Origin of the sequence: Curtobacterium sp. NPDC090217, assembly GCF_044746705.1 — a bacterium.
Taxonomy (GTDB): Bacteria; Actinomycetota; Actinomycetes; order Actinomycetales; family Microbacteriaceae; genus Curtobacterium.
Genome location: NZ_JBIVCR010000001.1, coordinates 450,877 through 556,963 on the forward strand (window position 1 = coordinate 450,877; position 106,087 = coordinate 556,963).

At 71.3% G+C, this 106,087-nt stretch carries 124 protein-coding genes and 1 pseudogene (2 of these 125 running past the window's edge); 54 read left to right on the plus strand and 71 right to left on the minus strand.

Annotated elements, in window-relative coordinates; all coding sequences use genetic code 11:
• Nucleotides 1-640: the 3' portion of an NmrA family NAD(P)-binding protein gene (locus ACIPJ2_RS02205; RefSeq protein WP_402727355.1), read on the plus strand. Its footprint begins 218 nt before the window's first position; 640 of the gene's 858 nt are visible here — the last part of the coding sequence; its start codon lies beyond the left edge, outside the window; it ends in the stop codon at nucleotides 638-640.
• Nucleotides 641-650: 10 nt separating this feature from the next.
• Here the strand turns inward: ACIPJ2_RS02205 and ACIPJ2_RS02210 are convergent, their stop codons facing one another.
• The 11 genes from ACIPJ2_RS02210 to ACIPJ2_RS02260 form a co-directional block, all read right to left on the minus strand.
• Nucleotides 651-2,150, minus strand: a complete 1,500-nt coding sequence (locus ACIPJ2_RS02210) for a protein kinase (protein ID WP_402727356.1) — start codon at nucleotides 2,148-2,150, stop codon at nucleotides 651-653.
• A 430-nt stretch (nucleotides 2,151-2,580) separates the two neighbouring features.
• Complete coding sequence (locus ACIPJ2_RS02215) at nucleotides 2,581-3,387, minus strand: phosphatase PAP2 family protein (RefSeq protein ID WP_402727357.1); 807 nt, start codon at nucleotides 3,385-3,387, stop codon at nucleotides 2,581-2,583.
• A gap of 47 nt (nucleotides 3,388-3,434) precedes the next feature.
• A complete protein-coding gene (locus tag ACIPJ2_RS02220; protein ID WP_402727358.1) occupies nucleotides 3,435-5,120 on the minus strand; it encodes a bifunctional 3'-5' exonuclease/DNA polymerase in 1,686 nt (561 codons plus the stop codon).
• Between the two features lie 37 nt (nucleotides 5,121-5,157).
• Nucleotides 5,158-7,863, minus strand: coding sequence for a hypothetical protein (locus ACIPJ2_RS02225; RefSeq protein ID WP_402727359.1), 2,706 nt, complete (start codon nucleotides 7,861-7,863; stop codon nucleotides 5,158-5,160).
• Nucleotides 7,864-7,974: 111 nt separating this feature from the next.
• Nucleotides 7,975-8,211 carry a hypothetical protein gene (locus tag ACIPJ2_RS02230; protein WP_402727360.1) on the minus strand — a complete coding sequence of 79 codons (237 nt, stop codon included), beginning with the start codon at nucleotides 8,209-8,211 and terminating at the stop codon, nucleotides 7,975-7,977.
• Between the two features lie 34 nt (nucleotides 8,212-8,245).
• Entirely contained in the window at nucleotides 8,246-9,004 is a 759-nt protein-coding gene (locus tag ACIPJ2_RS02235) for a hypothetical protein (protein WP_402727361.1), read from the minus strand.
• Nucleotides 9,001-9,855, minus strand: a complete 855-nt coding sequence (locus ACIPJ2_RS02240) for a carbohydrate ABC transporter permease (RefSeq protein WP_281266136.1) — start codon at nucleotides 9,853-9,855, stop codon at nucleotides 9,001-9,003. The genes ACIPJ2_RS02235 and ACIPJ2_RS02240 overlap by 4 nt, the downstream gene beginning before the upstream one ends.
• On the minus strand, nucleotides 9,852-10,835 hold the full coding sequence (locus ACIPJ2_RS02245; RefSeq protein WP_402727362.1) for a carbohydrate ABC transporter permease: 984 nt from the start codon (nucleotides 10,833-10,835) through the stop codon (nucleotides 9,852-9,854). Before ACIPJ2_RS02245 ends, ACIPJ2_RS02240 begins: the two co-directional genes overlap by 4 nt.
• Nucleotides 10,836-10,860: 25 nt before the next feature.
• Entirely contained in the window at nucleotides 10,861-12,180 is a 1,320-nt protein-coding gene (locus ACIPJ2_RS02250) for an ABC transporter substrate-binding protein (protein ID WP_402727363.1), read from the minus strand.
• A 23-nt stretch (nucleotides 12,181-12,203) separates the two neighbouring features.
• Complete coding sequence (locus ACIPJ2_RS02255) at nucleotides 12,204-13,409, minus strand: Gfo/Idh/MocA family protein (protein ID WP_402727364.1); 1,206 nt, start codon at nucleotides 13,407-13,409, stop codon at nucleotides 12,204-12,206.
• Between the two features lie 191 nt (nucleotides 13,410-13,600).
• Nucleotides 13,601-14,389, minus strand: coding sequence for a DeoR/GlpR family DNA-binding transcription regulator (locus ACIPJ2_RS02260; protein WP_402727365.1), 789 nt, complete (start codon nucleotides 14,387-14,389; stop codon nucleotides 13,601-13,603).
• 132 nt (nucleotides 14,390-14,521) lie between these two features.
• Here ACIPJ2_RS02260 and ACIPJ2_RS02265 point away from each other — a divergent pair, with 132 nt between their 5' ends.
• From ACIPJ2_RS02265 to ACIPJ2_RS02285, 5 genes are read left to right on the plus strand one after another with little or no spacing between them, the layout of a single operon-like run.
• On the plus strand, nucleotides 14,522-15,400 hold the full coding sequence (locus ACIPJ2_RS02265) for an SIS domain-containing protein (protein ID WP_402727366.1): 879 nt from the start codon (nucleotides 14,522-14,524) through the stop codon (nucleotides 15,398-15,400).
• Nucleotides 15,400-16,350: an ROK family protein gene (locus ACIPJ2_RS02270; protein WP_402727367.1), complete on the plus strand. Its 951-nt coding sequence runs from the start codon at nucleotides 15,400-15,402 to the stop codon at nucleotides 16,348-16,350. Before ACIPJ2_RS02265 ends, ACIPJ2_RS02270 begins: the two co-directional genes overlap by 1 nt.
• A complete protein-coding gene (nagA, locus tag ACIPJ2_RS02275; RefSeq protein ID WP_402727368.1) occupies nucleotides 16,347-17,465 on the plus strand; it encodes an N-acetylglucosamine-6-phosphate deacetylase in 1,119 nt (372 codons plus the stop codon). Before ACIPJ2_RS02270 ends, nagA begins: the two co-directional genes overlap by 4 nt.
• Complete coding sequence (locus ACIPJ2_RS02280; protein WP_402727369.1) at nucleotides 17,462-18,394, plus strand: 1-phosphofructokinase family hexose kinase; 933 nt, start codon at nucleotides 17,462-17,464, stop codon at nucleotides 18,392-18,394. The genes nagA and ACIPJ2_RS02280 overlap by 4 nt, the downstream gene beginning before the upstream one ends.
• The gene (locus ACIPJ2_RS02285; RefSeq protein WP_402727370.1) at nucleotides 18,391-19,227 is read left to right on the plus strand and encodes a class II fructose-bisphosphate aldolase; all 837 of its coding nucleotides are present in this window, start codon (nucleotides 18,391-18,393) and stop codon (nucleotides 19,225-19,227) included. Before ACIPJ2_RS02280 ends, ACIPJ2_RS02285 begins: the two co-directional genes overlap by 4 nt.
• A 19-nt stretch (nucleotides 19,228-19,246) precedes the next feature.
• Here ACIPJ2_RS02285 and ACIPJ2_RS02290 read toward each other — a convergent pair whose 3' ends face one another.
• The 4 genes from ACIPJ2_RS02290 to ACIPJ2_RS02305 form a co-directional block, all read right to left on the minus strand.
• Nucleotides 19,247-21,565 carry a hypothetical protein gene (locus tag ACIPJ2_RS02290; protein ID WP_402727371.1) on the minus strand — a complete coding sequence of 773 codons (2,319 nt, stop codon included), beginning with the start codon at nucleotides 21,563-21,565 and terminating at the stop codon, nucleotides 19,247-19,249.
• 210 nt (nucleotides 21,566-21,775) lie between these two features.
• Nucleotides 21,776-23,149, minus strand: a complete 1,374-nt coding sequence (locus tag ACIPJ2_RS02295; protein ID WP_402727372.1) for an L-serine ammonia-lyase — start codon at nucleotides 23,147-23,149, stop codon at nucleotides 21,776-21,778.
• Between the two features lie 72 nt (nucleotides 23,150-23,221).
• Nucleotides 23,222-23,413, minus strand: a complete 192-nt coding sequence (locus ACIPJ2_RS02300; protein WP_402727373.1) for a PspC domain-containing protein — start codon at nucleotides 23,411-23,413, stop codon at nucleotides 23,222-23,224.
• Between the two features lie 77 nt (nucleotides 23,414-23,490).
• Complete coding sequence (locus ACIPJ2_RS02305) at nucleotides 23,491-24,417, minus strand: NADP-dependent oxidoreductase (protein ID WP_281266149.1); 927 nt, start codon at nucleotides 24,415-24,417, stop codon at nucleotides 23,491-23,493.
• Nucleotides 24,418-24,523: 106 nt separating this feature from the next.
• Here ACIPJ2_RS02305 and ACIPJ2_RS02310 point away from each other — a divergent pair, with 106 nt between their 5' ends.
• Nucleotides 24,524-25,342, plus strand: coding sequence for a shikimate 5-dehydrogenase (locus tag ACIPJ2_RS02310; protein ID WP_402727374.1), 819 nt, complete (start codon nucleotides 24,524-24,526; stop codon nucleotides 25,340-25,342).
• Between the two features lie 6 nt (nucleotides 25,343-25,348).
• Here ACIPJ2_RS02310 and ACIPJ2_RS02315 read toward each other — a convergent pair whose 3' ends face one another.
• From ACIPJ2_RS02315 to ACIPJ2_RS02325, 3 genes are read right to left on the minus strand one after another with little or no spacing between them, the layout of a single operon-like run.
• Nucleotides 25,349-25,792 carry an SRPBCC family protein gene (locus tag ACIPJ2_RS02315; protein ID WP_402727375.1) on the minus strand — a complete coding sequence of 148 codons (444 nt, stop codon included), beginning with the start codon at nucleotides 25,790-25,792 and terminating at the stop codon, nucleotides 25,349-25,351.
• 2 nt (nucleotides 25,793-25,794) lie between these two features.
• Nucleotides 25,795-27,240, minus strand: coding sequence for a phytoene desaturase family protein (locus ACIPJ2_RS02320; RefSeq protein WP_402727376.1), 1,446 nt, complete (start codon nucleotides 27,238-27,240; stop codon nucleotides 25,795-25,797).
• A 9-nt stretch (nucleotides 27,241-27,249) separates the two neighbouring features.
• Nucleotides 27,250-27,933: a hypothetical protein gene (locus ACIPJ2_RS02325; RefSeq protein WP_402727377.1), complete on the minus strand. Its 684-nt coding sequence runs from the start codon at nucleotides 27,931-27,933 to the stop codon at nucleotides 27,250-27,252.
• A 103-nt stretch (nucleotides 27,934-28,036) separates the two neighbouring features.
• Here ACIPJ2_RS02325 and ACIPJ2_RS02330 point away from each other — a divergent pair, with 103 nt between their 5' ends.
• The 4 genes from ACIPJ2_RS02330 (at nucleotide 28,037) to ACIPJ2_RS02345 (ending at nucleotide 30,459) form a co-directional block, all read left to right on the plus strand.
• Nucleotides 28,037-28,312, plus strand: coding sequence for a hypothetical protein (locus ACIPJ2_RS02330; protein ID WP_402727378.1), 276 nt, complete (start codon nucleotides 28,037-28,039; stop codon nucleotides 28,310-28,312).
• 206 nt (nucleotides 28,313-28,518) lie between these two features.
• Nucleotides 28,519-29,151, plus strand: a complete 633-nt coding sequence (locus tag ACIPJ2_RS02335) for a hypothetical protein (RefSeq protein ID WP_402727379.1) — start codon at nucleotides 28,519-28,521, stop codon at nucleotides 29,149-29,151.
• 123 nt (nucleotides 29,152-29,274) lie between these two features.
• Nucleotides 29,275-29,946 (plus strand): hypothetical protein, encoded by a 672-nt coding sequence (locus tag ACIPJ2_RS02340; protein WP_402727380.1) that lies wholly within the window; start codon nucleotides 29,275-29,277, stop codon nucleotides 29,944-29,946.
• A 15-nt stretch (nucleotides 29,947-29,961) separates the two neighbouring features.
• Nucleotides 29,962-30,459 carry a hypothetical protein gene (locus ACIPJ2_RS02345; protein WP_402727381.1) on the plus strand — a complete coding sequence of 166 codons (498 nt, stop codon included), beginning with the start codon at nucleotides 29,962-29,964 and terminating at the stop codon, nucleotides 30,457-30,459.
• Nucleotides 30,460-30,543: 84 nt separating this feature from the next.
• On the opposite strand, the gene ACIPJ2_RS02350 is transcribed toward ACIPJ2_RS02345, so the two are convergent.
• Both ACIPJ2_RS02350 and ACIPJ2_RS02355 read right to left on the minus strand, forming a co-directional pair.
• A complete protein-coding gene (locus tag ACIPJ2_RS02350; RefSeq protein WP_402727382.1) occupies nucleotides 30,544-31,821 on the minus strand; it encodes an ABC transporter permease in 1,278 nt (425 codons plus the stop codon).
• Entirely contained in the window at nucleotides 31,818-32,555 is a 738-nt protein-coding gene (locus tag ACIPJ2_RS02355) for an ABC transporter ATP-binding protein (protein ID WP_402727383.1), read from the minus strand. Before ACIPJ2_RS02355 ends, ACIPJ2_RS02350 begins: the two co-directional genes overlap by 4 nt.
• An 81-nt stretch (nucleotides 32,556-32,636) precedes the next feature.
• Between ACIPJ2_RS02355 and ACIPJ2_RS02360 the strand changes: the two genes are divergently transcribed.
• Entirely contained in the window at nucleotides 32,637-33,266 is a 630-nt protein-coding gene (locus ACIPJ2_RS02360) for a TetR/AcrR family transcriptional regulator (RefSeq protein ID WP_402727384.1), read from the plus strand.
• Between the two features lie 67 nt (nucleotides 33,267-33,333).
• On the opposite strand, the gene ACIPJ2_RS02365 is transcribed toward ACIPJ2_RS02360, so the two are convergent.
• The 8 genes from ACIPJ2_RS02365 to ACIPJ2_RS02400 form a co-directional block, all read right to left on the minus strand.
• Nucleotides 33,334-34,347 carry a glycine betaine ABC transporter substrate-binding protein gene (locus tag ACIPJ2_RS02365; protein WP_402727385.1) on the minus strand — a complete coding sequence of 338 codons (1,014 nt, stop codon included), beginning with the start codon at nucleotides 34,345-34,347 and terminating at the stop codon, nucleotides 33,334-33,336.
• A complete protein-coding gene (locus tag ACIPJ2_RS02370; protein WP_402727386.1) occupies nucleotides 34,344-35,108 on the minus strand; it encodes an ABC transporter permease in 765 nt (254 codons plus the stop codon). Before ACIPJ2_RS02370 ends, ACIPJ2_RS02365 begins: the two co-directional genes overlap by 4 nt.
• Nucleotides 35,101-36,381, minus strand: a complete 1,281-nt coding sequence (locus tag ACIPJ2_RS02375) for an ABC transporter ATP-binding protein (RefSeq protein ID WP_402727387.1) — start codon at nucleotides 36,379-36,381, stop codon at nucleotides 35,101-35,103. The genes ACIPJ2_RS02370 and ACIPJ2_RS02375 overlap by 8 nt, the downstream gene beginning before the upstream one ends.
• Nucleotides 36,368-37,018, minus strand: coding sequence for an ABC transporter permease (locus ACIPJ2_RS02380; RefSeq protein ID WP_402727388.1), 651 nt, complete (start codon nucleotides 37,016-37,018; stop codon nucleotides 36,368-36,370). Before ACIPJ2_RS02380 ends, ACIPJ2_RS02375 begins: the two co-directional genes overlap by 14 nt.
• A 208-nt stretch (nucleotides 37,019-37,226) precedes the next feature.
• Nucleotides 37,227-37,925, minus strand: a complete 699-nt coding sequence (locus tag ACIPJ2_RS02385; protein ID WP_402727389.1) for a DinB family protein — start codon at nucleotides 37,923-37,925, stop codon at nucleotides 37,227-37,229.
• A complete protein-coding gene (locus tag ACIPJ2_RS02390) occupies nucleotides 37,922-38,533 on the minus strand; it encodes a hypothetical protein (RefSeq protein WP_402727390.1) in 612 nt (203 codons plus the stop codon). Before ACIPJ2_RS02390 ends, ACIPJ2_RS02385 begins: the two co-directional genes overlap by 4 nt.
• A gap of 59 nt (nucleotides 38,534-38,592) precedes the next feature.
• Nucleotides 38,593-39,474: an aminoglycoside phosphotransferase family protein gene (locus ACIPJ2_RS02395; RefSeq protein ID WP_402727391.1), complete on the minus strand. Its 882-nt coding sequence runs from the start codon at nucleotides 39,472-39,474 to the stop codon at nucleotides 38,593-38,595.
• Between the two features lie 137 nt (nucleotides 39,475-39,611).
• Nucleotides 39,612-40,343, minus strand: a complete 732-nt coding sequence (locus ACIPJ2_RS02400) for a ScbR family autoregulator-binding transcription factor (RefSeq protein WP_402727392.1) — start codon at nucleotides 40,341-40,343, stop codon at nucleotides 39,612-39,614.
• A gap of 95 nt (nucleotides 40,344-40,438) precedes the next feature.
• Here ACIPJ2_RS02400 and ACIPJ2_RS02405 point away from each other — a divergent pair, with 95 nt between their 5' ends.
• Entirely contained in the window at nucleotides 40,439-40,882 is a 444-nt protein-coding gene (locus tag ACIPJ2_RS02405; protein ID WP_402727393.1) for a hypothetical protein, read from the plus strand.
• Here ACIPJ2_RS02405 and ACIPJ2_RS02410 read toward each other — a convergent pair.
• From ACIPJ2_RS02410 to ACIPJ2_RS02420, 3 genes are read right to left on the minus strand one after another with little or no spacing between them, the layout of a single operon-like run.
• Entirely contained in the window at nucleotides 40,833-42,002 is a 1,170-nt protein-coding gene (locus ACIPJ2_RS02410) for a PP2C family protein-serine/threonine phosphatase (RefSeq protein ID WP_402727394.1), read from the minus strand. The two genes, ACIPJ2_RS02405 and ACIPJ2_RS02410, sit on opposite strands and share 50 nt — an antisense overlap.
• A complete protein-coding gene (locus ACIPJ2_RS02415) occupies nucleotides 41,995-42,750 on the minus strand; it encodes a ThuA domain-containing protein (RefSeq protein WP_402727395.1) in 756 nt (251 codons plus the stop codon). Before ACIPJ2_RS02415 ends, ACIPJ2_RS02410 begins: the two co-directional genes overlap by 8 nt.
• Nucleotides 42,747-43,871 (minus strand): Gfo/Idh/MocA family protein, encoded by a 1,125-nt coding sequence (locus tag ACIPJ2_RS02420; protein ID WP_281266169.1) that lies wholly within the window; start codon nucleotides 43,869-43,871, stop codon nucleotides 42,747-42,749. The genes ACIPJ2_RS02415 and ACIPJ2_RS02420 overlap by 4 nt, the downstream gene beginning before the upstream one ends.
• A gap of 256 nt (nucleotides 43,872-44,127) precedes the next feature.
• Here ACIPJ2_RS02420 and ACIPJ2_RS02425 point away from each other — a divergent pair, with 256 nt between their 5' ends.
• Nucleotides 44,128-44,586, plus strand: coding sequence for a DUF3817 domain-containing protein (locus ACIPJ2_RS02425; RefSeq protein WP_402727396.1), 459 nt, complete (start codon nucleotides 44,128-44,130; stop codon nucleotides 44,584-44,586).
• 237 nt (nucleotides 44,587-44,823) lie between these two features.
• Here ACIPJ2_RS02425 and ACIPJ2_RS02430 read toward each other — a convergent pair whose 3' ends face one another.
• On the minus strand, nucleotides 44,824-47,034 hold the full coding sequence (locus tag ACIPJ2_RS02430) for an NADP-dependent isocitrate dehydrogenase (protein ID WP_281266171.1): 2,211 nt from the start codon (nucleotides 47,032-47,034) through the stop codon (nucleotides 44,824-44,826).
• A gap of 203 nt (nucleotides 47,035-47,237) precedes the next feature.
• Here ACIPJ2_RS02430 and ACIPJ2_RS02435 point away from each other — a divergent pair, with 203 nt between their 5' ends.
• Together ACIPJ2_RS02435 and ACIPJ2_RS02440 are read left to right on the plus strand one after the other, a co-directional pair.
• Nucleotides 47,238-47,603: a hypothetical protein gene (locus tag ACIPJ2_RS02435; protein WP_402727397.1), complete on the plus strand. Its 366-nt coding sequence runs from the start codon at nucleotides 47,238-47,240 to the stop codon at nucleotides 47,601-47,603.
• Nucleotides 47,604-47,630: 27 nt separating this feature from the next.
• A complete protein-coding gene (locus tag ACIPJ2_RS02440) occupies nucleotides 47,631-49,331 on the plus strand; it encodes a cation:proton antiporter (RefSeq protein ID WP_402727398.1) in 1,701 nt (566 codons plus the stop codon).
• Nucleotides 49,332-49,411: 80 nt separating this feature from the next.
• Here ACIPJ2_RS02440 and ACIPJ2_RS02445 read toward each other — a convergent pair whose 3' ends face one another.
• Together ACIPJ2_RS02445 and ACIPJ2_RS02450 are read right to left on the minus strand one after the other, a co-directional pair.
• Nucleotides 49,412-49,906 (minus strand): hypothetical protein, encoded by a 495-nt coding sequence (locus ACIPJ2_RS02445; protein ID WP_281266174.1) that lies wholly within the window; start codon nucleotides 49,904-49,906, stop codon nucleotides 49,412-49,414.
• Nucleotides 49,907-49,969: 63 nt separating this feature from the next.
• On the minus strand, nucleotides 49,970-50,587 hold the full coding sequence (locus ACIPJ2_RS02450) for a TetR/AcrR family transcriptional regulator (protein ID WP_402727399.1): 618 nt from the start codon (nucleotides 50,585-50,587) through the stop codon (nucleotides 49,970-49,972).
• 63 nt (nucleotides 50,588-50,650) lie between these two features.
• Between ACIPJ2_RS02450 and ACIPJ2_RS02455 the strand changes: the two genes are divergently transcribed.
• The 4 genes from ACIPJ2_RS02455 (at nucleotide 50,651) to ACIPJ2_RS02470 (ending at nucleotide 54,096) form a co-directional block, all read left to right on the plus strand.
• Nucleotides 50,651-51,136: a GNAT family N-acetyltransferase gene (locus tag ACIPJ2_RS02455; RefSeq protein ID WP_402727400.1), complete on the plus strand. Its 486-nt coding sequence runs from the start codon at nucleotides 50,651-50,653 to the stop codon at nucleotides 51,134-51,136.
• A 9-nt stretch (nucleotides 51,137-51,145) separates the two neighbouring features.
• On the plus strand, nucleotides 51,146-51,784 hold the full coding sequence (locus ACIPJ2_RS02460) for a TMEM175 family protein (RefSeq protein ID WP_281266177.1): 639 nt from the start codon (nucleotides 51,146-51,148) through the stop codon (nucleotides 51,782-51,784).
• Between the two features lie 52 nt (nucleotides 51,785-51,836).
• Nucleotides 51,837-52,721 carry a M23 family metallopeptidase gene (locus ACIPJ2_RS02465; RefSeq protein WP_402727401.1) on the plus strand — a complete coding sequence of 295 codons (885 nt, stop codon included), beginning with the start codon at nucleotides 51,837-51,839 and terminating at the stop codon, nucleotides 52,719-52,721.
• A 97-nt stretch (nucleotides 52,722-52,818) separates the two neighbouring features.
• Complete coding sequence (locus tag ACIPJ2_RS02470) at nucleotides 52,819-54,096, plus strand: hemolysin family protein (protein ID WP_402727402.1); 1,278 nt, start codon at nucleotides 52,819-52,821, stop codon at nucleotides 54,094-54,096.
• Nucleotides 54,097-54,152: 56 nt separating this feature from the next.
• Here ACIPJ2_RS02470 and ACIPJ2_RS02475 read toward each other — a convergent pair whose 3' ends face one another.
• Nucleotides 54,153-54,983, minus strand: a complete 831-nt coding sequence (locus tag ACIPJ2_RS02475) for an oxidoreductase (RefSeq protein WP_402727403.1) — start codon at nucleotides 54,981-54,983, stop codon at nucleotides 54,153-54,155.
• Between the two features lie 88 nt (nucleotides 54,984-55,071).
• On the opposite strand from ACIPJ2_RS02475, the gene ACIPJ2_RS02480 reads away from it, so the two are divergent.
• Nucleotides 55,072-55,977, plus strand: a complete 906-nt coding sequence (locus ACIPJ2_RS02480; RefSeq protein WP_402727404.1) for a helix-turn-helix transcriptional regulator — start codon at nucleotides 55,072-55,074, stop codon at nucleotides 55,975-55,977.
• A gap of 22 nt (nucleotides 55,978-55,999) precedes the next feature.
• Here ACIPJ2_RS02480 and ACIPJ2_RS02485 read toward each other — a convergent pair whose 3' ends face one another.
• On the minus strand, nucleotides 56,000-56,224 hold the full coding sequence (locus ACIPJ2_RS02485) for a hypothetical protein (RefSeq protein ID WP_402727405.1): 225 nt from the start codon (nucleotides 56,222-56,224) through the stop codon (nucleotides 56,000-56,002).
• A 49-nt stretch (nucleotides 56,225-56,273) separates the two neighbouring features.
• Between ACIPJ2_RS02485 and ACIPJ2_RS02490 the strand changes: the two genes are divergently transcribed.
• The 5 genes and pseudogenes from ACIPJ2_RS02490 (at nucleotide 56,274) to pucL (ending at nucleotide 59,611) form a co-directional block, all read left to right on the plus strand.
• Nucleotides 56,274-57,059 (plus strand): class I SAM-dependent methyltransferase, encoded by a 786-nt coding sequence (locus ACIPJ2_RS02490; protein ID WP_402727406.1) that lies wholly within the window; start codon nucleotides 56,274-56,276, stop codon nucleotides 57,057-57,059.
• Nucleotides 57,060-57,238: 179 nt separating this feature from the next.
• The gene (locus ACIPJ2_RS02495) at nucleotides 57,239-57,721 is read left to right on the plus strand and encodes an FBP domain-containing protein (RefSeq protein ID WP_402727407.1); all 483 of its coding nucleotides are present in this window, start codon (nucleotides 57,239-57,241) and stop codon (nucleotides 57,719-57,721) included.
• Between the two features lie 183 nt (nucleotides 57,722-57,904).
• Nucleotides 57,905-58,366: pseudogene (gene uraD, locus ACIPJ2_RS02500) on the plus strand (2-oxo-4-hydroxy-4-carboxy-5-ureidoimidazoline decarboxylase); the annotation flags it as partial.
• Entirely contained in the window at nucleotides 58,364-58,702 is a 339-nt protein-coding gene (gene uraH, locus ACIPJ2_RS02505) for a hydroxyisourate hydrolase (protein ID WP_402728306.1), read from the plus strand. The pseudogene uraD and the gene uraH, both read left to right, overlap by 3 nt.
• Before the next feature lie 3 nt (nucleotides 58,703-58,705).
• The gene (gene pucL, locus ACIPJ2_RS02510) at nucleotides 58,706-59,611 is read left to right on the plus strand and encodes a factor-independent urate hydroxylase (RefSeq protein WP_402727408.1); all 906 of its coding nucleotides are present in this window, start codon (nucleotides 58,706-58,708) and stop codon (nucleotides 59,609-59,611) included.
• Nucleotides 59,612-59,993: 382 nt separating this feature from the next.
• Here the strand turns inward: pucL and ACIPJ2_RS02515 are convergent, their stop codons facing one another.
• On the minus strand, nucleotides 59,994-60,980 hold the full coding sequence (locus ACIPJ2_RS02515; RefSeq protein ID WP_402727409.1) for an aldo/keto reductase: 987 nt from the start codon (nucleotides 60,978-60,980) through the stop codon (nucleotides 59,994-59,996).
• Nucleotides 60,981-61,109: 129 nt separating this feature from the next.
• On the opposite strand from ACIPJ2_RS02515, the gene ACIPJ2_RS02520 reads away from it, so the two are divergent.
• The gene (locus tag ACIPJ2_RS02520; protein WP_402727410.1) at nucleotides 61,110-61,640 is read left to right on the plus strand and encodes an acyl-CoA thioesterase; all 531 of its coding nucleotides are present in this window, start codon (nucleotides 61,110-61,112) and stop codon (nucleotides 61,638-61,640) included.
• 77 nt (nucleotides 61,641-61,717) lie between these two features.
• On the plus strand, nucleotides 61,718-63,262 hold the full coding sequence (locus ACIPJ2_RS02525) for an FAD-binding oxidoreductase (RefSeq protein WP_402727411.1): 1,545 nt from the start codon (nucleotides 61,718-61,720) through the stop codon (nucleotides 63,260-63,262).
• Between the two features lie 120 nt (nucleotides 63,263-63,382).
• Here ACIPJ2_RS02525 and ACIPJ2_RS02530 read toward each other — a convergent pair whose 3' ends face one another.
• Nucleotides 63,383-63,766: a hypothetical protein gene (locus ACIPJ2_RS02530; RefSeq protein ID WP_402727412.1), complete on the minus strand. Its 384-nt coding sequence runs from the start codon at nucleotides 63,764-63,766 to the stop codon at nucleotides 63,383-63,385.
• 122 nt (nucleotides 63,767-63,888) lie between these two features.
• Between ACIPJ2_RS02530 and ACIPJ2_RS02535 the strand changes: the two genes are divergently transcribed.
• Together ACIPJ2_RS02535 and ACIPJ2_RS02540 are read left to right on the plus strand one after the other, a co-directional pair.
• Nucleotides 63,889-64,485 (plus strand): YdeI family protein, encoded by a 597-nt coding sequence (locus ACIPJ2_RS02535; protein ID WP_402727413.1) that lies wholly within the window; start codon nucleotides 63,889-63,891, stop codon nucleotides 64,483-64,485.
• A gap of 33 nt (nucleotides 64,486-64,518) precedes the next feature.
• Nucleotides 64,519-65,400 carry an aldo/keto reductase gene (locus ACIPJ2_RS02540; RefSeq protein WP_402727414.1) on the plus strand — a complete coding sequence of 294 codons (882 nt, stop codon included), beginning with the start codon at nucleotides 64,519-64,521 and terminating at the stop codon, nucleotides 65,398-65,400.
• A gap of 38 nt (nucleotides 65,401-65,438) precedes the next feature.
• On the opposite strand, the gene ACIPJ2_RS02545 is transcribed toward ACIPJ2_RS02540, so the two are convergent.
• Nucleotides 65,439-66,170 carry an SDR family oxidoreductase gene (locus ACIPJ2_RS02545; RefSeq protein WP_402727415.1) on the minus strand — a complete coding sequence of 244 codons (732 nt, stop codon included), beginning with the start codon at nucleotides 66,168-66,170 and terminating at the stop codon, nucleotides 65,439-65,441.
• A gap of 124 nt (nucleotides 66,171-66,294) precedes the next feature.
• On the opposite strand from ACIPJ2_RS02545, the gene ACIPJ2_RS02550 reads away from it, so the two are divergent.
• Nucleotides 66,295-66,885 (plus strand): TetR/AcrR family transcriptional regulator, encoded by a 591-nt coding sequence (locus ACIPJ2_RS02550; RefSeq protein WP_402727416.1) that lies wholly within the window; start codon nucleotides 66,295-66,297, stop codon nucleotides 66,883-66,885.
• An 11-nt stretch (nucleotides 66,886-66,896) separates the two neighbouring features.
• Here ACIPJ2_RS02550 and ACIPJ2_RS02555 read toward each other — a convergent pair whose 3' ends face one another.
• A complete protein-coding gene (locus ACIPJ2_RS02555; RefSeq protein ID WP_281266194.1) occupies nucleotides 66,897-67,106 on the minus strand; it encodes a hypothetical protein in 210 nt (69 codons plus the stop codon).
• Between the two features lie 77 nt (nucleotides 67,107-67,183).
• Here ACIPJ2_RS02555 and ACIPJ2_RS02560 point away from each other — a divergent pair, with 77 nt between their 5' ends.
• Together ACIPJ2_RS02560 and ACIPJ2_RS02565 are read left to right on the plus strand one after the other, a co-directional pair.
• Entirely contained in the window at nucleotides 67,184-68,164 is a 981-nt protein-coding gene (locus tag ACIPJ2_RS02560) for an aldo/keto reductase (protein WP_402727417.1), read from the plus strand.
• Nucleotides 68,165-68,247: 83 nt separating this feature from the next.
• On the plus strand, nucleotides 68,248-69,132 hold the full coding sequence (locus ACIPJ2_RS02565) for an aldo/keto reductase (protein WP_402727418.1): 885 nt from the start codon (nucleotides 68,248-68,250) through the stop codon (nucleotides 69,130-69,132).
• 18 nt (nucleotides 69,133-69,150) lie between these two features.
• Here the strand turns inward: ACIPJ2_RS02565 and ACIPJ2_RS02570 are convergent, their stop codons facing one another.
• The 3 genes from ACIPJ2_RS02570 to ACIPJ2_RS02580 all read right to left on the minus strand — a co-directional run bounded on the left by ACIPJ2_RS02570 (nucleotide 69,151) and on the right by ACIPJ2_RS02580 (nucleotide 71,764).
• On the minus strand, nucleotides 69,151-69,636 hold the full coding sequence (locus ACIPJ2_RS02570) for a DUF4126 family protein (protein WP_281266197.1): 486 nt from the start codon (nucleotides 69,634-69,636) through the stop codon (nucleotides 69,151-69,153).
• 30 nt (nucleotides 69,637-69,666) lie between these two features.
• Complete coding sequence (locus tag ACIPJ2_RS02575; RefSeq protein ID WP_402727419.1) at nucleotides 69,667-70,965, minus strand: LssY C-terminal domain-containing protein; 1,299 nt, start codon at nucleotides 70,963-70,965, stop codon at nucleotides 69,667-69,669.
• A 94-nt stretch (nucleotides 70,966-71,059) separates the two neighbouring features.
• A complete protein-coding gene (locus ACIPJ2_RS02580; protein ID WP_402727420.1) occupies nucleotides 71,060-71,764 on the minus strand; it encodes an SDR family oxidoreductase in 705 nt (234 codons plus the stop codon).
• 90 nt (nucleotides 71,765-71,854) lie between these two features.
• On the opposite strand from ACIPJ2_RS02580, the gene ACIPJ2_RS02585 reads away from it, so the two are divergent.
• Complete coding sequence (locus tag ACIPJ2_RS02585; protein ID WP_402727421.1) at nucleotides 71,855-72,247, plus strand: MerR family transcriptional regulator; 393 nt, start codon at nucleotides 71,855-71,857, stop codon at nucleotides 72,245-72,247.
• Nucleotides 72,247-72,414: a hypothetical protein gene (locus ACIPJ2_RS02590; protein ID WP_402727422.1), complete on the plus strand. Its 168-nt coding sequence runs from the start codon at nucleotides 72,247-72,249 to the stop codon at nucleotides 72,412-72,414. Before ACIPJ2_RS02585 ends, ACIPJ2_RS02590 begins: the two co-directional genes overlap by 1 nt.
• A gap of 12 nt (nucleotides 72,415-72,426) precedes the next feature.
• On the opposite strand, the gene ACIPJ2_RS02595 is transcribed toward ACIPJ2_RS02590, so the two are convergent.
• Genes ACIPJ2_RS02595 through ACIPJ2_RS02605 form a run of 3 tightly spaced genes read right to left on the minus strand, consistent with a single transcriptional unit; the run spans nucleotide 72,427 to nucleotide 74,623 of the window.
• Nucleotides 72,427-73,032 (minus strand): hypothetical protein, encoded by a 606-nt coding sequence (locus tag ACIPJ2_RS02595; protein WP_402727423.1) that lies wholly within the window; start codon nucleotides 73,030-73,032, stop codon nucleotides 72,427-72,429.
• A complete protein-coding gene (locus ACIPJ2_RS02600; protein WP_402727424.1) occupies nucleotides 73,029-73,871 on the minus strand; it encodes an endonuclease/exonuclease/phosphatase family protein in 843 nt (280 codons plus the stop codon). The genes ACIPJ2_RS02595 and ACIPJ2_RS02600 overlap by 4 nt, the downstream gene beginning before the upstream one ends.
• A complete protein-coding gene (locus ACIPJ2_RS02605) occupies nucleotides 73,868-74,623 on the minus strand; it encodes a glycosyltransferase family 2 protein (RefSeq protein WP_402727425.1) in 756 nt (251 codons plus the stop codon). The genes ACIPJ2_RS02600 and ACIPJ2_RS02605 overlap by 4 nt, the downstream gene beginning before the upstream one ends.
• Before the next feature lie 94 nt (nucleotides 74,624-74,717).
• Between ACIPJ2_RS02605 and ACIPJ2_RS02610 the strand changes: the two genes are divergently transcribed.
• Both ACIPJ2_RS02610 and ACIPJ2_RS02615 read left to right on the plus strand, forming a co-directional pair.
• A complete protein-coding gene (locus ACIPJ2_RS02610; protein WP_402727426.1) occupies nucleotides 74,718-75,554 on the plus strand; it encodes an alpha/beta fold hydrolase in 837 nt (278 codons plus the stop codon).
• Nucleotides 75,551-76,198: a hypothetical protein gene (locus ACIPJ2_RS02615; protein WP_402727427.1), complete on the plus strand. Its 648-nt coding sequence runs from the start codon at nucleotides 75,551-75,553 to the stop codon at nucleotides 76,196-76,198. Before ACIPJ2_RS02610 ends, ACIPJ2_RS02615 begins: the two co-directional genes overlap by 4 nt.
• Here ACIPJ2_RS02615 and ACIPJ2_RS02620 read toward each other — a convergent pair.
• Nucleotides 76,186-76,935 carry a glycoside hydrolase family 16 protein gene (locus ACIPJ2_RS02620; protein ID WP_402727428.1) on the minus strand — a complete coding sequence of 250 codons (750 nt, stop codon included), beginning with the start codon at nucleotides 76,933-76,935 and terminating at the stop codon, nucleotides 76,186-76,188. The genes ACIPJ2_RS02615 and ACIPJ2_RS02620 overlap by 13 nt on opposite strands.
• A gap of 146 nt (nucleotides 76,936-77,081) precedes the next feature.
• Nucleotides 77,082-77,492, minus strand: coding sequence for an NAD(+)--rifampin ADP-ribosyltransferase (arr, locus tag ACIPJ2_RS02625; RefSeq protein ID WP_281266208.1), 411 nt, complete (start codon nucleotides 77,490-77,492; stop codon nucleotides 77,082-77,084).
• A gap of 160 nt (nucleotides 77,493-77,652) precedes the next feature.
• Here arr and ACIPJ2_RS02630 point away from each other — a divergent pair, with 160 nt between their 5' ends.
• Nucleotides 77,653-78,192, plus strand: coding sequence for a hypothetical protein (locus tag ACIPJ2_RS02630; RefSeq protein WP_402727429.1), 540 nt, complete (start codon nucleotides 77,653-77,655; stop codon nucleotides 78,190-78,192).
• Nucleotides 78,189-78,695, plus strand: a complete 507-nt coding sequence (locus ACIPJ2_RS02635) for a DUF6611 family protein (RefSeq protein WP_402727430.1) — start codon at nucleotides 78,189-78,191, stop codon at nucleotides 78,693-78,695. The genes ACIPJ2_RS02630 and ACIPJ2_RS02635 overlap by 4 nt, the downstream gene beginning before the upstream one ends.
• Before the next feature lie 15 nt (nucleotides 78,696-78,710).
• On the opposite strand, the gene ACIPJ2_RS02640 is transcribed toward ACIPJ2_RS02635, so the two are convergent.
• Nucleotides 78,711-79,592: an NAD-dependent epimerase/dehydratase family protein gene (locus tag ACIPJ2_RS02640; RefSeq protein ID WP_402727431.1), complete on the minus strand. Its 882-nt coding sequence runs from the start codon at nucleotides 79,590-79,592 to the stop codon at nucleotides 78,711-78,713.
• An 85-nt stretch (nucleotides 79,593-79,677) separates the two neighbouring features.
• On the opposite strand from ACIPJ2_RS02640, the gene ACIPJ2_RS02645 reads away from it, so the two are divergent.
• Together ACIPJ2_RS02645 and ACIPJ2_RS02650 are read left to right on the plus strand one after the other, a co-directional pair.
• Nucleotides 79,678-80,256 (plus strand): TetR/AcrR family transcriptional regulator, encoded by a 579-nt coding sequence (locus ACIPJ2_RS02645; protein ID WP_402727432.1) that lies wholly within the window; start codon nucleotides 79,678-79,680, stop codon nucleotides 80,254-80,256.
• A gap of 10 nt (nucleotides 80,257-80,266) precedes the next feature.
• Nucleotides 80,267-80,704, plus strand: a complete 438-nt coding sequence (locus ACIPJ2_RS02650) for a VOC family protein (RefSeq protein ID WP_402727433.1) — start codon at nucleotides 80,267-80,269, stop codon at nucleotides 80,702-80,704.
• A 222-nt stretch (nucleotides 80,705-80,926) separates the two neighbouring features.
• Here ACIPJ2_RS02650 and ACIPJ2_RS02655 read toward each other — a convergent pair whose 3' ends face one another.
• Nucleotides 80,927-81,295, minus strand: coding sequence for a VOC family protein (locus ACIPJ2_RS02655; RefSeq protein ID WP_402727434.1), 369 nt, complete (start codon nucleotides 81,293-81,295; stop codon nucleotides 80,927-80,929).
• Between the two features lie 62 nt (nucleotides 81,296-81,357).
• Here ACIPJ2_RS02655 and ACIPJ2_RS02660 point away from each other — a divergent pair, with 62 nt between their 5' ends.
• On the plus strand, nucleotides 81,358-81,819 hold the full coding sequence (locus ACIPJ2_RS02660) for a MarR family winged helix-turn-helix transcriptional regulator (RefSeq protein ID WP_402727435.1): 462 nt from the start codon (nucleotides 81,358-81,360) through the stop codon (nucleotides 81,817-81,819).
• 282 nt (nucleotides 81,820-82,101) lie between these two features.
• On the plus strand, nucleotides 82,102-82,620 hold the full coding sequence (locus ACIPJ2_RS02665; RefSeq protein WP_402727436.1) for a hypothetical protein: 519 nt from the start codon (nucleotides 82,102-82,104) through the stop codon (nucleotides 82,618-82,620).
• Here the strand turns inward: ACIPJ2_RS02665 and ACIPJ2_RS02670 are convergent.
• The 6 genes from ACIPJ2_RS02670 to ACIPJ2_RS02695 form a co-directional block, all read right to left on the minus strand.
• The gene (locus tag ACIPJ2_RS02670; protein WP_281266216.1) at nucleotides 82,604-82,735 is read right to left on the minus strand and encodes a hypothetical protein; all 132 of its coding nucleotides are present in this window, start codon (nucleotides 82,733-82,735) and stop codon (nucleotides 82,604-82,606) included. The genes ACIPJ2_RS02665 and ACIPJ2_RS02670 overlap by 17 nt on opposite strands.
• A 61-nt stretch (nucleotides 82,736-82,796) precedes the next feature.
• Entirely contained in the window at nucleotides 82,797-83,567 is a 771-nt protein-coding gene (locus ACIPJ2_RS02675; protein WP_402727437.1) for a GntR family transcriptional regulator, read from the minus strand.
• Nucleotides 83,568-83,579: 12 nt separating this feature from the next.
• On the minus strand, nucleotides 83,580-84,473 hold the full coding sequence (locus ACIPJ2_RS02680) for a PfkB family carbohydrate kinase (protein WP_402727438.1): 894 nt from the start codon (nucleotides 84,471-84,473) through the stop codon (nucleotides 83,580-83,582).
• Nucleotides 84,470-85,411, minus strand: a complete 942-nt coding sequence (locus tag ACIPJ2_RS02685) for a nucleoside hydrolase (protein ID WP_402727439.1) — start codon at nucleotides 85,409-85,411, stop codon at nucleotides 84,470-84,472. The genes ACIPJ2_RS02680 and ACIPJ2_RS02685 overlap by 4 nt, the downstream gene beginning before the upstream one ends.
• Nucleotides 85,408-86,841, minus strand: a complete 1,434-nt coding sequence (locus ACIPJ2_RS02690) for an MFS transporter (RefSeq protein WP_402727440.1) — start codon at nucleotides 86,839-86,841, stop codon at nucleotides 85,408-85,410. Before ACIPJ2_RS02690 ends, ACIPJ2_RS02685 begins: the two co-directional genes overlap by 4 nt.
• Nucleotides 86,842-87,019: 178 nt before the next feature.
• Nucleotides 87,020-87,589: a TetR/AcrR family transcriptional regulator gene (locus ACIPJ2_RS02695; protein ID WP_402727441.1), complete on the minus strand. Its 570-nt coding sequence runs from the start codon at nucleotides 87,587-87,589 to the stop codon at nucleotides 87,020-87,022.
• A gap of 89 nt (nucleotides 87,590-87,678) precedes the next feature.
• Between ACIPJ2_RS02695 and ACIPJ2_RS02700 the strand changes: the two genes are divergently transcribed.
• Nucleotides 87,679-88,872 carry an MFS transporter gene (locus tag ACIPJ2_RS02700; RefSeq protein WP_402727442.1) on the plus strand — a complete coding sequence of 398 codons (1,194 nt, stop codon included), beginning with the start codon at nucleotides 87,679-87,681 and terminating at the stop codon, nucleotides 88,870-88,872.
• Here the strand turns inward: ACIPJ2_RS02700 and pip are convergent.
• Together pip and ACIPJ2_RS02710 are read right to left on the minus strand one after the other, a co-directional pair.
• Nucleotides 88,829-89,770, minus strand: a complete 942-nt coding sequence (gene pip / locus ACIPJ2_RS02705; protein WP_402727443.1) for a prolyl aminopeptidase — start codon at nucleotides 89,768-89,770, stop codon at nucleotides 88,829-88,831. The genes ACIPJ2_RS02700 and pip overlap by 44 nt on opposite strands.
• A 69-nt stretch (nucleotides 89,771-89,839) precedes the next feature.
• Nucleotides 89,840-90,565, minus strand: a complete 726-nt coding sequence (locus tag ACIPJ2_RS02710; RefSeq protein WP_402727444.1) for a hypothetical protein — start codon at nucleotides 90,563-90,565, stop codon at nucleotides 89,840-89,842.
• Between the two features lie 88 nt (nucleotides 90,566-90,653).
• Here ACIPJ2_RS02710 and ACIPJ2_RS02715 point away from each other — a divergent pair, with 88 nt between their 5' ends.
• Complete coding sequence (locus ACIPJ2_RS02715) at nucleotides 90,654-91,154, plus strand: GNAT family N-acetyltransferase (protein WP_402727445.1); 501 nt, start codon at nucleotides 90,654-90,656, stop codon at nucleotides 91,152-91,154.
• Here ACIPJ2_RS02715 and ACIPJ2_RS02720 read toward each other — a convergent pair.
• A complete protein-coding gene (locus tag ACIPJ2_RS02720) occupies nucleotides 91,123-91,776 on the minus strand; it encodes a hypothetical protein (RefSeq protein ID WP_402727446.1) in 654 nt (217 codons plus the stop codon). The genes ACIPJ2_RS02715 and ACIPJ2_RS02720 overlap by 32 nt on opposite strands.
• Entirely contained in the window at nucleotides 91,769-92,686 is a 918-nt protein-coding gene (locus ACIPJ2_RS02725) for a phosphotransferase (protein WP_402727447.1), read from the minus strand. The genes ACIPJ2_RS02720 and ACIPJ2_RS02725 overlap by 8 nt, the downstream gene beginning before the upstream one ends.
• A gap of 82 nt (nucleotides 92,687-92,768) precedes the next feature.
• On the opposite strand from ACIPJ2_RS02725, the gene ACIPJ2_RS02730 reads away from it, so the two are divergent.
• Nucleotides 92,769-92,948 carry a hypothetical protein gene (locus ACIPJ2_RS02730; protein ID WP_402727448.1) on the plus strand — a complete coding sequence of 60 codons (180 nt, stop codon included), beginning with the start codon at nucleotides 92,769-92,771 and terminating at the stop codon, nucleotides 92,946-92,948.
• 179 nt (nucleotides 92,949-93,127) lie between these two features.
• Nucleotides 93,128-93,532: a GNAT family N-acetyltransferase gene (locus ACIPJ2_RS02735; RefSeq protein WP_402727449.1), complete on the plus strand. Its 405-nt coding sequence runs from the start codon at nucleotides 93,128-93,130 to the stop codon at nucleotides 93,530-93,532.
• Between the two features lie 19 nt (nucleotides 93,533-93,551).
• Here the strand turns inward: ACIPJ2_RS02735 and ACIPJ2_RS02740 are convergent, their stop codons facing one another.
• From ACIPJ2_RS02740 to ACIPJ2_RS02750, 3 genes are all read right to left on the minus strand, one after another.
• A complete protein-coding gene (locus tag ACIPJ2_RS02740) occupies nucleotides 93,552-94,538 on the minus strand; it encodes a GlxA family transcriptional regulator (RefSeq protein ID WP_402727450.1) in 987 nt (328 codons plus the stop codon).
• Complete coding sequence (locus ACIPJ2_RS02745; protein WP_402727451.1) at nucleotides 94,528-95,718, minus strand: MFS transporter; 1,191 nt, start codon at nucleotides 95,716-95,718, stop codon at nucleotides 94,528-94,530. Before ACIPJ2_RS02745 ends, ACIPJ2_RS02740 begins: the two co-directional genes overlap by 11 nt.
• A gap of 82 nt (nucleotides 95,719-95,800) precedes the next feature.
• The gene (locus tag ACIPJ2_RS02750) at nucleotides 95,801-96,361 is read right to left on the minus strand and encodes an MOSC domain-containing protein (RefSeq protein WP_402727452.1); all 561 of its coding nucleotides are present in this window, start codon (nucleotides 96,359-96,361) and stop codon (nucleotides 95,801-95,803) included.
• A gap of 87 nt (nucleotides 96,362-96,448) precedes the next feature.
• On the opposite strand from ACIPJ2_RS02750, the gene ACIPJ2_RS02755 reads away from it, so the two are divergent.
• The 3 genes from ACIPJ2_RS02755 (at nucleotide 96,449) to ACIPJ2_RS02765 (ending at nucleotide 99,132) form a co-directional block, all read left to right on the plus strand.
• Complete coding sequence (locus ACIPJ2_RS02755) at nucleotides 96,449-96,670, plus strand: hypothetical protein (protein WP_402727453.1); 222 nt, start codon at nucleotides 96,449-96,451, stop codon at nucleotides 96,668-96,670.
• A gap of 134 nt (nucleotides 96,671-96,804) precedes the next feature.
• Entirely contained in the window at nucleotides 96,805-98,205 is a 1,401-nt protein-coding gene (locus ACIPJ2_RS02760; protein ID WP_402727454.1) for a serine hydrolase domain-containing protein, read from the plus strand.
• 45 nt (nucleotides 98,206-98,250) lie between these two features.
• Nucleotides 98,251-99,132, plus strand: coding sequence for an SMP-30/gluconolactonase/LRE family protein (locus tag ACIPJ2_RS02765; protein ID WP_402727455.1), 882 nt, complete (start codon nucleotides 98,251-98,253; stop codon nucleotides 99,130-99,132).
• 94 nt (nucleotides 99,133-99,226) lie between these two features.
• On the opposite strand, the gene ACIPJ2_RS02770 is transcribed toward ACIPJ2_RS02765, so the two are convergent.
• From ACIPJ2_RS02770 to ACIPJ2_RS02785, 4 genes are read right to left on the minus strand one after another with little or no spacing between them, the layout of a single operon-like run.
• The gene (locus ACIPJ2_RS02770; RefSeq protein ID WP_402727456.1) at nucleotides 99,227-100,123 is read right to left on the minus strand and encodes an aminoglycoside phosphotransferase family protein; all 897 of its coding nucleotides are present in this window, start codon (nucleotides 100,121-100,123) and stop codon (nucleotides 99,227-99,229) included.
• On the minus strand, nucleotides 100,120-100,773 hold the full coding sequence (locus ACIPJ2_RS02775) for a GNAT family N-acetyltransferase (RefSeq protein WP_402727457.1): 654 nt from the start codon (nucleotides 100,771-100,773) through the stop codon (nucleotides 100,120-100,122). The genes ACIPJ2_RS02770 and ACIPJ2_RS02775 overlap by 4 nt, the downstream gene beginning before the upstream one ends.
• A 46-nt stretch (nucleotides 100,774-100,819) precedes the next feature.
• Entirely contained in the window at nucleotides 100,820-101,581 is a 762-nt protein-coding gene (locus ACIPJ2_RS02780; RefSeq protein ID WP_402727458.1) for a hypothetical protein, read from the minus strand.
• Entirely contained in the window at nucleotides 101,578-102,117 is a 540-nt protein-coding gene (locus ACIPJ2_RS02785) for a histidine phosphatase family protein (RefSeq protein WP_402727459.1), read from the minus strand. The genes ACIPJ2_RS02780 and ACIPJ2_RS02785 overlap by 4 nt, the downstream gene beginning before the upstream one ends.
• 78 nt (nucleotides 102,118-102,195) lie before the next feature.
• On the opposite strand from ACIPJ2_RS02785, the gene ACIPJ2_RS02790 reads away from it, so the two are divergent.
• Both ACIPJ2_RS02790 and ACIPJ2_RS02795 read left to right on the plus strand, forming a co-directional pair.
• Nucleotides 102,196-102,435, plus strand: a complete 240-nt coding sequence (locus tag ACIPJ2_RS02790) for a hypothetical protein (RefSeq protein ID WP_402727460.1) — start codon at nucleotides 102,196-102,198, stop codon at nucleotides 102,433-102,435.
• A 4-nt stretch (nucleotides 102,436-102,439) separates the two neighbouring features.
• A complete protein-coding gene (locus tag ACIPJ2_RS02795) occupies nucleotides 102,440-102,865 on the plus strand; it encodes a RidA family protein (protein ID WP_402727461.1) in 426 nt (141 codons plus the stop codon).
• Between the two features lie 30 nt (nucleotides 102,866-102,895).
• Here ACIPJ2_RS02795 and ACIPJ2_RS02800 read toward each other — a convergent pair whose 3' ends face one another.
• Complete coding sequence (locus ACIPJ2_RS02800; protein ID WP_281266238.1) at nucleotides 102,896-103,237, minus strand: MerR family transcriptional regulator; 342 nt, start codon at nucleotides 103,235-103,237, stop codon at nucleotides 102,896-102,898.
• A 108-nt stretch (nucleotides 103,238-103,345) separates the two neighbouring features.
• On the opposite strand from ACIPJ2_RS02800, the gene ACIPJ2_RS02805 reads away from it, so the two are divergent.
• Nucleotides 103,346-104,215, plus strand: coding sequence for an alpha/beta hydrolase family esterase (locus ACIPJ2_RS02805; protein WP_402727462.1), 870 nt, complete (start codon nucleotides 103,346-103,348; stop codon nucleotides 104,213-104,215).
• A gap of 12 nt (nucleotides 104,216-104,227) precedes the next feature.
• Here the strand turns inward: ACIPJ2_RS02805 and ACIPJ2_RS02810 are convergent, their stop codons facing one another.
• Nucleotides 104,228-104,764, minus strand: a complete 537-nt coding sequence (locus tag ACIPJ2_RS02810) for a cysteine hydrolase family protein (RefSeq protein ID WP_402727463.1) — start codon at nucleotides 104,762-104,764, stop codon at nucleotides 104,228-104,230.
• A gap of 45 nt (nucleotides 104,765-104,809) precedes the next feature.
• On the opposite strand from ACIPJ2_RS02810, the gene ACIPJ2_RS02815 reads away from it, so the two are divergent.
• Complete coding sequence (locus tag ACIPJ2_RS02815; RefSeq protein WP_402727464.1) at nucleotides 104,810-105,403, plus strand: hypothetical protein; 594 nt, start codon at nucleotides 104,810-104,812, stop codon at nucleotides 105,401-105,403.
• Nucleotides 105,404-105,504: 101 nt separating this feature from the next.
• Here the strand turns inward: ACIPJ2_RS02815 and ACIPJ2_RS02820 are convergent, their stop codons facing one another.
• Together ACIPJ2_RS02820 and ACIPJ2_RS02825 are read right to left on the minus strand one after the other, a co-directional pair.
• Nucleotides 105,505-105,738 (minus strand): PLDc N-terminal domain-containing protein, encoded by a 234-nt coding sequence (locus ACIPJ2_RS02820; protein ID WP_402727465.1) that lies wholly within the window; start codon nucleotides 105,736-105,738, stop codon nucleotides 105,505-105,507.
• A 217-nt stretch (nucleotides 105,739-105,955) separates the two neighbouring features.
• On the minus strand, nucleotides 105,956-106,087 hold the 3' end of the coding sequence (locus tag ACIPJ2_RS02825) for an SDR family NAD(P)-dependent oxidoreductase (protein ID WP_402727466.1). The gene runs 636 nt beyond the window's last position; the window shows 132 of its 768 coding nt (coding positions 637-768); its start codon lies beyond the right edge, outside the window — the gene reads right to left on this strand; the stop codon is at nucleotides 105,956-105,958.

Here is a 106,087-nt window from a genome sequence, read left to right on the forward strand (position 1 = left end):
CGGCTCGACGCTCGGGCCCGACGGCGTCGCCATGCACGCGGCAGCCGCTCGGGCTGCGGCGGACGCCGGCGCCGAACGCGTCTTCTACACGGCCCACCAGAACACCAAGGCAGACTCGCCCGTCGCGTTCTCGGTCGACCACGCCCACACCGAGGCCGCACTCGCCGAGATCGGCACGCCGTGGACCTCGCTCCGCAACGGCTTCTACGCGCACACCGTCGGCTGGCTCATCGCCGGCGCCACGGAGACGGGCGAGTTGCTCCTGCCCGAGGACGGCCCGATCTCGTGGACCGCTCGCGAGGACCTGGCCCTCGCGGACGCGGTCCTGCTCACCGACGGCCCGACGTTCGACGGGCCGACACCAGCACTCACGGCGGCCGAGGCCGTGACCTTCGAGGACGTCGCCCGGACCCTGTCCGAGGTCACCGGCACGACCGTCCGCCGCACCGTGATCGCCGACGACGAGTGGCTCGCCCGGCAGACCGCCGCCGGCATGCCCGACGCCGCGGCGCAGATGATGCTCGGCATGTTCCGCGGCGCCCGTGCCGGCGAGTTCGACGAGGTCGACCCACTGCTCGCCCAGCTGCTCGGCCGCGAGCCGGTGTCGATCAGGGCGATCATCGAGCGCACGCTGGCCTGACGCCGGCCCGTCAGCCCTTGTCGTGGCCGGGGGCGTTCTCGGAGTTGCCGGGGCCGCTGTTGCTGAGCGGGGTCTGCACCGGGAGCGTGGGCTGCACCGACGGCTCCGGCCCGTTCGAGGGCTCGGTGGGCTGCGACGGTTCGACCGGCTGCGAGGGCTCCGGTTCGACGGGCTCGGACGGCTGGGGCTGCACGGGCTCCTGCGACGGCTGCTCCTCGGGCTGCGACGGCTCGTCGCTCGGCTGCTCGGTCGGCGCCGTCGAGCTCGACTCCGTCGGCGCGGGCGTCTCGTCGCCCCCGCCGAGCGCGAGCACCGCGGCCACGATGCCGGCGAGCACGAGCACCCCGACGATCACGAGCGTGATCACCAGGCCGCGACGGCGCTTCTCCACCGGGGGCTCCGACGACACGGGTGGGGCCGACACGGGTGCGCCGCCTCCGCCGGTCGGACCACCCGATCCGCGCTGTGCGCCGAGCACGGTGGTCGCCACGTCGTCCGGACCAGACGGACTGGAGGCCGTGCTCGCCGGCAGCACGCGCGTCGCGTCGTCCGCGGGCCGGCTCGCGGGCATCGCCTGCGTCGCGACGTCGGCCTGCGCCGCTCGCGCGGTCTCGGCCCCAGCGACAGCGCCGGCCACTCCGGCGGCCGCAGCCGCCGCCGTCAGGGTGCCAGGGCCTCCAGGCAGGAGCTGGGTGGCGGGCGCTCCGTCGTCGTACGAGAGTGCGCGCAGTCGTTCGGCCGCCTCGGTGGCGGACGGCCGCTCGGCCGGGTCGGTCGCCGTCATGACGTGCAGGAGCACGCGCCAGGCCGTGGGCAGGGCGGGGTCGATCTCCGGCGAGCGCGTGAGCCGCGCGGTGGCGGACTCGACGGCGCTGCCGGGGAAGGGCATGCGACCCGACAGGCACTCCAGGAGCACGAGTCCGAGCGAGTAGACGTCGGACTTCCCGCTGATCCCCTGGGCGGTCACCTGCTCCGGTGCCAGGTAGGCGGCCGTCCCCATGACTGTGCCGGTCCCGGTGACCCGGGCGGCGTCGCGGAGCAGCGCGATGCCGAAGTCGGCGAGCTTGACGTGCGAGCCGTCGGCTTCGAGGAGCACGTTCGCGGGCTTCACGTCGCGGTGCACGATGCCCTGCGCGTGCACGGCGGCGAGGCCGTCAGCGACCTGGGCGCCGACGCGGGCGGTGGTGGGACGGTCGAGGGGCCCTTCGCGGAGCCGCGTGGCGAGGTCGCTGCCGGGGACGAGCTCCATCACGAGGTACGAGTCGCCGTCGGCATCGTCGAGGGCCGCGTCGTACAGCGTGACGAGCGCCGGGCTCCTGAGGCCCGCGAGGACCTGGATCTCCGCCTCGGCACGCGCCCGCTCCCCGTGGTCGACGGGGCCCATCCGGAACACCTTGACCGCGACCTCGCGGCCGAGCTGCTCGTCGACCGCGCGGTACACGGACGCCATCCCACCGTGACCGAGCGTGCCCGTGACCCGGTACCTGCCGCCGAAGAGCCGTTCTTCCATGCCGGGCAACCTATCGGCTGTTCCTGACGGACGGGGTGACTCCGGCTGCCCGGAGCCACCCCGCTGACCTACAGCAACCGCAGGATCGCACCCGCGAGGGTCGCGAGTGCCGTCAACAGCCCGAGGATCTCGAGCACGAGGACGAACCGCCCACGATCGCCGTCACGATGCCGATGTCTCGCCATCGCCGGCCTCCATTCCCAGGGCAGGAGACCGCGGTCCGAGCTCCCCTACCGGATGGCCGGAGGGTCGCGTACACTCGAACACCGAGGCGGTTCGAGTTACTACGCAACTCAGACCACTGACCTCTTCACGAGGTGAGATCAGCCCCCGGTTGCTGCCGGGGGCTTTTCTCGTGCTTCTTCGAGTTCGACCGGGCTTCGCCTGGATTCCCGGCCGACCCCTTGATCCTCGCGCGATCCGCGAGCGCTCACGAAGCCCTGTGGATATCGCCGGGGCCGCGGTGGACGGCGGTGAGGTACAGCCGGTGGGCGGTGATCACGAGCGCGAGCCACGCCAGCCCGAGGGCCCACGCCGCGAGCACGTCGGTCAGCCAGTGGTGCCCCAGGTACACGCGCGACAGCCCGATCGACACGACGAACACCGCACCGAGGACCACCGTCCAGACCCGGGTCACGCGCCGGGACGCACGGAGCAGCAGCAGGTACACGATCGTGCCGACGACGACCGTCGCGTTCAGGGTGTGCCCGGACGGGAACGACGGAGAGTGCTCGTACGGCGGGACGGCGTCGGCGAGCGGGGGACGCGCACGCCCGATGAGGTCCTTGCCCGCGATCGTCATGAGCAGCGATCCGGCGCTCGCGGCGACGAGGAGCACCACCGGGGTCCAGGCCCGGCGCTGGATCGTGAAGCCGACGAGGAACCCGAGCGCGACGATCGGCATCCCGATCGTGCCCGCGACGTTGGTCCACCAGGTCACGGCGGTGTTGAGGCCAGGCGATCGGAGCGTCATCATCCAGTCGAGCACCGGGCGGTCGAGCACGGCGACGTCGTCCGCTTCCCGGACGGCGTCGTAGACCTCGGAGGCGATCCACGTGCACACCGCGGCGATGCCGATCCCGATGACGAGGGTGACGATCAGCAGGGGCAGCGCACCGAAGCGGTCGCCCAGTCGCGTCCACACGGTGGCGGACGCCCGCCCGGCGCGTGTCCGCCAGGTGGTCAGGTCGACGTCGCCGACCGACCGTTCCTCGGTACGTGCTGCTTCGTCGTCCATCGGTCCACCCTGCCCGAGGACGATGTGCGCGGCGCGTCGGCCCGTCGTCAGTCCTTCGCGCTGCCGTAGTCGTCGACCACCGCGACGGACAGCGGGAACGTGATCGGGAACGACCCGAACAGGATCCGCCCGGCGTCCGCGGCGGCCGCCTCGACCTGCTCGGCGACCCAGGCCGCGTCGGCCTCCGGCACGTGCAGGACGATCTCGTCGTGCACGAAGAACACCAGGTGCGCCGTGTCCCGAACCGGCCCCCGGGCGCGCGCGGCGAGCCGGGTCCGGAGGGAGGCCATCCACGACAGTGCCCACTCCGCCGCGGTGCCCTGCACCACGAAGTTCCGGGTGAACCGCCCCCAGCTGCGGGCTCGCGACTCGACGGAACGCTGCATCGCCGGGGTGCCCTCGACCGACCACGCCAAGTTCTTCGCCTCGAACCAGGCCCGCTCCGGGATCGGCGACGTCCGCCCGAGCCGCGTGGTCACCGGCTCGCCGCGCTCCCCTGCCCGCGCCGCGCGCTCGACCAGGTCCAGCGCCCGCGGGAACGCCCTGGCGAGCCGTGGGACCAACCGGCCGCCCTCGCCCTGGGTGGCGCCGTACATCGCACCCAGCATCGCGCCCTTCGCCTGCTGCCGGGTCTCCACGGCGCCGGACGCGACGACCCCGTCGTAGAGGTCGCGCCCGTTGCCCGCCGACGCCATCGCGAGGTCGCCGGCCATCGCGGCGAGCACCCGGGGCTCGAGCTGTGCGGCATCGGCCACGACGAGCTTCCACCCGTCGTCGGCGACCACGGCGCTCCGGATCGCCTTCGGCAGCTGCATCGCCCCACCGCCGTTCGCCGCCCAGCGTCCGGTGACGACACCCCCGACGGCGTACTCCGGGTGGAACCGGCCGTCCTGCACCCACTCGTCGAGCCAGGACCAGCCGTTCGCGGTGAGCAGCCGGTACAGCCGCTTGTACTCGAGCAGCGGTTCGATCGCCGGGTGCTCCAGGCGTTGGAGCTCCCACTTCCGGGTGCTGTCCACCACGAGCCCGGCCCGCCGCAGGGACCGGAGCACGTCGGCGGGCGAGTCCGGGTTCAGGGCCGGGTCGTCGAGCCGGTCGCGCAGGACCACGGCGATCTCCTCGAGCCGTCGTGGCCGGACCCCGTACGGCACACGCGGGCCGAGCGTGTCCTCGAGCAGTCGTTCGTGGACGTCGGCACGCCACGGCAACCCCGCGAAGCGCATCTCGGCGGCGACGAGCGTCCCGGCGGACTCCGCGGCGAGGAGCAGCCGGAGCGCTCCGGCGCCGGGCGATCCCGCCACGGCTGCGAGCTGCGCGCGCAGCTCGGCGACCGGGTCGGCCGCGTTGGCCGGAGCCGCCACGTCGAACAGCGCGTCGTCGAACAGCTGCGCCTGCGTCGCACGCTGGACCCGCTCCTGTGGCGCCGCGGCGTCCCACGGCCCGAGCGGGGCTGCCTGCAGGTCGGACCCACGGGCGGCGAGCGCGCCGCGGAGGATCCGGTGGCACAGCCGCAGGTCGACGCAGCGGGCGACGCGGCCGCCGGCTGCGAGCACGGCCGGGTACCACCGCGCGGTGTCGTCCCACACCCAGCGCACGCCGGCGGACTCGCGGTCCGCGACGAAGGCCGGGAGGTCCGACTCGCGCAGGTGCACCGGCTCGCCCTCGGTGGTCCCAGCGTCGGTCAGCGGGGTGGCGAGGACGCCGCCGTCGACGCGGCTGAGGACGAGGTGCACGGAACGATCATGCCGTGCTCCACCGTCCCCCGCCGTGTCAGCGGCCTCGCGGTCGGCCTCGGAGCGCGATCACCGTCGTCCCGGCGAGGACCAGGCCGAGCGCTGCCGCCACCAGCGCCCCGATCGATCCCGGCGCCCCCGTGAAGGCGAGCTCCGCCGCGGCGGGTCGTGCCGCGACCTGGAAGGACTTGCGCACCTCGTTCGAGACCACCGGCACGGAGCGTCCGCGGAGCGTCCCCGGAACGTCCTCTCGTGAGACCGGCGGGCCGTCCGGTCGGGTGACCGACCCGGTGGCCTGCGCCTGGAAGGCGATGACGCCGTCACGCTCGTCGCCGTCGGTGACCCGGTACGGAGTCACCGCACGACAGGACGTCGCAGCGCCCGGTTCGAGCCGGTCGTCCTCGCACCGGATCGAACCCGCCCGAGCACTCCCGACGGTGACCGTGTCCATGACGAGGTTGCTCGTGTTGACCACGCGGTACCGGGACGCGACGGTGTCGTCCACCACGAGCGCCTTCCGTGACGGGGCCCACTCCGCGCCGAGGAACAGCCCGGAGGCAGCGTCCAGTCCGACGGTGATCGTGCTCTCCGCGGACACCGTCACACCGTCCGGCGCGGTGGCGGTCGCCGTCTCCGCCAGCTCGACCGCGCCGAGCTCGATCGGTTCCTGGCCGAGCACGAGCTCCTGGACCGTGCAGGTGATGGTCGCCCCGGGAGCCATCGGGTCGGTGGGGCAGCCGACGGCGAGGTCCGGGTGCCCGGCCAAGGTCGACGCGGGGCCGGTGAGCGTGGTCGTTCCCGTGTTCGTGACGGTGATCGCCGATTGCACGACGTCGCCGGCGAGCGGCACCGGGTGCTCGGATGCAGCCAGGTGCGCCGTGATCTCGGTCACGATCGACGACTCCCGAGGAACGACGACCGTGTCCGTCGCCGTGGCCTCGACGGCCGCTCCCGCCGGGTCGATGCCCGTGGCGCGGTGGGTGAACGCGAGCGCCCCGGCGTCGATGTCGTCCTGCGTGAGGGCGTGGTCGCTGACGGCACACTCGGCACGCTCGCCGGGGGCGAGTGCGTCAGGGCAGCGCACCGTCAGGTCGTCGTACCCGTCGATCGACCCGTGGACGTCGTGCAGCGTGACGTTGCCCGGGTTGACGATGCCCACGCGCAGCTCGACAGGCTCGTCCGGACCAGGACGGGCAGCCCCGATCGTCGCCGTGATCGTGGTGCCGATGGCCGGGGCGCGCCGTACGGTGGGCTGCTCGGCATCCGCCGTCGCTCGGACCTCCGCGCCACGAGGGGACACCGCGACCGCCTCGACGGTGTCGGTGATCGCGCCGGCGTCGACGTCGTCCTGCCGGACCGTCCGCTCCGGCGTGGTGCAGGTGGTGCTCGCGCCCGGGTCGAGCGAGCGGTCTCCACACGTGACGTCGCCGTTCGTGCCGGTGACGACGAGGTCGGTCACGGTGCGGACTCCGGCGTTCGTCACGACCTGCCGGAACGCGATCTCCGCACCGACGCCGGCGAGACCGTCGTCGTCGCCTCCGCTGAGGACGGGCGCGTCGGTCACCTCGAGGGCGTTCTGCTCGGCGAGGAAGGTCGTGCTGGCAGGACCCGGCAGGTCGAGGCCCCGGTGGGCGCTGATCGTCGAGGCGTCGACGGTGTACGTCGCGTCCTGGTCCGAGGTCACCGTGACGGTGACCTGGCACGACGCACTGCCAGCCCTGAGACCGCCGACCGCTTCGACGGTCGTCCCGCCAGCGGCCGCCGTCACGCGACCGGCGTCGCAGGTCGTGGTCGCTGCCGGCTCGGGGGCGAGCACCAGGCCGTCCGGGAGCGTCTCGGTGAACGACCATCCGGGTTTCGCGCCGAGCTCGCTCGTGTTCCGGATCGTGAAGGTCAGGCGCGTCGTCTCGCCGACGAACGGTCGTGCGCCGTCGAACGCGTTCTCCAACTGCGGCGTCGCGTCGTACACGGTCACCGCGTCGATCGCGCCGTCGTTGCCGTTGGCGCTCGCCTGCCGGTTGCGCATGACCCAGCCGAGCGAGCGGTCCTGCATCAGCACCGCCGCATCGGACACGAAGTGCCCGCCCCGGACGGTGTACCCGCCCACGCGGTAGGTCGTCGAACCCGCCGAGGAGCACGGGTCGATCGACGACGCGTTCACCGGGCGTTCCGTCGAACCGTCCACCAGGGCGAAGTCGAGGAGGGGGTGCGCATAGGTGCAGGACCCCGCGACCGCATCGACGCCGAACGAGACGAAGCGCCCCGGCCGACCGATGTCCGTGCTGCCGACGGTCCGCAACTGCACGGCGTTCGCCGGAGTGTTCCGCGACCGGGTCCACGCACTCAGGGCGTGGTTCGTCTTCGGCGCGGTGCCGTTGATCTGCCCGAGGACCTCACTGAAGGTGCTGATCGCTCCGGCCTCGCTCTGGCAGGCTCCGCTCGGCACCTGCGAGTTCATCACCATGCCGTTGCACTCGGAGCGGTCGATCCAGGCGGGGTCGGCCGAGTACCGCTGTCCGCTCGAGCCGACGTACTGGTCGACCATGACCACTGACGACCCGACGCCGTGCTCGAAGTCCTCGGCGAAGAGGACCCGAGGCGGTGCCGCAGCGGGATGACCGCCGGACGCCGAGGCGGATCCGGCGAGAGCCGCACTCGGGGCGACGACGACGGGGCCCGCGACGACGGCGACCAGAGCGGCAGCGATCAGCGTTCCGGACAGAAATGGGCGGAGTGCGTGCATGAAATGCAAGATATCGGCGGTTCGAGCGTCCGGAGATGACGCATTTCGCCACGCGATACGACTCGCCCGATATCAACGCCATATCGCGCATCCGGCACGCGACTCCGGTCGCTATCGCTCCTGTTTGCGGTCTGCTCCGCCCGGTCGGACCGCGGCGGTGTCGGCGACGTCGATGCGCACGGTGCCGTCGGACTCCTCGTGCACCTCGACGCGGGGGTCCTCGTCGTGCGCGTCGGAGCCGGACATCCGGCGCAGCGTGTCGTGCCGGCGCTCGTCGAACGTCATGTCGACCCCGTCGTCGAGGTGGTCGCGGTCCGGACCATGCGGATGTTTCGGTGCTTCGCTCATGTCCGCGACGGTACTCGTCCGCGGGTGCGCGGGCTCACCCGACCGGTGCGGTCCCGGTGCGCTCGGTCCAGTGCTCTCCGGCGTCCCACCTGGCCCGGACCGCGGCCTGGACGCGACCGCGCGGCGCGATGGACCGTGCGCTCGCCAGGTCCGTGCCGAAGACGAACTTCGCAGCGCTGTCGTCCCCCGCTGCCGCGTCGTGGGCGCCGGGCGGGAGCAGGGTGAAGCGCTCGGCGAAGCGCACGAGGTTCGCGTCCGGGCCGAGTTCGGCGGCCAGTCCTGGGTCGAGCGTCCACGACCGGCAGCTCCACACCGTCGCCACGTGCGCCGGTGCGAGCCGGCGGAGGACGTCGGGAGCGGCTGCGAACGCACGGTCGCAGGCGGCCGGGTCGAGCGGGCCGGTCTCCGGGACGTGCACGCCCCAGGACCGGGTACCGTCCGCAAGGTGCGCACCGAGTTCGAACTGGAGGCGCCCCACGGCCACCACGCGTCCGGTCGCCACCGCGCAGAACCAGTCCAGCCCCGTACCCCGCACCCCGTACCGGTCGCGTTTCCGGTCCACGTCCGCGATGCTCGCTGCGGCGTGCTCGCGGGTCGCACCATGGGCGACGAGCCACGCCGCGGTCCGTGGCAGCACCGCGTCGACCGCGGCCATCGCGAGGTCCTCCCGCGCCCCGGCCGGGGCGTCGGCGACGTTCGACGCGAGCTGCGCGGCGAGCGTCGCCGGGTCGTGCAGGCGACCGATGGCGGCCGTGAGCAGCGCGACGGAGCTGGGCAGGGCCTCCCGGCTCACTTCAGGCCGGACGAGGCCAGCCCGTCGATCACGCGACGCTGCAGCACGATGAACATGATGAGCACCGGTGCCATCGCCATCAGGCTCGCCGCCATGAGCACCGGGTAGTCGATCGTCCGGTCGCTCGACAGCGTCGCGAGGCCGGCGGCGAGGGGCATGTCCTCGGCGCGGGTCGACACGACCAGCGGCCAGAGCAGCTCGTTCCACGACCACAGCACCGTCGTGATCGCGAGCACGCTGATCGAGGGCCGGGCGAGCGGCAGCATGATCCGCCAGAACACCTGGAACGGGTTCGCGCCGTCCATGCGCGCCGCCTCTTCGAGCTCCGGTGGCATGTTGAGGAACGCGGTCCGCATCAGGAACGTGCCGAACGCACTGAACAGACCGGGCGCGACGATCCCGGCGAGGGTGTCGAGCCAGCCGAGCCCCTGCACGATCTGGTACTGCGAGATCAGGTACACCTGCGACGGCACCAGGAGGATCGACAGGACGATCCCGAGCAGCACCGCGCGACCGCGAAACCGCATCCGGGCGAAGGCGTAGCCGGCCAAGGTGCACAGGATGATCTGCGCGATCGTCCGGATGATCGTGACGTACACCGACGTGCCGAGCTGGCTGAGGAACGGCAGGCGCTCGAAGACCTCGGCGAAGTTGTGCCACTGGAGCTCGCCGGGCCAGAACGTCGGGGTGACGGACTGGACCTGCGCGTTCGTGGACAGCGCCATGATGATCTGCCACAGGAACGGGAACGCCATCGCGAACCCGCCGATGCCGAGGACGACGTGGATCCACCAGTGGGAGCCGCCGCGGCGGCCAGGGCGCTTCCCGGTCCTGATCGTGGTGGTGGTCATGACTGCACCCACTTCTTCTGGAACCGGAACTGCACGAGCGTCACGATGCCGATGAGCACGAAGATGATCATCGCGATCGCGGCCGCGAAGCCCTTGTCGTTGTCGATGAACCCGGCGCTGTAGAAGTAGAAGACGAGTGACATCGTCTTCGGGATCACCGGGTTGGTGCTGCCGAGGATGGCGTAGAGCAGGTCGAACAGCTGGAAGCTGGAGATCGTCGTGACGATGACCACGAAGAAGATGCTCGGCGTCAGGAGCGGCACGGTCACGGAGCGGAACTGGCGCCAGCGACTGGCGCCGTCGAGCTCGGCCGCCTCGTACAGCTCTGGCGGGATGTCCTTGAGGCCGGCGCCGAGGATGATCATCGAGAAACCGAGCGACGACCACAGGCCGACGAGGCTCACCGCGACGAGCGCGAAGCCCGGGGTCGAGATCCAGTACGGGCCGTCGATGCCGAACAGCCCGAGGAACCAGTTCACGATCCCGTAGTCGCCGTTGAACATGATCCGCCAGACCAGGGCGATCGCCGCGGGCATCGCGACGTAGGGCAGGAAGAACAGCACACGGTAGAACTGCGCGAACCGCAGACCAGGGGTGTTCAGCAGGCTCGCGAGCCACACCGCGATCGGGATGCCGACGAGCACGATGGCCGTGTAGATCACGGTGTTGAGCAGCGACTGGTACAGCTGCGGGTCGGACAGCAGGCGACCGTAGTTGGCGAGACCCGAGAACGTCGCGCCGCCGAAGACGCCCCACGTGGTGAACGAGTACCAGAACGTCTGGAGGATCGGCCAGATGTAGAACGTGCCGACGCCGATGAGCAGCGGCAGGACGAACAGCCACGGCCATGCACCGTCGGTCCGGATCAGGCGGCGGGGGGCACCGCCGGGGGCGCCCCGCCCGGACGCGTGCTGCGTCCGGGCGGGGCCGACGGCGGGTGTCGCCGCCGTGTCGGGGTGCTGCTCGGTGTGGATCGTCATCGGGTCACTCCCTGACGCCGGGGCGTCACTTCTCCTTGCCGAGGGCGGCGTCCATCTTCTGGGCGAGGTCCTTCGCGACCTCGTCGACGGGCTTCGACCCGTCGAACGCACTCGGGAGCAGGTTCGTCTCGAGGGTGTTCCACGCGGCGGTGTTCTTCGAGACGGGCAGCGGCTTGGCGTAGTCGACCGCGTCGAGGAAGACCTGCAGGTCGGCGTCGGGCATCGTCTTCGTGAAGGCGTCCTGCGTGCCGGTGTAGGCCGGGATCACGGCGCCCATGTCGCCCTGCTGCTGCTGTGCGGTCTTGCCGGCGAGGTACACCTGCAGTGCCTGGGCCGCTGCCTTGTTCTTGCTGCCCTCCGCGACCACGTTCGAGACGCCGTGGATGACCGTCGCCTGCTCCTTGCCCTTCGGCAGCGGGTAGACGACGACGTCCTTCTCCATGTCGGTGCCGGTCAGCGCCGAGCGGAACCAGCTGCCGCCCTGGTACATCGCGAGCTTCCCGGACGTGAACCACTGGTCGGCGGTCGTGTCGGTCAGCTGCTTGATCGAGGGCGACGCACCCGACTTGATGAGGTCGGTCCAGAACTGCAGGCCCTCCTCGGACGCCTTCGACGCGTACTCGGACTTCGTGGCGTCGTCGTTCAGGACGGATCCGCCTGCCTGGAAGATGGTGTCGTAGTAGGTCGTCTGCCCGTCCATGCCGCCGGCGGCACCGTACGCGCCCTGTGCCTTGAGCTTCTCGGAGAGCTCGGCGCCGGTCTTCTGGAAGTCGTCCCAGGTCCAGTCCTTCGACGGCATCGCGACGCCGGCCTGCTCGAACAGCGACTTGTTCATCCAGACGCCGATCGTGTCGAAGTCCTTCGGGACGCCGTACTGGGTGCCGTCGTACGTGTACAGGTCGTTGAGCGCCGACGAGTAGTTCTTCGGGTCGATCGCGCCGGCCTTCACCTCGCCGGTGATCGGCGCGATCTTGCCGTTGGCCGCGTACAGCTGGAAGTTCGGGCCGTTCATCCAGAACAGGTCGGGGAGCGTGTTGCTCGAGCCCTGCGTCTGGAGCTTCGTCCAGTAGTTGGCGAACGGGGTGACGTCGACGTTGACCGTGATGTCGGGGTACTCCTCGTTGAAGCCCTTGATGTTGGCCTTGATCGCCTTGACCTGGTTCTCGTCCCAGACGGCGTAGTCGAGGGTCGCCTTGGTGTCCTTCGACACCTTCTCGTAGTCGCCGCCGGAACCCGCGGCGCCCGAGGAGGTCGAGCACCCGGCGAGCAGGGCGGCTGCGCCGAGGGCGGCGACGGCGCCGAGGAGGATGCGTCGGGCTCCTCGGGCGGGGAAGTGTGCGGTCATCGGGTGGTCCTTTCGCACGGCCGTCAGCGTGTGACGGTCTGGGTGGGGAGGGTGAAGTGGGAGATCGTCTCGGCCGGGAGGCTCGGGACGTCGATGGGCACGGAGCCGCCCCGCAGCGAGCGGGTCGCCAGGGCGCCGGCGGCGACCGCGGCTCGCGCCGCGACCGGGGACAGTGAGGTCGGTTCGCCGAGTGCGACGCTGCGCAGGAACTCGGTCATGGTGAGCAGGTCGGCGTCCGCGTGGCCGGAGTCGACGCCGTCGATCGGGTACTCGCGGTCGCCCTGGACGTCCCACCCGCGGCGGTGGTTCCAGACCTTGACCACGCCGCCGCCGGTGTCGCCGATGTTCTCGAGACGGCCTTCGGTCCCGATCACGGTGTAGTTCCGCCAGTAGTCCGGCGTGAAGTGGCACTGCTCGTAGCTCGCCTGCACGCCGTTGTCGAGCGTCATCATCACCATCGAGACGTCCTCGACGTCGACGACGGGGTTCAGGCCGGTCTGCTCGAGCGGCGGCCAGTTGTCGAGCGAGAACCAGTCCCCCATGAGCTCACCGCTGCGGTCGCGACGATCGGTGACGTCGCCGTAGACGGACAGCGAGCCCATCCCGACGACACGGCTCGTGTACCCGCCGGCGAGGGCGTGGATGACGTCGAGGTCGTGGCTCGCCTTCTGCAGCAGCAGGGAGTTGACCTTGGTGCGGTCGGCGTGCCAGTCCTTGAAGTAGTAGTCGCCGCCGTTCCCGACGAAGTGGCGGCACCAGACGGCCTTGACCTCGCCGATCTCGCCCCGTTCGACGATCTCCCGCATGAGCCGGACGACGGCGGCGTGCCGGAAGTTGTGGCCGACGTACAGCGGGGTGCCCGTCTCGGCAGTGGTGTTGAGCACGGCGTCCGCGTCCTCCACCGTGATGGCGAGGGGCTTCTCGAGGTAGACCGCGATGCCCGCGCGGAGCAGGTCGATCGCGATCTCGGCGTGCGTCCAGTCCGGGGTCGTGACGATCGCCGCGTCCACCGCGCCGACGAGGTCGCGGTGGGACTCCACCACCAGCGCGTCGGGGTACTCGCTGCGTCCGCGTTCCCGCCCGTCGGCGGTGACGTCCGCGACGGCGGTGACCCGGGCCTCCAGATCGGTGCTCGAGGCGACCGCCTCGGCGACGTGGCGGGCGATGGCGGACCGCTGGCCCATGCCGATCACCGCGATGCGGAGTCCTTCGTACGTGTCGACGCTCATCTCGCTCCCTTGCGTGATTGTGACGCCCATGATGCCGAATCGATCATGAATGCACAATAGGCGCTCACGGATCGCTCACGGAAGCGAGATGCGAGGGTTTTACACGCCGGTAACGTCCGGGCGCGACGTCGTGGTGCTGGCGGGCCCGTCAGCCCCGGTCCGGCTCAGTCGGCTCAGTCGGCTCAGTCGGCTCAGTCGGCGACGACGAGCTCCACGCCGGCGGCGGCGAGGTCGGCCCCGAACGCCGGCGGGACCGGCTGGTCGGTGACCAGGACGTCGATCCGATCCAGCGGGCAGATCCGCGCGAACGTCGAGCGCTCGATCTTGGTGGAGTCCGCCACGACGATCGCCCGACGCCCGACGGAGGCGAAGTGCCGACTGACCTCGGCCTCTCCCTCGTGCATGGTGGTGGCGCCGTACTGGCCCGTCAGGCCGTCGACGCCGAGCACGACGACGTCGAGCGCGAACTCGTCGAGGGTGTCGCGGACGAGCGGGCCGACGAGTTCGTAGGACTGACGACGAGCAACGCCGCCGGTGACGACGATCTTGACGTTGGCGCGCACCGACAGCTCGTACCCGATGTTCAGCGCGTTGGTGACGATCGTGACGCCGTACTCGCCGTCCGCCCGGATGAAGCGTTCGCTCTTGCCGAGCTCCCTGGCGACCTCGGTGGTGGTGGTCCCGCCGTTCAGCCCGACGGTGTCACCCGGGGCGATGAGCGCCGCCGTCGCACGGGCGATCGCCGTCTTGGCTTCTGCCTGCCTGGCGATCTTGTACTGCAGCGGCAGCTCGTACCCGGCGCCGAGCGCGGCGGCCCCGCCGTGCGTGCGGGTGACCAGCCGCTGGTCGGCGAGGGTCGCGAGGTCGCGGCGAGCGGTGGCCGGGGAGATCCCGAGCATCTCGCCGATCTCGGAGATCGACACGTTGCCCCGTTCGCTCACGAGTTCGAGCAGGGCGTTGAGCCGCTGTTGCGGAGTCATGAGGGCCATCCTACGGGCGTGCCGCGCTCGGTCACTGATCGGAAATGACGTTTTCCTCTCGCATCGCGCACGATCGCTCGCTATGCTTCCGACCATCGATCACCCGGATCGAGACCGGACCGGAAGGCACCCATGACCGACACCTTCGTGAGCGAAGAGCTCGCGTCGCAGCCGGAGACCTGGCGCGCTGCGGCCGCCCTGCTCCCCTCCTTCGTCGACACCCTCCCCCAGCCAGGCGAACGCGTCGCCGTCGTCGGGTGCGGGACCAGCTGGTTCATCGCGATGAGCTACGCCGTGGCCCGCGAGCAGGCCGGCCTCGGCGTCACCGACGCGTTCGCGGGATCCGAGTACCCGACCGGACGCGAGTACGACCGCGTCGTGACGATCAGCCGGTCCGGCACGACGACCGAGATCGTCTCGCTGCTCTCCGACCTCCCCACGCAGCGCACCGTGCTGATCACCGCCGTGCCGGACAGCCCGGCGGCGGCGGTCTCGGACGACACGATCGCGCTGCCGTTCGCCGACGAGCGTTCGGTCGTCCAGACCCGCTTCGCGACGACGGCGCTCGCCCTGCTGCGCGCGTCCATCGGCGATGACGTCGATGCACTGGCCGTCCAGGCGGAAGCGGCGCTCGCGCTGCCCATCGAGGACCTCCTCGACGCCGAGCAGGTGACGTTCGTGGGTCGCGGCGCCGCCGTCGGCCTGACGTTCGAGGCAGCACTCAAGACCCGCGAAGCCGCGCAGTTCTGGGCCGAGTCGTACCCGGCGATGGACTACCGGCACGGCCCGATCGCGATCGCGCAGCCCGGTCGACTCGTTTGGTCCCTCGGCAGCACGCCCGACGGGCTGCCGGACGAGGTCGCCGCGACCGGTGCCCGGTTCGTCCACCACGACCTCGACCCCATCGCGGGGCTCGTCGTCGTGCACCGTTTCGCGGTCGCGCTGGCCGAGCGTCGCGGGCTCGACCCGGACCACCCGCGTTCCCTGACCCGCTCGGTCATCCTCACCTGATGGCCGGCAGCGGGGCCGTGCTCGGGGTCGACGTCGGCGGCACGGGCATCAAGGCCCGACTGACCGACGCCGACGGGCAGGTCCTCGCCGAGTACCGCGTGCCGACGCCGAAGGACGACCCCGACGCGCAGCGGCTCGCGGAGACCGTCGCGGACCTCGCCGTCGGCGCTGTCCCGCGCGATGCCGACAGCACCGTCTCGCTCGATGCCGTCGGGCTCGTCGTCCCCGGTGTCGTCGACGAGCGCGCCGGCACCTCGGTGCTCTCGGTCAACCTCGGCTGGCGGGACGTCCCGGTGCGTACACGGGTGCTCGCAGCGTTGCTCGCCCGCGGCGTCGACGTTCCGCTCGCCTTCGGGCACGACGTCCGTGCCGGTGCCCTCGCCGAGGTGCGATCGGGTGGCCTCGACGAAGGCTCCGCCGTGTTCCTGCCGATCGGCACCGGGCTCGCGAGTGCGCTCGTCGTCGACGGCACCGTGGTTGACGGCGGCGGATGGGCCGGCGAGGTCGGCCAGGTCCGGCTCGCACACGGACCGCACGCCGGGGCCCGGGTCGAGGAGATCGCCTCGGCCGGTGCCGTCGCACGCCGGACCGGTGTCGAGAGCGCGCACGCCGCCATGCTCCTCGTCCAGCAGGGCGATGCGACGGCCGCCCGGGTCTGGCGCGAGTGCGTCGAGGTCCTCGCCGACGTGATCGGGTGGACCACCGCGGTGGCCGGGTGCCACACCGTCGTCGTCGGCGGGGGCCTGGCCCGGTCCGGCCCGCTCCTGCTCGACCCCCTCCGTGCGGCGGTCGCGGACCGGCTGGCCGGGCTCCGTGTCCCCGCGGTCGTGCCGGCCCGTCACGGAGACGCGGCGGGCGCGATCGGGGCCGGCCTGCTCGCACGCGATCTCCTCGAGCGTGGCACCCGCGTCGCGGAGGGCATGCCGTTCGTCGCCGAGGGCACGCGGTGAGCACGCTGGTCCGCTCCGCGCGGCTCGTCACCCCGACCGGGACGACCGACGGGGGTTGGCTGCTCGTCGAGGACGGGCGGGTGGCCGCCGTGGGTTCCGGGGACGCCCCTCCCCACGACCGCGTCGTCGAGACCGACGGCACGGTCCTGCCAGGTTTCGTCGACCTGCACGCGCACGGTGCGCTCGGCCACGACTTCGCGACCTGCACCGCGGACGATGCCCGCGCCGTGGCCGCCTTCCACGCCGACCGCGGGACGACGTCGCTCGTCGCGTCGATCGCGACCGGTACCCCTGCGGACACCCTGTCGGCGCTCCGTCGGCTCCGGCCACTGGTCGCGGACGGCACGCTCGTCGGACTGCACCTCGAGGGGCCGTGGCTCTCGCCCGCCCGACGGGGAGCACACGCACCGGACCTGTTGCACGCACCGACGACGGCCGAGGTGGACGAGTACCTCGACGCCGCGGCCGACGCGCTCCGGGTCGTCACCCTGGCACCGGAGCTCCCCGGCGCACTCGACGCGGTCGGCCGGCTCACGGACGCCGGGATCGTCGTGGCGATCGGGCACACCGACGCGGACGCCGACACGGTCCTGCGCGCCGTCGATGCCGGTGCGCGACTCGTCACCCACGTCTTCAACGGCATGCCCCCGCTGCACCACCGCGATCCCGGCCCGGTCGGCGTCGCCCTGACCGACGACCGCCTGTCCGTCGAAGCGATCGTGGACGGTCACCACCTCGACGCCGTCGCGGTGGACCTGGTCCGCCGCAGCGCCGCCGGCCGGATGGTACTTGTGTCCGATGCGATGGCCGCGACCGGGTGCCCGGACGGACGCTACCGGATCGCCGGATCGGACGTCCTGGTGTCCGACGGTGTCGCGATGCTCGCGGACGGGTCGTCGCTCGCCGGCAGCACGAGCACGATCGCGGACGCCGTCGCCCGTGTCCTCGCGAGCGGTCCGGACGCGATCGCCGAAGCCGTCGCCATCTCCTCGGGGAACGCCGCGGCGTTGCTCGGTCTCCCGGAGCCCCTCAGCCCCGGGTCACGCGCCGACTTACTCGTGCTCGACGCCGATCGGCTCCGCGCCCGTCCGCTCACCGAAGGAGTCCTCGCATGATCGTCGTCGTCACGCCGAACCCCGCGGTGGACGTCACCTACCGCGTCGACGAACAGCGTGTCGGCACGACCCAACGCGTCCGGAACGTGGACCGGCGACCCGGCGGCAAGGGGCTCAACGTCGCACGTGTGCTGCACGCCGAGGGTGTCCGGACCCACTCGGTCCTGCCACTCGGCGGCGCCGCAGGGGCCTGGGTGGCCGATGCGGTGGCCGCCCTCGGGCTCGATGCGACCACGGTCCCGGTCCCCGGCGAGACCCGCACCACCGTGACGGTGGTCGACGACCTCACCCACCCCACGATGTTCGGCGAGCCCGGGCCGTCGGTGCCACCTGGGTCGTGGTCCCACGTCGACGGAGCCGTCCGGGCCGCCCTCGGGCCAACAGCTCCGGACGAGACCGTCGCGCTCGTGCTCTCGGGCTCGCTCCCTGTCGGTGCCGAGCCGACCGTGGTCGTCCCCTGGGTGACCGACGCCGTCGCGGCGGGGGTCCTCGTGGTCGCGGATCTCTCGGGCCCGTCCCTCCTCGCGGCGGCCGACGCCGGTGCCACCGTGTGCAAGCCGAACCGCGAGGAACTCGCCGAGGCCACGGGCCTGCCGGACGAACGGGACGGCGCGCTCGACCTGCTCCGGCGCGGTGCCGGACTGGTCGTGGTCTCGCGCGGAGCCGACGGCATCGCGGCACACGCGCTCGACGACGTGGTCGAGGTGCCCGCCGTGCCCGGCGTCACCGGCAACCCCACCGGCGCGGGGGACGCCGCGACCGCCGGCCTGGTCCTCGCACTGTCCCGCGGTGCCGACACCGCCCTGGCACTGCGCACGGCCGCGGCCTTCGGCGCAGCAGCGGTCCTCCGTCCCGTCGCCGGCGAGATCGATCACGACGCCGCACACCGGTTCCTCTCCGCCCTCGACCCCACCAGGAGTCCCGCATGATCACCGACCTGGCCCTCACCGGGCTCCTCGACACCGCCCGATCGACCCGGCACGGCATCGGGGCGTTCAACGTCGTCCTGCTGGAGCACGCCGAGGCGATCGTCGCGGGTGCCGCCGCCGCCGGTCTGCCGGTGATCCTGCAGATCAGCGAGAACTGCGTCCGCTACCACGGCGGGCTCGCACCCATCACGACCGCGACCCAGGCGATCGCGCGCTCGGCCGACGTCGAGGTCCTCGTGCACCTCGACCACGTCGAGGACACCGACCTGGTCGCCGAGGGCATCGCGCTCGGGGTGGACTCGATCATGTACGACGGTTCGCACCTCGACTACGCCGCGAACGTCGCCGCCACCCGTGTCCTGGCGGACCGCTGTCACGCGGCCGGCATCGCGATCGAGGCCGAACTCGGCGAGGTCGGCGGCAAGGACGGCGTGCACGCACCGGGTGTCCGCACCGACCCGGCCGACGCAGCGGCGTTCGTGGCCGCGACGGGGGTGGACGCCCTCGCGGTCGCCGTCGGGACCTCGCACGCGATGCAGACCCGCGAGGCCGCCGTCGACCGCGACCTGATCGGGCGGCTGCACGACAGCGTGCCGGTGCCTCTCGTGCTCCACGGGTCGTCGGGACTGTCGGACGACGAGCTCCGTGGTGCGGTGGCGGCGGGGATGACGAAGATCAACATCTCGACGCACCTCAACGGGCTCTTCACCCGGGCGCTCCGCGACGTGCTCGACGAGCGGCCGGAACTGGTCGACCCGCGGAAGTACGTCGCCGCCGGCCGCGACGCGATCACGACCGAGACCGCGAGACTCCTGACACTCCTGGCACACTGACGCGACGAGGCCGCGGCGCTCAGCCCTTCGTCCTGGAGTGCCACCTCGTCGTCGTCCCCTGCGCGAGCACCAGGTCACCGTTGGTCTGCATCCGCAACTGCATGTTCTTCCCCCCGTACCGCCACGTCGCGGTCGACCACTTCGCCTTGCCCACGGCGTCGTAGAGCACCACGTTGCCGTCCGTCTGCACCCGCAGGGAACTGCCCCGACCACCGGCGACGGCGAACACCGTCTTCGATCCGAGGATGATCCGGAGCTGGCCGTCGGCCCGGACGATGAAACGACGGTGTCCGGTGGTGTCCCGGATCTCCTGTCCGGGGACGAGGCTGGCGCCGGGCACCAGGCGGTCGCGCGTGCCAGGGACCTGCTGCCACAGGACCGTCGTCCCACGGACGAGCTGGACCACGCCGAGGTCGGTGACCTGCAGCACGGGAGCATCTCCCGCGGAGGGCTTGCCTGCGGCCCAGACGGTCGCACCGGTGGTCGACCGGATCGCGAGCGTGCCGTCGGTGCCGACCGTGAGGGTCGCGCCCGCGGACGCGACGTTCGACGACCACAGCGCCCGTCCGCCGCCCCACTCGACGAGGCGGCCGTCGGACTGCAGGTCGAGCCAGTACAGCCCGTGCGGCGACCGGATCGACGTGCCGGAGGGCACCGGCGTCGCCGAACCCGTGATCCCCGTGGCCGTGGCTCCTGCCGCGGCCGGCCCGACAGCGGCAGGAGCACCGGCGCCACCGCCAGCGCACCCGGCGGTCGGCAGCAGGGCCCCGAGCACGCCCCAGTTCGGCGTCCCGAGTCCTGTTGCCTGGTCGTACCCGGTGGTCGCCGCCGCAGTGCCGTTCGTCCCCGACGTCACGTCGCGGAACGCCGTCGGGTTCGAGTACAGCGTCTGGTGCAGGTCCCCGATGCCGACGGTGCACCCGCGGGTCCCGAGTGCCGCGGCGAGCTGGCCGGCGACGACCGGCGACGCGAGACTCGTGCCGCCACCGAGCGCGAAGCCGTGCGCCGTGCCGAGGTAGATCCCGGGCCCGGTCGCGGGGTCCGCGACCGAGGCGATGTCGGGGACGAGGCGCTTCGTCCCCGTGACACCGGTACCGGACTGCCACGCCGGGCGGTCGTACGCCGCGGAGACGCCACCCCCGCCTGCTCCGTACGTGTTCGACCATGCGGACTCCGAGGTGCCCGACGACGTGGTCCGCAGCGAGGTCCCTCCGACCGCGACCACGGCGGGCGACGATGCCGGGTACGTCACCGAGCGGACCGACGAGCGGGGTCCGGTCGGGCACATCGCGCCGTCGTCACCGGAGGCGGCGAACACGGTCGCCCCGGCGGCCACGATGCGGTCGAGCGCGTCGTCGAGTGCCCCGCGGGCTGCCGCGGACGTCAGCGACTCGCAGGAGCCCCACGAGACGCTGACGGCCGTGATGCCGGCACGCTGGACGTCGTCCGCGATGCGACTGTAGGCGTCGTAGAGCCCCTGGAACGAGTTCGGTGCGACGTAGACGCGCTGCCGGGCCGAGGGCGCCGTGGCGAGGAGGGCCTCCTGGTCGAGCGCGACCTCGGTCTCGCCGCCGGAGCCGTCCGCCCGGTGGACGTCGGCGCCGTCGATGGCGATCTGGTCGAGCGCGGGGACCGGTCGCCCGACGGCCGCCGCGTAGGCGACGAGGTCGTTGCGGTCCCAGCCGGAGAGCTGCACGGTCGCGACGGTGGTGCCGGCTCCGGCGCTCGCCGCACTCGAGGAGCCGTAGGCCCTGGCGAGGTCAGCAGGCGCGTAGCCGCCCGGGAGCGCGGCGTGCGATGCGGCGGGCCGGGCGTCGAGCCCGAACACCGTGGTCACGGAGTCGCCGAAGGACGCCGGGATGACGACGTCGTTGGTGGGGTGCATGCCGTCGCCGCTGCCCACCAGGGTGGTCGCGAAGAGCGCCTCGGCCTGCGCAGCCGTTCCGGTGGCCTCGAGCTCCCAGGTGTCCAGGTCGGTGACCGTGAACCCCGCTGCGGCGAGCGCCGACCGGACCGTTGCGCCGTGCGGCTCCTCGGGCGCCAGGGCGTCGACCGCGTCGCTCCGTTCGTCGGGACCGGCTCCGGCCGTGGTGGCCGGCAGGTCTCGCAGCGCGGTCCGGTCCGTCGGGCGCAGCACGACGGTGAGGTCGACCGGGGTGTCGGCGGGGGTCCTGCCGTCCGTCGGGTCCGAGGACGTCGGCACGGACCCCGAGGACGCGACGGTCGACGGGACGGTCGGCGTGGGGGCCGTCCCGGCCGAGGCGGGTGCGGCGACACCGACGGCGAGCGTCGCCCCGAGGGCGGCCGCCGTCAGGAAGGCGAGGGTGCGGTGGTGCATCGGCGTCACTCCATGACTCTGCACGGCGCCCGATCCGTGGGCACCGGCCCGCTCGGTGCTCGAGCGGACGCGAGCACGCTAACCCGCGGAGGTGCCACTCCGACAGCGGTGACGCCGGAATGCGCGCCCCCAGTTGTGGAGCGTCGTACCCCGCCCGGTCCCCCACGCGTCGCCCTGGAGGCTCGGCTCGGCCCCGGCACGCCGGTCACGTCAGCAGAGCGGGACGTTCACCGCCAGACCGCCCATCGCGGTCTCCTTGTACTTGGTCGACATGTCGGCACCGGTCTGCCGCATGGTCTCGACGACCTGGTCCAGCGACACGTGGTGCACGCCGTCCCCGCGGAGCGCCATCCTGGCCGCGTTGACCGCCTTGTTCGCGGCGATCGCGTTGCGCTCGATGCAGGGGATCTGCACGAGCCCGCCGATCGGGTCGCAGGTCAGCCCGAGGTTGTGTTCCATCGCGATCTCGGCGGCGTTCTCGACCTGTTCCGGGGTTCCGCCGAGGACCTCGGCGAGCCCGGCGGCCGCCATCGACGCGGCGGAACCCACCTCGCCCTGGCAGCCGACCTCGGCGCCGGAGATCGAGGCGCGCTCCTTGTAGATCGACCCGATCGCGCCGGCGGTGAGGAGGAAGCGGACGACGGCCTCGTCGCGGTCGAGCCCGTCGACGTAGTGCAGTGCGTAGGCCAGGACCGCGGGGATGATGCCCGCCGCACCGTTCGTCGGCGCCGTCACGACGCGTCCGCCCGATGCGTTCTCCTCGTTGACCGCCATCGCCCAGAGGTTCACCCACTCCATCGCGAACAGCGGGTCGTGGTCGGGGTCGTCGCGGGTGAGCTGTCCGAACCAGTCGGCTGCACGTCGCCGGACCTCGAGCCCGCCCGGCAGGGTTCCGGTTCGCCGGACGCTGCGGTCGACGCACGACTCCATCACGCCGTGGATGCGGAGCAGCTCGTCGCGGACGCTGTCCTCGGAGCGGGTCGCGACCTCGTTCGCCAGGGCGATGCCACTCACCGGCAACCCCGTCGAAGCGCAGGCGGCGAGCAGCTCGGCACCACTGGAGAACGGGTGCGGCACGGTGTCGTCGACGGGGATCGCTGCTTCGGCGACGGCTGCGGGCTCATCGTCGCCGTCCCGCGTGATGAACCCACCGCCGACCGAGTAGTAGGTCTCGACGGCGATCTCGGAGCCGGAGTCGTCGAACGCGCGGAGCCGCATGGCGTTCGGGTGTCTGGGCAACATCGTCAAGGGGTGCTGGATGATGTCGCGGAGCCGGAACGGCACGCGCTGCCCGCCGGACATCCGCAGGACGCCGGTCTCCTCGAGCGTGTCGAGCGCCGCCGTCATCGCGTCGGGGTCGACGTCCTCCGGCAGCTCGCCGGTGAGCCCGATCGCGACGGCGCCGAGCGTTCCGTGTCCCTGCCCGGTGGACGCGAGCGAGCCGTAGAGGTCGACGCGGATCGTCACGACGGGCAGTGCCCGGACGCGGTCGGCGAACTCGGCTGCGGCGCGCATCGGCCCCACGGTGTGGGAGCTCGACGGGCCGACACCGATGCTGAACAGATCGAAGACGGAGACCGGCACGTCGCCACCCTAACCCGTCCGGACGGACGGAGCCCGTCCGGACGGACGGAGCCCGTCCGGACGGACGGACGTTCAGCGGCGGTTGCCCTCGGCGGGCATCAGGAACCACAGCACGACGTAGGCGATCCAGAGCGGACCGGGGAAGAAGCTCAGGATGACCCAGGCGACGCGGACGAAGGTACGGGACCAGCCGAAGCGGTCGGCGATGCCGGCACAGACGCCGGCGAGGACACGGCCGTTGCCGGGGCGGGTGAGTGCGTTCATGTCCATGACGCTACGCACCCGACGACCGCCGCAGAAGGTGGTCTCCCTCCGGATCCGGGGTGGGGAGAACCCCCGGGTCAGGGAACGAGGACGATCTTGCCGCGGGTGTGCCCCTGCTCGAGTTCCGCGACGGCGTCCTGGACCCGGTCGAGCGGGTAGGTCGCCGCGATCGGCACCTCGATCGCACCCTCCGCCACCATGTTCGCCAGCGCGCCGAGGATCTCGGGATCGGCGGTGTCCGAGCTGCCCGATGCGTGCGCACCGACCTCGGCCGCCGCCTCGAACGCGATGATCGTCTCGATGCGGTCGGCGGGGATCCCGAGCGCGATGCCGAGGTGGACGTACTCGGCGCCGTGCGTGTCGATGAGCGCGTCGACCCCGTTCGTCGCGAGCTCCTCGATGCGCTGCTGCAGTCCGTCCCCGTAGGCGACCGGACGTGCCTTCTTGGACGCGAGCCACTCGTGGTTCGACTCCGACGCGACGGCGATGACGTCGATGCCCTCGTTCGTGAGGAGCTGCGTGACGAACCCGCCGACGCCCCCTGCGGCGCCGGAGACGACGACGGTCTCCCCCGGCCTCGGGTCCACGGCACGGACGGCAGCCGCCGCGGTCGTCGCGATGACGTCCAGCCCACCGGCCACGGTCCAGTCGAGCAACCGCGGCTTCTGCACGACCTGCTCGGCCGGGACGGACACGTACTCGGCCTGGCTCGACCGGTCCCACGACCAGCCGATGACCTCTTCGGCCTCGTCGACGCCGTCGACACCCTCGCCGACCGCGACGACGATCCCGGCGAAGTCGGTGCCCTGGCCGGACGGCAGGTCCCCGCCGAACACCCCCTGACGGATGGCGGACTCCCCCGGGTTGATCCCGGCGGCCCGGACACGGACGAGGACGCGCCCCGGCAGGGCGGCCGGGACGGGAACCTCGGCGACGCGGAGCACGGTCCGGTCGCCCCACTCGTCGAAACGGACGGCGCGCATGGTCTCAGGAAGATCGGTCATCTCCGGAGACGCTACGCCTCCGCGCCACCACGACGCATCCCAGTCCGACAGTGGACCGCTCCATCCCCGTCGCCACGCGGACCGAGGAGCATGCGACACTGGCCACATGCCCATCCTCAACAAGGACATGCAGGTGTGCATGTCGCTCGCCGCCCGCCCGAGCAACATCGGCACCCGATTCCATAACTTCCTCTACGACGAGCTCGGGCTGAACTTCCTCTACAAGGCGTTCACCACCACCGACCTCCCAGGAGCCGTCACCGGCATCCGTGCCCTCGGCATCCGCGGGTGCTCGGTGTCCATGCCGTTCAAGGAGGCGGTCATCCCCCTCGTCGACGTCGTCGAGGAGTCCGCCGCGGCCATCCAGTCCGTGAACACCGTGGTCAACGACGACGGTGTGCTCACCGCCTCGAACACCGACTACGAGGCCGTTGCAGCACTGCTCGGCACGCACGACGTCGACCCCACGTCCCGCGTGCTGCTCCGCGGGTCCGGCGGCATGGCGAAGGCCGTCACCGCGGCGTTCCGTGGCGCCGGGTTCGACCACCTCACCGTGGTCGCCCGCAACGAGGACACCGGCTCGGCCCTCGCGTCGCAGTACGGGTTCGACTGGGTCCGCACCGAGGACGAGGCCGGCGACGCCGACCTGCTGGTCAACGTCACGCCGCTCGGCATGGACGGGGACCAGGCGGACACCGTCGCGTTCGCCGCGGACCGGATCGCCGCGGCCCACACCGTGTTCGACGTGGTCGCCTTCCCCTCCGAGACGCCGCTCGTGCGGGCCGGACGCGCGGCGGACAAGCACGTCATCACCGGCGCCGAGGTCATCGCGCTCCAGGCAGCGCGCCAGTTCGAGCGCTACACGGGCGTCGCCCTCACCGACGACCAGGTGGCCCGGGCGAGCGAGTTCAGCCGCGCTGAGTAGGGCGCGTCAGGCGTTCCGGGCGCGACCCGTCGCGACCCAGCGGAGGCGCCGCAGGGTCTCGCGGTTCCTGATCCACACCAGCGGCTGCAGCAGGAACCCCGGGACGTACGTGGTCGGGCCGGCCACGGCGTCCTCGACGATGGTGACCTTGCAGCCCCGGGGATGCGGCTCGACGGTCAGTTCCACGCGCGCCTCACCGAGGGGCCAGCCCTTCGGCTGCATGGCCATCCGCCGGGGCGCATCCCACACGAGGGACGTCGTCACGTCGTCGATCACGAACGGCCACACACCGAACGAGTGGTGCAGGCGTTTCCCGACCGCTGGCCAGCCGGGTTCCGCACCGCGCATCCGGGACGCGCCGACCACCCAGGTCGTGAAGAGCCAGCCGTCGCCGAGCACGTCGAAGACGTCCTCGGGCGTGCAGTGCATGATGCGGACGTTCTTTGCCATGATCAGTCCTCCGGTGCCAGGTCGACGTCGTCCGGCAACCCGAAGGTGTGCCGCAGTGCGCTCTTCGCGGCCCGCCAACCGGCCATGCCGTGCACGCCGGGACCCGGGGCAGCGGCCTCGGAGCAGAGGTACATCCCGCCGCCCATCCGCCACGGGTCGTTCGACAGCAACGGACGCTTCACGAGCTGCCAGAAGCTCGCCGCACCCGAGGCGATGTCCCCGCCGACGTAGTTCAGGTTGTAGGCAGCCATCTCCACGGCGGTCCGGGAGCTCGTCGCGAGGATCGTGTCGCGGAACCCCGGCGCGAACCGCTCGATCTGGCGGGTGACGGCCTCGGTGTGGTCGACGTCGGACCCGGCGGGGACGTGCGCGTACGCCCAGAACACGTGCCGGCCATCCGGCGCACGCGACGGGTCCACGACGGTGGGCTCCGACCCCAGGACGTACGGACGCTCGGCGTGCCGTCCCCGCGCCACCGCGCCCTCTGCTGCGGCGATCTCGGCGCGGGTGCCGCCCAGGTGCACGGTGCCGGCCCGACGCAGGTCCTCGTGCGTCCACGGCACCGGTTCGGACAGGGCGAAGTCGACCTTGGCCGCCGCGTTGCCGAACCGGAACCGTCGGAGCGCACCGCGACGCGGCGTCGGGATCTGCGAGCCCGCGATCCGGAGCATCCCCGGCACGCTCGTGTCGAACAGCACCGCCTTCGCCGGGGTGATGTCCCCGAGCGATCGGACCTCCTGTCCGGTGACGATCCGCCCGCCATGCGCGACGAGGTCGGCGGCGAGCGCGTCGACGATCGCCTGGCTGCCGCCGATCGGCACCGGCCAACCGCGGGCGTGCGCGTAGCTGCCGAGCGACAGGGCCGCTGCGGCGGTCGCGAGGGACGGCATGTGTTGGATGGAGTGCGCCGCCACCCCGGTCAGCATCGCGGGTGCGACCTCGTCCCGGAACCGGGCGTTCCAGGCGCCGCTCCCCTGCTCCAGCGCTCGCAGGCCGAACCGCAGGACGGTGAGCGGGTGCCGCGGGACGTTCAGCAGCGCGTTCGTGGCGAAGTCCGACACCTGGTCCGCGTTCCGCGAGAGCGGGGCCATCAGGGTCCGGAAGGCGGGGCCGTCGACACCGAGTTCCGCGGCCGTGCGATCGAGGTCCTGGTGGGCGATCCCCGCGCGGCCGCCGTCGAGCGGGTGGCCGTACTGCACCTCGGGTAACCGCAGGTCGATCCGCTCGTCGAGGCGGAAGCGACGGAAGAACTCCGACTGCAACGCCATCGGGTGCACGGCCGAGCAGACGTCGTGGCGGAAGCCGGGCAACGTGAGCTCGGCGGTGCGTGCTCCTCCGCCGATGGTGTCGTTCCGCTCGACGACCTCGACGGACAGGCCGGCCCGCGCCAGGGTCACCGCTGCGGCGAGCCCGTTCGGCCCCGCCCCGACCACCACTGCGTCCACCACGCGTCGAGCCTACGGACGCGCGGTGTCCGCACTCGCAGGGTCGGTGCCCTCGTCGCCGTCGGTGTCGGCGTCCGTGGGCTCGTCGGCGTCCGCCGCGACCGCACTCGGGCCGGAACCGAGCGGATGCTCCGCGAGCAGCGCAGCGAAGTCCTCGTCGAGCATCTGCTGCACCCGGTCGTCTCGACCGATCTCGTAGCCCTCGGTCGGGCGCTGCGCCCACCCCAGACGCCCGACGACGGTCGTGCCGATGTCGTCCCATGCGCGGGCGCGGGCGGCGAGCACGACGCCGTCGACGAACACCTGGTCGTCCCGGCGGCGATCGAGCATCGCCGCGAGCTCTTCGTAGGTGGCTTCGCGCGTCCGGAGCTTCAGGTCGTCGCCGCGCTTGTAGTCGTGCTGGTGCTTCGACCGGCCCTTCTGCTTGATCGCCTTCGAGCGGATCTCCCGCATGCGCTCGGCGTCGCCGCGCTGCTCCTCCGCCATCCGGTGCAGCTCTTCGCGCACGGTCTCGGCGGCGACGGCGTGGTCGAAGAAGCCCTGGTCACGGAGCGAGTTGGTGATGATGCGGTTGGCGACGGCGATCGTCACGGCGGCCTTCGAGATGAGGAAGCCCTCGTCGACGGCACGGCGGAGTTCCACCTGGCTGACGGGTCGCTCGGTCGAGGTCTTGCTGCGCCGTCCGAACAGAGCCATGGCATCGACGATACCGGCGACGGGTGACCATCAGCCCGCAGGTGGACCCGGATCACCGCCTGGAGGGACGACTCGCCTCCGCAGCGTCCCTAGCGTGGAGCGCATGGTCACCACCACGACATCTCCCAGGACCGGACTGGGCACCGCCAGTCTCGTGCTCGGCATCTGCTCGCTGCTCGCCGGCTGGACGTTCTTCGCGCCGGTCGTCGGGCTCTGCCTCGGCATCGCGTCCCGCAGCCGCGAACCGCTGGCGCGTGGTCGTGCCGGCTGGGGCATCCTCCTGAACGTGGTCGCACTGGCGATCTGGATCGTGCTCGTCGTCGTGTTCATCGCCGCTGGCGCCCTCGCCGCCTGGCAGCACGCGACGCAGGCCTCCTGACAAAGGGCCTGGCGCCGTGCGCCTGACCCGGCCGGACCGGACCGGACCGGTGTCACCGTCGCCACGGGAGAGCACGCAGCAACGCATCATCTCAACTGAGCAAGTCGGGCGGTCGCTCCCGGACGGGGGGGTGGTCGAGGCGTTCTGCCCCTGGATACATTCCCTCTACTCGAGCCAGGAGGGCTCGGGACGAGGGGGATCTCAGGATGAGGAAACACGGACGCTTCCGCGTCGCGACAGTCGGCATCGCCGCCATCATCGCGCTCGGCATCGGTACGAACGCACCCGCGTACGCCGACGACACCACCACACCAGACAGCGCAGCAACCGCCACGCCAGACACCGGCGACATGAGCGTCGACGCGGCCTTCCCCGGTGATCCATCGGCAGAAGCCGACACTCCATCGGAGTGGCTCGAGCAGAAGTACGGCTCCACGGTCACCGGACCAGACGAGGTTCAGGTTCCCGTCGAGGATGACGATTCGCTGCCCAGCTGTGGCGATGACGAGTCGACCATCTGTATGACTGCGACCGTCACGGACGACCTCGCGGACGCGACACCGCCGGCACCGCCGTCGCCGGCACCCGACACGGCCCGATCGCTGAGCTCTCTCTCGGCGGGCACGAGCGCAAGCGCCGCGGATGAGCCGTCCGCCCCGCTGATCTCGAGCGGCTGCCTGTCGAGCCCGATCTCCAGGAACTGGGAAGTCGCTCGTTGGACTGCATGCTCACATCGCAAAGCGGTGCTCGATCTGATCACGAAGGAGGGCGAACGGGTCGGACGGGTGAAGTACGAAACGTTCCACGAAGTCACCGGTAACCCTACGAAGGGCGAGTGAGACAACGCATTCCTGATCGGAATCCGGAGCGCCACCGGGATCGCGGCCGAGACTGAGGTACTCGGACAGGGGAGTTGCATCGGCAAGTGCACGTTCGCCGGAGCTCGGGACATCAAGGGGGCGATGGTCCCTGGCACGTCGATGCAAGGTAGCTCGCACTTCACCTGGCGTGGCACGGCCGGTGCCCGTGTCCAACCGCGACCGCTGTGGGAGTTCACCTTCAGCCACCCGAACGGAATCACTATCGACGGGGCAATCTACAAGTCCCCGAAGATTCGCTGCGATCGCGACTACCCGGGCCGACCGAGTTCCGTCGGCTGTGTCTTCCCCCAGCAGCACGCCGACGAGTGGGTGAGCGGCGACCGTGCGTCCTGGTGGGGCTCCCATGTCGCGAACGCGCAGAGCAGTGGCCTGCCGGTGAGCCTGCACCGCGCGACGACCGCCGAGGTCGTCGCGAATCGAGCGGCAGCATGCACAACCGCGCCGCGGCCGCGCCCCACAGTTCCAGGAAGCACCGAGAAACGCGAGTGCGACGAGTACCCGTTCGCATCTGCCGCGGAGGGCGCAGCATCCGGCACCGGCACCGTCCGCGTCCTCAACATCTACACCTGGGACGGCAGCGCCTACTGCAACATGCCTCCGACGGTGAACCAGACCGGCGAAGGTGGGTGGAGTATCTGTCTGATCCCCGCATCCGACAACCGCACCGGCGGCCAGATCCTGAACAGCTTGTACAAGGCGTTCCGCGTCATCCCAGGAGACGAGTACTCCATCCGCATCTACACCAACACCTGACCCCCGGGGGCCCGCATGCGCTATGAAGCCGACATCGACGACGGCACTCTCGTCATCGAGGGCGGTCACCTCGTCGCGGCGACCCCGGCCGACATCGCGCAGATCGGGTTCCTTGACGCGGAACAGACCATCACCTGGGGCAACTCCAACCTGGAGGAACGCTTGCCGATCGGCCTCGCCACCGTCGCCGAATCTGGACCTGTCCCGATCTCCGTGCACGCGCACGGCACGGAACCACCACTCCCCGTGGAATCCTGGACCGATGTCGTCGACGTCACCTTCGACGTCGACGACATCGAGTCCGGCCTCACCGTCGTCAGCCTCTTCACCGGCCCCGACTTCGACACGCCTCCGCTCACACCCACTCCTGGCCTGTACCGGCTGCGGATCAGTGCCCGCGGCCGTGAACACGACTGGATCGACACCGTGCTCGAGGCGTACCGCTTCGACGCATGGCCCATCGACGTGGCCGCACCACCCACCATCCACCGTCAGCACCACGCGCCCACCTGACGACGAGCGCTCCGTGATCGACCGCTTGCCGACGCACGAACGCCCCCGTCCGGCGGGAGGAGGGCGTTCGCGCGGAGACGGGTCCTACTCGTAGCGGAGGGCCTCGATCGGGTTCTGGCGTGCAGCACGGCGTGCGGGCAGCGTGCCGGCGAGGAACGCGATGAACATCACCACGAGGATGATCGTGATCACCGAGGACGGCGCGAACTGCATGATCTGCAGACCAGGCAGGTCCTTCAGCACCGTGCCGGCCAGGACGTTCGAGATCCCCGTGCCGAGCGCGATCGCCACGCCGGCGCCGATCGCACTGCCGAGGAAGCCGATGAACACCGCCTCGAGCGAGAACAGCGTGTAGACCTTGCCGCCGCCCATGCCCATCGCCTTCATCAGGCCGATCTCACGGGTCCGCTCCTGCACGCTCATCAGCAGCGTGTTGATGATGCCGAAGCCCGCCGCGATCAGGGCGATGACCGCGAACGCGTTGAGCACGCCGACGATGCCGTTGATGACGGTCTGGAACTGGCCGAGCTGGTCCTGGATCGTCTGTCCGGTGTAGCCGTCCTTCGACAGGGCGCTCTTCACGTCGGACGCGGTCGCGCCGCTGTCGAGGGTCGCCGAGGCGCTGGCGTACGAGGTCGCGATCGACGCGGGCTTCCCCGTCTCCTGCGCGGACTGCATCGCGTCGGTCAGGGCCGCGTTCGCACCGGCCCCGCCGCCGAACAGCGACTCGTTCTGCACACCGACGACGGTCGCCGTCAGGGTGTGCTCTGCGCCCTGGTAGTCGTCCACCGCGAAGGTGAGCTCCTTGCCGACGGCCGCCTGCTCGCTGCCGAGCCCGAGGTTCTTCAGGTAGTTCGTCGGCAGGATGACCTGGTTCGCGTCCGTGTCGTCGTCGAGCTGCTTGCCCGATGCCAGGTCGGCCTTCAGCTCCCCCGCGTTGGCGGACAGCGTGACGACGTACTTGCCCTCGTTGTCGTACTCCGCGTACTTCGGGCTCAGCGCGACGGCCGGACGGACGGAGTCGATGCCCGAGACGCCCTTGATCTTGTCGACGTCGGACTGGGACAGGTACCCGAAGGACGCCGGCCCGCGGTCGACGCTCTGCGTGGACGCGTCGGGGTCGTACTTCGCGGGGCCGCTGTCGGTCGACGACGAGTCGACGGTCTTCGTGATCGTCAGGGTCCCGGTGTCGCCGATCGAGGCCACCTGGGTGTCGATGTAGTTCCCGACGCCGGTGCCGATCGCCGAGGTGAGCGTGATGGTGAACGCGCCGATGAAGATCGCGATCACGGTCAGGGTGGTGCGGAGTTTGGACCGGAACGTGTTGCCGACCGCGGTCCGCAGGAGGTCGAGGAAGTTCATGCGGAGTGCCTTCCGTGCTCGTGGGCACCCGGGGCGGGCGCATCGGCCTCCGTCGACCCGCCGACGATCAGCCCGTCGCGCACGTTCACGCTCCGGTCGCAGCGTGCCGCGAGTTCTTCGTCGTGGGTGACGACGACCAGGGTGATCCCCCGCTCGCGCTGCAGTCCGAAGAGCATGTCCTCGACCACCTCGCCCGTGTTCGTGTCCAGGTTGCCCGTCGGCTCGTCAGCGAAGATGACGCTCGGCTCGCCGACGAGCGCTCGGGCGATGACCACGCGCTGCTTCTGTCCACCGGAGAGGTCGTTCGCGTCGTTCCCCGCCTTGTCCGCCAGCCCGAGCGCGTCGAGCGCCGCCATCCCCCGGCGTTTCCGCTCGGCCCCGGAGACGCCGGCGATCTTCAGCGGCAGCACGACGTTGTCGAGCACCGAGGTCTTCGGCGTCAGGAAGAACTGCTGGAACACGAACCCGAAGGTGCTGTTCCGCGTGCGGTTCACGTCGCGGGCGCTGAGCGTCGCGGCATCTGTGCCGTCGAGCAGGACCTGCCCGGTGGACGGCTTGTCGAGCAGCGCGAGCAGGTGCATCAGCGTCGACTTGCCGGAGCCGGACTTGCCGACGATCGCCAGGCTCTCCCCCTGGTTCACGGCGAGGGACACCCCCTTGAGCGCATCGAACCGGGTGGAACCTCGGCCGTAGGTCCTCGTGAGGCCCCTGGCCTCGAGCACGGGAGTGGTCATGCGCCCGAGCGTACTGTCCGTTGCACGACTGAAAGTTTGCGTTTGCTGCAAACGATGTGACGTTCCGGTTACAGTCGAGCCATGCCCGACAGTGCCACCCCGTCCGAGATGGGTCTGCGCGACCGCAAACGCATCGAGACCCGCAGCCGCATCGCCGAGGCCGCGCGGTCACTCGCGCTCGAGGACGGCATCGACCACACCACGATCGAGCAGATCGCCGCGCGCGCGGACATCTCGCCGCGGACGTTCTTCAACTACTTCGAGAGCAAGGAGGACGCGGTCCTCGGGCACACCGAGCTCGACCTCTCCGCCGAGACCCTCGAGTCGCACGTCCGGGCCGTCGCTGGAGAACCGGCGGCGCAGGCGGTCGTCGACCTGGCGTTCCTGGTGTTCGGCGAGACCTTCGGGGACGAACGGCACCGCCACGAGCGCAAGGAACTCATCGTGCGCTTCCCGCAGCTCATGCGCCGCCAGGTCACGCGCATGTCGAGCGTCGCCGAGGCGATGACCGGCGCCGTCCGCACCGTGCTCGAGCGCGACCCGGCGTGGGGGCCGGAGGCGGCGACGCCGCAGGCGGCGGAGATGCTGCTCGGCATGGTGATGACGGCGCTCCGCAGCTCCGCCCGGAACGAGGGCACGGAACCCGAGCAGGTGCGCACCCAGGTGGTCGCGTTGATGCGCGACACCGCGGCCCGGATCGCAGCAGGATGACGGACGGGAGGCTCGGTGCCAGCTGGCACCGAGCCTCCCGTCCGTCCGCTGGTCGCGTCGCGACCCGTCAGGACTTCGAGATGAAGCCCTCCTTGACCATCCAGTCGAACGCGACGTCCGCGGGCTCGCGGCCCTCGACGTCGACCTGCCGGTTCAGTTCCTGGAGGACGGCGTCCGTCAGCTTCGGGGAGATCTGGTCGTAGACGTCCTCGAGCTGCGGGTACTCCTCGAGCACCGACGTGGAGAGCACCGGGGCGACGTTGTAGGCCGGGAAGAAGCCCTTGTCGTCCTCCAGCACCTGCAGCCCGAGCGACTTGATGCGCCCGTCGGTGGTGAACACCTCGCCGAAGTTGCACTTCCCCCGGTCGGTCGCCGTGTAGACGGTGCCGGTGTCGAGGATGTCGACGTTGCCCTTCGGGATCGCGGAGTCGCCGGAGCCACCGAGCTGCAGACCGTACTTCTCGAGCATCGGCTTGAAGCCGTCCGACCGAGAGTTGAACTCCGACTCGACGCAGAACGTGCGCTGGTCGGCCGGGAGGTCGGCGATCTGCGACAGCTTCGTGATGCCGCCGAGCTCCTTGACCGCTTCCTTCCGCACCGCGAACGCGTACGTGTTGTTCATCGGGGCGGGCGGCAGCCAGGTCAGTCCGTTGCCGGCGTCTTCCTTCTTGACGGCCTCGTACTGCTCCTGCTTGTCCGGGATGCCCTCCTTGTGGCCCATGTAGGTGAGCCAGGCGGTGCCGGTGTACTCGTACGTCATGTCGGCGTCGTGGCTCGTCATGAGCTGCCGCACCGCCACGCTGCCGGGGACGTTCGTCTCGTCGGTGACCTGGAAGCCCGCCGCCTTCGCCGCGAGCACCCCGATCTTGCCGAGCACGAGCTGCTCCGTGAAGTTCTTCGCGGTCACGGTGATGTGGGCGTCGGCGGGCAGCCCGTCGATCTTCTTGATCGTTCCAGGCGCTGCCGCCGGGACGAACGACGTCGCGGGTTGCAGGCCACAGCCGGTCAGCGCGAGCGCTGCGGCACCGGCGACGACGACCGCGGCGATCCCCCGGCGTCGGGTGTTCGTCTTCTTCGTCATCGGAGTCCCTTCGGGCGGGCGACGGTCTCGACGATGCGGCCGAGCCAGTCGATGGACAGCGCCAGGAGCGCGATGAGCAGGGCGCCGGACACCAGCACCTTCGGCAGGAACAGGTTCACGCCGGTGGTGATGAGGAGCCCGAGGCCGCCGGCACCGATGAAGGTCGCGAGCGCGGCGGAGCCGACGAGCAGCACGAGCGCGGTGCGGATGCCGGAGAGCATGACCGGGACGGCCAGGGGCAGTTCGACCCGCATCAGGACGGAGAACGCGCTCATGCCCATGCCGCGACCGGCCTCGACCGTGCGCTGGTCGACGCTCTCGATGCCGATGATCGTGTTCCGCAGCACCGGCAGGATCGCGTAGAGCACGAGGGCGATCACCGCTGCCCAGAACGAGAACCCGAGCCAGAACGCGAGGAGCACCACGAGGCCGACGGCCGGTGCCGCCTGACCGAAGTTCGCGACTGCGAGGATCACGCCGCTGGCCCGGCGGAGGGGTCCGCGGGTGAGGACGATGCCGAGCGGGATGCCGATGACCAGCACGATGACGGTCGAGACGATCGTCAGGAGCACGTGCTGCCAGGTGAGCGACACGAGGTCGGCCGGGTTGAGCGTGGAGCGCTCGGTGGCCGTCAGGTCGGCCGTGTTGAGCCAGACGGCGAACGCGGCGAGCACGACGAGGATCGCGACCGGCTGGATGACGAGCCCGCGCCAGCTGGCCTTCGCGGGCTTCGCGACGGGATCGACGACGACGTCACTCATCGACGGGCTCCTCTGCGCGGACCGGGGACGACGGCATCGTCTCGATCGGGTTCGTGTTCGTCCCGACCGGGGTGTACGCCTGCTCCTCGGCCGCTGCGGCACGGGAACGGGTGATCGCGTCCATGACCGTCTCCACCGTGATGACGCCCTGGAAGGCGTCGCGGCGACCCGTGACGAGCGCGGCACCGGCGCTGGACACGAGCATCGTGTCGAGCGCGTCGTTGAGCGTCGCGGCCTCGCCGACGACGGGCAGGTCGGGGTCGGTGCCGTCCGGGATGCGGTCGAGGCGCTCGAGCTGCCGGCGGGTCGGCCAGCCGATCGGACGCTGACGGGCGTCCACCACGACGGCGTGCCCGTGGCCGCCGGCCTCGCGCATGCGCTGCAGGACGGCCTTCGCCTCTTCACCGGGCGAGCAGGTCACCGCGGGGGCGAGCTCGACGTCGCGCACGCGGTTCAGCGTCAGCTGCTTGAGGCCGGCACCCGAGCCGATGAAGTTCTCCACGAACTCGTTCGCGGGCTCGGCCAGGATGCGCTCCGGGGTGTCGTACTGCACGATGTGCGCGCCTTCGGAGAAGATCACGATCCAGTCGCCGAGCTTCACGGCCTCGTCGAAGTCGTGCGTGACGATGACGATCGTCTTGTGCAGCTCTTCCTGGATGCGGAGGAGCTCGTCCTGCAGGCGCTGGCGGGTGATCGGGTCGACGGCACCGAACGGCTCGTCCATGAGCAGGACGGGCGGGTCCGCGGCGAGGGCCCTGGCGACGCCGACGCGCTGCTGCTGCCCGCCGGAGAGTTCACGGGGGAAGCGGTCGCGGTAGGTGTCGGGGTCGAGGGAGACCAGGTCGAGGAGCTCGTCGACGCGGGCGGCGATCTTCTCCTTGGACCAGCCGAGCATCTTCGGCACGATCGCGATGTTGGCCGCGACGGTCATGTGCGGGAAGAGCCCGCCGGCCTGGATGACGTAACCCATGCGGCGGCGGAGCTCGTCGCCGTCGATCGAGGTGACGTCGTCGTCGCCCACCACGATCTTGCCCTCGGTGGGCTCGATCAGGCGGTTGATCATCTTGAGCGTCGTCGTCTTGCCGCAGCCGGAGGGGCCGACGAGCATGACGATCTTGCCGGCGGGGATCTCGAGCGTGATGCCGTCCACGGCGGGCTTCGACTGGCCGGCGTAGCGCTTGGTGACGGTGTCGAGCAGGATGCCGCGACCGGTCACGTCGCTCTCGGCGCGGGAGCCGTCGGTGTGGGACAGGGTTGCGTCAGTGCTGGACACGGATACCTCGCGAGATGGTCAGGCGGCCGAGGCCGAGGAGCAGGAGATCGAGGACGAGGGCGAGCAGGACGACGCCGACCACGCCCACCACGACCGAGTTGAGGGAGTTCGCGCCGCCGAGACGCGAGAGCCCGGAGAAGATGAACCCGCCGAGCCCCGGGCCGAGAGCGTACGCGGCGACTGCGGCGACGCCCATCACCATCTGCGCGGAGACCCGGACGCCGGTGAGGATGATCGGCCACGCCATCGGCAGCTCGACCTGCACCAGGGTGCGGAAGCGGCTCATCCCGATGCCACGGGCCGACTCGACGACGGCGGGCGAGATCTCGGAGAGCCCGACGACCGCGTTGCGGAGGATCGGCAGGGCGGCGAAGAACGTGACCGTGACGACGGACGGCACGACGCCGAACCCGAGCGGGACGAGCAGCAGGCCGATCACGGCGAACGACGGCAGTGTCAACCCGATGGTCGACACCTCGTTCGCGACCGATCTCAGCCGCGGGATGCGGTAGACGAGTGCTGCGAGCAGCACGGCGATGACGGTGGCGAGCACGGTGCACTGGACGACCAGCGAGAAGTGCTGCCACGACGCGAACCAGATCTGGTCCCATCGCTCCGTGACGTAGTTGAAGAACACTTGCTGCTGGTTCCCCTCGGGTCGGTCGTTCTGCCCACGGGTCGGGGCACAAGTGCCGCCCAACGTACGCAATGGCGCGGCGACTTGTACAACCGCAAATGTCGCGAACGCAGGGTTCCTGCGGATTCTTCAATCACGAAACCCCAGGTCAGCGCCGTGTGCCGTCCGTGATCCTGGGAGAACGGTAACGATCGAACGGGCTGCCCGGCTACAGGCCCGCTTCTCGGAGCCCGGCCTGCTCGGCGATCGAGACGAGCCGCTCCCGCCACTCGATCCACTCCTCGGGCGTCTTCTCCGCGAGGTTCCCGTCACCGTCGCCCGCGAGGCCGTCGAGCATCTCGCGCACGATGTCCGCGTGCCCGGCGTGCCGAGCGGTCTCGTACGCCATGTGCACCAGCACACGGTGCAGCGTGACGTCACGGTGCTCGGGTGCCCACCACGGAACCACCCCGCGCGCGTCGAGGTCGAGCGCCTCGATCGTGGCGTCGGCGTGGGCGGCGCTGGCGTGGTGGAACGCCACGATGTCCGCCATCGTCTCGTCGAGCGTCGCGTACATGTCCCGGTCGTCGTCGGAGTCGAGCCATGCCGGCGGATCGGGGAGCGGGCGGTCGAACACCCGCCCGAAGTACTCGGACTGCACGGCGGCCACGTGCTTCACGAGCCCGAGGACGTTCGTGCCCGTCGGGGTCACCGGCCACCTGGCCTGCCGTTCCGCGAGTCCGTCGAGCTTCGCGAGCAGCGCTGCCCGGTGCTTCTGGAGGTAGCGGTGCAGCGTCTGCTTCACGACTGCCTGGTCGGTGACCGGGGACGCCCCCTCGTCGGTGAGCAGGGAGTTCCCGGTCGCCGCGATGGTGCCGGACGGCGGTGCAGGTCGCACCGCCGGCGGCTCCTCGGTGATGTCGCTCATGCCCTCGATCGTGCCACCGCGCGCTCGCGGATGCGCTCCGACTCGGCCACGGCGACGCGCTCGGCGGTGAGCAGCAGTCCGGCGACGTCCGCGGAGTTCCGCGACGGTGCGTCGTTCCAGCTGGTCAGGTCGCGCACGCGGCCCATCCGGACGTCCGGGGCGGGGCACCAGAGGACCGGCGAGCCTTCTTCGACCGCGAGGGCGTGCCAGACGACGTCGAGGGCGCGCTGGACCGGCTGGGAGTGCACCGCGTGCGGACCACCGGCGGCGTAGACCACGGCACCGACGAGGCACGCACCGACGAGCGGGCGCCCGGCGACGTCCATCGCCGCGGCACTCGACGCCTTGCGGGTACGGCCCTTCTCGTCGACGTAGGAGAACCACGCGTGCTGGATCCACCCGCGTTCGACGACACCGCGCGCACCGGACAGCAGCCGCTCCACGTCGGCGAGGTCGCGGAGCTGCGCTTCGGCTCGACGGACCCTGGCAGCGGCCCGACGTTCGGCGAGCCGGTCGAGGAGGCCGCGGAACCCGGAGCGGGTGGGCGTGGGGAGGGAGGGAGAGGCGTCGGTGTCGACGTCGTGCTGGACGCGGAACTCGAGGGTCATCAGGCCCCTCCGATCTTCACGTGCACGGATGGTGTGGAGAGACGATAACCCCGTTCGGGTCAGCCGTCGAGAGCGGCGTCGATCCCACGCTCGGCGACGATCCGGAACGCGCTGTCGTCGCTGAGGTGCATCGCCGAGGCGATGGACACGGCCCAGCCACGTGCCCTGGTCCAGGTGGCGTCGTCGGCGGGGACCAGCGCGCGGAAGGTGCGCCGGGCCTCCCGGTCGAGCGTCAGCCACGCGGTCGCGAGGTCCACTGCTGGATCGCCCGCCGTCACGTCCCCGAAGTCCACGACCGCCGACAGGCGGTCACCGGTGCCGTCCGGCGCGGGTTCGACGAGCAGGTTGAAGGGGTGCAGGTCGCCGTGCACCCAGACGGGAGGCCCGGCGTACGCGGGCAGGGCGGCCGCGGTCCGCCAGAGCGCGGCCAGCTCCACGGCACGTGGTACGTCCGCGGTGGCGAGCCGTTCCAGGACGGCGTCCGAGCGGGTGGGCAGGGGGACGGCGCGCACCGGGTTGACCGGCGCGTCCGCCGGCGCGGGCACGTGCAGCAGCCGGACGAAGGCCGCGAGCGCCTCGGCGACCGCCGTCCCGCCGGCGCGTTCGCCCGCCGGGACGCCGGGGAGCCAGCGCACGACGCTCCACGACCACGGGTACCCCGGCGCCGGGCGACCGGTCCGCACCGGATCGGGGACGGGCACGATCGCGGCGACCCGGTGGGCGATCTCGGGCAACCAGCGCTGCTCGTGCTCGATGAGCCGGGCGGCGGCGGCACGGCGGGGGAGCCGGACGGCCAGCAGCTCCCCGAGCCGGACGACCACGTTGTCCCAGCCGTTCGCGACGACCTCGAGCGGCAGGTCCGCGAGGTCGGGGTGCTGGTCGGCGAGCAGCGCGCGGACGAGCTCGGCGTCGACGTCGACCTCTGCTTCCGGGGTGGGCATCGGGTCAGGCTAGCCGGGGCGGCCCCTCCCCGCGAACGGGGGCTCTCGGCGCGAACCTACCGCTTGGTATCTTCATAGGGTCGGAGACGTGGGTGTCGCTGGGGGGACTCACGACCCGTGGTCGTGTCGGACCGGCGTCAGGGCGCCTCGGTCCGCGCGGCGTGCTCGTGAGATGCGTCGGGCTCGTGAGATGCGTCGGGCTCGTCGGGTGCGTCGTCCTCGTCCGGGGCGATGAGGGCCACCAGCCGCGGGATCTCCGGGCGCATCCGCTCCGTGACGATCGCGGCGAGCAGGACCGTCCAGAGGTCGCGGAGCCGTTCGAACAGGTCCGCGCGGTCGGCCAGCACGTCGGAGACGGTCTGGACGCCGGTGTACGCGGGGATGATCACCCGCCCGAGCACCTCCGGGTCCCAGGCATCGTCGACCTCGCCCGCGGCGATCCCCTGCCGCATCAGTTCGGCGACGACCGCCATCCAGTCGGTGTACGGGTTCTGCCGTGCCACCTCGGCGGTCGCGGCCTCGGTCGACAGCCGGATGCCGGCGCTCACGACGACCTCGGACACCATCTGCGTCGCGAGTCCCTGCGACATCCACATCATCGCCTCGAGCGGGGACGTCGCCCGGGTGGACGCCGCTTCGCCGTACCGCCGGGACACCTCGTGCTGCTGGGCGATGACCGCGCCTGCGAGGTCGCGCTTCGACCCGAAGTGGAAGTAGAGCGCTCCCTTGGTCAGCCCGGCTCGCTCGGCGACGGCGTCCATCGAGGCGCCGACGTACCCGTGCTCGTCGAACTCGTGGGCCGCGGCCTCGAGGATCGCCGCCCGTGTCGCCACCGCGCGCTGCTGCCGCGACCGTCCGTCCTCCGCCATGTGGGTGCCTCCGCGGCCGATCGTATCGGCGGGTCCCGGGCGGTGTCGGGCAGATCCCCGGCAACCGTCAGGTGACGTGTCCTACGGTTCCCGGCATGGACGGATGGCGGAACCCGACACGGTGGGCCCGAGCGGGTCGATGGCTGCTCGTGCCCATCGCGGTCCTCGACTGGTTCGCGCTGCCGGCCCAGGGGGTCTTCGTCACCGCGTTCCTCGTCGCGGTCGTCGGGCTCGTCGGGATCGCCGCCGCGCTCGTCGTGCGGATGCTCCGCGGCAGCCGTGGCGCGATGGCGGCCCTCGGCGTCGTGATGCTGCTCGGCGGTCTTGCCGTGTTCGGGCTCGACCCCTTCCCGGGGTCCTTCCCGCTGATCGACTCGTGGTGGCCGGACGCCATCACGCAGCCGCAGCACGTCGGTAGCGCCTACTGGCAGCTCGCCGGACTCGGGGTCGAGCTGTGCGGGTTCGGCCTGCTCGCGACGCTGCTCGTCGTCACGCTGACGCGTCCGACCCTGCACGGCGGGTCAGCACCGCGACGCTGACGTCGGCGTCGGGTGCGGCCTCGCGCAGTGCCCGGATGCGGTCGACGAACGCCGTGGCCTCCTCCGCTGCCGCCAGGGCCGCGACGGCACCGATGTCGTCGAGCCCACCGAGCGACAGGAGCCCCGCGGTGAACAGCACGAGGCGGTCGCCCGGTGCGAGGTCGACCTCGACGTGGGTCCGCGCGGTGCCCTCCGGCTGCAGCCCGATCGGCAGGTCGATCGTCCTGAGCACCGTGTGGGTGCCGTCGGCGCGGACGTGCAGCGCCAGACCGTGGCCGGCGTCCACGGACGAGACGTGACCGGTCGTCGGGTCGATCCGCGCGTGGAAGAGCGACCCGACGGCACCGGCGGCCTCCAGGTCGGCGCCGATCTGGGCCTCCAGTGCCTGGCCGTCCGCTCCCAGCCGCACGTCGGTGCGTGCCACGACGGCGGCGCGGAGCGTCGACGCGAGCAGGCCGGCCGCACTGCCGGCGGCGGACACCGAACCGATCGTCAGCCGGATCGTCCCGTCGGCCGCGACGCGCCAGTCCGCGAGGTCGCCGGACCCCTCGCGTGACGAGGACACGGCGGCGAAGTCGTAGCCGGGGACGTCGATCGGGTCGGGGACGAGCGCGTCGAGCACCCGCCGGACCCGGTCCCGGTCGATCGCGTGGCCCAGCTCCCGCTCCGCCCAGCGGGCGAGGTCACGGAGCATCTCCACGTCCTGCGGCGAGAGCTCGCGGGGCTTCGCGTCCATGATGCAGAGCGTGCCGACACGGGTGCCGTCGAGCATGGACAGCGGCGCACCCGCGTAGAAACGGATGCCCGGCTCGCCCGTCACGGCGGGGAGCCCGCTGAACCGCGGGTCGAGCGCGGTGTCCGGCACCACCATCGGCCCGTCCTGCAGCACGGTCGTCGAGCAGAACACGTCACTCGCGGCGGCGCTCCCGCCCTGCTGCCAGCCCTGCGCGGACTGCGCCGTGACGAGGTCGCCGTGCACGAGGTTGAGGAAGCTCAACGGCACCCCGAACGCCGCCTGCGTCATCCGGGTGATGCGGTCGAACCGCTCCTCGGGACCGCTGCCGAGCACCCCGAGGGCCTCGACGAGCGCGTTCCGTCGGTCCGCCTGGGTGTCAGTCACGCGTCCTGTCTACCGCACCCTCGGCGAGGAACCAGTCGCGGGGGTGCTCGTCGGCCGTCAGCACCCGGCGCGGCGTGGTGGGAGCGGCCCACTCCGCGGCGTTCGAGAGCACCCGCTGGATGTCCGGGTGGTGGTACACGGGGTACTCCTGGTCACCGGGCGAGAAGTAGAAGACCCTGCCGCGGCCACGACGGTAGGCGACGCCGGAGCGGAACACCTCGCCGCCGGTGAACGTCGACAGGAAGACCTCTTCGTCGGGGCGGGGGATGTCGAAGTACTCGCCGTACATCTCCTGGCGGTCGATGACGATCGGGTGCGGGACGCCCTTCGCGATGGGGTGGTCGGGCGCCGTCGTCCAGACGAGCTCCCGCTCGCCGTCGTTCCGCCACTTCAGGGAGCACGTCGTGCCCATCAGCCGCTTGAACGGCTTCGAGTAGTGCCCGGAGTGCATCACCACGAGGCCCATGCCGGCGTGCACGGCGTCCACGACGCGTTGCACGACCTCGTCGCTGACCTCCTCGTGGGCAGCGTGGCCCCACCAGAACAGCACGTCCGTGGCGTCGAGGCGCTCCTGCGTCAGACCGTGCTCCGGCTCCTGCAGCGTCGCCGTGCCGACCGAGGCCTCCGGAAGGTGCTCCTGCAGTGCGGCCGCGACGACGGTGTGGATGCCGTTCGGGTAGTGCTCGACGACCGTCGCGTCACCGCGGGTCTCGTGCACGTTCTCGTTCCAGACGACGATGTTCTTCACTGCTCGATCTCCATCTCGTGTCCTGCCTGTGCCGACGCGTAGATCGCGTCGACGACCCTGCTGCGGTGCAGCGCGAACTCGCCGTGGTGCCCGTCGTGGAGGCCGCTGCGGATCGTGGCGATGAACTCCTCGATCACGCGCTGGTGGTGCCCGCCGGGGACCTGCACGCCCGGCCGGGTGACCGTCGGGATGCCCTGCTCGTCGGAGTAGAGCGTCACGGTGCCCTCCGTCGCGTAGTCGCGCACGAACAGCCGTGCACCCCCCGTCGACCCGAGGAGCTCGACCTCGATGTCCTCGACGTCCTTCGAGTAGCTCGCCCAGCTCGCCTGCAGCAACAGGCTCGACCCGTTGTCGAACCGGAGCAGGGCGCTCGCGAAGTCCTCGACGTCGAACGGACGGTCCGTCGCCGCCGACACCGGGGTCCGCTCGCTGCCGCCACGGCCGGCGCTGCCGAGTTCGTTGTACGTGACGGCGCTCGCGGTGACCACGCGGGGTTCGCCCATCAGGTGCAGTGCGATGTCGAGCACGTGCGACCCGAGGTCGATGAGAGGGCCACCGCCGGCGGTCTCCTTGTTCGCGAACCAGCTCCGGATCCCGGGGATGCCGGCGCGACGGAGCCAGCTCGCGCGGGCGTGGTAGACGTGGCCGAGCGGGTTCTCTGCGCCGCCGTTCCGCAGGTGGTCGGCGAGGAACTGCACATCGGCGCGACGGCGGTGGTTGTAGGCGACCTCGAGCACGCGGTCGTTCCGGACGGCGGCGTCGACCATCTCCTGTGCCTGGGCGCCGGTCGTCGCGAGGGGCTTCTCGCAGAAGACGTGCTTGCCGGACTCGAGCGCGGCGACCGCGATGGGGTGGTGCAGGGCGTTCGGGACGCCGATCGACACGATGTCGAGGTCGTCCCTGGCGACGAGGTCCTGCCAGTCCTCGTACGTGTTCGGCACGTGCCGGGTCTCGGCCAGCTCGGCCAGTCGAGCCGTCTCCTGTCCCGCGAGCGCCACCACCTCGACCCCCGGGAGTGCGGTGTAGGCATCGAGGTGCGTGGTCCCGGCGAACCCGAGACCGACCACCCCGACGCGGAGCGTGCGTGCTGCATCCGTGGTCGTGTTCGTCGTCATCGACATGACACCGACGCTACCGGAGGCTCGGGTCGAATCGATACGACAGGCGGCGTGTTGCCGTCCCGGGGGTGGTGGTGGGCGGAATCGCGCGTAGGCAGTCGAATCGCGCGTAGGAGGTCGAATCGCGCGTAGGAGGTCGAATCGCGCGTAGGAGGCCCGAAGTTCTGACCCCCTACGCGCGATTCGGCTTGCTATCGCGCGTGTGAGGGGAAGGAACGCGCGCGGAGGTCTCCCATCCGTGGTCCGCGACGATGGAGGCATGACGCCTCGATCCCTGTTCCGTGCCCTCGCGGTCGCCGAACTCGTGACCTGGACGATGCTCCTCGTGGGCATGCTGATGAAGTACGGCTTCGGTCTGGGGGACCTCCCGGTGCGCATCGGCGGCAGCGTGCACGGCTTCGTGTTCCTCGCGTACCTCGTCGTCACGACGGTGGTCGCGGTGAACCAGCGGTGGTCGTTCGGCACGCTGGCGCTCGGATGGGCGAGTGCGGTGGTGCCGTACACGACGCTGCCGTTCGAGGTCGGTGTCGTACGCCGGGGCATGCTCGATGGCCCCTGGCGGCGCTCCGCTCCGGCCGGGACGCAGCCCGGCTTCTGGGACCGCCTGCTCTTCTCCGTGGTGCGTCGCCCGGCGGTCGCCGTCGTGGTGGGCGTGGTGCTCGTCGTCCTGGTGTTCGTGGTGCTGCTGACGATCGGCCCGCCGGTCCCGTCCCGCTGACCGGTCACAACACCCCGCTCACCGCCGCCGAGCGGTCGTGAGTCGTCGGTGCGGAAGCACCGAAACGACGGATGGCGACCAGTCGGCGGAACCGGGCGGGGTGTCGTGGCCGGTCGCGAGCACTGCTTGGTCCGGACACGCAGACGGACAGACGGACAGACAGACGGACAAGCAGACAGACGGACGGGAGGCACGGTGCCAGCTGGCACCGTGCCTCCCGTCCGTGGACCGCCTGCGTTACAGGGCGGCCAGGACCGCGTTCAACGTTGCGGACGGGCGCATGACCGCGCTCGCCTTGGCGTCGTCCGGACGGTAGTAACCACCGATGTCGGCGGGGGAGCCCTGGACGGCGATCAGCTCTTCGACGATCTGCTGCTCCTGACCGTCGAGCTGCTTCGCGATCTCGGCGAACGCCGCGGCGAGCTCGGTGTCTTCGGTCTGCGCCGCGAGCTCTTCCGCCCAGTACTTCGCGAGGAAGAAGTGGCTGCCGCGGTTGTCGATCGTGCCGAGCTTGCGCCCGGGGGACTTGTCCTGCTCGAGGAACGTCCCGGTGGCCCGGTCGAGGGTCTCACCGAGGATCTTCGCGCGCTGGTTCCCGGTCACGCCGGCGAGGTGCTCGAGGCTGACCGCCAGCGCGAGGAACTCGCCGAGGCTGTCCCAACGCAGGTAGTTCTGCTGGACGAGCTGCTGCACGTGCTTCGGCGCGGAACCACCGGCCCCGGTCTCGAACAGGCCGCCGCCGCCGAGGAGCGGCACGACCGAGAGCATCTTCGCCGAGGTGCCGAGCTCCATGATCGGGAACAGGTCGGTGAGGTAGTCGCGGAGGACGTTGCCCGTGACCGAGATCGTGTCCTCGCCGCGGCGGATGCGCTCCAGCGAGAACCGCATCGCGTCTTCCGGCGAGAGGACCTCGATCTGCAGACCGTCGGTGTCGTGCTCGCCGAGGTACCGGTGGACGAGCTCGATGAGCGCTGCGTCGTGCGAGCGGGTCTCGTCGAGCCAGAACACGGCCGGCGTCGCGCTGGCGCGGGACCGGGTGACGGCGAGCTTCACCCAGTCGCGGATGGCGACGTCCTTGGTCTGGCACGCGCGCCAGATGTCACCCTGCGCGACCTGGTGCTCGATCACGACGTCACCGGCGGAGTTGGTCACGCGGACGGTGCCGTCGGCGGGGACCTCGAAGGTCTTGTCGTGCGAGCCGTACTCCTCGGCCTTCTGCGCCATCAGGCCGACGTTCGGCACCGAGCCCATGGTCGCGGGGTCGAAGGCGCCGTTGGCACGGCAGTCCTCGATCACGGTCTGGTAGATGCCGGCGTAGCTGGAGTCCGGGATCACGGCGAGGGTGTCGTGCTCGTCGCCGTCCGGGCCCCACATGTGGCCGGAGGTGCGGATCATCGCGGGCATCGAGGCGTCGACGATGACGTCGCTCGGGACGTGCAGGTTCGTGATGCCCTTGTCCGAGTCGACCATGGCGAGCTCGGGACCAGCGGCGATGCCGTCCGTGAACGCCTGCTTGATCTCCGCACCGTTCGGCAGCGCGTCGAGCCCGGTGAGGATCGAGTTCAGCCCGTCGTTCGGGGTGAGACCGGCCGCGGCGAGGTCGGCGCCGTAGCGGTCGAACACGTCGGGGAAGAAGGCGCGGATCACGTGCCCGAAGATGATCGGGTCGGAGACCTTCATCATCGTGGCCTTGAGGTGCACCGAGAACAGGATGCCTTCGTCCTGGGCGCGCTTGATCTGCGCGCGCAGGAACTGCTCGAGCGGACCGACGTGCAGCACGGTGCCGTCGATGACCTCGCCGGCGAGGACCGGGATCGACTGCTTGAGGACCTGTTCCTGCCCGTCGGCACCGACGAACGTGATCGTCAGTGTGTCGTCGGCGGGAGCGACCCATGTCTTCTCGTTCGAGCGGAAGTCGTCGACGCCCATGGTCACGACGTTCGTCTTCGACTCGGGGCTCCACGCACCCATGCGGTGCGGGTGCTTGCGGGCGTAGTTCTTGACCGACAGCGGTGCACGGCGGTCGGAGTTGCCCTCGCGCAGGACCGGGTTGACGGCGCTGCCCTTCACCTTGTCGTACCGGGCGCGGGTGTCGCGCTCGGCGTCCGTCGACGGCTCGTCCGGGTAGTCCGGCAGGTCGTAGCCCTGCGACTGGAGCTCCTTGATCGCCGTCTTGAGCTGCGGGATCGACGCCGAGATGTTCGGCAGCTTGATGATGTTGGCTTCCGGCGTCTTCGCCAGGTCGCCCAGCTCCGCGAGCGCGTCGTCGAGGCGCTGCTCGTCGGTGAGCCGCTCCGGGAACAGGGCGATGATGCGGCCGGAGAGCGAGATGTCCCGCGTCTCGACGTCCACACCGGCGGTGCCGGCGAACGCCTGGATGACGGGGAGGAAGGAGTGGGTGGCGAGGAACGGTGCCTCGTCCGTGAGCGTGTAGATGATCTTGGCCATGCTGGCGGGTACTCCCTTGTTCGCGCGTCGGTGGTTCCACGCTACTCGTCGTGAGCGATATCTCGACATCAAGATACATGGGCTGTGGAGAGAGTTCGTCGAGACCCCACCTGTGGACAGCCATCGCGCAGGCGACATCCAGGCGCGTCACTGCGTGCACATAGGGAACGGCCGTGCACTGGAGGGGTCGAGAGGAGCACACCATGTCCACTGCACGTCGCCGCCCCGAGGACTTCGGGTGGACCGCCGAGGACCTCCGCTCCGCGTACGCCTCGGACGGCAGCGGTCCGTTCCGCTACGCACCGGACGGATCCGGCCCCTTCTCCTACGACGCCGACGGCAGCGGCCCGTGGCTCGTCGGCCCCGAACCCGCCCGCGGTCTCGCGGTGTTCGCGCCGCGGAACCGCGGATCCGCGTCCCGCCTGCGCCGCATCGGGACGGCGTGCACGGCGGGAGCGCTCGCACTGACGCTCATCGCCGGGAGCATCGCGATCGTGGACGTCGTGGCTCCTCCACACCATGCGGTGAACGCCGCTTCCGTCCACGAACCGGGACACGACGGAGACTGACCCGCCGAACGGTGCCACGCTGGGGGAGTGACAGAACTCCTCGTCGTGGGCGTGATCGCCCTGCTGGTCATCGCGGCCGCCGCCGTGCTCGGCCCGCGCATCGGCATCGCCGCGCCGCTCGTCCTGGTCGCGGTGGGCATCGTCGCGAGCCTGGTGCCGTGGATCCCGAACGCCGAGATCGACCCGGAGTGGATCCTCGCCGGGGTCCTGCCGCCACTGCTGTACTCGTCGGCGGTGTCCATGCCGACGATGAACTTCCGGCGCGAGTTCGGTGCGATCAGCGGCCTGTCGGTCGTGCTCGTCGTCGCGAGCTCGCTCGTGCTCGGACTCTTCTTCGCGTGGGTCATCCCGGGGCTCGGGCTCGCCTGGGGCATCGCCCTCGGCGCGATCGTCAGCCCGACGGACGCCGTCGCCACGTCGATCGTCAAGCAGACCTCGGTGTCCCGTCGTGTCATCGCGATCCTCGACGGCGAGTCCCTGCTCAACGACGCCACGGCGCTCGTGCTCCTCCGGACCGCGATCGTCGCCGGTGCCGCGTCGTTCTCGTTCTGGGGTGCCGTCGGGGACTTCGCGTTCGCGGTCGCCGTCGCGGTGGCGATCGGGCTCGTCGTCGGCTGGCTGAACCTGCGGGTCCGGTCGCGCATCACGAACCCGACCGTCAACACCGCGCTGTCGTTCGCGGTGCCGTTCGTCGCGTCGATCCCGGCCGAGCACGTCGGAGCGTCCGGACTGGTCGCCGCCGTGGTCGCCGGGCTGGTCACGGGCATCCGGGCGCCACGGGTGCTGCCGCCGAACCACCGACTGTCAGACGCTCAGAACTGGGGCACCGTCGAGTTCGTGCTCGAAGGCGCGGTGTTCCTGGTGATGGGTCTCGAGCTCGCCTCGATCGTCTCGGACGTGCAGTCCGACCACGCCGGGATCGGTCCGGCGCTGCTCATCGCCGTCGGGGCGCTCGTGCTCACGATCCTCGTCCGCACGGCGTACGTCGTCCCGCTGCTGTTCGGGCTGTCCAAGAGCGCCCGGCGCGGCGCACGGATGCAGGAGCGCCTGCAGGGGTTCCAGAACGCGGACACGCAGTCCACGACGCAGGCGCTGACCGACCACCGGTTCGGCAACCGCGCACCGTCCGAACGCGACCTCGAGCGCTTCGGAACCCGGGTCCGCCGGATGCTCGCGGACATCCAGTACTTCACGAAGGCGCCGATGGGGTGGCGCGAGGGCACGGCGGTCGTGTGGGCCGGCATGCGTGGTGCGGTCACCGTCGCGGCAGCGCAGACGCTGCCGCACGGCACCACCCCGCAGCGGTCCCTGCTGGTGTTCATCGCGTTCGCCGTGGCCGGGTTCTCGCTGCTGATCCAGGGCGGCACGATCGGCCCGCTGCTGCGGAGGATCAGCCCGCCGACGGCCGACGCCTCGAGTGGGGATGCCGAGGAACGCGGCCGCCTGATGGCCGTGATGCGGACGGCCGCCGAGTCGGTGCGGGCTGACGACTCGAACGAACTCACACCACGGACCCGCGAAGAACTCGAGGCGACCGACCCCGCCGAGCTCCGCGCGTGGTTCGGACGAGAGAAGGTCCGACGGCTGCAGGTGCTCGATGCACAGCGTTCCGCGTTGCTCGACGCCCGTGACGACGGTGTGTTCGATGCCGAGGTGCTCGAGTCGGTGCTGCGGAACCTCGACGCGGAGCAGATCGCCCTCGAACTCCGGGGCGGCCCGACGGGCTGACCGCGCGTCGGGCCCGCTCAGCACCCGACCGTGAAGCGTCAGCGCCCGACCGTGATGCGTCAGTGCCCGATCATGATGCGTCAGTGCCCGATCGTGATGCGGAACACCCGGACGCCGGCCGTCTGCAGCGCGGCGAGCCCCAGGCGCATGCGGAGGTTCCGGAACGGCGCCTTGAAGGCGTTCGGCGCCGATGCCGAACCGATCTGGTGGAGCACCTCGGCGGTGAGCGTCCGTTCGAGCTTGGGCGCCAGCCGCGTGAGCCCGGACACCGTGACGACGATGCGGACCGCGTTGGGCGCGAGCAGCGGGTCGATGCGCTCGGCCGCCTCTTGCGCACGGTGGAACGCCGGGTCGTCGCCAGGACGCCGGATCGCGATGACGGCCAGCTCCGCCGCCCCCGAGCCCTCCGGCTCCGGCAGGTCGTCGACCCCGATCACCCGCATCCGCCTGGCGTCCACCCCGGCACGGACCGCGGCGACCCTGAGCACCGGGAGGAGCTCTTGGGTGCCCGCCAGCACGACGTCCGCCGTCCGGAGATCGACTGGTTCGTGCCGCTCTCGCGACGATCGGGCCATGAGGGGTCCTTCCGCTCGCTCTCCTCGGACCCTACTGAAGCGCCGAGGGACACGCCGCCCGGATCAGTCGTCTCCCAGGACGGCCCCGAGGCTGCTCGACTCGTCGGACATCGCCGCCCGCAGGACGACCTCGACCGCCGAGACCTGCGCTGCGACGGGCCACGACTCCGGATCGGCCGCGGCGAGCGCCGAGATCCCCTCGACCGCACCGGCGAGTGCGCCCACCCTTGCTGCCGTGTCGATCGCCGACGGCGCTGCCCGGTGGAGGAGTCCGGTGAGCCGTTCCCGGAACGCGGCGTTGTGCGCCGCGTGCCGTTCGGCGAGCGTCTGGTCGGCGAGCGCTGCGGCGAGGAAACCGATCCAGACGCGCGAGTTCGCGAGCCGCTGCTCGTCGACGGGCAGGGCATCGAGCACGATCGCGCGGAGCGCCTCCGCCGGTCCGGTGGCGGAGCGTTCGCTGGCGTCCATCCGGGTTCGTGTCCGCTCGTGGAGCAGGTCCCTGGCGTGCAGGAGCAACGCGCGTTTGTCCCGGAAGGTGTGCAGCACGAGGCCCGTCGTGCACCCGGCGCGTTCGGCGACCGCGCGGAGGGTCAGGCCCGGTACACCGCGGTCGGCGAGGACCTGCCAGACCGCTTCGGACAGGTCCGTGCGCTGCGCATCGACGTCCCGAGTTCGCGGCATGCACCAACCGTAACATCTGTTACCGTAACGATCGATACGGATACGACACCGCCGGGAGACGCCATGTGGACCATCGACCTCGTTCCCTTCGACGACGAGGACGCGGCCGCCCTGCGCGCTGCGCAGCGCGTCGAACTCGACTCGCGGTACGGATCGGACGACCACGAGCCGGGGACCGTGCCGAGTGCGGTCGACGTCCCCGTGTTCCTCGTCGCGAGAACGATGGACACCCCGACGACGGGCACCCCGATCGCCTGCGGCGGGCTGCGCCCCCTCGGACCAGCGCTCTTCGACGGCACCGCGGTCGAGGTCAAGCGGATGTACGTCGCCCCGGCGGCCCGGGGGTCCGGTGTCGCCGCCGCCGTACTCCGGGAACTCGAACGGCACGCGGCGCGACTCGGCGCCGAACGGGTCGTCCTCGAGACCGGGACGATGCAGCCCGACGCGATGCGGTTCTACGAGCGCGAGGGGTACACCGCGATCCCGCGCTACGGCCACTACGCCGACTCCGACCTCTCGGTCTGCTACGAGCGGGTCCTGGAGCCCTAGGCTGGCGCCATGGCGCGGATGCTGCGGACGGAACGGGGCCTCGACCGGCTCGTCAACTTCTCCGACGCGACCGTCGCGATCGCGATCACCCTGCTGCTCCTGCCGCTGGTCGATGTCGCGGGCGAGATCGACGAGAAGTCACTCGGCGACCTGCTGTCGGACAACATCGGCACGGTCATCGCCTTCATCGTGAGCTTCGTCGTCATCTCGCGGCTGTGGCTGTCGCACCACCGGCTGTTCGAGGCGACGCAGTCGTACTCGACCCTGGTGCTGCGGGTGAACTTCGTCTGGCTCGCGAGCATCGCCTTCCTGCCGTTCTCGTCGAACCTCATCGCCCACGAGGCCGAGGACGCCGGGGTGAACGCGTTCTACATCGGCACCATCGCCCTGTCGAGCCTCAGCATGTCCGTGATGCAGTGGGCCGTCTGGCGCGACCCCGAACTCATCCGGCCCGGTGGTCGGCAGATGCTGCACCCGATCGACGGCACCGTGACCTTCGTCGCGCTGATCGTCGCGCTCGTGGGCGCCACGATCCTGCCGGCGCCCGGTCCGTTCTGGCTCTTCATCCTGGTGCCGGCCGGGTGGGTCTCGACGTGGCTGGAGCGGCGGTACAGCGCCCGCGAGAAGACGTCGCAGCACGACACGTGACGCCGAGGGGGGCTGTACAACCGGACAGGTTCGTGCAGAATGGTCTGCGGCCATGACGACTCTCCGCGACGCAGACCAGCACCCCGGCACCCCGGTGGTGCACACATCTCGTCGCGCTGCCCTCGAGGCCGAGCGCGCCGCCGCCAAGGCGAAGCCCGTGAGACCCGCGAAGCCCGTGAGACCCGCCAAGCCCGTGAAGCCGACCTCCCGCTTCACCCGCGTCCCCCGCCGCAGTGTCGCCACCACGAAGCCACCGCTCACCACGAAGCAGCGCACCAGTCGCCTCACCGTGACGAGTGCCCTCGCCGCCTTCGTGATGTTCGCCGCGTCCGCGATGCCCGCACACGCGAGCCCGACGACGTCGACCGCGACCACCACGCTCGCACCCACGGTCAGCACCCAGGACTTCGCCGTCACCCAGGCCGTCGCCACGGCGACCACGAACCGCGACGGCTTCACCGTCGGCGGCAGCGGCGGCGCGACCGCCGGCGCCGAGGTCACCTTCGGCGGCGACGTCCGTTCCCCGTTCCCGAAGCCGGTCAGGATGAGCTCGGGCTTCGGGTACCGCTCCGCTCCCTGCGGCGCGTGCTCGTCGCTCCACCAGGGCCTCGACTTCAACCCCGGCATGGGCGCACCGATCGGCGCGGTCGCGGCGGGGACCGTCCGGGTCTCCGGCACGTACTTCTCGTACGGCAACGCGGTCATCATCGACCACGTGGTCGACGGCCGCGAGGTCTCCACGCTCTACGGCCACATGATCCCGGGGTCGTCGCCGCTCAAGGTGGGGGACGAGGTCACGGCCGGGCAGTTCGTCGGCTTGGTCGGCTCGTCGGGTGTCTCGACCGGTGCGCACCTGCACCTCGAGGTCCTGATGGACGGAACGCTGCCAGTGGACCCCCGCGCCTGGATCGAGTCCCACACAGGGCGCTCGCTCTAGGGATCCGTCCACATTCGCAGCCCGCTGTGGCGGGAATCCCAGCGGACCTGTGCAAGATCACAGGCATGGATGACTCCCACAGTCCCGGGCCCCGCTGATGGGCGCCGACACCTGGATCGCCTTCGGGCTGGTCGTGCTCTTCGTCCTCGTCGGCGGGGTGTTCGCCGCCGCGGAGATCGCGCTCGTCTCGCTCCGCGAGTCGCAGCTCCAGCAGCTGGAGCACCGCGGCAGCAGGGGCGCCAGGGTCGCAGCACTCGGCCGTGACCCGAACCGCTTCCTCTCCGCGGTGCAGATCGGCGTGACCGTCGCGGGGTTCTTCTCCGCCGCGTACGGTGCGTCCTCGATCGCCCCAGACGTCGCTCCGCTGTTCCAGGGCCTCGGTCTCGCGCAGGGCACCGCCGAGACGGTCGCCCTCGTCGCGATGACCCTCGTGATCGCCTACCTGTCGCTCGTCTTCGGCGAACTCGTCCCGAAACGCCTGGCACTGCAGCGTGCCGAGGGCTTCTCGATGCTCGTCGCGCCGACGCTCGACCGCTTCGCGACGCTGATGCGCCCGGCGATCTGGGTCCTGTCGAAGAGCACCGACGCCGTGGTGCGGCTGCTCGGCGGCGACCCGAACGCCCGGAGTGAGTCGATGAGCACCGAGGAGCTCCGCGGCCTGGTCTCCGAGCACGACGCCATCGACGAGCAGGGCCGCCGGATCGCCCGCAGCGCACTCGACGCCCAGGGCCGGATCCTCCGGGAGTCGATGCGCCCGTGGTACGACGTCGCGACACTCGACGCCGGGCAGAGCATCGCCGAGGCCACCGACCTCGCGCTCGACCTCGGCCACACCCGGTACCTCGTCACCGCGGGCTCGCGAGACGACGTGGCGGGGTTCGTGCACCTCCGCGACCTCCTCCGGCCAGCGGACGCGAGCGCCCCGGTGCACACGATCGCGCGCCCGCTCGTCGCGTTCCCCGAGACCAAGTCCCTGTCGAGCACGATCGCCGAACTCCGCACCGGCGGGCAGCAGATCGCGTTGGTCGTCGACGAGTACGGCGGCAGCGCCGGCATGGTCACGCTCGAAGCGCTGCTCGAGGACCTCGTCGGCCGCATCCGCGACGAGTACGACGAACCCGTCTCCGTCAGCGACGGCGTGGAGGGATCGACCGTGCTGGAGGACCTCGCCGCTGACGGTGGCCCGGTCCTGCCTGACGGCGACTACGAGACGGTCGGCGGCCTGGTCCAGGTCCACCTGGACCGCGTCCCACAGGTGGGCGACGTCGTCGAGGTGGGGGAGCACCGCCTCGCGGTGACCGCCATGGACGGTCACCGCGTCGCCCGGGTCACGATCGAGCAGCAGCCGGCCAGCAGACAGGACGCGACCAGCTGACGGACGGGAGGCCCGGTGCCAGCCGACACCGAGCCTCCAGTCCGACGGTCCACAAGTCAGAAGTCGGTGCCCCGGCTCACCGACTCCCACGCGTCCACCTCGGCGCGCAGCGCGTCGAGCGCCGCGCGGAAACCGTCGGACGCGTCGTTGCCGAGCAGCAGCATGTACGGGGTCTCGTCAGCCTCGACCGCGGTGATCAGCGCCTGCGCTGCCTTCGCCGGATCGCCCGGCTGCGTCCCGTGCACCGTGTCGTGCTCGATGCGGCGCTTCCCGGCGGTGTCCGCGTAGGCCTCGATCGGCGTGGCGGACTGCGTCAGGGACCGCCCGGCGAAGTCGGTCCGGAACGCTCCCGGCTCCACGACCATGACGTCGATGCCGAGCGGCTGGACCTCTTTCCGGAGCGACGCGGACAGGGCCTCGGTCGCGGCCTTGACCGCGGAGTAGAAGCCTGAGCCCGCGGGGGAGATCCGCGCGCCGATCGACGAGATGTTCACGATCGTGCCGGTCCCGCGCGTCCGCATGCCGGGCAGCACGGCCTGGACGAGCCGGGTCGGCCCGAAGACGTGGGTGTCGAACAGGCGCTGGACGGCCTCCGGCTCGCCCTCCTCGACGGCGGCGCGGTACCCGTACCCGGCGTTGTTCACGAGCACGTCGACCCGGCCGAACCGCTCCTCGGCAGCGGCGACCGCTGCGGTCACGGCGGACGGGTCGGTGACGTCGAGCGACAGGGCGAGGGCGCGGTCGGGTGCGGTGTCGGCGATGTCCTGCACGCGTGCGGCGTCCCGTGCGGTGACGACGACGGACCCGCCGGCGGCGAGGACCGCCTCGGCAAAGGCCCGCCCGAGTCCGGTGGAGCAGCCGGTGATGAACCATGTGGTGTCGGTCATGTCGCCCATGCTGGCGCGCAACGGGGGTCCGAGACGGGTTCCGCTGGTACCTGCCTCGCTCCCGGGTGCAGCACGTACCCTTCTCGCCATGGGTATCGACGTGCGCAGTGAGATCCGCGACTTCCTGTCCTCACGGCGGGCGCGGATCACTCCGGACCAGGCTGGCATGCCCTCGTTCGGCGGTGGGGTCCGTCGGGTGCCCGGGCTGCGGCGGCACGAGGTCGCGATGCTGGCCGGGGTCAGCGTGGACTACTACACGCGGCTCGAACGGGGCTCGCTCAAGGGTGTCTCGGACAGCGTGCTCGACGGCCTCTCGCGGGCGCTGCAGCTCGACGAGGACGAGCGGACGCACCTGTGGGACCTCGCCCGGCTCGCCAACTCCGGCGTGAAGACCATGCACAAGACGATGCCGACCCGGATCCGACCGGGCGTGCAGCGACTCCTCGACGCGATCACGGGTGCGCCGGCGTGGGTCCGGAACGAGCGCGGGGACGTCCTCGCGGCGAACGAGCTCGGCCGGGCCCTGTACGCGCCGATGTTCGCCGGACCCGGTCGCCCGGTGAACTCCGCGCGCTTCACCTTCCTCGACCCGGCAGCCCGGACGTTCTTCATGGACTGGGCGCGGACGGCGCGGGACTCGGTCGCGATCCTCCGTGCGGCAGCGGTGGCGAACCCGTGCGAGCCGGGGCTCGTGACGCTCGTCGGGGAGCTCTCCACCCGCAGCGAGGAGTTCCGCACGTGGTGGGCCGAGCACGACGTCCGCATGCACCGGACCGGCAAGAAACGGATCGACCACCCCGTCGTCGGTGCCCTCGAACTCGACTACGAGGCACTCGAGCTCGTCGCCGACCCCGGCCTGACGATGTTCACGTACAGCGCGGAGCCCGGTTCGCCGTCCGAGCGCTCGCTGGCGCTGCTCGGCACCTGGGCCGCGACGGAGCGGGCGGAGCAGTACGCCGCCCTGCGCGAGTCCGAGTCCGAGTCGATCGACTGACGCGGGCGCTGGTCGCCGTCCGCTACGCGGAAGGACCAGACGACGACGGTGCATCGTCATCGTCGTCGCCGTCGAACAGCGCCGGGTACTTCAGACGCTCGATGCGCAGCTCACGCTCCTGCGCCGACAGCCGCAGCACCCGGATCGCAGCGAACACGAGCACGATGAGCGCCACGGTGAGCACGGCGAGTGCGAGCACGACGAGCACGTACGGAATGAACACGATGCTGTAGCCCCCGTCGATCATGCGTCGACCCTATCGGCACCCGCGTCGCGCCCCGCCGTAGGCTGAGCCCGTGACCAGGACTGCGGACGGCTCGGCGGGGGACGCCGACTACGGCACGATCGGCGCCGGGTACGGCAGGTACCGCCGCCCGGAGCCCACGTTCGCCCGGGCGATCGCGAAGGCCCTCGGCGATGCCCGCACCGTCCTCAACGTCGGCGCAGGAGCCGGTTCGTACGAGCCCAGGGACCGCGACGTCACGGCTGTGGAACCGTCGGAGTCCATGCGGGCGCAGCGCCCCCCGGAGTTCGCGACGGCGATCGACGCCACCGCCGAGGACCTGCCGTTCGCGGACGACACCTTCGACGCCGCGATGACGACGTTCTCCGTGCACCAGTGGACCGACCTGGAACGCGGCCTCGCCGAGGTGCGCCGTGTGACGCGGGGACCGGTCGTCGTGCTCACGTGCGACCCCGACCGCGTCGAGGACTACTGGCTCGCCGAGTACGCCCCCGACGTGATGGCGACCGAGGCCCGTCGGTACCCAGCGCTCGACCGCATCGCCAGCGCCCTCGGCGGCGACGTCGAGACCACCCGCATCCCGATCCCCTTCACGTGCGTCGACGGGTTCTCCGAGGCGTACTACGGCCGACCAGAGCGGCTCCTCGACCCAGGCGCCCGCAAGGCGAACTCGGCGTGGTCCTTCGTCGACGAGATGAGCGCGGCCCGCAGTGTCGCCGCACTCCGGACCGCGCTCGAGACCGGCGCGTGGGACGACCGACACGGCGCCCTGCGCGTCCAGCCCTCGTACGACGGCTCGCTCGTGCTCTTGACAGCGGCTCCTAGACTGGTCGGATGAGCAACCGTTCCGAGGAGGTCGTCGGCGCCCACAGCGCCGGCATCAGGGCCTGACGCCCCCGGTCGTGTCCGTCGGACGCGGCCACCGTCGTCGTGCACACGGCGTCGACCCTCCTCCAGAACACCCGCTCGGTGCGGCGCATCCACGCGCCCCGAGCGACTCGACCGAAACGGTTCACCATGCTCCCCATCAGCGAGAAGACCATCCGCGCGTCCTTCGTCAACGCCTCCCGCAAGGAGACGAGCGACATCACCCTGCCCACCGACTTCGAGGACATCGTCTGGGACGATCTCGACTACCTCGGCTGGCGCGACCCGAAGATCGGTCGGCGTGCGTACGTCGTCGTGCCGACCCTCGACGGCGAACTCGTCGGCATCCTGTTCCGCCAGGCCGACGCCTCGCCGAACTCCCGGGCGCAGTGCACGTGGTGCCAGGACGTGAAGCTCCCGAACGACGTCGTGTTCTACAGCGCGAAGCGGTCGGGCAAGGCCGGTCGGAACGGCAACACCGTCGGCACCCTGGTCTGCGAGGACTTCCAGTGCTCCCGCAACGTCCGGAAGCTGCCGCCGCCCGCCTACGAGGGCTACGACGTCGAGGCGGCTCGACTCCAGCGGATCGAGGACCTCCAGCTCCGCGCGGCGGGCTTCGCCGCCGAGGTCTGAGGCGACCACAGCGTCTGAGACGGCCGCAGCGTCTGGGACTGCCACAGGGCGGACGGGAGGCACGGTGCCAGGCCGCCACGAGCCTCCCGTCCGTCGTCGGCCGCGTTTCAGGGCGGCGGCCGGCCGACCAAGGGGACACCGGACGGAAATGCCCGTGAAACACGCGTTCCATAGCGTTGCCGCATGGACCTCGGCGATTTCAACGACGCGACCGCCCTCGACGCAGCCACGACCGTCCGCGGGTGGGCCGATGTGCCCGATTGGGTGGACGCCCTCGTCGCAGCCCGGCCGTTCGGCTCCGTCGCCGCACTGATCGACCGTGCGCGCGCCGACGCTGCGGACTGGGGCGGGCCCGAGCTCGACGCGGCACTCGCGCACCACCCGCGCATCGGGGAGCGGGCGACCGACGCGTCCTCGGCGCGGGAGCAGTCCTCGATGCGCACCGCGGACGAGGACATCGCCGCACGGATCGCCTCCGGCAACGCGGCCTACGAGGAACGGTTCGGCCGCGTGTTCCTGGTGCGCGCTGCCGGACGGACGCCGTCGGAGCTGCTCGCGGAGCTGACCCGACGGCTGTCGAACGAGCCGTCCCGCGAGACGGACGAAGCCGCCCGGGCGTTGGCCGACATCGCCGTGCACCGCATCCGCGCGACGTTCGGCGTCGCGCACCTGACCACGCACGTCCTCGACGCGACGACCGGCACGCCTGCCGTCGGCGTCGGGCTGACGCTCCGCGGACCCGCCGGGGACGTCGTCGCGACCGGGGCGACGGACGCCGACGGCCGTGCCGCCCTCGGACCGGACGTGCTCGCACGCGGTGACCACGAACTCCGCTTCGCGACCGGCGCCTGGTTCGCCGACGCGGGCGTCCCGACGTTCCACCCGTCCGTGACCGTGGCGTTCACCGTCGCGGGCACCGACCACCTGCACGTTCCGTTGCTGCTGAGCCCCTTCGCCTACAGCACCTACCGAGGGAGTTGACCCATGACCGTCCACCTGGGACCGAACAAGTACGGCAAGGCCGAGAACCGTCTGGTGCGGGTGACCCGTCACGGTGACCGGCACGAGCTCGCCGACCTGACGGTGACGTCGCAGCTCACCGGCGCCTTCGACGAGTCCTTCACGAGCGGTGACAACGCGTCGATCATCGCGACGGACACGCAGAAGAACACGGTGTTCGCCTTCGCCAAGGAGTACGGCGTAGGTGCACCGGAGGACTTCCTCGCGCTGCTCGCCTCGCACTTCACCACTGAGTTTGACTGGGTGACCGGCGGGCTCTGGCAGGCGGAGGTGCACCCGTGGGAGCGCATCACCGTCGACGGGCAGCCGCACGACCACTCGTTCCGGCGGACCGGTTCGGGCACCAGGCTCGCAACCGTGCAGGTGTCGTACGGGCAGCAGCACGTCACCGGCGGGGTGCAGGACCTCGTCGTCCTGAAGTCGACCGGCTCGGAGTTCCACGGGTTCCCGCGGACGCGGTTCACGACGCTGCCCGAGGTCACGGACCGGATCATGGCGACGGAGGTCACCGCGCGCTGGCGCTACCTGCCGGAAGCGGTGTCGGCCGGGATCGACTACGACGAGGTGTACGCGTCCGTCGTGGAGGTCATGCTCGAGCAGTTCGCGACCGTGCACTCCCTCGCGCTGCAGCAGACCCTGTTCGAGATGGGCCGCGCGGCGATCGAGCTCCGACCGGAACTCGCCGAGGTGCGCTTCGCGATGCCGAACAAGCACCACTTCGTCGTGGACCTGTCGCCGTTCGACATGACGAACGAGAACGAGGTGTTCATCGCTGCCGATCGTCCCTACGGGCTCATCGAGGGGACGGTCGTGCGCGACGGTGTCGAGGACGCCCCCGCGGCGTGGGAGCACCTCCCCGCGTTCATCTGACGGGGACGCCCCCTTCGCGCCGAGACGCCGTCGAAACCCCGAGACGCCGCCGAAACACCGGGCGTCTCGGGGGGTTCGGCGGCGCCTCGCGGAGCGCGGGAGCCGGCCACCGAGCGCGACCCGAGCAGCAGGTTCCCGATGCCGAGGGGCAGCGCCACCACGAGCACGTTCCGGTTGTCGAACCGCACCTTCGAGAGCGTCCTGATGCCCCCTCGCGGTCGGCGGATTCCCTGTCCTCCGGACGCTATGCAGCCCCTGTTTCGCCGAGATGACGGCGGTGGGTCGCGTGGGTCACGCGCCCCACCGCCCGAAACGCACCCCGGAACCGACGGGAGGCTCGTGGCGGTGTCGCCACGAGCCTCCCGTCCGGGAGACGGCCGGGTTACCGGCCGATGCCCGACATGTCGGGGTAGCGGTCGCCGGTCGGGGCGGGCAGCGCCGACAGGCGCGCCACCTGGTCGGCGGTGAGGGTGAGGTCGGCTGCGCCGACGTTCTCCTCGAGCCGCGAGACCCGCTTCGTGCCGGGGATCGGGACGATGTCGTCGCCCTGGGCCAAGAGCCACGCGAGGGCGACCTGCGCGGGAGTCGCGCCGGCCTCGGTGGCGACGGTCTTCACCTCGTCGACGATGCGCATGTTCGTGGCGAACGCCTCCTCTTGGAAGCGCGGGTTCACGCGGCGGAAGTCGTCGGCGTCGAGGTCGGACGGCTTCGTGATCGCGCCCGTCAGGAACCCGCGGCCGAGCGGGGAGTACGGCACCAGGCCGATGCCGAGCTCGCGGAGGGTGTCGAGCACGCCGTCCTCGGGGTCGCGCGTCCACAGGGAGTACTCGCTCTGCAGCGCCGTGATCGGGTGGACGGCGTGCGCCTTCCGGATCGTCTCGGCGCCGGCCTCCGACAGGCCGATGTGGCGGATCTTGCCCTCCTGCACGAAGCCGGCGAGCTGGCCGACGACGTCCTCGATCGGCACGTTCGGGTCGACGCGGTGCTGGTACCAGAGGTCGATGTGGTCGGTGCCGAGGCGCTGGAGCGATCCCTCCAGCGCGATGCGCACCGACTCGGGGTCCGAGCTGATCGCGCGTTCGGTGCTCGGCGTGATCTCGCCGGGCGTGTGCGTGATGATGCCGAACTTCGTGGCGAGGACGACGTCGTCGCGGCGGTCCGCGATCGCGCGGGCGACGAGCTCCTCGTTGATGTACGGGCCGTACATCTCGGCGGTGTCGATGAGCGTGACGCCCAGGTCGAGTGCGCGGTGGATGGTGCGGATCGACTCGTCGTCGTCCGTGCCGGCGCCCGAGTAGAAGGCGCTCATCCCCATGGTGCCGAGGCCGATCGCGCCGACCTCGAGTTCTCCGAGCTTCCGTGTCTGCATGCTCCCGGTCTACTCCGCGCGGCTCGGTTGGAGGGAGGCACCGGTCGTACCGGTCACGGGCGGGCCCTGGTTCGTCCGGTTCCTCCAACGTCCGGGTCCGGTCGGCGCTCGTCTGCTCTGATCGGATGCGTGAACCTGTACTTCCGACTGCTGCTCCTGCGCCTGCGGACCCGCACCGGTCCGCGACTGTCGCTCTGGGACGAGGCGCGGACCCCGTTCCGGGTGACCCTCACCGACCTCGATCCGCTGCGGCACGTGAACAACGGCAAGTACCTGTCGATGCTCGACCTCGGGCGGCTCGACCTGATGATCCGGTCGGGGTTCTGGGGTTCGCTGACCGACCGCGGGTGGTACCCGGTCGTCGCGGCGCAGACGATCACCTACAAGCGGTCGCTGACGCTCGGGCAGCGGTTCGAGCTGGTGACGCGGGTGCTCGGCGTGGACGAGCGGTCGGTGTACCTCGAGCAGACGTTCGTCCGGCGGGGGAAGGTCATCGCGCGTGCCGTCGTGCAGGGGCGGTTCCTCCGGAAGACGGGTGGGACGGTGTCCCCGTCGGAGCTCCTCGACGCCGTGGGTGGGGCGCCGTCCGACCTCGCGCTGCCCGAGTGGGTGCACGAGTGGGCCGGTGCTGTCCGGATCAGCAGCGACGCCGCCGCGTGATCGAGGGGAGCGTGGTCGAGGAAGGGGAGCGTGGTCGAGGAAGGGGAGCGCGGGCGGGGAGCGCGTAGAAAGGGTGGGTGACCGAGGGACGCAGCACGACCACACGCAGCACGACCACACGCAGGGGGCTCATCGCCGGGGGAGTCGGGCTCGGGCTCGCGGGGGTCCTGGCCGCATGCACCGGGCCGTCTCCGTCGCCGACCCGCACGCGGACACCGAGTCCCACCCCGACACCGTCGTCACCGACGGGCCCGGATTCGTGGGACGCGCTGGCCGCCGCGGTCTCCGGCACGCTGCTGCGCTCCGGCTCGACGGGGTGGGACAGCGCGCGCGTGCTCGAGAACCCCCGGTACGACGACGCCGACCCGCAGGGCATCCTCCGCGTGGCGAACAGCGACGACGTGGTCGCCGGGCTCGCGTTCGCCAGGAACACGCACACCCCGGTGGCGCTCCGGGCCGGCGGCCACTCGTACACGGGGTGGTCGGCCGGCGGTGCGTCCGGGACCGACGTCCCGCGGTCGCTGGTGATCAGCACGCAGGCGCTGGACGGGATCGACGTCTCGGGTGACTCCGTGACGATCGGCCCCGGCGCGCAGCTCGGCGACGTGTACGCGGCGCTGGCTGACGCTGGCCGGGCGATCGGCGCGGGATCCTGCCCGACGGTGGGCATCGGCGGTCTGACGCTCGGCGGCGGTGTCGGCGTGCTCGTGCGGTCGTTCGGGCTGACGTGCGACCAGCTCACCGGAGCCACGGTCGTCACCGCCGACGGAGCCGTGCACGAGGTCTCGGCCACGCGCGAACCGGACCTGTTCTGGGCCTGCCGCGGTGGGGGCGGTGGAACCGTCGGCGTCGTGACGTCGATGACATTCCGGACGCAAGCCGCGCCTCCCGTCCTGCTCTTCAGCATCGTGTTCCCCTGGTCGGCCGCTCGGGACGTCGTGCGCGCCTGGCAGGACTGGGCGCCGAAGGCGGACCCGAAGCTCTGGTCGACGCTGAAGCTGCTCGCCGGATCCCGGCACAGCGCACCGACCGTGACGGTCACCGGTACCTGGACCGGCGAGAAGTCAGGTGCTGACACCAGTGTCGACGGTTTCATCCAGGCGACCGGGGTGACACCGACCACACACACGGCGACCGAGCTGACGTACGGACAGGCCATGGCGCAGCTCGGCGGGAAGGCGCAGCGGGTGTCGCAGGCGGCGACCTCGTCGATCGGGACCGCCGCGTTGACGGACGCACAGATCGACGTGCTCGTGCAGCAGGCGGCGGGTGCGGGGCAGGTGTCCGGCGTGCTCGAGGGCGGGGTCGCGCTCGATGCCCTCGGCGGAGTCGTGGCCGATGTCGGGCGGACGGACAGTGCGTTCCCGTGGCGGTCGGCGCTCTGCACGGTGCAGTACACCGCGGTGTTCCGGAACGGTGCCGACCCGGCGCCGTTCGACCAGTACGTGCGCGGGTTACGGAAGGCGATGACGCCGGCATGGGGCGACGGGGCGTACGCGAACTACTGCGACGCGGCGATCACGGACCCGGCTGCGTACTTCGACGTGAACACCTCGCGGCTGCACCGGATCGCCGAGCAGGCGGACCCCGACGGCCTGCTCGCCCAGCCGAACTGGGTGTGACGCGGGGGCGGGGGCACGGTCACGGAACCACGAAACGGACACGACACCGTGGAATCTCGCGGTGTTGTGTCCGTTTCGTGGTTCGCTGACGGGCGCGGCGCCAGCCCGCGCCAGCCCGCGTCAGCGGCGGAAGTAGGCGTTCGAGGCGGGGAGGAACATCAGGATCGTCGCGATGATCACGGCGATGAGGCCGATCGTGCCGACGATGCTGAACGCGCTCACGACACCGAGGACCTGCAGGATCGCCAGGACCAGCAGCACGATGCGTGCCCAGTTCCGGCCGTCGCGCATGCGGAACACGATGAAGAGCTCGACCAGGGCGATGACGATCGCGATGACCGCGCCGATCACGAGGGCGGTGCCGCTGGCAGCCCCCTGCACCTGCGAACCGGAGGAAGCGAAGCCCACGATGCCGCCGATGATCCCGATCAGGACCGTCACCAGCCAGAGGACGAACGAGATGGTGACCGTGGTCGGCCGACCCGAGGCAGAAGAGCTGCTCATGATGTGTTCCCTTTCGTGGCCGACGTCGGCCGTGGCGACCGGGCGGTCGCTCGGATCAGAAGGTAGTCGCGCGCATCATTCACGTCCGGACCATCCGATCGACGCGTCCTACGATGTGCCGCATGGAGATCGAGCCGTTCGTCGTCGTGGACGCCGCAGCCTGGCGCGCGTGGCTCGACGCGAACGAGGCTTCCTCCGACGGGGTCTGGCTCGTGCTCGCGAAGAAGGGCACGACGGAGCCGACGTCCGTGACCTACGCCCAGGCGCTCGACGAAGCGCTCTGCTCCGGGTGGATCGACGGTCAGAAGCGCAGCCTCGCCGCCGCGACGTTCCTGCAGCGGTTCACGCCGCGTCGGAAGGCCTCGCTGTGGTCCGAGCGCAACATCGGGCTCGTCGCGACGCTCATCGCCGACGGGCGGATGCGGGACCGGGGTCAGGCGGAGATCGACCGCGCGAAGGAGGACGGGCGCTGGGACCGCGCCTACGCCGGAGCCGCCTCGATCACGGTGCCCGACGACCTGCAGGCAGCGCTCGACGCCGCCCCGGCCGCAGCCGCGCTGTTCGCCGAACTCGACGCGACGAACCGGTACGCGGTGCTGCACCGGATCACGACCGCCCCGAGCGCGACCGCGCGGACGAACCGGCTGACGAAGCTCGTCGGGATGCTGGAGCGTGGCGAGACCCCGTACCCGCGCCGGGCAGGGGGACAGGGCCGCTGAGGACGGAGCAGCGAGACGGGGTAGACCGGACACATGACGACAGGTCCTGACACCACCACCCGTCCCGCCGACGCCTCCGGCACGTTCCGCATCGGCGGCGACCTCGAGGTGAACCGCCTCGGGTACGGCACCATGCAGCTCACCGGCCCCGGGGTCTGGGGACCGCCGAAGGACCACGACGAGGCCGTGCGCGTCCTGCAGCGCGCCGTCGAGCTCGGCGTGAACTTCTTCGACACCGCCGACAGCTACGGCCCCTACGTCGCCGAGGAGCTGCTCCGCGAAGCGCTCCACCCCTACGGCGACGACATCGTGATCGCGACGAAGGCCGGCCTCACCCGCACGGGTCCGAACGAGTGGCCGCCCGTCGGCCGACCGGAGTACCTGCGGCAGGAGGCCGAGATGAGCCTGCGCCGCCTGGGGCTCGAGCGCATCGACCTGTTCCAGCTGCACCGCATCGACCCGAAGGTCCCGCTCGAAGACCAGGTCGGTGAGCTCAAGAAGCTCCAGGACGAGGGCAAGATCCGGCACATCGGCCTGTCCGAGGTCCAGGTGGACGACGTGAAGGCTGCGCAGGAGATCGCCACGATCGTCTCGGTGCAGAACCTCTACAACCTGCAGAAGCGCGACGCCGAGGAGCTCCTCGACTGGTCCACCGAGCAGGGCATCGGCTTCATCCCGTGGTTCCCGCTCGCCACCGGCGGCCTGACCGGCGACGACTCCCCGCTGACCGACCTCGCGAAGCGCAAGGACGCCACCCCGGCGCAGATCGCCCTCGCCTGGCTGCTCAAGCGATCGCCGGTCGTGCTGCCGATCCCCGGCACCTCGAGCGTCGCGCACCTCGAGGACAACCTCGCGGGCGCGACGATCGAGCTGACCGACGACGAGTTCGAGGAGCTGTCCGCGCTCGGCAGCTAACGCGCGAACGGGACGCGCGAACGGGACCCGCGGGCCGCTCAGCCCGCGATCGCCGCCATCGCCTGCGCGGTCGCCTCGCCGAGGTCCTCGGCGGGGCGACTCAGCAGGCCCTTGACCATCCGGGTGTCGTCGTCGGCGAGGACCTCGAACGCGCCGACGACCGCGCCGTCGTACGCCTGCGCGACGACGCTCGCCGGGCTCACCTTCGGCACGTCGAACCGTGCCCCCATCGCGGTGTCGATCATGCCGACGAGGACCCCGGTCACGGTCGTGCCCTGTGCCGCCAACTCGGTCCGGAGCCCGTTCGTCGCGGACCATGCGGCCGCCTTGGACGCGGCGTACACCGTCGGGATCGGCGTCCACGCAGCGAGGGACAACACGTTCAGCACGGCGCCGCCGCCGTTCCGGGCGAGCACGGGGGCGAACGCGCCGGAGACCTTGATCGTCCCGAACACGTTCGTCTCGAAGACGGACCGGAGCACGTCGTCGTCCGCGCTCGCGATCGAACCGTCGGAGCTGGGGGCGATGGCGGCGTTGTTCACGAGCAGGTCGACGTCGGGAGCGGCCGCCGCTGCCGACGCGATCGACCCCGCGTCGGTCAGGTCGAGGGTCAGCGGCACGATCCGGTCGTCGGCCCACTGCCGCGGGGAGCGGGCGGTCGCGTACACCTTGGCGGCACCGCGTTCGAGGGCCTGGCGCACGAACTCCTCGCCGAGCCCGCCGTTCGCTCCGGTCACGAGCACGATCCGGTCGTCGAGTCGCTCAGTCATGGTCACTCCTGTAGGTTGAGAGATGAAACGGGGATTGTCCCCGGATCAGTATGTGGGGAGTCCCCCCACTTCTGTCAACCGAGCCCCGTTTCTGGCAACCACGACGGAGCAGATCGGAGACGCCATGGACCAGACGACCACGAAGCCCATGCGCGCCGACGCACGACGCAACCGTGACGCGATCATCACCGCGGCTCGACAGGTGTTCGAGCAGGGCGGCACCCTCGCGCCGATCGACGGCATCGCGACCGCGGCCGGCGTCGGGAACGCGACCCTGTACCGCAACTTCCCGACACGGGAAGACCTCCTCGCGGCCGTGATGGCGGAGAGCTTCCACGCAGCACTCCGCGACTCCCGAGACCTCGAGGAGCTGCCCGCCGACGACGCCCTCGCCGAGTGGATGTTCCGCGTGACCTGGCAGCTCCGGATCTGGCAGAACCTGCCGACCTGCATCGCGGGTGCGATCGGTGACGACGACTCGCCCGTCAGCAGCGTCTGCGCCGGTCTGACCGAGCGGACGGGGGAGTTCCTCGAGCGGGCCCGTTCGGACGGATCGGCGACCGACGCGGCGAGCGCCGAGGACGTCTTCGAGCTGCTGACGACGCTCTCGTGGGGAGTGGACCGGTTCGGCGACGACCAGGACCGAGCCAGGGCTCGGGTCCAGCTCGGCACAGCCGGCCTGTTCAGCGGCGCCGCGCGACCGGCGCAGCGCTGAAGGCTGCGTGCTCAGCGGCGCCGGAACAGGTCGGCGATCGCCCACGGCCCCGGAGCCAGGCGCACCGCCATCTCGTCGCGCACCCGGGCTTCGCGCTCGCGGTCCCGCGTGAGCTCCGTGATCTCGGCGTTCACCGTCCACCACATCGCGACGCGCTCGCGCAACGAGGGCCGTCCAGCCGCGGGGGTCGTCGTCTCGATCGTGCTGGTGTCGTCGTGCATGCCTCCACGGTAGGAGCGGAACGCGCGGTGAAGGAGGCTCCACCAGTACACGGCCCAGCGGGACTACCGTCGTGACCATGCAGCGACGCACCCTGGCCAGCACCGGCCGTGAGACCTCCGTGATCGGCCTCGGCACCTGGCAGTTCGGCGGCGACTGGGGCCCGGTGGAGGACGCCGACGCCTTCGCGGTCATGGACGCATCGTTCGAGTCCGGCGTGACGCTCTTCGACACCGCCGACGTCTACGGCGACGGTCGCAGCGAGGAGCTCATCGGGCGATGGCTCCGCGCCAACGCCGACTCCGGCGTCACGGTCACGACGAAGATGGGCCGCCGTGCGGACCAGGTCCCGTCGAACTACAGCGCGGCGAACTTCCGCGAATGGGTCGACCGCTCACGCACGAACCTGCAGCAGGACACGCTGGACCTGGTCCAGCTGCACTGCCCGCCGTCCCCTGTGTTCGACGACGACGCCGTCTACGACGCGCTCGACGCGCTCGTCGCCGATCAGTCGATCGCCGCGTACGGCGTCAGCGTCGAGACCGCCGACCAGGCGCTCACCGCGATCGAGCGGCCCGGCGTCGCGAGCGTCCAGATCATCCTCAACGCGTTCCGTTTGAAGCCGCTTGACGCGGTCCTGCCGGCCGCACGGGAGGCAGGGGTCGCCGTGCTCGCGCGCGTCCCGTTGGCATCGGGGTTGCTCTCCGGCAAGTACACCACCGACACCGAGTTCGCCCCGGAGGACCACCGCACCTACAACCGCCACGGCGAGGCGTTCGACCAGGGCGAGACCTTCAGCGGCGTACCGTTCGAGGACGGGGTCCGGGCGGCGCAGGAGTTCGCCGCCGCACTGCCCGACGGTGTCTCCGTCCCGCAGGCGGCGCTCGCCTGGATCGTGGCGCAGGACGGCGTCACGGCCGCGATCCCCGGCGCGCGGAACGCCGAGCAGGCCCGCTCCAACGCCGCCGCAGGCTCGCTCGACCCGGTCCCGGGACTCGACACGACCGTGCACGAGCTCTACGACCGGTGGTTCCGCGCGACGGTGCACGAACGCTGGTGACCGCAGCGGGCGATCCGAGCACCGCGGGAGCAGGTACCGACAGGACCCGTCGCCCCGTCGAGCACCGGCCTACCGTTGCCCGCATGGACAACATCACCCTCAACAACGGCGTCCAGCTCCCCCCGATCGGCTTCGGCGTCTTCCAGAGCTCCCCAGAGGACACGGTCGACGCGGTGCGGACCGCGCTCGAGGTCGGCTACCGCCACATCGACACCGCCGCCGCGTACGGCAACGAACGACAGGTCGGCGAGGGCATCCGCGCCGCGGGCGTCGACCGCGACGACATCGTGGTCGAGACCAAGATCTGGGTCTCCGACTACGGGTACGACGAGACCCTGCACGCGTTCGACAAGGCGACGCGCAAGCTCGGCTTCGACACGGTCGACGTGCTGATCCTGCACCAGCCCGCACCGGACCGCTTCGACAAGACCGTCGCCGCCTACCGGGCGCTCGAGCAGCTGTACGCCGACGGCCGGGTCCGCGCGATCGGGGTGAGCAACTTCATGCCGTACCATCTCCGCTCGCTGCTCGACCAGACCGACGTCATCCCCGCGCTCAACCAGGTCGAGCTGCACCCGTACTTCACGCAGCCCGACGTGCAGCGGGCCGACGCCGAGCACGGGATCCTCGACCAGGCGTGGTCCCCGATCGGCGGCATCACGTTCTACCCGGGCTTCGGCGACGAGCGGGTCAGCGTGCTCGACGACCCGACGATCCGTGCGATCGGCGAGGCGCACGGCAAGACCGCTGCGCAGGTCATGCTCCGCTGGCACCTGCAGCAGGGGCGGAACGCGATCCCGAAGTCGACGAACCCCGGACGGATCGCGGAGAACTTCGACGTCTTCGACTTCGCGCTGTCCGACGACGAGCTCGCGTCCCTCGACGCCCTCGACACGGGGAAGCGCAACGGCCCGGACCCCGACGGGACGGACACGTCGCGCTTCGACCGGGTGATCCCGGAGGACTGACGATCAGCGGACTGACGATCAGCGCGCGGTGATCACCTTGGACGAGCCCGCGATCACCGCGGCGTCCTCGCCGAGGGCGACGAGCGGGTCCCGGAGGCCCGTCGTGGTCCCGATCGCCTTGCGCAGGAAGTAGCCGGCGAAGCTGCCGATGAGCGCACCGACCGCGCCGAGGACCGCTCCCTCGACGCGGCGGTCGCGCTTGCCGGTCGTGGCGATCGCCGCGCCGACGAGTGCACCAGATCCGGCGCGCCCGATGAGCCCGGCTACCGCGATGCGACTCGGGGTCTTCGGCAGCTTGTCCCCGACGAGCTCCCCGACGGCACCGGCGACGAGCAGCCCGCGACCGAGCTGCGTGCGGAACATCGGCCAGTCCTGCCACGCACCGGTGAGCTCCTTGCGGTCCCGGTTCAGCGCCAGCAGGGCCAGGGGCGTCGCGCTCCGACCGCCGCTCAGGATGCCGAGCAGCAGTGCTCGCGTGCCGGTGTGCTTGGTGTTCTTCGCCATCGTCTCTCGCCTTCTCGTGTCCGTCGGACGCTACGCGCGCGGGCTGACGACGCCCCCTGGGGACCGGCGACGGCGACGCTTGCGGCCGAGCGTCCACTGGCGGGACTCCGCCCCGGACAGCGCGAACAGGATCGCGATGTCGAGCGCGAACCCCGCAAGCCCGCTCTGCATCGTCAGCGACTCGGTCCCGCCGATCCACGCGGTGGCGACCGTGACGATCCCGATCGTCGACAGTGTCATCGCCGTGAACCGGGCGAACGGACGACCGAGCCAGACACGCAGGGTCAGCACCCACCAGAACAGCGACACGATACCGAAGACCACGGCGAGCACGACGCGGACCCCGGGTGTCGCGAGCGAGGCCGTGTCCGCCGTCGACCCCAGCAACCCCGCGATGTCGACCCCGGTGACGACGGCGAGCACGAGCGCGGCGGCCGCGAGGGGCCGGATCGCCATGAGCAGCACGCCCGCGACGACCTCGCCCGGACGGACACGGCCGACCCGACGCGAGGTCTCCTGGCGTGCCGGTTCGTCGGCGACGACGGACCCGAGATCCGCGACGGGCAGGTCCCCGTCGGTCTGGATCGCGTCCCCGCCGCCGTTCCGGGAGTGGTAGCCGGCGGAGAACGCCTCGATGACGTCGACCCGCGCAGCAGGACCGAGCGACCCGATGACGTGGTCGCGTTCGGCGTCGATGTCCTGCGCGACACGGTGCGTGACCTGCCACGTGAACACGCTGAAACCGACCCCGCTGTCGAACGTCGCCGCCGCGAGCCACTCCACCCGGCGCCCACCGGGCAGCAGCCAGTCGTCCGGCGTCCGCCAGAACCGCACGTGGTGCCGCTTACCAGGGCTGTTGCCGACCTCCTGCTGGTAGCAGAACGCCTGCCGTCCGCCGAAGAGGTACAGGTTCGACACCGGGGCGTTCGGGTAGCTCCGCCTGGTCAGCGTCGCGACGACGATGCGCAGGTTCGCGCGGAAGCCGAGGTCGTCCGCCAGTACCCACCCGGCGTCCCGCATCACCGTGTGGATCTGCTCCTCCGACCCCATCAGCGCGATGTTCACCGGGTCACCGAGGATGCCCTCGCGGGTCCGGGTCCTGCCGATGAAGTAGTCGGGCAGGTACACCGCGGCGAGCGCCGTGTGCAGCCGGGGGAGCACCAGGTAGGCGATGACCAGGTAGACGAGCACCACGAACCAGCTCTGGCTCCACCCGCGGGCGAAGGCCTGGGTCGCGAGGACGACCGCCAGCAGAGCGGCCGCGACGATGGCGAGCCAGGCGAAGGCACCGTCGATCCGCCGGACGACCGACGGGATCGGGGAGCGCATGTCCTGGAACCTAGTCCAGCAGCGCGGGTCGGTGGCGACCGACAGGCGGACGGGAGGCTCGTGGCGGGCCCGCCACGAGCCTCCCGTCCGGTGGTCAGATCCCGAACTGCGCGTAGAACGCGGCCGGATCGGCCGCCAGCGACGCCTTCACCAGCGCGCTCCACTCGTCGACGACGACCTCGGCCGCGTCCCGCTGGACGCCGTCCAGGGACGCGATCGCGACCTCCATCGGGTCGATCATCTGACCCTCGTACCCGGCCATGATGTCGGTGTCGGCGGCGCCGAGGTGGAGTCCCTGCACCGTGACGCCCCGCGGCACGAGTTCGAGCCGCACGGCGTTCGTCATGTTCCACTCCGCTGCCTTGGCGGCCGCGTACCCACCGCTGCCGGGATAAGCGAACCACGACAGGGCCGACAGCACGTTGACGATCCCGCCGCCGCCGTTCCGCTCGATGACGGGTGCGAACGCCCGGACCATCGACAGGTTCGCCCAGAAGTGCGTGTCCATCTCGCGACGGACGTTCTCGAGGTCGTCGGTCAGCAGCGAGGACTGCGTCGCGATCCCGGCGTTGTTGATCAGCAGGGTGACGTCCCCGGCGCGCTCGGCTGCGGCGGTGACGGACGCCTGGTCGGTGATGTCGAGCGGGAGCACCTCGACGCCCTCGATGTCCACGAGCTCGGGGCGGCGCGCGGTCGCGTAGACCTTGGCTGCACCACGCTCCAGGAGCTGCGTGACGAAGCGGCGACCGATGCCGCGGTTCGACCCGGTGACGAGTGCGACCGATCCGGCGATGTCCATGGTGTTCCTTCCGTCGACCGGGCACCTCCCGGACCGACGGAGGTACGCTAAGACCTCACATCCATGTCAGGTGCAAGTCGTGGAGGACACATGCGCATCGGGGACCTCGCAGCGAAGGCCGGGGTCAGCGTCCGGTCGCTCCGGTACTACGAGGAGCAGGGGCTGCTCGCGGCGACCAGGACGGCATCCGGCCAGCGGACGTACGACGCCGAGGCGGTCGACCGCGTCCGGCTCGTCCAGCAGCTCTACGCCGCGGGACTCGCCAGCCGGACCATCGCGCAGCTCATGCCGTGCGTCGACGCCGGGGTCGCCACCGTCGAGAGCGCCGCGCTGCTCGTCCACGAGCGGGACCGGATCACGGCGCAGATCGCGGAGCTCGAGGCCGCACGCGACCGCCTCGACGAGGTCATCCACATCAGCGAGCACCCGACCCCCGAGCACTGCCCGGCGCTCCGCACCGACATCGCGCGGAGCGCCGCCTGATGCGCGTCGCGTGGCGCGTCCTCCGGTGGCTCGGATCCACCGTCGTCGCGGTGCTGCAGGTGCTGGCCGGTGTCATGGACTCCCTCGGGTCGGGCGGCGCGACCGGGCCGCGCGTCCCACCCACCACGACGCGGGCACACGGCCGTCGGGACGAGTACCGCCCCTGATCGCGCTCGACGTCAACGTCGGGAGAGGACCACCCGCCGGTCACCGGAACACCAGCGCAGCACGAAGCCCGAGGCCACCGCGCCCAGGGTGTCAGCAGCGAGGTCGCCGATCGTGTCGTCGTAGCCGACGAAGATCGTCGCGTCGAGGTACGTGTGCCCCGCCCACTCGAACATCTCCCACAGCCCGCCGATCGCGAGACCGATCGTCCCGCAGACGACGACGGCGGTCGCGAGGTGCATCGACCTGGCGTCCGGCAGCACCCCGAGGTCCGCGGCCACGATCGCCACCAGGGCGCTCAACGCACCGATGAGCAGCAGGTGCACGATCTTGTCCCACCCGAACACCGTCGTGTACCAGTCGAGGACACTGCTCCACCCGGCGACCACCGACAGCCCGCAGAGCGCGATGTCGAACCCCGGCCGGAACCCGAGGATCCGCGGCAGCACGACCCCGAGCAGGGACAGCCCCATCACGGCGAAGGAGATCGCACCCCAGCCGATCGCCGCCACGGGGACGCTGACGAGCGCGAGCACGCGGAGGCCGTCCGCGACGAACTCCCACCCACGGGGGCGGCGGAGGAACGTGGACCCGGCGGACTGCACGAGCGGACGGCTCATCGGGGCTCCCATCGCAGGACGGCGTGCACGGGCAGGTGGTCGGACGGCCAGATCCCGGCCGGTCGCCGAGCCGAGATCGCCACACGGTCCACGGCGACACCGACCGACGGGGTTCCCCTGACCAGGACGCGGTCGATCCGGGCGCGACCAGGACGAGGCGTGCGGTACCGGGCGTACGTGCCGACGGGCACCTGCCGTCCGGCGGGGTCCGCCAGCACCCACGTGTCGTCGAGCCCGGCCGCCGCGAGCACCCCGGCCGACGCCGAACGCTCGCCGGCGTTCCAGTCCGCCAGCACCACGGCCGGCAGCCCCGTCTCGCGGACGACCCGCCCGATCAGCTCTGCCGACCGGGTCTGTGCCGGCCGGGAGAACGGGTCGACGTGCGTCGCGACACCGGCGAACCGCACACCCGTGGCCAGGTCGTCGAACTCGCAGACGACCGCGATCCGCGGGAACGGGGCGCCCCACGCCCTGGCCCCGACCCGCGACGGGTCCGGTCCGAGCCCGATCGTGCGCTCCGACACCACCCGCAACCGCTCGGTGTCCACGAAGAAGCCGACGCCCTCGCCACCACCGCCCGGTCCGCGCCCGGTGACCACGGGGTGCCAGCGCGACCCGAGGGCGGCGCCGAGGTGCTGCACCTGGGTGGGCACTGCCTCCTGGACGGCCAGGAGGTGCGGTGTCTCGGACCGGACCAGCGTGGCGACGGCCGGCGCCCGCCGGACCCACGAGTCCGGATGCCCGGACCGCAGGTGCGGGACCGGACGGCGCACGTTGAACGTCATGCAGTGCAGACCGGGCGGCGCGACGTGCCCGACCACCGGAACGTCCGCGGTCACGGTCGGCGCACCACGGGGACGGCTCGCGTCCCGGCGAGCACGCGGCGCATGATCCGACCGGGAGCGAACGCGCGCATCCCCGACGTCCACATCGTCCTGCCCGCCTTGCGGGTGCGGACCACCAGCCCCACCGCGTCACGGACGGGCGTGCCCGACACCGACGCGACCAGCGACGGGTCGAAGACCGTCCGCCAGGCGGGGTCGAACTGGATCGACAGGTCCACGTCGTCGTGCACCTGCGGGTCGAACCGGTGGACGCGGTGACGGATCGCCAGCCACGCGGTCCGCCGCATCACCATGTTCGAGCCGAACAGCGGCGGACGCGCCAGCGCCCCGGTCATGAGCAGGAAGTAGGCGCGCATGTAGGCGACGTCCCAGAACACCGCGGCGATCGGCCCCAGCCCGCGGAACCGTCCCGGTCCGGTGACCGCGGTGACGAAGGGGTCGTCGAACCGGCGGGCGGTGCGCTCGACCCAGTCCGGCGGGAGCACCGAGTCCGAGTCGACCCGTGCGATCAGGGTCGAGGTCGCGGCGTCGTACCCGCGGCTCGCCGCCGCACCGATGCCGCGGACCGGTTCGTGCAGCACGGTCGCGCCCGCCGCTGCAGCCACCGCCCCGCTGCGGTCGCTGCTGCCGTTGTCGACGACGATCACCTCGGTCGGCAGGACCGTCTGTGCCGCGAGCGACGCCAGGCAGTGCGCCAGCTGGTCGGCGTCGTCGAGCACCGGGACGACGACGGAGACGGAACGCATCGACCCAGACAACCAAGGTGGTGCTGAGCGGACGGGAGGCTCCGGTCGCGTCCGCCGTGTACCCGGCGGCGCGATCATGGCTAGGTTCGGGGCCATGGCAGCAGAGCAGCTCACCGTCACGACCGCAGACGGCACTGCGATCGCGGTGTCGCGCCGCATCGGGGGCGACGAGTCGGTCGTGTTCCTCCACGCCGGTGTCGCCGACCGCCGGTCCTGGTCAACCGTGTTCGATGCGCTCGCGGACACGGACCTCGACCTCGTCGCGTACGACCGTCGCGGGTACGGGGAGACACCGGCCGCCGCTGATCCGACCGGGTTCTCGCACCTCGACGACCTCGTGACCGTGCTCGACGCCCTGGAGCTCGAGCAGGTGTTCCTCGTCGGGAACTCGATGGGCGGTGCGCTCGCACTCGACGCCGCGCTGACGGTCCCGTCCCGGATCGCCGGGGTCCTGCTCATCGGTGCCGGCGTCTCCGGGATGACCGACGAGGACACCCCGTTCGACTGGGTGCTCGACCCCGCGACCGCACCGCTGCTCGAGGTCGCGGAGTCGTCGGACGCCTCGGTCGACGACCGCATCGCCGCGCTCGCGCACCTGTGGCTCGACGGGCCGGCGGCGCCTGCTGGACGCGTCGGCGGCGCGGCTCGGACGCTGTTCGAGGACATGAACCGGCGGGTCCTCGAGGTCGCCGCACCGGACTCGGCGGGGTCGACCGGGGTGGAGGCGTGGACGCGGCTCGGCGAGATCCGACTGCCGGTGCTGTCGACGTGGGGCGACCTCGACATCCCCGCCGACCTACCGTTCTACGAGGAGACCGCGCGGCGCATCGGGCAGGAGCCGGGGCGGGTGCTGCCGGGGGTGGCGCACCTGCCGGGGCTCGAGCAGCCCGGGCTCGTGGCCGACCTGGTGCGCGAGGTGGTCGCGGCGTGAGGGCCACCAGTACCCCACTCCCTCCCGTCGACCCGCGTGCCCTCGTACTCGCGGAGCAGCTGGCGGAGGAGGCCATCGCCGAGCCGTTCCGGCCGCTGCCACGGTGGGTGCAGAACTGCGGAATCGCCGTGTCCGTCGTCGCGACGCTCCTCGCTGTGGTGTTCCGCGGCATCGGGGGCGACGCGGCGTCGACCTTCCAGCTCGTCTGCGCGGGGCTCTTCCTGGTGCTGCTCGTCGCCGGCGGGATCGTCGGCCTCCGTCGGGGCTGGTTCCGGGCGTGGTCGTCACCGGTCGCGAAGCCGCTCGGACGCCGGACGACTCGCCGGGTGGGCTGGGCGGCAGTAGGGCGCGCGGCCGTGCCCGACGGCCTGGACCTCGTCGTGCTCGGCACGGCGAGGCAGACGGTTCGCCTCGCGCAGTGGCAGACGTTCGCGCTCCCGGCGTTCGTCCTCCTGGAGGCGGGGAACGCGGTGGTCTCGGACGGCGTCTTCGGTCCGTGGACCTGGGGCTTCGTCGTGCTCGCGGCGCTCGTGACGGGCCTGCTCGTGTGGACCGTGCAGCACGAACGAGCGGCCGACGCGGTGTTCCGCGCCGGCCGCGGCGATCAGCGGTTCCAGTCGGTCCAGCCGGCTCAGCCCTCGTAGTCGTACGTGCTGACCCAGTCGACGAAGAGGTGCCCTGATGCACCCCAGTTGCCGACCTGGAACATGTAGCGGTGCGGCTTCGTCGGCACGTCGTCCGTGATCTTCTGGAGCACCTTGCCATCGAGCAGGTACGTGACCGACTTGCCCGGGATCCACTCCACGGAGTACGTGTGCCATTTCCGCCAGTCGACGCCCGTACCGATGGTGGCCCGGTTCGCTTCCTGGCCGGGCGTCATCGAGTGGTGGTACCCGGTCGGCGATGCGTCGAAGTTGCCCTCGGGGTAGTCGATCTCCCCGTCCGCCCAGGTGTTCGACGTCGGCCACAGCATGAAGGCCGCGCCATTCCCGTCGCCACCGCTGGCCTTCGCCTTCACGGTGAACTTGCCACCGACGTGCGACCATGCCCCGTCCGGGGTCCCGAACGTGCCGGCGGCACCGTTCGACCCGTCGAGCTTCACGTCCATCAGCCCGTCGTGCGCGCTGATCTGCGAGCCGGACGAGTAGATCCCTGCGTCCGGGTACGGCTGCCACGAGCCGTCGTACGTCTTCGCGAATTCCCCGTTCGCGGAGGCGTCGGTGCTGAAGTCCTCGACGAACGACTGCTTGAAGTCACCGATGTCACCACGGGGTGCGGTGACCCCGGCGACGGCGACCGACCCTGATCCAAGCGGCACCGCGATGAGTGCTGCGCTGAGGACCGTTGCGGCGAGTGCCGCTCTCTTCGTGCGTTGCTGCATGAGCTGTCACTCCCTGTTCATGACTCGCGACGCCGTCACCCCTGTCGGCGCCGGGACCGCCGGATCTCGGCGGGCCGCAGCGAGGGTAACCGCTCCTGGCGCCGATCCCGAGGACTTGACATCGACGGATCACCCCCGTATGGGGGTCAGTTGATGATCTCGCCGCGGGGCTCCGACCGGAGCGCGGCGAGCCGCTCGCGCCACCCTCGGAGGGCCTCCGGCGTCAGGCGGGTCCAGTCGTGCACCTCACGCACGATCCGGACCGGCGACGTGCTCCGGTACGACCGGGTCGGGTTGCCGGGGAACTTCTTGTCCGTGACGTTGGGGTCGTTCTCGTAGTCGCCCGTCGGCTCCACTTCGTACACACGCGGCGCGGCATCACCGGCGGCGAGTTCGGCTGCCAGGCCGGCGCCGTCCGGGAGCGCGGTGAAGTAGACGTGGTTCATCACGATCTCGGGACGGTAGTTCGAGCGGAACCCCGCCGTCAGCAGGTCCCCGACCTGCAGGTCGGCCTTCGTCCCGTGGAAGAACGGCCCGTCGTCCAGCGCTCCGGTCACGACGGTCAGGGTACGACGTCCGTCGCGGTCGCGGTCGCGGTCGCGGTCGCGGTCGCGGTCACGTCAGTCCTGTCAGGACGGCGTGATGAAGTCCCGTCCAGCCGTAGGGGATCCGTCAGGGTCCGGATCGCCCCCTCGTTCCGGGACGATCGTTGCCGGCGTGACACTGACCGCGATCATACCGACGCTCCGAGCGTCGCTCCCCGACCCCTTCGACGCCTCCCGGTGGCCCGCGCGCACGACGCCGACCATCGGCGACGTGGTGATCTCCGCCGTGTCGATGGTCCGGCTCGCCGAGACCGTCGGCACCCCGTGCGTGCACACCGCCGAGCAGGAGCCGCCGCGGTTCCGGCCGCCGGCGTGGACACCGCGCGAGGTCAGCGTGGCGGTCGCGTCCGTCACCCGGGTGCGACGACCGCGAACCGGCATCGTGCTCCTCGAACTCGACGCCGTCCTGCCCGCGTGCGCCGTGCTCGACGAGGTCCGCCTGATCGGGCGGGTCACGACGGCGCCGACGGCGGAGACGTACGTCGTGACCCCGTGCGACGGCGCCGCCGATGGCCCGTTCCACCGGCTCCCGGCACCGGTCCCGACCGACGTGCACGAGGGCGACCTGCTCTGCTTCCCGTGCCTGGCGGCGTTGCGGCACCGGGACGTGGTCGAGCCCGTCCGGGCTGCGCTCGGCGCCGAGATCCGATGAGCGCGATCACCGGGGACCGCACGAAGGCGGGGATCCACCTCTGGGGTCGGTACTCCGTCCACCCCGTCAGCCGGTCCATGTGGAGCTCGCGGACGCTCGTCGTGTTCCCGCCGGGGACGAGCACGCGCGAGCGGGCACTCCTCCGCGCATGGCACGGCTGGACGGTCCTCGGCGCGCTCCTCGCGGTCGGCATCATGGCCGCGACGAACCCGACTCCGGCCGTCGGGATGGTCGCCGCGCTCGCCACCTACGCGTGCGGGTTCCTCGTCCTCGGCCGGGCCACCCGCACGCTCCGGCCCCGCGTCCGGTCGATCACGGTGACCACCTTCTACGGCAACGGTCGCCCCGAGGTGCACGGCGACGCCCGGCTGCTCGACGGCTCCCTCGACGCCCTGGCCGTGCTGGAACGCGCGCTCAGCGCACAGCAGATCCGGCCGGTCGACTTCGAGATGGTCTGGGCCGACGTCTGGAACACCCTCCCGCCGAGGACCCAGCGACCGTGACGCGCGGTCGGGCCGTCAGTGCTCGACGTTCTCCAGGTCGTCGAGCAGGCTCTCGTGCGTCGGCTCCCATCCGAGCGTCCGCCGGGTGTACTCGCTCGAGGACGGCTGGTCCATCGCGAAGATCGGCGCGAACGACCCGAACGCATCGTCCGCGACCCGCTCCACCGGCAGCCCGAGCCGTCGCCCGATGACCTCGGCGATGTCGCGGACCCGATCGGCCTCGTCCGCGACGGCGTGCCACGCGGTGCCAGCCGGGGCACGCTCCAGCGCGATCCGGAACAGCACCGCTGCGTCACGCGCATGCACAGCCGGCCACCGCTGCTCGCCGTCGCCCGGGTACCCGGCGACCCCGCTCTGGCGTGCGATCTCGGTGAGGATGCCGGCGAACCCACCCGTGCCGTCCGCGTGCACGGTCCTGGGCAGGCGGATCGCGGAGACCCGCACGCCGCGGTCGGCGAGCGCGAGCGCGTCCAGGACCGAACGGGCACGGCCGGCGACCGGACCCTCGAGGGGGAGCGGATCCGACTCGACGGAGGCACGACCGGGAACCCAGGGCGTGCCGGACACGACGACGAACGGCCGGTCGGACCCGACGAGCTCCTCGCCGAGGGCGCCCATCGCTGCAGACTCCTCGGCGATGCCCGCGGCGAGCGCCTCGGGCGAGCTGAAGTCGTTCGAGAACGCCAGGCTCACGACACCGTCCGCGTCACGGGCACCGGCTCGGAGGACGTCGAGGTCGGACAGCCCGCCGCGGACGGGCTCGGCGCCGGCAGCGGTGAGCGCTGCAGCAGAGCGATCGGAACGGGCGAGGGCCGCGACCGTGTGCCCTGCCGCGATGAGTTCGGCGACGACGGCCGTGCCGATCGTGCCGGTTCCGCCGGTGATGAAGACGTGCATGGGATGCTCCTGACAGTGATGGGACAGTTGTCTCATCACCGTACACCCGGGATGGGACGATTGTCCCGTCACGTATGATCGTTCCATGGCGCGATGGGAACCCGGTGCTCGGGAACGACTGGTCCTGGCCGCGGTCGACCTGTTCTCCGAGCAGGGCTACGACGAGACGACGGTCACGCAGATCGCCGAGCGCGCGGGTGTGACGAAGAGCACGTTCTTCCGGCACTTCCCCGACAAGCGCGAACTCCTGGTCGCCGGGCAGGAGACGCTGAGCCGGCTGCTCGCGTCGGGCATCGCCGAGGCCCCCGTCGACGCGACGCCGCTCGACGCCGTTGCCGCAGGGCTCCAGCGGGCATCGGACGAGATGGGCCCGATGAACCGCGAACTCGGACCACGGCTCAAGGCCGCCGTCGCCGCGAGCGCCGAACTCCAGGAACGGGATGCCCTGAAGAGCGTCGGGATGGCGGCCGCGATGACCGAGGCCCTCGTCGCTCGCGGCGTCGGCGCGGCACCCGCTCGCCTCGCCAGCGAGATGGGGGTGCTCGCGTTCAAGCAGGGGTTCGATCGCTGGTCCGGCGGGGACCGCTCGGACGACGACCGCCTCGACCACCACACCCTGACCGCCCTGTCCGAGCTCCGAGAAGCGGCCGCCACGCTCGGCTAGCCTGCGCGCCATGGGCATCGCGTTCGAGAACATCGGCATCGCCGTCCGTGACCTCGAGGCCACGATCGCGTTCTTCACCGATCTGGGCCTCACCGAGGTCGGTCGGGACGAGATCAGCGGCGCCTGGGCCGACACCGCCGTGGGCCTCGACGGCAACCACGCGAAGATCGCGATGCTCGCGACCCCGGACGGACACGGCCACATCGAGCTGTTCGAGTACGTCCACCCCGACGCGATCGAGACCGAGCCGACCCTGCCGAACGAGATCGGCATGCACCGCGTCGCGTTCCAGGTAGACGACCTCGCCGAGTCGCTGGCCATCGCGGCGCGCCACGGCTGCACACCGCTCCGCGGCGTCGCGAACTACCAGGACGTGTACCTGCTCACGTACCTGCGTGGGCCGAGCGGGATCATCGTGATGCTCGCGCAGGATCTCCGCAAGAGCTGACCGCCGCAGGCCGCCCGACGGGAGGCACGGGTCGGCCTGGCACCGGGCCTCCCGCCGGCGCGCGGCGAGTGCGCAGAAGTGCCAGCCCTGGCCGCATCCCGTCGCCGTGTCTGCGCACTCGGCCGGCACCGCCACAGCGAGTGCGCAGAAGTGGCGGCATCCGGCCGCGTCCCGTCGCCGTATCCGCGCACTCGGCCAGCGCCGCCGGGAGGAGTGCGCTGATCAGGCCTTGTCGTGCAGCGTGATCTGGTAGCCGTCGGGGTCGGCGAAGGTGAACGTGCGGCCGAACGGTCCGTCGATCGGCGCCGAGACGATGGTGTGTCCGTCGGCGACGAGAGCGTCGTGGATCTCCTGGACCCCGGTGGCGTGCAGCCAGATCGCGGCGCCGATGCCGGGCTGCGGGGTGGCGGCGATGTCCGTACCCGGGATGACGTCGCGGAGCGCGAACGCGATCGGGGTCGTCTCGAAGACGACGGCGTGCGGCGGGCCGGCCTGCGAGCGGACGAGGCCGAGGTACTGCTCGTAGAACGCCTGCGACGCGGCGAGGTCGGTCGCCTGGAGGTTGATGAAGTCGGGGCCGGTGACGGGCATGTGGTGCTCCTTCGTGGTGTGTCAGTCTTCTGACACGTCTCAACCTATGTCAGACTACTGACATGAGTCAAGACCGGGCCGGCATCGACCTCGAGACCTCCCTCGGGTACCTGCTGAAGGAGGCCGCGAGTGCCCTACGCGCCGCGATGGAATCGGTACTGCGCCCGCTCGGACTGACGGTCACGCAGTACTCGTGCCTGGAACTGCTCGCGCAGCGGCCCGGCCTGTCGAACTCCGAGCTCGCACGCGGCGCGTTCGTCACCCGGCAGTCGATGAACGTGCTGCTGCAGGCGTTCGAGCGCGACGGCCTCGTGACCCGGCCGGCGGCTCCTCCGGTGGGCAAGGCGCTCCCCGCTCAGCTCACCCCGTCGGGGCGAGCGCTCCTCGAGCACGCGAGTGCCGCCGTGCGGTCGGTCGAGGACCGGATGCTCACCGGGATGTCGACGGAGGACCGAGCGATCGCGTTCCGGAGCCTGCGGAGCATGATCCGTTCACTTCGGAACGACGAGCAGCATGGCGGGTGACGCTCGCGGGGACGGACGTTCGGATTCGCCGATGACGAATCCGGTTCCCGGAACGCGGGTGCGCGGAACCGGATTCGTCAGGAACGCCGGCGGATCACGTTCGGTCGGGCCGTTGCGCTGACCGATCGGACCGGAGGTGCCGCCGGAGAACGAACAGGCCGCCCGATGACGACCACGGCGCAGGTCAGCACCACCGCCCACGGCGAGCGCCTGGGTTCCGGTCGTTCATCGAGCATCCGTCGAGTCAACCAGTTCGCGCACCGGACACGTACGGTGGGGAGCGTGGACCTCCAGCGACGGACACCCGGCTCACTCGTCGTCGTGTCGGGCGGGAGCCTCGCGGGGAAGTCGACCCTCGCCCGCGCACTCGTCGAACGACTCGGTCACGACTGGGTGCTGGTCGAAGCGGACACCGCCGCGCCGACCCTCGGTTCCCCAGACGACTTCGATCCGCCGCGGTTCGCGCGCACGCTCCACCTGGCCGCGTTCACGTGGCTCGACGCCGGGTACGACGTGGTCCTCGACGGTGCCCTGCCCTTCCCCGAGACGGGGCACTTCTGGGAGTGTCTCGAACGCTGCCTCGAGCGCGGAGCATTCTTCGTCGGTGTCCGGACCGACCCAGAAGGCCTCGCGACCCGTGCCGCGGCGCGTCCCGGGTCGGACCTGGAGTGGGCGAGGTCGGGGGCCGCAGCGGCGAACGACCACGTCCCGCTGGACGTCGAGATCGACACGAGCGCAGAGCCGACGGAGGCGAGCATCGAGCGCATCGCCGGGCGACTGCTGCTCAGTCGCGGGAGTTGATCAGCCCCAGGTAGCGGCCGAATCGGGGCTTCGGCTCGTCGCGCAGCGCGCGCTGGGCTGGCCAGCAGTCGCGGTCGTCGAGGGTGGTGTTCGTCCGGTCGAGTTCGTGGCTCATCGGTTGCTCCTTCGCATGGGGTGACGAGTACGACACCGGGGAGCGACGGGGCATTCCCGACTCAGGGCGCGCCGTGCGTGACGGTGATCCGGGCTTCGCGCGGGTTCACCAGGGTCTTCGAGACGTAGAGCGGACGCCCCGCGAACCGCAGGCTCCGTGTCAAGACGAGCACGGGCTCCTCGGCGGAGACACCCAGACGGTGCCCACGGGTCTCACCCGGGGTCCCGATCGACACCTCGGTGGTGCCGGGCCCTGGGACGATGCCGGCGTCGAACATCGCAGCGAGCATCGTCTGGTCGGGCCGGCTCATCCGGATCAGCTCGCGGACGGGGGCGTACTCGCCGACCAGGGCGTCGTCGGGCGGCAGGTGCTCCTGCACGAGTCCGACGACGGTGTCCCCGCGGCGGACGACGCTCTCGACGAACCAGGACGGCGACGACTCCGCGATGCCGAGCGACTCCGCGGCGAACAACCCCGTGCGGTCCTGGACGACCATCTCCGTCCGCTCGACGTCGCCGCCCTCTGGAACGAGCAAGCGTTCAGGGGCCTCGACGCGCTCGAGCCCGGCGACCGGCAGGCGCTCCGCGACGAAGCGGCCGATGCCCCGTCGGGAGCGGATGAAACCGTCCTCCTCGAGGAAGATCAGCGCCTCGCGCACGACCGTCCTGGACACCCCGAGCAACTCGACCAGCTCCGCCTCGGACGGCAGGAGGATGCCGGGCTGGATGGCGCCGCCACGGATCGCGTCGCTGATGCGCATGTACGCGGCGACGCGGAGCGGGACTCCGGCGTGCGCAGGGAGCGGGCCCCGGAGGACGTCGGCAGTCGTCATGTGCTCAGCCTCTCAGACCGCGGTCCGTGCGGCGGTCGCAGCCCGGGACCGGTACGACGTGAACGGCTCGAGTTCTGGCTGCGATGCCTCGTGCGCCACGGCCGCGGCGCCGACGTGCGCTGCTGTCGCGAGCGCGTCCTCGGCGGAGAGCCCGGCTGCGAACCCGATGGTCACAGCCGCGGTGAAGGCGTCACCGGCACCGACCGTGTTCCGGACCTCGGCGCGGACCGACGGCACGTGCACGACGAGGCGTCCGTGCTCGAACACCGAGGCACCCGACGACCCCGCCGTGACCACCACGCGGCGACACCGAGCGAGCTCGGGGAGTGCGGCCCACTCGAGCTCGTTGACGACGAGCAGGTCGGCGCGGTCCATCGTGGCCTGCGCGAGCCGTCGAGCGGGAGCGGCGTTGATCGCGACGAAGGCCCGGGACCGGACGACGACCTCGTCCACCACGGCCGGGTCGACCTCGAGCTGGCAGAGGAGCACGTCGGATTCGGGGAGTGCACCGGGCACGCCGACCAGGTCGTTCGCCCCCGGGAACACGGCGATCGCGTTCTCGCCGGCGGCGTCGACCGTGATCGCCGCGGTCCCGGTCGGCGCAGCCGAGGTCCTGGTGACCAGCTCCGTCCGGACGCCGACGAGCCGGAGCTGCTCGACCGCGAACGCCCCGTCCGGGTCAGCCCCGACGGCGCCGATCATCGTGACCGCTGCGCCGAGCCGTGCGGCGGCGACGGCCTGGTTCGCGCCCTTGCCGCCGAGGAACGTCCGCCGCTGGGTCGCGAGGACGGTCTCACCCGGGGCGGGGAGTTCAGGAACCCGCAGCACCGAGTCGACGTTGATGCTGCCGACGACGGCCAGCGACGGCAGAGCGGGCGACGACGGCAGAGCGGGCACGGCCGTCACGCGGGCACCGTGTCGAGCTCGAGGATCCGGGTCCGGATCACGTCGGCGGCAGACGCTTCCGCCCTCACCACGACCCGCACCACCGGACCGTCTGCAACCGGCACGGTGCGGCCGCGCTCGTCGCCGTCCGTCACCACGTCGAGCGGGGTCTCGCGGACGGTCGGTGCGACCTCACCCGCGGCGATCGCCGCAGCGAGCGGGTCGTGCAGCGGCGCTCGGCGGACTTGGTCGACGGTCTCGTAGAAGTCGATGTAGCGGTGGAGCATCGTCCCGAGCGCCACCCGGAGCGGGTCGCCTGCGGCGATGAACCGGTCACCGTCACTGTCGTCGAACCGGTGCTGGCGGGTGACGTCGAGCGGCACGAGCACCAGGTCGAACCCGGCGGTCAGGACCCGGCGCGCGGCTTCGGCGTCGTTGTGGATGTTCGCCTCTGCGGTGGGCGACACGTTGCCGGGCTCCCACACCGCCCCGCCCATGATCGTCAGCGTGCCGACCAGCTCCGGCAGGCGCGGCTCCAGCTCGAGCGCGACGGCGAGGTTCGTGAGCGGGCCGATCGCCAGCACGTCGATCTTGCGGTCGCCGAGCGCGTGGGAACGTGCCAGGCGCACCAGCAGCTCGGCGGCCGGATCGGCGGCGGTGGCCACCCCGGCGGGCAGGTCGACCCCGCCGACGCCGTTCACGCCGTGCACGTGCGGGGCGCCCCCGCCGTAGACGCCGCCGAGCGGGTCGTGCGCGCCGACGGCGACCGGCACCGATCGCCCGACCATGCCGAGCAGCGCCGAGGTGTTCACCGCCGCGGTCGCGGAGTCGATGTTCCCGGAGACCGTCCCGATGCCGACCAGATCCACGTGCGGGACGTCGAGCAGGTACGCGAGGGCGAGGGCGTCGTCGACGCCGGTGTCGCAGTCGAGGAAGAGCGGGATCGTGGGGGTGGTCATGCGGTTGCGGCTCCTTCGGGGCGGGCTCCGGCGGGCAGAGCGTTCGGGGTGGGACGGAGGACGAGCGCTGCGGCGAACGCGGCGGCGGTGAGGGCGACGGAGATCCAGAGCGCCAGGTGGTACCCCTCTGGCGTGCCGGCGCTGACCGCAGGGCCGACCAGGGCCACACCGGTGCCGGCTCCCAGTCCGAAGCATGCACCGTGGATCCCGGGCAGGGAACCCGGAGCGTCGGCGGGGGCGTTCAGCACCGACAGGCCGTTCGCCGTCGCCTGGTACAGCCCGAGGTAGAAGACGCCCATCACGATGAGCAGCCCGAACGCGACCCACTTGTCGAGGGCGAAGAACGCGAGCGCGATCGAGATCAGGAGGATCGCACCGGTGGCCATGCGGAGCGACCGCACCCAGCCGATGCGCTGGGCGATCCACCCGGCGGCCGGCGCCGTCAGCAGCCCGGCGATCGCGGTCGGGGTGAGGAACAGCAACCCGGACATCGCCGCGTTCAGGCCGAAGCCGTTCGCGCCGTCCTGGCTGAGCACGACGACGGTGAAGTTCGTCGACGCGAACACCCCGGACAGCGTCAGGAACGTGCACATCAGCACCGGCCACGCCGTCCGCGCCCGGAGCGCCGGGACCGCGATGAGCGGCTGGGCCACCCGCCGCTCGACGAGCACGAACGCGACGGCTGCCACGACCGCGACCGTCAGCCACACCAGCGTCAGCGGGTCGGCGATCCCGCGGGACGGCACCTCGCTGACGAACTGCGAGAACCCGACCAGGAACGCACCGAGGATCGTCGCACCGAGCCAGTCCATCCGACGAGCCGCACTCCGCCGGACCCGCGGCACGAACGCCAGCACCGACAGGGTCCCGAGCACCGCGACGACCAGGATCACGACGAACACGGCTCGCCAGCCGAACGCGTCGGTGATCGCACCGCCGATGTACCCGTCGAGCCCGCCGAGGCCGCCGTTCACCGCCGTCACGACCCCGACCGAGATGCCGAACTGCTTCGCCGTGAGCTCCTCGGACAGCACCAGGAACGCGATCGTCAGGGCTGCCGAGGATGTCCCCTGCAGCACGCGACCGGTCAGCAGGAGAGGGAGCGAGGGTGCCGTGACCGTCAGCAGCGTCCCCACGAGCAGCGCGGCCATCGTCACCAGGAGCGCCCGGCGCCGCCCGATCGTGTCCGACCAGCGCGACACCACCATGCCGAGCACCGACCCGGACAGGAAGAACAGCGACTGCACCTGGGACACGACGCCGGCCGAAGCGTGCAGGTCCACGGCCATCGACGGGATGGCCGGGGTGAGCAGGCTCGCGTTCAGCTGGAACGCGAGCACCGCGACGATGAGCGATCCGACCAGCAGGGGGATGCGAGCGCCGGAGAGGCGCTCGCGTTCCGCTTCGGGGCGGGCGGGGGCGACAGTCATGCGAACTCCTTCGTCCGGTTGTCGTACGTACCTGTAATACAGGTCCGTACTCTATGGTCCGGACGGCGCGCTGGCAAGCGGGCCGACCCCGATGGCCGGTTCCGGCCGCGGAGCCGCCACGATCGGACGGGAGGCACGGGTCGGGCCCGCACCGAGCCTCCCGTCCGGCGGGTGGTGACTACCGGCTCGGCGCGACCATGCGGAGGACGTCGCGGACCAAGCGCCGCGGGCGCTCCTCGTCGACCGGCAGGGCGAAGGCGACGCGGTAGTACAGCGGCGCGATGACGTGATCGAGGACCTGCTCGGCGGTCGGCACGGCCTCGTCCCGGCCCTCGGCGCGGCGGATGAGCGCCGATGCCTGCTCGAGACGGGTGTCGGTCACCTCGCAGTGTGCGACGACGTCCTGGCGGGCGGCCACCATCGCCCGGAGGTACCGAGCGCGCTCCGGCCGGGTGATGTCACGCGTGACGATCAGCGCCCACTCGGTCAGGTCGCCGGCGAGGGTGCCCGCGTCGGGGAGCTCGTCGCCGTCGCGGGTGAGGGCCGCGACGGCGACCTCCTCGAGGAGCTCGTCGACGTCACCCCACCGTCGGTAGAGCGTCGTCGGGTTGACGCCCGCGCGCTCGGCGATGACGGGGAACGTGATGCGCTCGGCACCCTCGCCCACGAGCGCGCCGACGGCCGAGTAGACGGCGGAGAGCACGCGGCTGCTCCGCCCACCCGGTCTGGTCGTCGACGTCGCGGACATGGTGCAACTATCGCAAAGTTCTTTGCTTTTCGGAAGCGGGCGGGCTACTGTCCCAAAAGCAAAGTTCATTGCTTTTGATGGAGGACTCCATGGTGTTCCCTCGCCCGGTCGCGTTCCTGGTCGCCGGAGCCACCGGTGCTGCGACCCTGACGGCCGCCTCAGCTCCGTCGCCGCTCTACCCCGTGTACCAGCGGCTCTTCGGGTTCTCGGCGTTCACGCTGACCGTGGTCTTCGCCGTCTACGTCGGAGCGCTCCTCGTGGCCCTGCTCACGGTGGGGTCGCTCTCCGACCGGATCGGACGTCGACCCGTGGCGTCCGGAGCGATGGTGCTGCTCGCGCTCGGCATGCTGCTCTTCGTGGTCGCCGGCGGGACCGGCGGACTCGTCCTCGCCCGGGTCGTGCAGGGGTTCGCGGTGGGCGCGGCGACCGGCACGGTCACGGCGATGATCCTCGACGCCGCCAAGGACCCGCGGCGAGGGTCGATCGTCAGCAGCGCTGTCCCGTCGCTCGGCATCACGATCGGCGCGGTCCTGGCGGGAGCACTCGTCGAGTTCGCGCCGTTCCCGCGTCAGCTCGTGTTCTGGGTCCTCGCGGCCGCGTACCTGCTCCTCGCCGTGCTCGTCTGGTGGATCCCGGAGCGCACCCGACCGGCATCGACCGACCAGGGACCGCTCTGGCGCGCACTCCTGCCGAGCGCGGCGCTGCCGTCCGTCGTCCGCCCGGCGTTCCTCGCGCTCGTCCCGTCGATCGTCGCGACGTGGGCGCTGTCCGGCCTGTCGTTGTCACTGGGGTCGTCGGTCATCGGCACGCTGCTCGGGGTGCACAGTCACTTCGTCGTGGGGCTGGTGCTCGGGGCGTTCTTCGTCGCGGGGACGATCGGCGGCGCGGTCTCGACGATCCTGCCACCGTCGACCCGGCAGTGGTTCGGGTACGGGACCCTCGCCGGCGGTGTGGTGGTCATGCTCGTGGCGGTCATGGCGACAGCCCTGCCGATCTACATCGTGGGGTCCGCGATCGCCGGGCTGGGCTTCGGCAGCACGTTCCAGTACGCCGTCACGACGCTCGGCGCGGCTGCTCCCCAGGACCAGCGCGGCCAGGTGTTCGCGACGATGTACATCGTCAGCTACGCGGCGTTCAGCGTGCCGGCGCTCGCGGCCGGCCTCGCCACCGCGGCGGTCGGGCTCGAGCCCACCGTGCTCGCGTACGGGGCGTTCGTGGTCGTCCTGGTCCTGGTCGCGGTCATAACCGGGCCGCGAACGAGTCGATCGCCCGCTGCGCGATGAGCATCTCGGTCGGCCCGCCGTGCCCCTCGTCCTCCACGACCTCCAGGCGGCTTCCCGGCCACGCCCGGTGCAGTTCCCACGGGGTGACCACGGGACCGCTGACGTCCCGACGACCGTGGATCAGGACACCGGGGATGCCCGCGAGTTCGCCCGCGCGGGACAGGATCTCGTCCGGGCCGAGGAAGCAGTCGTTCGCCCAGTAGTGCGTGACGAGGGTCGCGAAGTCCTGCCGGTGGCGCGCGTTCGGGTGCAACGGGCCCACGGGCGATCCGAGGTCGAACGAGATGTGCGTCGCCTCCCACTCGTCCCACCGTTCGGCAGCAGCGACACGCACCGCGGGGTCCGGGTGGTGGAGCAGCCCGGCGTAGTGCTCGACGACGCGAACGCCGTCCGGGACGCCGGCGGCGAACGCCGACCACGCCTCCGGGAACAGCGCGCCGACGCCCTCGGTGATCCAGTCCAGCTCCCGACGGGCGCCGGTCGTGACCGCCACGAGCACGATCTCGGTGACGCGGTCCGGGTGCGCGAGGGCGTACGCCAGGGTGAGGGTGCTGCCCCACGAGACGCCGTGCACGAGCCAGGACTCGATGCCGAGCCGTTCCCGGAGCGCCTCGATGTCCGCGATGACCGTCTGCGTCGTGTTCGTGTCGAGCGCGTCGAGGTCGTCGATCGCCCACGGGGTGCTCCGCCCACAGCCACGCTGATCGAGTCCGACGATCAGGTACTGCGCGGGGTCGAACCGCCGACGGTACCCGCCGGCTCCGAGGCCCGAACCTGGACCGCCGTGCAGGTAGAGGGCCGGACGCCCCGTCGGGTTCCCCGAGGTCTCCCAGTGGATCCGGTTGCCGTCCGGGCGCTCGAGGGATCCCGACTCGAAGGGTTCCAGTTCCGGGTGCATCCCGGCAGCCTAGGGCGGCCGGGAGCGGCACCGTCGTTCGTGGCCCGGCTCACCGCGAGTTCGTCTGTCTCAGACGAACGGGACCTGGAAGACACACGTCACGTTCCAGAGCAGGTAGGTGGCGGCGGCAACACCGATCCGACCGGTCACGGCGGCGAGCATGCCGGCGAGGAGGGCGAGCACGGCGGCGGTGACCACGGCGCCCGATGCAGCGGGCGCGATGCCCGCGATCCAGGCGGTGCCCACCTCGAGGACGACGACGAGGAGCGCCGGGACGACGACGGTCAGGACACGCAGTCGGCGGGACAGTAGGGCGGCCAGCCGCCGCTGGAGCACGCCGTGCACCATCGTAGTGACGAGGAGCGGTCCGAGGACGAAGGCCAGGAGGCCGACCGCCGCGAGCACGGCGAGCTCAGCGCGCGACGGCACGAACGCCAGCACCATCTCGGGTGGATCGCCGAGCAGCACCTGCGACGCCGCCTCGACGACGCGGCAGAGGACGACTGCGGCGAGGGCGGCGACGACCTCGGGGAAGCCGATGCGGAGCCCTCTGAGCGCCGACCGGAACCGTCGACCACGGAGGAGCCAGGCGCCGGCGACGAGCAGCGGGATCCACACGGCGAGGAGCCGCTGCGTCGCCAGGGGGAAGACCGACTGCGTGAACGGCTCGGCGACCGGGTCCGGGGACGCTGCAGTGGCGACGACGGCCACGAGGACAGCGACCACGGGGACGAGGATGTCGGTCAGGTCGCGACGTGCCGACGGCGCGGGGACGTCGGCGGCCTCGGAACCCATGAGCTGAGCGTACGAGAGGGGTCGAGGTTCTCTCACGCCCTCGTTCGGGAGGCGCGGCGTCAACCCGGGGTGCACACTCGGATCCACCATGCCGTCCGACATCCGCACGCTCGACTGCTCCGACGTCGACGCCCTCCAGGCGTTGCTCGAGGCGGCTCCCGACCACTCGGAGCGGGTCACCGGCTATCCGCCGGGACCGTCGGATGCACTGAGCGCCCTCATCGCGGTCCCTCCCGAGTACGACCCGGCGGGGAAACGGGGCGTCGGGCTCTGGGTCGGCGGGGAGCTGACCGCGTTCACCGACGTCCTGATCGGCTACCCGGATCCCCGCACCACGTACCTCGGCCTGCTTATCGTCCGGCGCGATCGCCGACGGCGTGGATACGGCCGTACCCTCCACGACGCCCTGCTCGCCGACGTCCGCACGGCCGGTGCCTCCGTCGTGCGGGCCGGGATCGTGGACAGCGTCGAGCGCGAGGCCGCTCCGTTCCTCCGTTCTCTGGGCTACGAACCGACTGGTGAGCAGAAGCCGTACCGATACGACCACCTCGTCAGCGTCACCCGCTTCTGGGAGCGCGCGGTGGGGTGAGTGCGAGCGCGTGGATCCAGGGGTGCCCCGGGTGCGCCCGTTCCAGAGCGCTGCGCAGCCATGCCGCGGCGGCCTCGCTCAGGAGCGGCAGGCAGGCGTCGAAGTCCTGCTGGTCCTGCGGCCGGAGTCCAGGCGCCTTGTGGAGGAGCTGGACCTCTGGCCTGAGGTGTCTGATTCCGTCGCGCTCCCAGAGGAGCTCCGACACCGGCAGCGTGATGCTCCGGTCTCGCTTGTAGGCCCACTTCCCAGAGTCGATGTCCATCAGGAGGACGTCGTACTCCCACGGGTCCGATCCACTCTGACGCAGCCAGAGGTTGCCGCAGGTCTCGGGCAGGGCGTCCGTCTCGTCGACCAACGGCCGCAGGGCTCCCCGATCGGCTGCCCAGACGTCCATCCGGCCCGCGAGGTGCGCGCGAAGCAGTGGCACGTCGGAGCGGGCGATGCTCGGGTCGATGTCGCCGTGCGGTCGACTCCGACCCGTGAAGGTCTCGATCGCCCATCCACCGGCAATCCACCAGGTGCCGGGGAGACCCACGAAGAGCGCGGCGACGTCCGCAGGGCTGCGCGGACGCCAGGGACCGTAGAGACGCACGAGTTCGTCGTGCTCGAGTCCGTCACCCACCTCCGACCTCCTCCCGAATGCGACCGATCCCGGCGCGACACTGCGAGAGGTACTCGTCGTACAGGTCCGGACGCCGGTCGCGGGCCCACCGGGTGACGTCGACGAGGTGCAGTGCCGTCATCGCGGCCAGCGTCCGTCGAGCAGCATCCGACCCGAGTCCGGCGCTGGCGACGAACGCGTCGTACTCCTGACGGGTGATGGACCCGTCGACGAAGGCCCACCGGAACACTCGTCGCGCGTCCGTCCAGGGCGTCGGGCCGGTCTCGGCGGCACCCCAGTCGATGAGCACGGGCGGCTCGTCGGGACCGCGCGAGATGAGGTTCCGCGGGGCGAGGTCCCCGTGCGCGAGTCCGAACTCAACCTCCTCGCGGGTCAGCGGTTCGAGCAGTGATCGGACGTCCGCGGCCGATGCGTACGCGCCGTCTCGTCGGAGGGGGTCGTCCTCGACGAGTGCGGCGAGGTTGTAGTCCAGGTGCGCTGCCCACGCCTGCCGTAGGTCGGGCCCGAACCGGGAGTACAGCGACACCGGCGCCCTGTCGAGCGGGATCGTGCCGACCGCCACCGCGTATCGACCGAGCCACGCCCACGGCTGCTCGATCGGACGCGGATCGGGCTCGACGTACTCCGAGATCGCGAACGGGATGCCGGCCTCGACGCCGTGCAGGACGGGCGCCGCAACCGGGATGCCGACCTGCGCCGCTTCCGCCGCAGCCCACGCCTCGACGGGGAACTCGTCCTCGCGGAGCGGATCGACGGGGAACCGCAGGACGATCGGAGACGCATCGACTCGTTCCACCCGGTGGGTGTGGTTGACCGAACCGCCCGCGAGCGGGGCAACGTGCTGCGTCGCGGCACCGACCGCCCCCAGGACCGCACGGAACCACGGTTCGCCGACCGCTTCGTTGGACACGGACCCATCATGGCCCGGTAGACGGGGGGGTGACGGCTGCTCGTGTCCGACGTAGGGTCGAGCGCAACGACAGGGGGAACACATGGGGAAGTGGACTTTGAGCGAGATCGTCATCGCGGCATGCGCGGGGATCTGCGTCGTCCTCGGGCTGGTCGTCGCACCCATCGCATCCGGGTCCGTGTGGATCCCGCTCCTAATCGGTGCCGCGCTGATCGCGATGCTCGTCCGCATGCGTCGACAGCGAGCACGCCCCACCCGCTGAACAACCGTCTGGTCGCGCCGAGCGTCCCGATGGTCACCTGCCCACGAGGTGGCAGGTTCGAATCCGTCGGTGACCGATCCGGTACCCGGAACCCGGGTTTCGGGAACCGGATCGGTCACGGCCCGTTCCGAACTCCCGGTCATCGCGCGTCGCGTGCTCCGTTCCGCCATGCTGGGTCGATGATGCACGACGACGTGACACTCAGCTGGCGGACCCCCGTCGAGGACCGGGAGCTCGTGGAACTCACCGCCGCGCACGACGGGACACCCGAGGGCGGGTGGTGGGACCGCGTCCGACCGCACTCGCTCGGCTGGGTCGCTGCACGAACGCCTGACGGAGCGCTCGTGGGCTTCGTCAACGTCGCGTGGGACGGCAGCGACCACGCGTTCCTCATCGACACGAAGACACGCCCGTCGCACCAGCACCAGGGACTCGGCACCGCGGTCGTCCGTCACGCCGTCGCCGAGACGCGCGCTGCCGGGTGCGAGTGGCTCTTCGTCGACTACAGCGCCGACATGGCCCCGTTCTACGAGGACGCGTGTGGCTTCGCTCCGACCAGGGCGGGCCTCGTCCACCTCCGCTGAGAGCAGGGACGGCCGCGGTCTACGGAGACGGATCCGGGTCCTGGAACGCAGCCCGGTAGGCGGTCGGCGACGTCCCGATGATGCTGCCGAAGTACCGACGGAGGTTCGTGTCCGACCGCAACCCGGTCGCTTCCGCGATCTGCGTCACCGAGAGGTCGGTCCGCTCGAGGAGCTCACGTGCGTGGTCGACCCTGGCGCGGAGCACCCACTGCATCGGGGTGATGCCCGTGTCCTCGGTGAAGCGCCGCGAGAACGTCCGGGGCGAGACGGTGGCCTGGCGCGCGAGCGTCGTGAGCGTGAGGTCGTCCCGGAGGTGGGCGAGTGCCCACTCCCGGGTCGCTGCGAAGACGTCGCCGAGGGGCTCCGGGATGCTGCGGGGGACGTACTGCGCCTGGCCCCCGCTGCGGTACGGGGCGCTTACGAGCCGCCGTGCGACGTGGTTCGCGAGTGCGACGCCGTGGTCGCTCCGGATGAGGTGGAGGCACAGGTCCAGACCGCTTGCCGCACCGGCGCTGGTGAGGACCGCTCCGGCGTCGACGAAGAGCACGTTCTCGTCGACGTCCACCTCCGGGTACCGCTCCTGCAGCACGTGCGTGTAGTGCCAGTGCGTCGTCGCCCGTCGGCCGTCGAGCAGCCCGGCGGCGGCGAGCGTGAAGGCCCCGGTGGAGATCGCTGCGATGCGGGCACCACGCTCGTGCGCCCTCCGCAGGGCGGCCGTCACCGCCGCTGGGGTGCTGGCGTCTGCCGGGTTCCGGAACCCGGGGACCAGAACGGTGTCCGCCCACTCGAGGGTCTCGAGGTCGTGGCCCACGGCGTACGCGAGACCGTTCCACCCGTCGACGGTGCCGACCCGTTCGCCGCAGACCCGTACCTCGTAGGGCATGCTGGGCCGCTTCGCGAAGACGTGTGCCGCGATCCCGACGTCGAGCGCCTTCGCTCCGTCGAGCACGAGCACGGCCACACGGTGGTCACGGACGGTGTTCACGCTCGCGAACCTAGCGCGCATCGAACGCGCATCGATCACGAGCGGTGACAGCCGTCGCGATCCACCCGCCGACGAGGACGAGCACGACCGTACCGGCGGCCGCCGCGTACACGGCGCGGTACGGATCCGCGACGACTCCGAGCCCCGCGATCAGCAGCCCGGACAGCACGGCGCCGACGCGTCGGGTGTTCGTGAAGAGCCCGGACGCCAGACCAGGACTGGGGAAGACCGTCTGGAAGACCGTCAGCCCGACACCGGCGACCGTGGCGAAGAACCAGGCGTTCAGCGGCTGCAGCGCCAGGAGCTGCCACGGCTCGTGGACCAGCGTCACGAGTCCGTAGTACAGGACGCCCGCGGCCCAGCCGGTGGCGAGCAGTGCGCGCGTCGGGACGCGCTCGTGGAGTCGGCCGATGGTCATCAGCGCGGGGATCTCGACGAGTGCGGCAGTACCAAGGACGACGCCCGCCCACCCGATCGGGGCGTGCAGGTCCCTCGTGACGAAGAGGGTCGCGACCGTGACGGTGGCGATGTTCGTCGCCTGCAGCAGGGTGAACGCCGTGACCACTGCCCATGGGGACCACCCGCGCAGCTGTGCGAGCAACCGCGGCCGCTGCGCCACGTCGGCCGCGGCCACCGGCCCGCGACGCCGCAGCAGGAGCAGCGCGCCGAGGACGTTCAGCAGGCTGATCGCGGCGAGCAGCAGGAACGCGGCGGACGTGCCGACCACGCCGGTGCTGAAGGCAGCGAGCGGCGGCCCGACCACCCAGGCGAACGACACGATCGCACGCGTGCGGATCACCCGCACAGGCGGTGCACCTTCGTGCCGCAACTGCGCGAACAGCAGGGTCGATCCCACGCCGGGCGGCCCACCGAGCACCACGAGCGCGATCACCGCGATCGGCAGTGACCTCGTCAGTACCAGGGCCGCGACGAGACCGACACCGACGAGCGCGCAGAACAGCAGCGGTCGCAGGTAGTCGCCGGCCCGGTCTGCCAGCGTCGGAATCACCAGCGACGCGACGAACCCGCCCGCGTTGTACGCGCCGAGCACCCATCCGACCTGCGAAGGCGTCGCTCCGTACACCTCGACCAGCAGGACGGCGAGCAGCGGGTTGAGGACCGCGAACTGGAGCGCCCAGAACCACGCGGCGACCGGCCAGAGCAGGCGCCCTCGCGCATGAGCGGTTCGTTCGATCTCCATGAGGACAACCAAACTGCCCGCTGTCGTCCCGCGCCATCGCTCCAGCGGACGTCGGTCGTACAGATCACGCCAAGTCGCGTGGTCAGACGGGGACGAGCGGCTGTCGCTCTCCTGTCGGGAGCTCGACCCGGATGCGGTCTCCCGGTCGGACGGTCCCGCCGGTCACGACGACGCTCATGACGCCGCCCTTGCGTTCGACCGAACCGTCCTCCGCTCGGCCGAGCACCTCGCGGAGGAGACCCGACTCGAAGTCGTTGATCTGCTGGCACGGGTTCCGCAGCCCCGTGACCCGGACGCACGCCTCGTCGCCGAGGTGGAGCAGCGTGCCGGTCGGCAGCCCGAGCAGATCGACCCCGCGGGTCGTGACGTTCTCGCCCATCTGACCCGGCTCGACCGTGTACCCGGCGTCCGCGACCTCGTCGAACAGCTCGGCGTGGATCAGGTGCACCTGACGCAGATTCGGTTGCGACGGGTCCCGTGCCACCCGGGAGCGGTGCTGCACGGTCGTGCCGGCGTGCGCGTCGCCCTCGATGCCCCAGCCCGCGACGAGCGTGACCTCGTCCACCACCGGCTTGCTGAACCGGTGCTCGCCGTCGCGACTCACCGCGACCACCCCTGCTTCGTCCTCGAGTTCCCCGCTCATGGCTCGCTCCTCGCCGATGCCACGGAATCACGCGACCCCCTAGTGCACCGCCATTCGGTCGGTAAGGTGACATGTAGCATGACACTGATGGGTGCGATGCGCGTGTTGCCGGTTGTCCTCCTCACCGTCGGCGCGGCCTGCGGCGGAGCTGCCGTCGCGCTCGCAACGGTCGGGCTGATGATGTTCCGGGCAGACGATCCCGCCGTGACCCAGTTGAACGCCTTGGCGATCTCGCTGGCGTTGATCGGAGCGGTCGCAGCGATCGTCACCGCTCAACTGCGACGTCACGGCGCGAGGACCAGTCGCTGACGAGCACCGGGCTGGCAATCGCCGTCCACGACGCCGATCCGGACATGCGCGAGGTGTCCCGAGGTCGGGTCGTGCGGCTGCTCGACGGGCACGACCACCTCGACGCACTCCGCTGGTAGGGGCATGGTGGATGCATGACCACCACTGCAGCGCTGCGGGAACGCATCCAGTCCGAGCTCACCCGGCTCCGTGAGCAGCACGGCGTCCCGGGCGCCTCCGTGGCGATCGCGGTGGGGTCCGACGTCGTCGAAGCTGCCTCCGGCGTGCTGAACACCCGCACGGGGACCGCGGTCACCCCGTCGTCGCTGTTCCAGATCCAATCGATCACGAAGGTGTTCACCGCGACCCTCGTGCTGCAGCTCGTCGACGACGGGCTCGTCCAGCTCGACGAACCGGTCCGGACGTACCTGCCGGAGTTCCGCACGGCCGACGAGGCGGTCAGCGCCGGGATCACCGTCCGGCACCTCCTGACCCACACCGGAGGCTTCGAGGGCGACCTCTGGCAGCCCACGACCGACGGCCCGGACGCGCTCGACCGCTTCGTCCGCGACCTGGTGCGCCACGCTCCGCAGCACAGTGCGCCGGGGCAGCGGTGGGCCTACTGCAACGCCGGTTACGGCACGCTCGGGCGGCTGGTCGAGGTCACGCGGGGCACGACGTACGAGCAGGCACTCCGGCGGTTCCTGCTCGAGCCGCTCGGCATCGAGGACGTCGCCTTCTCCGCGAGCCAGGCCCTGGCGTACGGGACGGCGATCCCCCACGTCCACGGATCGGACACGGGCGAGCTCGGTCCGTCCCGCGAGTGGGCACTCATGCCGCCGTCGAACCCGGCCGCCGGCAACCAGCTCGCCATGTCCGCGCCTGGACTCCTCGCCCTCGGACGGCTCTTCCTGGCCGGCGGGGTGGGCCCGACCGGGCAGCAGGTGCTCTCGGGGACGTCGACCGCGATGATGCTCCGACCCGAGGTACCGATCCGCGGCATCGGCCCCGTGCCGTCGTTCCAGTCGCTGGGCTGGGCCCTGCTCCGGCCGGGCATCGCCGAGCACGGTGGCGGCGCCCCCGGCGTGGCCACCCAGCTGGCCATCGCAAAGGACGGGTCGGTGGCCGCTGCCGTCGTCACGAACGCCGACGCGGGAGGGCAGCTCGCGCGCGAGTTGCTGGACCCGGTGTTCGCCGAGTTCGCCGACATCGAGCCGACCCCGCCGCCGGCCGTCCCGGGGCCGACACGCCCGGTCCCCGACGCGACGCCGTACGTCGGTCGCTACGCCACCCGGCAGACCGAGTCCGAGGTCACCCGCGATGCGGATGGGCGGCTCTGGCTCACCGAGGAACCCGTGCGCGAGGGCGCGGCCATGTACCGCACCGCGGGGTCGTCGCCCACCGTCTCGAGGTACGAGCTCCGTCCGATCGACGCCGAGACGCTCGGACTGGTCGCCGACGAACAACTCGTCGGCAGCGTCGCGTTCCTCGAGCCCGACGAGCACGGCAGGTTCCGGTTGCTCGCCAGGGCCCGGATCGCCGAGCGGCGGTCCTGAGCGCGGTCTGCCTGCCGGCCACGCTCCGACTGGCAAGCTGGGACCGTGCACACCACGCTCGACTCCGCGACCGACGTCGTCACCGGCATCCGCTTCCCCGAAGGGAACCGCTGGCACGACGGGCGGCTGTGGTACTCGGACATGCACACCGGCGAGGTCTTCTCGATCGACCCGGACTCTGACTCGGATGCGGGACCACGGCTCGAGGCCACGGTCGACGGACAGTCCTCCGGCCTCGGATGGCTCGCCGACGGGCGGCTGATCGTCAGCGCAATGGAGTCCCGCACGGTCGTGGCCGTCGAGCCCGACGGGACCACGTCGGTGTTCGCCGACCTGTCGGCGGTCGAGTCGTCGCTCGTCAACGACCTGGTCGTCGACGACGTCACCGGCCGGACCTACATCGGCGCGTTCGGCTACGACCTCTACGGCGGCGAGGAACTGCGCCCGGGGCCCCTGTACGTCATCGAGCAGGACGGCTCCGTCCGCCTGGCAGCCGATGGCCTCGTCTTCCCGAACAGCGCGAACGTCCTCCCCGGCACGCGGACGTTGGTCGTCAGCGAGACGTGGGCGCACCGCCTGACCGCGTTCGACATCGCACCCGACGGGTCACTGAGCGGCCGGCGCGAGTGGGCGGCGCTGCCCGATGGTGTGACCCCCGACGGCAGCACGGTCGACGCCGAGGGGGCGATCTGGGTCTGCTCGGTCGACACCGGTGAGTTCCTCCGCGTCCTCGAGGGCGGCGAGGTCACCGACCGCATCGATGCCCCGGGTCGGTGCGCGATCGACTGCGCCCTCGGCGGACCGGATGGGCGGACGCTCTACCTCGCGACCGCGGACAGCTACGACCCGGCCACGACGGCGCGGACGCGGGACGGGCGCATCAGCGCCGTCCGCGTCGCGGTGCCGGGCCAGGCGGCCGGCCGCTGACGGTCCGGCCGGCGCTCCGGTGCCGGCCACGGACGGACGGGAGGCTCGTGGCGGGCCCGCACCGTGCCTCCCGTCCGGTGCGTGGTCGGGCCGGTCACCCGTCCAGGTGCGCGACGCGGCGGAGGAGCTCGAGGGCGAACCAGTCGCCGGTGTGGAGCCGCTGGTACAGGTAGGAGCTGGTCGCTCGTGCCTGCACGCAGGCGAGCGCGAGTTCGGCGTCGACGTCGGCGGCTGCCGCGAAGCGCCGGATCCGATCGCGGAACGCACGCTCCGGGTCGGGCGCGTCCAGCAGCGCCTCCCGCTTGCCCGCGGCGACGGTGAACGCGTCGTACGCAGCCGTGCCGCGCCAGCCCTTCGGGTCGATCGCCAACCACGGCTGCCGCTCCGCGCCCAGCACGTTGCCGAAGTGCAGGTCGCCGTGCAGCATCGTGGACGTCGACTCGTTCGACAGCGCCCGGATGGTGCTCCTCGCACGGTCGAGCACGGCCGTCGGCAGGGCGTCGGGGAGTGCGGCGACCTGCTGGTCGAGCTCGGCCTCCCAGCCCTCGGTCGTGTCGGCGAGCGCCGGCGTGCCCGCCGGTGCCGGGAACGCGAGCCGGCGAGCGAGGTCGCCCGCGATGTCGATTGCCTCCTCGGCCGTCGCGACACTGTCGAGCGACTGCGGCCCGGCCCGTTCCAGGAGCAGCGCGAAGGCGTCCTCGTCGGCGTCGAGGAGCCGGACCGCGCCGTCGCCAGCGAAGCTGCGGAGCGCATGCGGCTCGCTGCGGTTGCCCGGGTGCGGGAACGAGACCTTCAGCGCTGCTGGCACATCGCCCTGACGAACCGGCAGGACGACGGCGACCTCGCCGTGGGTCGGGGCACCGTCGAGCTCGCAGCCCCACTCGTCGAGCAGCCGCGAGACGATGACCGGCAGCTCGGCGAGCCAGGCGGTCCCGGCCGCTCCTTCGCGGCTCGTCGTCGCACGGGTCAGGCCGTCGGGGACGTCGATCATCCGGGACCCGCGATCCCGAGCTGTGCGAGAGCGGCATCCGCGCCGTGGACCGTGGCCCGCCAGTCCGGGCGTCGGAACCGCCGCCGATCGAGTCGGACGCGCACCTCGTCGACCGGCTCACCGGGGCGAGGTGCCACGCGCGTGACACCGTTCGGTTCGTAGCCGAGCGAGCGGGAGACCGCCAGTGACCGCTCGTTCCAGGACGCCGCGCTCGATTCCGCCCACTCCGCACCGAGCACGTCGAACGCGAAGAGCAGCAGGCCGGCACGCATCTCCGTTCCGAATCCCCGGCCCTGCGCGGACTTCGTCAGCCACGAGCCTGAGCCGACGGTCCGGCGATCGGCGAAACCGCGAGCGCTGAGGTCCTGCACGCCGACGAGTGCTCCGTCGACGTGGACCCCGAACGCGATCGACCAGTTCTCGGGCGACACCTGACGGAGGCTCCACTGGTACATCGCGAGGTTCCGGGGGATCTCCTCGGGGGCCGCATCCGTCCACGGCACACCGAACGGCATGCGGTCCGCGTCGTGGATGCCCTGCAGTGCGGCGACCGCCAGAGCGGGGAGGTCCTCGTCGCGGATCGGGCGGAGGGTGAGCCGCGGCGTCCTGATCTCGAGTGCGAACAGCGGCCAGACGTCGTCGATCCCCATACCGACGAAGGCTAACGTGGCCGCACGTCGGATCTCGGATCACAGCTCAGGTTCGGTCGAACTCCACGATCGCCGTCACGTGAGCGGTCGCCGTCACCATGCGCTGGTGCCACTCGCGGGGATCACCGTCACGCCGATCGACGTCCTGCCCGAAGTCGTCTCGCGCCCGGAACCGGATGGCGTCACCGTGGAACGCACCCACGGTCCCGCCTCGCGCGGCCACGAGCATCGGCCACGTGACGTCACTCGCGATCGAGGTCTCGCGGCTGTGCGTGACGATCGTCTGCGCGGTGGCACGGTTCATCAGGCGCATCGCGATCATCAGATCCCACCGGCCATCGAGTCCGTTCGCCAGTCCGTAGACGTGGTTGACGAGTTCCTCGGTGCGTCGGAGTCGCTCCGGCGCCTCCGCCATCGCGGCTGCGGAACGCCCGACGACGAGGAGGTCGTGGTCGCGTTCGGCCAGGCAGCGCTCCACCTCGTCCCGCGCGGTGCTCAGCCAGCGCAGGATGTGGTCGAGGTCGGAGTAGAACACCCGGGCGAGGCCACTCCCGACGCCGAGCGCGAGGGCGTCCTGCCGCGCCGTGCCGATCCCCACCGTGCCGGCACCGTGCTCGCCGAAGGACGTCGGCAGGTCGAGTGCCCGCAGCGCGTCGATGGTCGCCGGGTGGGTCTCTGCCGTCGCGTTCACTGCCAGGGCGCCGAACACCTCGGAGAGGCTGCGGCCCGCGTCCTCGATGCCCGGGGCGAACCGGCCCAGCGGGTCGTGGCAGGTCACGGCGAGCGCGACGTCGCTGGTGGTGCTCATCTCGACCGCCCGCCATCCGGGAACGGGACGTGCTCGCAGAACCCGACGGCCCTGCCATCGACGCCCGTGAGCGCTTCGATGACGAAGGCGTGCGTGACCACCAGCACCGCAACGCCGTCCCGGGGGAGTCGCGCGAGCGCTGCTGTTGCGCGCTCACGGATCTGCTCGGCCCCCTCCCAGCGTGCGCCAGCCTGCGGGACTCCGTGATGGTCGCGGAACTGCTGGGTCGCCCGCTGCCACCCGGCATGGGTCTCCGTTGCGGAGATGCCCGATTCCCACTCGCGGAGGTCGATGTCGACCGTCAGCGGGAGCCGTAACCGCAGCGCGATGATCGCCGCGGTCTGGAGCGTGCGGGTCATCGGTGAGCTCACGATCTCCGACAGACCGAGGCGCTCGAGCACTGCGGCGGTTTCGTGCGCCTGCTGTCGGCCCGCTCGCGACAACGGCGCGGTGTCCCGAGACCGGAAGTCGAGACCGCGTGCCTCGATCGCCTCGTAGTCCGGCTGCGCGTGCCGGAGCAGATGGATTCGGGACACCGCTCCACACTAGGACGGCTCCCTCGACAAGCGTGTCGAAACGCGGCACGCTCGGCTGCAGGACGAACGGGGGACGCAGTGAACCGAGTGGTGGCGTGGACTGCGGTTGCGGTCATCAGCACGCTGATCGTGGTCTTCTTCGCGATGTACCAGGTGAGCATCTGTGCGGATGCCGTGCCGGGGCACGGCGAGAGCGTGTGCACCTCCGGACCCGCGATCGGCGTTCCCGCCCTCTGGGTGGTGTCGATCATCGGCGCGGTCGTGGTCGCCGTTGCCGTGTGGCAGATCGTCCGAGCGTGGCGGGCCCTGCCACGATGACGTGGTGAACAGCGTCGTGCGCCTCATCCGCTCCGCAGCACTCAGCGACACGGCGGAGTACGCGTACGCGGCCACGGCACCCAGCGGCACGCGCTTCGTGTTCCTCGCGGGTGCCTGCCCGCTCGAGCCGGACGGTTCGACGGCGGCGGTCGGGGACTACGCCGGGCAAGCCGCGAAGTGCGTCGAGACGATGCAGGAGGCGCTCCGAGCCGCCGGCGCGACCATCGGGGACGTCATCAGCACGCGGGTGCTCGTCGCGTCCGCCCGACAGGCCGACCTCGTGGCCGCATGGGAGGTCGTACGGGACGCGTTCGGAACCCACGACGTCCCGAGCACACTGCTCGGCGTCACCGTCCTCGGCTACGACGACCAGCTCGTCGAGATCGAGGCAGTGGCAGCGGTTCGCGACGGCGAGCCCGCCGTCGGGTGACCCGCCTTCCCGCCGGCGTGACCGGCCCGATCAGCGGGTCGCGAGGAAGTCCGTCAAGGACGCCCGCGTCGCGACGAGTTCGTCGATCCGCTGCGTCATCTCGTCGCGCATCCGCTCCACGGTGTCCATCACGGCTTCCCGGTCGACGGTGTCGTGCCGGCCGGTCACACACGGTGAGATCTGTCGGACGTCGTCTCGCGAGAAGCCGATCTCGAACATGGTGCGGATCGTCCTCGCGAGCTCGACCGCCGGTTCGGAGTAGTTCCGGTAGCCGTTCGCCGAGCGCTCCGCGGTGAGCAGCCCCAGTTCCTCGTAGTAGCGGAGGGACCGGGGGCTGACGCCGGAGCGGGCGCTGAGTTCGCCGATGTTCATCCCGAGATCTCCTGCCCGCTTGACCTTCACATGATGTCAGACATTACCGTGACGGTCGACGAGGGACACCCGACCACGGCATCCCACCACGGAACGAGGAGCAGGACCATGCGGAAGACGATCGACGTCGGTGGACGTGCACGCACCATGACCATCGTCGGGGCCACGGCTGCCGACCGACCACGCGACCTGCTGCTGGTGCTGCACGGGTCGAGGCAGCAGGGCCAGTCCCACCGCGCCTTCACCGGGCGGATGTACGACGGATTCGCAGCCGACGGGGGTGCGGTCGTGGCGTACCTCGACGGACACCGTGGCAACTGGAACGACGCCAGGCGACAGAGCTCGTTCCCGGCCCGACTCGACGGCATCGACGACGTGGGTTTCGTCCGGGCAGCGATCGCGTCGCTCGTGGACTCGCACGGCATCGACCCGACGCGCGTCTTCGTCGTCGGCTACTCGAACGGCGGCCAGATGGTCATGCGCCTCGTCCACGAGGTGCCGGAGCTCCTCGCAGGCGCGACCGTCATCGCCGCGACGATGCCGGCGCCGGAGGACTTCCTCGCCGCCGATGCCCTCGCTGTCCCGATGCCGATGCTGCTCGTCCACGGCACGTCTGACCCGATCGTCCCGTTCGGCGGCGGCCCCATGAAGCGCTGGGCCGAACGCGCGTTCAAGGTGGGCGGCACGGCGCTCTCGGCGCCGGACACAGCTGCGTACTTCGCCCGGCGCAACGGCATCGCGGCAGCTCCGACGACCGCGCGTCGTGGCACCGGGAAGGTCTGGACGGAACAGGTCGACCACGCCGAACCCGGACATGCGCCCGTGCGGTTCCTCGCCGTGCACGGTGCCGGGCACACCGTGCCCGGGCCGAAGCGCGGTCCGTTCGTCATCGGCCGGACGGAGCGCAGTTGGTCGATGGCCGACGAGATCGCGACCTTCTTCGGGGTCAGGACGCGCGCTGCGAGCGGGACCCGCTGACCGACGTGGGGCTCACGACAGCTCCACCCGGTCGTGCGGCACGGCGGCGAACCGCTGACCGGGGTACCGCAGGCCCGCGAAGTACATGTTCGTGTGCGCGACGATCTGCTCGCCGCTGATGACGACGCCGTCGTGCTCGGCGTCCGTCGTCGTGTGCGCATCGGACACCAGCGTGACGTCGAACCCGCGTGCCGCCGCTGCCTGCGTGGTCGTCCGGACGCAGTAGTCGCTCTGCGCCCCGGTGACGACGAGGTGCTGCACGCCCAGCCCGTCGAGCACCTCGGCCAGGTCCGTACCGGCGAAGGAGTCCCGGAACTCCTTCCGCACGAGCGGTTCGTCGGCACTGCGCACGAGCGGTTCCGCCAGCGCCCAGCCGTCTGACCCCTCGGCGAAGTCGTCGTGGTCCTGCACCCAGACGACCGGCACCCCCTCGGCACGGGCACGATCGACGAGCCGAGCGACGCGGTCGAGCACGGCGTCGGCCTCGAAGCAGTCCACGACGACACCGCGCTGCAGGTCGATGACGAGCAGAGCGCTGGAGACGGTCACAGCGCAAGTGTCCCATTGCACGCCCGACTCTGGCATCGTCGAGCCGTGCGCCCGTCGACGATCCTCCTCGCCGCCATCACCGTCGTCTTCGGAGTCGCGACGGTCGTCCTCGCGGTCCTGATCGGTCCCGACGAGGGACAGGCCCTGTCCACCGAGCTCCGTCTCGGCATCCTCGTCACCGTCGCGTTCGGCGTCGCCTGCGTCACCACCGAGGTCAACCACCGCCGGCGGGCACGCCTCCGGCACAAGACCGACGCCCATCCCGGCACCGCGTTCGTCACCGCGCACGCGACGGATTCCACGGCCGCCGACCTCGCCGCCTGGAACCCCAGCCTGCGCATCTGGTTCCCGTGCGACCTCGGCTTCGACCGGACGGGGATCAGGAGCTGGTCGACGCGCGACGACGGGCAGGGGATGCCGATCGCGCTCCGCTCGGAGGTCCTCGGCTTCGACGTGTTCAGCGAGCCCACGCCGCGCGGTGTCGCGTACCGATGGGGGATCGTGGTCCGCCTCGCGCCGAGGAGGTCGGGCCCCGGAGCGGTCCACCTCTGGGTGGCCGACGACCAGCCGGCGCAGGACGAGTACGCGATGCGCCGGACGATCCGTCGGATCGAGTCCGCACTCGGCACCGGTCGCTGACCGGCACGGTCCGGTGGCGGTGAGCGGTCACCGGACGGGAGGCTCGTGGCGGCCTGGCACCGAGCCTCCTGTCCGGTGCGGGACGCGTGAGCGGTGCCGGTTCAGCTCCCCGACGCACCGGACCGGTTCAGCCGGTCTGCGGCACGGCCGAGCAGCCAGTTCACCGCCCAGCCGGCGAAACCGATCACCGGCAGGAACAGGACGGCCACGGTCCAGGCGACCTTGACGACGTCCGACCGGCGCGGATCACGCCACACCTGGACCAGCGCGACCGCGTCCAGCGCCAGGATCAGCGCCATCACCAGCAGGTGCAGTCCACTCAGGTTCTCGAGCACGTCGTCCTCCATCCGTCGCCCAACAGGTCGACGGCAACGTTACGAAGGCGTCGACGGCATCGCGTCCCTCGCGCGAACGACATCGCCCGTCCTCCCCGGGTGATCGCGGCTGCCCTGCAGACGGCAGCCGCGACCCATCGGATTCACTCCCCACCACGAGTCTGCGTCGGCCGGTCGGCCAGGGACATCCACCGAGAGGACGAATTCCGTGCCGAGGTCAGAGACCGACGCTGCCCTGAGAGATCCCGCCGTCGATCGTCACCGTCGTGCTCGTCATGTACGCGGCCTTCCCGGACGCCAGGAAGACGACGACCTCGGCGATCTCGTGCGGCTTCGCCGGCCGTCCGAG

Coding starts and splice junctions, on each gene's coding strand:
- ACIPJ2_RS02270 (WP_402727367.1), top strand. CDS start 15,400: ATGGCCGGCAGCGGGGCCGTGCTCGGGGTCGACGTCGGCGGCACGGGC.
- ACIPJ2_RS02605 (WP_402727425.1), bottom strand. CDS start 74,623: ATGCGTTCCGTCTCCGTCGTCGTCCCGGTGCTCGACGACGCCGACCAG.
- ACIPJ2_RS02660 (WP_402727435.1), top strand. CDS start 81,358: ATGAGTCAAGACCGGGCCGGCATCGACCTCGAGACCTCCCTCGGGTAC.
- ACIPJ2_RS02700 (WP_402727442.1), top strand. CDS start 87,679: ATGGTGTTCCCTCGCCCGGTCGCGTTCCTGGTCGCCGGAGCCACCGGT.
- ACIPJ2_RS02750 (WP_402727452.1), bottom strand. CDS start 96,361: ATGAGCGGGGAACTCGAGGACGAAGCAGGGGTGGTCGCGGTGAGTCGC.
- ACIPJ2_RS02595 (WP_402727423.1), bottom strand. CDS start 73,032: ATGAGCCGTCCGCTCGTGCAGTCCGCCGGGTCCACGTTCCTCCGCCGC.
- ACIPJ2_RS02300 (WP_402727373.1), bottom strand. CDS start 23,413: ATGAACGCACTCACCCGCCCCGGCAACGGCCGTGTCCTCGCCGGCGTC.
- ACIPJ2_RS02285 (WP_402727370.1), top strand. CDS start 18,391: ATGATCACCGACCTGGCCCTCACCGGGCTCCTCGACACCGCCCGATCG.
- ACIPJ2_RS02280 (WP_402727369.1), top strand. CDS start 17,462: ATGATCGTCGTCGTCACGCCGAACCCCGCGGTGGACGTCACCTACCGC.
- ACIPJ2_RS02635 (WP_402727430.1), top strand. CDS start 78,189: ATGAGCGCGATCACCGGGGACCGCACGAAGGCGGGGATCCACCTCTGG.
- ACIPJ2_RS02800 (WP_281266238.1), bottom strand. CDS start 103,237: ATGAACATCGGCGAACTCAGCGCCCGCTCCGGCGTCAGCCCCCGGTCC.
- ACIPJ2_RS02435 (WP_402727397.1), top strand. CDS start 47,238: ATGTCCACTGCACGTCGCCGCCCCGAGGACTTCGGGTGGACCGCCGAG.
- ACIPJ2_RS02760 (WP_402727454.1), top strand. CDS start 96,805: ATGACCACCACTGCAGCGCTGCGGGAACGCATCCAGTCCGAGCTCACC.
- ACIPJ2_RS02780 (WP_402727458.1), bottom strand. CDS start 101,581: ATGAGCACCACCAGCGACGTCGCGCTCGCCGTGACCTGCCACGACCCG.
- ACIPJ2_RS02340 (WP_402727380.1), top strand. CDS start 29,275: ATGGTCCCTGGCACGTCGATGCAAGGTAGCTCGCACTTCACCTGGCGT.
- ACIPJ2_RS02290 (WP_402727371.1), bottom strand. CDS start 21,565: ATGCACCACCGCACCCTCGCCTTCCTGACGGCGGCCGCCCTCGGGGCG.
- ACIPJ2_RS02715 (WP_402727445.1), top strand. CDS start 90,654: ATGCCGTCCGACATCCGCACGCTCGACTGCTCCGACGTCGACGCCCTC.
- ACIPJ2_RS02430 (WP_281266171.1), bottom strand. CDS start 47,034: ATGGCCAAGATCATCTACACGCTCACGGACGAGGCACCGTTCCTCGCC.
- ACIPJ2_RS02650 (WP_402727433.1), top strand. CDS start 80,267: ATGGGCATCGCGTTCGAGAACATCGGCATCGCCGTCCGTGACCTCGAG.
- ACIPJ2_RS02730 (WP_402727448.1), top strand. CDS start 92,769: ATGGGGAAGTGGACTTTGAGCGAGATCGTCATCGCGGCATGCGCGGGG.
- ACIPJ2_RS02365 (WP_402727385.1), bottom strand. CDS start 34,347: ATGACGAAGAAGACGAACACCCGACGCCGGGGGATCGCCGCGGTCGTC.
- ACIPJ2_RS02250 (WP_402727363.1), bottom strand. CDS start 12,180: ATGACCGCACACTTCCCCGCCCGAGGAGCCCGACGCATCCTCCTCGGC.
- ACIPJ2_RS02360 (WP_402727384.1), top strand. CDS start 32,637: ATGCCCGACAGTGCCACCCCGTCCGAGATGGGTCTGCGCGACCGCAAA.
- ACIPJ2_RS02695 (WP_402727441.1), bottom strand. CDS start 87,589: ATGTCCGCGACGTCGACGACCAGACCGGGTGGGCGGAGCAGCCGCGTG.
- ACIPJ2_RS02370 (WP_402727386.1), bottom strand. CDS start 35,108: ATGAGTGACGTCGTCGTCGATCCCGTCGCGAAGCCCGCGAAGGCCAGC.
- ACIPJ2_RS02670 (WP_281266216.1), bottom strand. CDS start 82,735: ATGAGCCACGAACTCGACCGGACGAACACCACCCTCGACGACCGCGAC.
- ACIPJ2_RS02735 (WP_402727449.1), top strand. CDS start 93,128: ATGATGCACGACGACGTGACACTCAGCTGGCGGACCCCCGTCGAGGAC.
- ACIPJ2_RS02450 (WP_402727399.1), bottom strand. CDS start 50,587: ATGCCGCGAACTCGGGACGTCGATGCGCAGCGCACGGACCTGTCCGAA.
- ACIPJ2_RS02350 (WP_402727382.1), bottom strand. CDS start 31,821: ATGAACTTCCTCGACCTCCTGCGGACCGCGGTCGGCAACACGTTCCGG.
- ACIPJ2_RS02400 (WP_402727392.1), bottom strand. CDS start 40,343: ATGGCGGAGGACGGACGGTCGCGGCAGCAGCGCGCGGTGGCGACACGG.
- ACIPJ2_RS02590 (WP_402727422.1), top strand. CDS start 72,247: ATGCGCGTCGCGTGGCGCGTCCTCCGGTGGCTCGGATCCACCGTCGTC.
- ACIPJ2_RS02575 (WP_402727419.1), bottom strand. CDS start 70,965: ATGCGCTCCCCGATCCCGTCGGTCGTCCGGCGGATCGACGGTGCCTTC.
- ACIPJ2_RS02465 (WP_402727401.1), top strand. CDS start 51,837: ATGACGACTCTCCGCGACGCAGACCAGCACCCCGGCACCCCGGTGGTG.
- ACIPJ2_RS02545 (WP_402727415.1), bottom strand. CDS start 66,170: ATGACTGAGCGACTCGACGACCGGATCGTGCTCGTGACCGGAGCGAAC.
- ACIPJ2_RS02755 (WP_402727453.1), top strand. CDS start 96,449: ATGGGTGCGATGCGCGTGTTGCCGGTTGTCCTCCTCACCGTCGGCGCG.
- ACIPJ2_RS02620 (WP_402727428.1), bottom strand. CDS start 76,935: ATGCAGCAACGCACGAAGAGAGCGGCACTCGCCGCAACGGTCCTCAGC.
- ACIPJ2_RS02805 (WP_402727462.1), top strand. CDS start 103,346: ATGCGGAAGACGATCGACGTCGGTGGACGTGCACGCACCATGACCATC.
- ACIPJ2_RS02335 (WP_402727379.1), top strand. CDS start 28,519: ATGAGGAAACACGGACGCTTCCGCGTCGCGACAGTCGGCATCGCCGCC.
- ACIPJ2_RS02255 (WP_402727364.1), bottom strand. CDS start 13,409: ATGAGCGTCGACACGTACGAAGGACTCCGCATCGCGGTGATCGGCATG.
- ACIPJ2_RS02475 (WP_402727403.1), bottom strand. CDS start 54,983: ATGACCGACACCACATGGTTCATCACCGGCTGCTCCACCGGACTCGGG.
- ACIPJ2_RS02425 (WP_402727396.1), top strand. CDS start 44,128: ATGACGCCTCGATCCCTGTTCCGTGCCCTCGCGGTCGCCGAACTCGTG.
- ACIPJ2_RS02305 (WP_281266149.1), bottom strand. CDS start 24,417: ATGACCGATCTTCCTGAGACCATGCGCGCCGTCCGTTTCGACGAGTGG.
- ACIPJ2_RS02315 (WP_402727375.1), bottom strand. CDS start 25,792: ATGGCAAAGAACGTCCGCATCATGCACTGCACGCCCGAGGACGTCTTC.
- ACIPJ2_RS02470 (WP_402727402.1), top strand. CDS start 52,819: ATGGGCGCCGACACCTGGATCGCCTTCGGGCTGGTCGTGCTCTTCGTC.
- ACIPJ2_RS02385 (WP_402727389.1), bottom strand. CDS start 37,925: ATGAGCGACATCACCGAGGAGCCGCCGGCGGTGCGACCTGCACCGCCG.
- ACIPJ2_RS02405 (WP_402727393.1), top strand. CDS start 40,439: ATGGACGGATGGCGGAACCCGACACGGTGGGCCCGAGCGGGTCGATGG.
- ACIPJ2_RS02240 (WP_281266136.1), bottom strand. CDS start 9,855: ATGACCACCACCACGATCAGGACCGGGAAGCGCCCTGGCCGCCGCGGC.
- ACIPJ2_RS02685 (WP_402727439.1), bottom strand. CDS start 85,411: ATGACCACCCCCACGATCCCGCTCTTCCTCGACTGCGACACCGGCGTC.
- ACIPJ2_RS02355 (WP_402727383.1), bottom strand. CDS start 32,555: ATGACCACTCCCGTGCTCGAGGCCAGGGGCCTCACGAGGACCTACGGC.
- ACIPJ2_RS02225 (WP_402727359.1), bottom strand. CDS start 7,863: ATGCACGCACTCCGCCCATTTCTGTCCGGAACGCTGATCGCTGCCGCT.
- ACIPJ2_RS02560 (WP_402727417.1), top strand. CDS start 67,184: ATGCAGCGACGCACCCTGGCCAGCACCGGCCGTGAGACCTCCGTGATC.
- ACIPJ2_RS02565 (WP_402727418.1), top strand. CDS start 68,248: ATGGACAACATCACCCTCAACAACGGCGTCCAGCTCCCCCCGATCGGC.
- ACIPJ2_RS02710 (WP_402727444.1), bottom strand. CDS start 90,565: ATGGGTTCCGAGGCCGCCGACGTCCCCGCGCCGTCGGCACGTCGCGAC.
- ACIPJ2_RS02480 (WP_402727404.1), top strand. CDS start 55,072: ATGGGTATCGACGTGCGCAGTGAGATCCGCGACTTCCTGTCCTCACGG.
- ACIPJ2_RS02655 (WP_402727434.1), bottom strand. CDS start 81,295: ATGCCCGTCACCGGCCCCGACTTCATCAACCTCCAGGCGACCGACCTC.
- ACIPJ2_RS02530 (WP_402727412.1), bottom strand. CDS start 63,766: ATGAGCAGCTCTTCTGCCTCGGGTCGGCCGACCACGGTCACCATCTCG.
- ACIPJ2_RS02540 (WP_402727414.1), top strand. CDS start 64,519: ATGACGACAGGTCCTGACACCACCACCCGTCCCGCCGACGCCTCCGGC.
- ACIPJ2_RS02265 (WP_402727366.1), top strand. CDS start 14,522: ATGACCGACACCTTCGTGAGCGAAGAGCTCGCGTCGCAGCCGGAGACC.
- ACIPJ2_RS02230 (WP_402727360.1), bottom strand. CDS start 8,211: ATGAGCGAAGCACCGAAACATCCGCATGGTCCGGACCGCGACCACCTC.
- ACIPJ2_RS02395 (WP_402727391.1), bottom strand. CDS start 39,474: ATGCCCACCCCGGAAGCAGAGGTCGACGTCGACGCCGAGCTCGTCCGC.
- ACIPJ2_RS02555 (WP_281266194.1), bottom strand. CDS start 67,106: ATGCACGACGACACCAGCACGATCGAGACGACGACCCCCGCGGCTGGA.
- ACIPJ2_RS02445 (WP_281266174.1), bottom strand. CDS start 49,906: ATGGCCCGATCGTCGCGAGAGCGGCACGAACCAGTCGATCTCCGGACG.
- ACIPJ2_RS02420 (WP_281266169.1), bottom strand. CDS start 43,871: ATGTCGATGACGACGAACACGACCACGGATGCAGCACGCACGCTCCGC.
- ACIPJ2_RS02495 (WP_402727407.1), top strand. CDS start 57,239: ATGCTCCCCATCAGCGAGAAGACCATCCGCGCGTCCTTCGTCAACGCC.
- ACIPJ2_RS02260 (WP_402727365.1), bottom strand. CDS start 14,389: ATGACTCCGCAACAGCGGCTCAACGCCCTGCTCGAACTCGTGAGCGAA.
- ACIPJ2_RS02330 (WP_402727378.1), top strand. CDS start 28,037: ATGGTCACCACCACGACATCTCCCAGGACCGGACTGGGCACCGCCAGT.
- ACIPJ2_RS02245 (WP_402727362.1), bottom strand. CDS start 10,835: ATGACGATCCACACCGAGCAGCACCCCGACACGGCGGCGACACCCGCC.
- ACIPJ2_RS02770 (WP_402727456.1), bottom strand. CDS start 100,123: ATGATCGACGTCCCCGACGGCCTGACCCGTGCGACGACGAGCCGCGAA.
- ACIPJ2_RS02740 (WP_402727450.1), bottom strand. CDS start 94,538: ATGCGCGCTAGGTTCGCGAGCGTGAACACCGTCCGTGACCACCGTGTG.
- ACIPJ2_RS02515 (WP_402727409.1), bottom strand. CDS start 60,980: ATGCAGACACGGAAGCTCGGAGAACTCGAGGTCGGCGCGATCGGCCTC.
- ACIPJ2_RS02645 (WP_402727432.1), top strand. CDS start 79,678: ATGGCGCGATGGGAACCCGGTGCTCGGGAACGACTGGTCCTGGCCGCG.
- ACIPJ2_RS02550 (WP_402727416.1), top strand. CDS start 66,295: ATGGACCAGACGACCACGAAGCCCATGCGCGCCGACGCACGACGCAAC.
- ACIPJ2_RS02675 (WP_402727437.1), bottom strand. CDS start 83,567: ATGACGACTGCCGACGTCCTCCGGGGCCCGCTCCCTGCGCACGCCGGA.
- ACIPJ2_RS02325 (WP_402727377.1), bottom strand. CDS start 27,933: ATGGCTCTGTTCGGACGGCGCAGCAAGACCTCGACCGAGCGACCCGTC.
- ACIPJ2_RS02460 (WP_281266177.1), top strand. CDS start 51,146: ATGGCGCGGATGCTGCGGACGGAACGGGGCCTCGACCGGCTCGTCAAC.
- ACIPJ2_RS02570 (WP_281266197.1), bottom strand. CDS start 69,636: ATGGCGAAGAACACCAAGCACACCGGCACGCGAGCACTGCTGCTCGGC.
- ACIPJ2_RS02690 (WP_402727440.1), bottom strand. CDS start 86,841: ATGACTGTCGCCCCCGCCCGCCCCGAAGCGGAACGCGAGCGCCTCTCC.
- ACIPJ2_RS02535 (WP_402727413.1), top strand. CDS start 63,889: ATGGAGATCGAGCCGTTCGTCGTCGTGGACGCCGCAGCCTGGCGCGCG.
- ACIPJ2_RS02640 (WP_402727431.1), bottom strand. CDS start 79,592: ATGCACGTCTTCATCACCGGCGGAACCGGCACGATCGGCACGGCCGTC.
- ACIPJ2_RS02345 (WP_402727381.1), top strand. CDS start 29,962: ATGCGCTATGAAGCCGACATCGACGACGGCACTCTCGTCATCGAGGGC.
- ACIPJ2_RS02745 (WP_402727451.1), bottom strand. CDS start 95,718: ATGGAGATCGAACGAACCGCTCATGCGCGAGGGCGCCTGCTCTGGCCG.
- ACIPJ2_RS02775 (WP_402727457.1), bottom strand. CDS start 100,773: ATGGGGATCGACGACGTCTGGCCGCTGTTCGCACTCGAGATCAGGACG.
- ACIPJ2_RS02580 (WP_402727420.1), bottom strand. CDS start 71,764: ATGGACATCGCCGGATCGGTCGCACTCGTCACCGGGTCGAACCGCGGC.
- ACIPJ2_RS02610 (WP_402727426.1), top strand. CDS start 74,718: ATGGCAGCAGAGCAGCTCACCGTCACGACCGCAGACGGCACTGCGATC.
- ACIPJ2_RS02390 (WP_402727390.1), bottom strand. CDS start 38,533: ATGACCCTCGAGTTCCGCGTCCAGCACGACGTCGACACCGACGCCTCT.
- pip (WP_402727443.1), bottom strand. CDS start 89,770: ATGCACCCGGAACTGGAACCCTTCGAGTCGGGATCCCTCGAGCGCCCG.
- ACIPJ2_RS02485 (WP_402727405.1), bottom strand. CDS start 56,224: ATGATCGACGGGGGCTACAGCATCGTGTTCATTCCGTACGTGCTCGTC.
- ACIPJ2_RS02210 (WP_402727356.1), bottom strand. CDS start 2,150: ATGGAAGAACGGCTCTTCGGCGGCAGGTACCGGGTCACGGGCACGCTC.
- ACIPJ2_RS02310 (WP_402727374.1), top strand. CDS start 24,524: ATGCCCATCCTCAACAAGGACATGCAGGTGTGCATGTCGCTCGCCGCC.
- pucL (WP_402727408.1), top strand. CDS start 58,706: ATGACCGTCCACCTGGGACCGAACAAGTACGGCAAGGCCGAGAACCGT.
- ACIPJ2_RS02215 (WP_402727357.1), bottom strand. CDS start 3,387: ATGGACGACGAAGCAGCACGTACCGAGGAACGGTCGGTCGGCGACGTC.
- ACIPJ2_RS02455 (WP_402727400.1), top strand. CDS start 50,651: ATGTGGACCATCGACCTCGTTCCCTTCGACGACGAGGACGCGGCCGCC.
- ACIPJ2_RS02585 (WP_402727421.1), top strand. CDS start 71,855: ATGCGCATCGGGGACCTCGCAGCGAAGGCCGGGGTCAGCGTCCGGTCG.